Below are 114152 nucleotides of genomic sequence, written 5' to 3' on the forward strand. Positions count from 1 at the left end.
TCAGGTCCCGGCCCACGTGGCGACCGGACAGATACATGAGTCCGAGGAGATACTCGGCATCCTTGTCCCCTTCCTGGGCCCGCAATTCGATATGGGCCACCTTGAGGGCAGCCAGCTCGGCTTCGGGACGGGGAAGAGAAAACGCCGCCGCCGATCCCAGGCTGTCCAGCGCCAGACAGGCTGCGGCCAGCGTCCATTGCCAATACTTCACTTTTTGGCTCCTGTAGTCATAGGCAGTCACACATCCCCAGAGTTAGCCAGAATTTTTGCTCAAAGTCGAGTATCAAACCGTACCAAAGCCCTGAGTGCCAGCAGAGTCTGCTGTCTTGTGGCTCCATGCCCGAGTGTGATCCCGCTTGCACTCTTAAGTGCTTTCCTGAGATCCCACTCAGGTATTAGTTGACAGTTTCCTTCTATCCACCAAAATAAATCCCTAATTTTGATAAGTTATTGCGTCCATTCGAAAGTACTGAACTAAGATCTGTATCAAGGTTTAGGGCAATAAAATGACGTAGACTCCTTATTTAGAAAATTCTTACTTTCGTATTTATCAGTCGAGGAACACTCACTATGGCACTGATTGGCAAACCCAAACCCGATCCGACACTGGAATGGTTTCTGTCCCACTGTCACATTCACAAGTATCCGGCCAAGAGCACCCTTATCCATGCCGGTGAAGGTTCGGACACCCTGTATTACATAGTTAAGGGTTCGGTGGCCGTGCTGATCAAAGACGAAGAAGGTAAGGAAATGATCCTTTCTTATCTGAACCAGGGTGATTTCATCGGTGAACTGGGTCTGTTTGAAGAACAGGCCGAGCGTACCGCCTGGGTTCGTGCCAAGCAAGCCTGTGAAATTGCGGAAATTTCATATAAGAAATTCAAGCAGTTGATCCAGGTAAACCCTGAAATACTGATGAAACTGGCATCCCAGATGGCACTGCGTCTGCAAAGCACCAGTCAAAAGGTCGGCAACCTGGCCTTCCTGGACGTTGCCGGTCGTATCGCCCAAACCCTGCTGCACCTGGCCAAACAGCCCGATGCCATGACCCACCCCGACGGTATGCAAATCAAGATCACCCGTCAGGAAATAGGCCAGATAGTCGGCTGCTCCCGCGAAACCGTGGGCCGCATTCTCAAGATGCTGGAAGAGCAGAACCTGATCCAGGCACACGGTAAAACCATAGTGGTATACGGTACCCGCTAAACGCCTTCATCTTGGCTTAAGCCTGCTTGGATAAAGTGGCCGGGTTAATTCCCGCGCCACTTTTTGTTTTTTGGAGTCCCCATGTTCAGGCCCTTACTGCTCTGTTGCGGCCTCCTGGTTTCCCTGACCGCCGCAGCCAATCCCATTGAACTGCATCACTATCAGGCCAAGCAATTGGTAGCCGCAGGCCAAATCCTCTCCCTGGAAACCACCTTGGCCGGACTCAGGGAATTGTGTCCCGGTGAGTTGCTTGATGCCAGGCTGTACAGCGAGAACGACCGTTGGCGCTACGATTTGCAGTTTGCGCTGCAACATGGTCAGATAATCAGGCTTAGCCTGGATGCGAGCACGGGCCACCCCCAAACCGACATACCCCAAGAGTGCGATTTAGATGAAACTGCTACTCGTTGAAGACAATACCGAGCTGGTGCTGGAGCTGCAAAAACAGCTCAAACAAGCCGGCTATGTTACCGATACCTCAGCCAATGCCAGCGAGGCCGACTATCTGGTCCGTGAAGCCCAATATGACTGCGTGATTCTCGATATTGGCCTGCCGGACGGCAATGGTCTTGAGCTGCTGAGCCGCTGGCGCGCAGAAGGCCTGATGATGCCGGTGATCATGCTGACCGCCCGCAGCCAATGGCATGAAAAAGTGGAAGGCTTCAACGCCGGTGCCGATGATTACCTGGGTAAACCCTTCCATACCCAGGAATTGTTGGCCCGTATTCAGGCGCTGATCCAGCGCGCCCAGGGCCGTCCCACCGGCCAACAGAAATCCCTGAGTTTCGGCGGCGTTACCCTGGACGAATCCCAGCAAACTGTGGTCGTCGAAGGCAGGGAATACGAGTTGACCGCCATGGAATTCCGCCTGTTGCGGCTGTTTCTGTTGTCACCGAAAAAACTGCTGTCCAAGGCGCAGATCTCCGACAAGCTGTACCAGTTTGACGATGAGAAAGAGAGCAACGTGGTGGAAGTCTATGTCACCCATCTGCGCAAAAAGCTCGGTAAGAGCGCCATCGAAACCCGCCGCGGCCAGGGCTATATCTTCCACGGCATCAACCTATGATTTCAATCCGTGCCAAGCTGAGCCTGTGGCTGACGGCACTGGTGATAGTGGCCACCCTGGTGGCCCTGGCACTGTTTGAATCCGTGCTGCGTCAGGCCTTTCATGATTCCATCATCAATCGCCTGGAGGAAGATCTCGAGCACATAGTGCTGGCTACCGAAATTCACGATGGTGCCATCCACATAGATGAAAGCCAACTGTCAGGTTTCTATCGGCCGGCCTTTTCTGGCCGCTATTACCAGCTTAACCTCAGCGACCAGGTAATCCGCTCCCGCTCCCTGTGGGACCAACAACTGGACACCCAGCCCCTGAGTGCCGGCCAGACCCGGGTTTGGCAGGCCAAGGGACCAAAGAATCACGATATGCAACTGCTGTCGCTGGGGCTTGCCTCCAGCGATGGCAGCGTCAGTGCCACCCTGACCGTGGCCCAGGATCTCAGTATTGGCCGCAAGGTGTTCAGTGAAATCAACGGCACCAAGTTAATGGTCAACCTCGGCATGCTGCTTGCTATGCTGGCGGGGATCTTTATTGTGCTGCGCCAGTCCTTCAAGCCGTTAAGGCAGATTAAACAGGCCCTGTCGCAACTCAAAAACGGCGAGATCCGCGCCCTGGAGCTGGACAGTATTCCCGCCGAACTGCACCCGCTGGCCGCCACCTATAACGAGCTGCTGGAATACACGGGCAAACAGATTTCCCGCAGCCGCAATAACCTTGGCAACCTGAGTCACGGGCTGAAAACGCCCCTGGCGGTAATGCAGCAGCAGGTGGAAACCCTGGCCCTGAGTCAGCCTGAACTGGCCCAGACCATGGCCCAGCAGCTCGATGCCATGCACAGGCTGATTGCCCGAAAGCTCGCCAGCGCCAGGATCACCGGTGACATGCTGCCGGCGGCCCAGTTGCAGGTACCAAAGGATCTCGAAAGCCTCAGTGCCACCCTGGAGCGGGTGCATCAGGGACGGCAAATACCCATTCACCTGGAACTGGCCCGCGGTATCGCCAGGTTGCCGCTGCACCGGGAAGATGGCATGGAGCTGATAGGCAACCTGCTGGACAATGCCTGTAAATGGGCGCGCGCCGAAGTCATTCTCAGGCTCTATCCCCTCAATGACAGGCTGTGGCTCAGTATAGAGGATGATGGCCCCGGGGTAGATGAGCAGCGGCTGCATGAGCTGACCGAGCGCGGCAAACGCCTTGATGAGGCCGTCAGTGGCCATGGCCTGGGCTTGTCGATAGTGAAGGAAATCTGTGAGCAGTATGACTTGGGATTGAGTTTCGAGTGCGGTGAGCGCCTCGGCGGCCTCAAGGTCACCCTCAGCCTGCCGCCCCAGTAAACCCCTGACTGGCATATAAATTTCAACCAATAAAAATCCCGGCCATGGCCGGGATTTTTATCAGTAAACCAGCATCGGCTAACGCCAGCTTAGTTAACGTTGGTGCTCTCGAAAATCTTGTCCGCCGAGGCAGCCACAAAGCCGGTGTACAGCTCGCCATTGGCCTTGGGATAGCGCAGGGCAAACTCGTAGAAGCAGCTTGGGATCTCGACGCTGGTGTCCTTGAAGGCCACCGGGATCTTGTCTGCCATGGTGGATGACTGCTCCAACAGCACCTCGGCAGAGCCCTTCACCTCGCCGCCCACGCTGTTGAGCACAAAGTCACCCTGCTTGAGGGTGTCGTTTACCTCAAGAATGCTGCTGAAGCCAGGCAGATGGTTGATGGACACGGTAAAGTGGTTGGCGCGGTACCCAAAGGCCGCCACCCAGGCCGCATACTCACTCTCGGCCAGCAGGCTTTGGTAGGTGCCGTAATCCAGCTCCCAGTGACGGCCGGAATAGAGGAAGTTTTCGGCGCGGGTGGCCGCCTCGTCAACCTGGGCAATAAGACCCTGAATGGTGGACTGCAGCTCGGGGCTGAATTCCTCCACCAGCAGCTCGGAGATAAACACCTTGGGCTGGGTTGAGTCCGGATGCTCGAAGTGCTTGGCCTTGAGTTTCTTGGCCTCAAACACATAATCACCGCAGGCCTGATAACCCAGGGCTTCGAAGTGGGCCGCCAGCACGCTCAGGTTGACCTTGGCAATATTGAAGGTACGCAGGGCAATGTGGTCATTGATGATGGCCTGTCCCTTGCCCAGCAGCGCGTGGACGCGGGCCGCAGACGGGGTCATTTCAATATAATCCTGCCACAGGGCGGCAAACAGCGCGTTTACATCGGTGTGCATCTATCACTCCTTCATAAGGTCATGGCAGGGATGCCTGGTGCCACGACCGACGCCCGCAGGTTCTGCAGGCATTTCAATGGGACTATTACAAGTAGAGCTATTAACAGTAGAGCTATTAAAAATGGGGCTATTAAAATGAGCCGATAAAAAGAGAGTGGCCCGGGGGCCACTCTGGTCACTGATTATATGCTCAGTCCCGGACTCAGGGTAGCGGGCATGCTGACCGCCTCGGCTTCCATGGAGGCCACCGGATAGGCACAGTAGTCAGCGGCATAGAAGGCGCTGGCCCTGTGGTTACCGGAAGCACCCACGCCACCGAAGGGGGCGGCACCGGAAGCACCTGTGATCTGCTTGTTCCAGTTGACTATGCCGGCACGGATGCGCGCCATGAAGTAGTCAAAGTCATCGCGACTGTCGGCCAGCAAACCGGCTGACAGGCCGTAGCGGGTATCGTTGGCGAGGCGTATGGCTTCATCGAAGTCGCTGTAACGCACCACCTGCAGCAGCGGGCCGAAGTATTCTTCGTCCGGCAGCTCGATCACTTCGGTCACATCGATAAGACCGGGAGACACCAGACCCGTGCCTTCCTTGAGATGCTTGAGTTCCACCAGGGACACGCCACCGAGGTTTTGCAGGTTGCGCTGGGCCGCGACCATGCCCTTGGCCGCAGCTTCGGAAATCATGGAGCCCATAAAGGGTTGGGGCTCGGCATTCCAGGGACCGACCTGGATCTTTTTCACTGCCTCGGTCAGCTGCTTGAGCAGCGCATCACCGGCGGCACCTTTTTCCACATACAGACGACGGGCACAGGTACAACGCTGGCCGGAAGAGATGTAGGCGGACTGGATGATGTCGTGTACCGCGGCGCGGGTATCACTCACGCCCTTGATGATCAGCGGGTTGTTACCGCCCATCTCCAGGGCCAGGATCTTGCCCGGATGACCGGCATATTGCTGGTGCAACAGGTGACCTGTGCGTGAACTGCCGGTGAAGAACAGACCGTCGAGCTGCGGATGGGAGGCCAGCGCCTTGCCGGTTTCCACCTCACCCTGCACCAGATTCAACACGCCCTTGGGCAGACCGGCCTTTTCCCACAGGCGCAGCATCAGCTCGGCCACCTTGGGGGTCAGTTCGGAAGGTTTGAACACTACTGTATTACCCGCCAGCAGGGCCGGTACTATGTGACCGTTTGGCAGATGGCCGGGGAAGTTATAGGGGCCGAACACGGCCACCACCCCATGGGGCTTATGGCGCAGCACGGCGCGGCCGGCTGCGGTGTCATTGACTTCGGTGCCGGTACGCTTGTGATAGGCGCTGATGGACAGGCCAATCTTGCCAATCATGGCTGCGGCTTCGGTCAGGGTTTCCCATACCGGCTTGCCGGTTTCCTGGGCTATGGTCTCGGCCAGCTCGGCCTTGTTGGCCTCCAGCTGGGCACGATAGGCCTCAACTATGGCCTGACGCCCCTCGAAACCCAGCATAAACCAGTCAAACTGGGCGTTGCGGGCCGCCATCACGGCAGCATCAACCTGGGCCGGTGTGGCAGACTTGCCGGTCCAGATGACTTCGCCATTGGCCGGATTGATGGACTGCATGTCCTTGCCTTCGCCAGCAAGCCACTGGCCTTGAATAAATTGCGTCATTATCGATTCCTACATTGCCAGTACACGCACCTGCTCACCTTCACTGACCAACAGGCCGGCGGCAAGCTCGGGGCTCAGGATCACCTTGTCGTCGTTATCGTTTACCAGCAGATCGGCACTGCTGGCCCGGTAATCGGCCAACTTGGTATTGGACAAAATATAACAGCTGTCTGAAGCGGGCATCTCGCCTATGGTCACGGTCAGCAAGCGGCTCTCACGCACGGAGCGGATATCGGCCAGGTTGCATTCCACTGTGGGGCCACCATCGAAAATGTCCACGTAACCGCGACAACGGAAACCTTCGGCCTGCAACAGACTGATGGCTGGACGGGTGTTGGTGTGCACCTCGCCTATGACCTTCTGGGCCTCTTCCGGTAACAGACAGACATAGACGGGGTTTCTGGGCATCATCTCAGCCATAAAGGCCTTCTGCCCCAGACCGGACAGATAATCGGCCTCGACAAAATCAATGCCGAGGAAGTGCTTCTGCAGCCAGCCATAGAAGGGCGAATGGCCGCTCTCATCGCTGACACCGCGCATTTCGGCGATAACGGTTTCACCGAAGCGGGCGGCATGCTGGGCCAGGAACAGGAAACGGCTGCGGGACAACATACGGCCGTTATTGTCACGGCGGTAGGAAGCACGCAGGAACAGGGTGCACAGTTCGGCGGCGCCGGTGTAGTCATGGCACAGGGTCAGGGTTTCCACCTCGTTGCGCACATGGATCTGCTCCGAGTGATAGACCTCGGTACCCAAACGGTAGTGGTAGAAGGCATCTTCCATGCCGACGGCGGCTTCCAGGGCGCAGGTGCCCACCACATCGCCGGTGTCCGTGTCTTCCAGCACCATCAGATAGCCTTCATCGAAGGGGCGTTCCACTTCCTTGAGGAAGGACGCCTCGGAACGGGCAATCTTCTTCTGCAGCAACTCGTTGTTGACCGGCAAAGAGGTAAATCCATGGCCGGATTCCACGGCGATCTGGTAAAGCGCGTCAAAATCGCTGGATCGGATAGGACGTATGATTAACATCTCTGTTTCTCCTCACTTGCACCCACTGCAACCCGGACCGGCTACCCCAAGGGGTACCCGGCGTGTGCAGGGGGCTCAGCTTTTTGTTCCAGAATCGGCAGGGACCGTGCCCTGCCCAAGGATTCAGGCGGCGGCCACCTTGGCCACGGCGCGCTCGAAGCGCTCCAGACCTTCGGCAATGTCGGCCTCAGGGATCACCAGAGAAGGGGCAAAACGCACCACGTTGGCACCGGCCATCAGGCTTAACAAACCTTCGGCTACCGACGCATTGAGGAAGTCACGGCTGCGGCCCTGGTACTTTTCGTTCAGCACGGCACCCAGCAGCAGACCGGCACCACGGATTTCGGAGAACACATGGTACTTGTCGTTGATGCGGTTTAGGCCATCGCGCAGCAGCTGCTCACGATGCTTGACGCCATCGAGCACCTCGGGAGTGTTAACCACTTTCATCACAGCATTGCCGATGGCACAGGCCAGCGGGTTACCACCGTAGGTGGAACCATGGGTACCGACCTTGAGGTGGGCAGCAATCTTGGCCGTGGTCAGCATGGCGGCGATGGGGAAACCACCACCCAGGGCCTTGGCCGTGGTCAGGATATCCGGTACCACGTCTGTGCCCATGTAGGCGTACAGTTCACCGGTACGGCCCACGCCGGTCTGAACTTCATCGAAGATCACCAGGGCATTGTGCTTGTCAGCCAGGGCGCGAACCGCCTTGAGAAACTCGGGAGTGGCATTGATGATACCGCCCTCGCCCTGCAGCGGCTCAAGCATGATGGCGCAGGTTTTGTCGGACACGGCGGCTTCGAGGGCAGCCACGTCATTGTATGGCAGGTGGGTGATGGCTTGAGGCTTGGGACCGAAGCCATCTGAGTAGGCAGCCTGGCCACCCACGCTGACGGTGAAGAAGGTACGACCGTGGAAAGCCTTGTCAAAGGCGATGATCTCGGTCTTGTCTTCGCCATAGTTGTCCAGGGCATAACGACGGGCCAGCTTGAGGGCGGCTTCGTTGGCCTCGGCGCCTGAGTTGGCAAAATACACACGCTCGGCAAAGGTCGCGTTAACAAGACGGGTGGCCAGCTCCAGCGCAGGCTCGTTGGTCATCACGTTGGACAGGTGCCAGAGTTTCTCACCCTGGGTCTTGAGTGCTTCCACCAGGGCAGGATGGCAATGACCAAGACAGTTAACCGCGATACCACCGGCAAAATCGATATACTCGTTGCCTTGCTGATCCCAGACACGGCTGCCTTCGCCACGGACAGGAATTATCGCCGCAGGCGCATAGTTAGGCACCATAACTTCATCAAATTGGGCACGTGTCAGATTCATCTTGTCACTCATTCCTTATCATCCTTTGTGTGAAAGCGACCCCGCTGAGATCGCCGGTTATCGCTGCCTGTCTTTATCTAGAGTTAGTGACTCAGCAGAGGCTTGTGTTGCTGGAGAGTCATTATTAGCTAAATTGTGATCAAAATACCAGTTTTTCACAATCATCATTCTGCAAGCCAGCGTTCACAGTGCATAAAGATTTGTAGATTTGCATTAACCAAGCGTTAACACCGGGGAAATTCGACATAAATAGTCATAAAAAATCTTATTTATGCTGTTTTATCGAACCTATGCAGCAATAACGCATAATTAACCAATTGTCAGGGCTTGCAACCGACGCCGCTCAGCGGTACCGGGACTGTTACTCAGAACAGGTCTATCTTGCGGTAATTCTGGGCCTTGAGACGCAGCACTTCCTGCTCGCTCAGCTCATAATAGTCATACATCAGACGTCGTTCCTGGGGTTCCAGCATCCTGGCTTCTTCCAACAACATCACCCGGATAAAACAACTGGCCTTGGCCAACAGTTTGGCATCCAATGACAACTCGGCAAAACTGGGTTGTTGATCCAATTCCCGCAGCAGATTGACCATGGGGCTGTCGGAGAACTTACACAGCTCCGGCAGCATCCAATTGAAGTGGCCTGCATACTCAAGCACCTGATTGAGCAGCAGATCCGGCGGCAATTCGGTGGCCATAACGGCGTCGTATACCTCCTTGTCGCGGCTGGCACTCGCCTCCCGCAACCAGGTGCCCCAGAGTTTTTCAAAGGCGGCAGCGCAACAACCGAGCACGGCACAAGTTCCCAGCTGACTCATCATGGAAGTGCCATACAGCAGCGCCTCATTGCGCTCGTGCAGCTTGCCCAGCGCCTGGGCGGCACGGGCGGTCATGATGCAGTAGCGCCACAGTTTGCGGTTGGTCCACAGCAGACTGGTATGGCCGCTGGGCAGCCAGTTGCGCAGACAATAGTAAGGAATAAGGGTACGCAGGTTTTCCAGGCCGATAAAGTTCATCACCAGCTTGATGTCCACCACCCGCACATCGGCCCGCTGGGGGTGGCGCAGACGAAATGCAGGGCTGTTGACCATATTGGTGAGATCCCGCACCAGAAAGTGCAGATCGGAAATCAACAAGCGCATGCGATTGAATTCGGGATTGGCCAGATGCAGCATTTCCAGCAGCGACAGCTGGTTTTCGCTGAGGCCAATTTTCGGCAACAGGCGTTTGGGCTCCGCCAGATTCAGTTCAATGTCACGGGCAACCGTATCTATCAGCTGGGCCGAAACGGCGTCGAATACCTCGCGGGCCTGCAATTGCTTTTGCAGGCGCTCGAATACCGCCGCCCGCTCGATTTCCAGCTTATGGGCAGCGGCTTCCAGCTCAACATCGACCTCATCCAACACAGGCTGGTTCTTGAGCTTACCGACGATCAGCTGCTGATACAGCCTGCGCTCTATGGCGATTACTTGTCCCGGTCTGATACCACCCGCTACTGATATTGCCACCCTGACACCAACTCCAGTTACCAAAATGAATTCCAAGGGACGGCCGCCGGTCAACCAGGCAGCCCTAACGCACATTGTACGCAAAAAGTCTCTGCAATTTTAGCGTGTTGCAAATAAAAAGCCCCGCGAATGCGGGGCCTGTCATTATTTGAGCTCGGCTTCAAACAGTTTGAAGATACGACGGTACTCGTCCAGCCAGCTTGATGGCTGACGGAAGCCGTGGGGCTCCACCGGGTAGATGGCGGTTTCAAACTGGGGTTTTTCCAGTTCAATCAGATGCTGCACCATGCGCACGCTGTCCTGGAAGAACACGTTATCATCCATTACCCCACTCATGATCAGCAGTGGTTTGTTGAGGCCCTGGGCATGCTCAATGGGAGAACTGCGCTCGTAAGCTATGGCATCATCATCGGGCGTGTTGAGAATGTTTGAGGTGTATGCCGCGTTGTAATGGGCCCAATCGGCCACAGGACGCAGGGCGGCACCGGCCTGGAACAACTCGGGCTCGGTGAACAGCGACATAAAGGTCAGGAAGCCGCCGTAGGAGCCACCATAGGTGCCAACCCGCTTGGGATCCACCTTGGCATTGGCCGCCAGCCAGCTTACGCCATCCTTGAGATCTTCCACTTCTGGATGCCCCATATTGCGGTAGATGGCGGTGCGCCAGTCACGGCCATAGCCCTTGGAGCCACGGTAGTCCATGTCCAGCACCACATAACCCTGTTGGGTCAGCAGGTTGTGGAACATGAACTCACGGAAATAGCCGGAGAAGCCGTAGTCGGCATTCTGCAGGTAACCGGCACCATGGTTGAACACCACGGCGGGATAGGTCTTGGCGCTGCTCGCATCATAGCCCTGTGGCAGGTATACCCTGGCGTGAACCTCGCCGGCACCATGGGTGGAAGGTACTGCCACCACATTGGGCGCCTGCCAGGGATAGGACTTGAAGGCGTCGCTGGTGTAATGGGTCAGCTGCTGCAACTCGCCGCCTATGGTCTGGACAAAGAGCTCACTGGGCTCGGTGCGGCGTGATGCGGTCAGCAGCAACTTGTCACCATCCGGGCTCAAGACGTACTCCAGGTTGCCATCCCACTGGGTCAGCTGTTCGTCCTTACCGCTGTCCAGTGCCACCCGATACACATTGTAAATACCGGGATGGTTCTTGTTGGCGCGGTAGTAGATGAACTTGTTGTCCGGGCTCAGGCTGATGTCGCTGACCACGAACTTCCCCTGGGTCAGGGCCTGTGCCTTGCCCCCCTGGGACTTGAGATACAGGTGTGAGAAGCCGGTTTCTTCGGACAGGTAATAGATACTGCCATCCGGCAGCCAGCCAAACTGGTTGTAGTCATAGTTGACCCAGGCATCATCGTGCAGCCTGTGTTCTGTGACCAACTTGCCCTGCTCCAGTTTAACTTCGGCAATCCAGCGATCTTTGTTGTCCAGGGTCTCGAGCATCACCAGCACCCGGTTTTCCGTGGGGTGCCACTGGATGGCGCTCTGACTCCAGCCCCAGTCCTGCATCAGCTGCACCTTACGCGGTGCCTTTTCACTCTTGTAGGTTTCACCCCTGGCCTTGGCGTTTTCCGCCTTAACCTTGGCCAGCACGTCCTCATCGAAGCCGGTCAAACCTTCAATGGTGACGTTGATCTGTTGGTGAGTCTTGAGATCCAGCACCACCAGACGCTCGCCGGGGGCCTTGTCTTCGGCAACCCGGGCACGCACGGGCACCGGGTCGACATATCCATCCTTGCCCAGGTAGTTGGGCATGATGTCGTGATCCTTGCGCCAGCTGTAATCCTTGTCGGTGAGCGACAGGAGGACATAGCGGCCATCGGGAGACAGACTCAGTTCGGATACCACTTCACTGTCACCCAGGAACCAACTTTTGGCGCTCATGCTGGCATCTGCTGCCTGAAGCTTTTCCTGATAGGCCTGCTTGTCCTTGGCATTTTGCTGTTGCAGGGCCACGTAGTTGATCAGTCGGTGTTGCTGCTTGGCGATATAGCTCGATGGCTCCTGCACCCCCTGGGGCGCCTTGCTCATCTTGATATCGGCGAGTTGCTCGGTCAGACCTGTGTCGCCGTGGATGCGGAAAATGGCATCCCCCTGCCAATAGGCCAGATCGCCATTATTAAGGAAGCGTACCCCATCGATGGCGGTATTGGTCCGGGTCAGCTGGCGGATGCTGCCGTCGCTCAGGTTTTTAACGAACAGGTTGCCCTGATAAATGTAAGCCTTGCGCTGTTTGCCGTTGTCGAGCACGCCATCCTTCTGCGACGCCTGATGCAGCTCATCCAGGGCCAGCTCACGGGCCTCGCCGTTCAGCGCCTGCTGATAGTAGCTTGTCAACGGGGCATTGCTGGCCTGGCGTTCAAAATACACAGAGCGGCCATCATCACTCCAGTAGGCACCCTTGGCGAAGATCCCCATCCAATCCGGGTTGGCCATGATCTGGTTCAGGGTCAGGGCTTGGTCAGCCTTGGGAGGGGTTGCCAGGGGCGGCAGGAAGTTGGCAGTCTGGGGCTTTTCGGAAGCCACCTTGGACGCGTCGGCCGTAGCGGCACAACCACTGAGTACCGCTAATGCCAGAGCACTGACAGCAAAGTGTTTTTTGAGGCTAATCATCATGAGTCCTTGTTATTGTTATTCCCGCGGGACAAATTTTTGCCGTCTGTTATATCACAGATGCGCGGGCATAGAGCCAGACAAAGACCAAAAAAGCGGGGAAAACTTGTAACAGGAATTGGCTCAGTGGCCGAGGAAATTGGCCAGCAGCTCGTGTCCCTGCTGCGTCAGAATGGATTCAGGGTGAAACTGCACCCCGTACAGCGGCAGCCGTTTGTGACTCATGGCCATGATCTCACGCCCATGGACCGGGTCGTCATACCAGGCATCCAGGGTAAACTCACTTGGCAGGGATTCCACCAACAAGGAATGGTAACGGGTCACCCGCAGCGGCTGGGCAAGCCCTTGGAACAGACGCTCGCCGCAGTGGCTGATGTCGCTGGTCTTGCCATGCATCACCCGCTTGGCGCGCACCACCTTGGCACCAAATGCCTGGGCCATGGCCTGATGACCAAGACATACCCCGAGGATAGGCAGCTTATCGGCAAAATGCGCTATGGCAGCAAGGGAAATACCGGCCTCGTTGGGACTGCAGGGGCCAGGGGAGATCACCAGGTGAGTTGGCTTGAGGGCTTCGATGTCGCCAATCGTCAGCTCATCGTTGCGTTTGACAATGATCTCCTGCCCCAGCTGCTGAAAATACTGCACCAGGTTAAAGGTAAAGGAATCGTAATTGTCTATCATCAGCAACATGGCTGTGGCTGTCCCCATTTCGCTTGTTTTGCACGGCTGCCGGTGCAGGGCGCAGATGCTAACACAGTCGTGCTTAAGTATCACCCCGGCGAGCGGCAATAAAAAAGCCGGCGACTGCCGGCTTTCCGCGTGTTTATTACGTTCGGGCTATTTGACCAGGGTCAGATGGCTGCGACGCTTGCTCTCTGGCTTGGGCGGCTCGCTGTCGGGATCGGGCTTTTGACTGTCAACCACGTCCAGCAGGGCGGCCTCATCCTCGTCGAGCAGGTAGGCATCTTCGGCATCAAACACTGTGCCGGCACCGTTTTCGCGGGCATAGATGGCCACTATGGAACCCATGGGCAACACCACGTGCTGAGGGACACCGCCAAAACGGGCGTTGAATTCCACCGCATCATTGCCAATTTGCAGGTTACCCACGGCACCTGCGGCAATGTTAAGCACTATCTGGCCATCCTTCACATATTGCTGGGGGACCTGGGTGCCCTTGAAAAAGGCATCCACCACCACATGGGGCGTAAGCCGGTTGTCCATCAACCAGTCATAATAGGCCCGCAACAGATAGGGACGGCTGGGTGTCAAAGGTTTCATCACAGACCCATGCGCATTTCGCGCTCGGCTTCGGTGAGTGACGCCTTGAAGGAGTCACGCTCGAAAATGCGCGCCATGTAGGCCTTGATATCTTTGGCTATGCCGGTGTCCAGCTGAATACCCAGGGCAGGCAGACGCCACAGCAAGGGGCCCAGGTAACAATCGGCCAGACCGAATTCTTCGCTCATGAAGTAAGGCATTTCACCGAACAGGGGCGATATGGAGATCAGGCCTTCGCGCAGCTCCTTGCGGGCTGCATCGGCACGATCGCCCTTCTTGATGCGCTCGACCAGGGTATACCAGTCGGTGTCTATGCGGTGCATCATCAGGCGGCTTTGGCCACGGGAAACAGGATACACTGGCATCAGTGGCGGATGCGGGAAACGCTCGTCCAGGTATTCCATGATGATACGGGATTCGTACAGCACCAGCTCACGATCCACCAGGGTAGGCACTGAATTGTAAGGGTTCAGTTCCAGCAGATCTTCAGGCATGTCATTGGGATCGACCTGCAATACATCAACGGTTACCCCTTTTTCAGCCAACACTATGCGCACTTGGTGGCTATACAGATCATCGGCGCCTGAGAACAGGGTCATGATAGAGCGTTTATTGGCAGCAAGAGCCATTGATACCCTCCAGAGTCGAAACAAAATAAAAACAACGAGGGGCAGAGCCCCCCGTTGACACTATGCAGATAAAGTATTTTACCCGCTATTGGTACTTAGTGTACATCCTTCCAATATTCTTTCTTCAGCAGGTAAGCAATGATGAAGAAGATAAACAGGAAGCCCATCACCCACCAACCGAGCGCCTGACGCTCCAGTTTGACGGGTTCGGCTGAGTACACCAGGAAGCCGGTGATGTCTTTGGCAACTTGGTCATACTCTTCAGCATTCAGCTTGCCACCGCTCGCAACGGTTTCACCGTGTTCATTTTTAACAGGAGTACCTTGCAGCTCCTGCAGCACGTGTGGCATGCCCACGGATGGGAACACAGTGTTGTTCACGCCGAAGGGACGGCTTGGGTCCTTATAGAAACCCTTGAGGTAGGAGTAAACCCAATCCTCACCGCGTACACGGGCCACCAGAGTCAGATCCGGAGGAGTAGCACCAAACCACTTGGCTGCATCTTTGGCTGGGATCGCGTTTTCCATCAGCTCACCGATTTTGGCACCGGTGAAGATGTTGTTGGCACGCATATCGTCCAAAGACACGCCCAGATCGGTCGCCACACGCTCATAGCGCTGATACTGGGTGCTGTGACAGCCAGAACAGTAGTGCTGGAACAGGTTCAGACCGCGCTGCAGTGACTCGGTGTCATGCAGATCAACGTTGGCCTTTTCGAGGTGCACATTGCCGCCGGAAGCAAACGCCAGAGCCGGCACCATGGCAACCAATGCAATCAGTAATTTTTTCATTAGTGTGTCACCCTCGTTGGAACTGGCTTGGTCTTTTCATTCTTGCTGTAGAGCCACAGCGCCAGGAAGAAACCAAAATAGGTGATAGTGAAAACACGGGCCGCAATGGTCAGGGTTGGTGTTGCAGGTACAGCACCCAGGTAACCCAGGATGACAAAGGAAACCGCAAACTGACCAATGTTCAGGCGATGCAGCATGCTGCGATAACGCACAGACTTCACCTTACAACGATCCAGCCATGGCAGCACAAACAGTACCGCAATGGACAGACCCATCATCACCACACCGCCCAATTTGTTGGGAACGGCACGCAGAATGGCGTAGAAAGGAGTGAAGTACCATACGGGCGCGATGTGCTCAGGGGTCTTCATTGGGTTGGCAGCCTCAAAGTTAGGCGCCTCCAGGAAGTAACCACCGCCCTCAGGCATGAAGAACATCACGTAGCAGAACACGATCAGGAAGCCGGCCACACCCAGGATATCCTTCACTGTGTAGTAAGGATGGAATGGGATGCCGTCCAGCGGCCAACCGTTTTCGTCTTTGTTCTTCTTGATCTCGATACCGTCAGGGTTGTTTGAACCCACTTCGTGCAGGGCAATCAGGTGCAGGAACACCAGCACCACCAACACCAGCGGCAGGGCAATCACGTGCAGGGCGAAGAAACGGTTCAGGGTAGCGCCTGAAATCACGTAGTCACCACGGATCCACAGGGTCAGGTCATCACCGATAACAGGGATAGCACCGAACAGGGAGATAATCACCTGGGCGCCCCAGTATGACATTTGTCCCCAAGGCAGCAGGTAACCCATGAAGGCTTCGGCCATCAATACCAGGAAGATCAGCATACCGAACAGCCACAGCAGTTCGCGGGGCTTCTGGTAGGAACCGTAGATCAGACCACGGAACATATGCAGATACACCACCACGAAGAAGGCTGAGGCCCCGGTGGAGTGCATGTAGCGCAGCAGCCAGCCGTAATCCACATCACGCATGATGTATTCAACGGAAGCGAAGGCACCTTCGGCGGTTGGCACGTAGTTCATGGTCAACCAGATACCTGTCAGCAGCTGGTTAACCAGCACCAGCATGGCCAACGAGCCAAAGAAGTACCAGAAGTTGAAGTTGGTGGGTGTCGCATATTGGCCCACGTGACGGTTATAGGTGGCCGTCATCGGGATACGGGCGTCGATCCAATCGATCATGCTCTTGAACATTATGCATTCCCTCCGTCGACACCTATGATGACGTTGGCGTCATCCAGGTATTGGTGTGGTGGAATCACCAGGTTCAATGGAGCGGGTACGCCCTGGAACACGCGGCCGGCCATATCGAACTTGGAACCGTGGCATGGACAGAAAAAGCCTGAAGACACACCTTCAACCTGCTCACCGAAAGAATCCGGCAGATAGGTGGGTGAACATCCCAAGTGAGTACAGATACCTACGGCAATGAAGTACTCTGGCTTGATGGAGCGCACACCGTTCTTGGCGTACTCTGGTTGTTGCTCTTCTTCAGAGGCAGGATCACGCAGCTGATTTTCATGAACTGGCAGCTCTTTCAGTACCGCTTCGGTACGGCGGACCACCCATACGGGCTTACCGCGCCACTCAACACGAATCAACTGGCCTGGTTCCAGCTTACTGATATTTACTTCTACCGGCGCACCTGCAGCTTTCGCTTTGGCGCTCGGATTCCATGACTTAATAAAAGGAACCGCGGCCGCGACGGCACCTGCACCACCAACGACGGCGGTTGCGGCTGTCAGGAATCTGCGACGTCCGGTATCGACTGGCGCATTGCTCATCCACATATCTCCCAGAGGGTGTTGGAATTTTTGTTTTATCAAGACCTTAGCATGAGATAAATCCCAGATACCAAGATCAAAGTTTTAGGCGGGGCTCATTATAGCGAAAAACCAGAGCCAGATCATAGTTAAAAGACGTTGGGGGCGGGACTTGAATTGCGATTTTTTGAGCTTGAGTGCAAAAAACGTATTTAATGTTGAATTAATTTAACTGACTACTTGTTATCGGTGGCCAATCGCGCTTGGTCACTTTTAAGTCAATGGCATGCATAAAAAAACCGGTCAAGCGACCGGTTTTTTTATCTCACTCAGGCTTATTTGGCCTTGGCGTGTTTCATATAGCGGAAGAACTCACTGTCCGGCTCCAACACCATGACATTGGAATTGCCATCGAAACTGGCGCGGTAAGCATCCAGGCTGCGGACAAAGGCGAAAAACTCCGGATCCTTGTTGTAAGCGTCGGCGTAAATTTTTGCCGCTATGGCATCACCTTCACCGCGGATCACTTCACCGTTACGCTTGGCCGTTGACAGCTTGACCACCCGGTTGGCGTCCGTGGTTGCACGGATTTTCTCGGACTCTTCGCGACCTTTTGCCCTGTGCTCCTTGGCTACCGCCTGACGCTCGGCGCGCATACGCTGGAAGATGCTGGAACTGACGTTGGTTGGCAGGTTGATTTGCTTCACCCGCACGTCCACCACTTCAATACCCAAATCTTCTGCGCTCTTGGCGGCATTGCGCAGAGCGCGGCGCTGCAGTTCATCACGGCTGCTGCCCTCTTGCTCGTTGCCTTGACCACTGCGCACTCCGGACACAATCTCCTTGATGGTGCGCTGGCCGAATTCGGTGCGCAAATCACTGTTTATCTTGCGTTGCAACAGGGACTCGGCAAAGGACTTGATACCACCATTGGTGGACAGGTAATACTTTTCAAAATCCTTGATGCGCCACTTGACGTAGGAGTCGACCATAAGATCTTTCTTCTCTGAGGTCACAAAGCGGTCGGCCGCACCGTCGAGGGTCTGGATACGGGCATCCAGGTAACGGATCTTGTCGATCACCGGCACCTTGAGATGCAGACCAGGCCCATAAACCCGGGTCACCGGCTTGCCATCGATATTGTCTTTTACCACTTCACCGAAGCGGGACACTATCGCCCTTTCTCCTTCACTGACCACCATCAGGGCCGATGCGCTGACCCCCAGGATGGCGGCAATCACTACCAATACAAACTTACTCATGATTATTGCCTCCCCTGGCGACTGCGCTCTTCCCGGGTGGGGCGACCACTCATAGGTGTGCTGCTGACCCGTCCCACCGGATTGGGTGAGGAATTCGCTTGCGGCTCGCTGGTCTGCATAACATCGTTGCCCACGGCCTCCTGCGATTGGATCATCTTGTCCAGCGGCAGGTACATCAGGTTGCCGTTATTCTTGGTATCAACCAACACCTTGTTGGTGTCACCCAATATCCGTTCCATGGTTTCTATGTACAGACGCTGACGGGTTACCTCTGGTGCAGCCTGGTATTCGGGCAACAACTTTTCAAAACGCGCCACGGCACCTTCTGCTTCCTGGATCACCTGCTCCTTGTAGGCGCGGGCATCCTCGCGGATCCTCTGCTCCTGGCCACGGGTCTTGGGTTCCACTTCCCGCTTGTAGGCCTCGGCCTCACGGATGAAGCGCTGCTCATCTTCCTGGGCGGCAATCGCGTCGTCGAAGGCATCTTTAACCTCTTCCGGCGGTCTGGCAGGCAGGAAGTTCACATCGATCACTGTCAACCCCAGGTTGTAGGGTTCAATGATGCGCTCAAGTTCAGCCCAGGTATCGGTGCGGATCTTGTCACGGCCAGTGGTGAGAATGTCATCCATGCGGGCGTGGCCGACCACGTAGCGCAGGGCGCTGTCTGTGGCTTCACGCAGACTGGAGTTGGCATCCACGGCACTGAAAAGATATTGATAGGCATTGGTGACCTGGTACTGCACATCCAGTTCCACCTGCACCACGTTTTCGTCTGCGGTCAGCATGCTGCCGGAGGCGGGAATCGAACGGCGGCTGGCCACATCCACGGGCCTGACCTCATCGATAAAGGTCGCCTTCCAGTGCAGGCCGGGGCCGACTTCGCCAATGTGTTGACCGAATCGCAGTGCCACCCCGCGCTCGGCTTCCTTGATGGTATAAAAACCGGACAGGCCCCAAACAGCCAAGCCCAGACCCAGCACCAGGCTGAGACCGCCCAGGCCGACGCCACCGCCATTGCCTTTACCACCAAAACGCTTTGCGAGATTGCGAAAGACTTCGTCCAGATCCGGTGGCCCTTTATCGTTGCCACCTCTGTTTCCCCAAGGGTCGTTACCCTTGTTCCCGGGCTCGTTCCAAGCCATTTAATGCTCCATAATCGGATGATATAAACGAGATTGTTAACAAACTACCCTATCCGTCGCTGTATCGACAATAAAGGTTTCCAACTCACCTTGACTCTGTTTCGCCAGCCGGCGCCAATCGGCATCGGCAAGTCGCACAGACAAGATACAGTTCCCCAGATCGTCATACTCTTTCTGCTGTATCGCGTCCAGTCGGTAAAACTGACCAAGATAATGTCCGGCCTTGGCCGGGATCCTCAGCGTCAGCTCGGCAACGGCCTCGCCCACCAGGTGGGCAATGGCTTTACCGAGCAGTTCCAATCCCTGGGACGCTCTGGCGGACAACCAAACCCGGTAGGGTTTGCCATCCTCGTCATAATCTATCTTGGGCTCAACAGCTTCCAATAGATCGATCTTGTTGTACACGAGCAGCTGAGGGATCTCGTGTGCATCAATTTCTTCCAATACCGCCTGCACCTGGGCCACGTTGTCATGCATCTTTTCATCGGCACAATCGATCACATGCAGCAACAAATCGGCCTGACGGGTTTCCTGCAGCGTGGCCTTGAATGCCGCCACCAAATCGTGGGGCAGGTGACGGATAAAACCCACGGTATCGGCCAGGATCACGGCGCCATCGTCCAGTTCCAATTTTCTCAGGGTCGGATCCAGAGTGGCAAACAGTTGATCGGCCGCATACACCTCTGAAGATGTGAGGGCATTGAACAGGGTCGACTTGCCTGCGTTGGTGTAACCCACCAGGGATACGGTGGGCATATCACTGCGCTGCCGGGCCCGGCGACTTTGTTCCCGCTGCTTGTCTACCTTTTCCAGGCGCTTGTTAATGTGCTTTATCCGATCACGCAGCAAACGGCGGTCGGTCTCCAGCTGGGTTTCCCCCGGACCACGCAAACCTATCCCGCCTTTCTGGCGTTCAAGGTGGGTCCAGCCCCGGACCAGGCGAGTTGACATGTGGCGCAATTGCGCTAGCTCCACCTGCAACTTACCTTCGTGGGTTCGGGCTCGCTGGGCAAAAATATCCAGGATGAGAGAGGTTCTGTCCAACACCCGGCACTGACACAGCTGTTCCAGGTTACGCTCCTGAGCCGGGCTCAGGGCATGGTTGAAAATCACCACATTGGCGTCGGTGGCTGCGACCAGGGCCGCCAATTCTTCGGCCTTGCCGGATCCTACAAAAAATTTACGATCCGGGGCGCGGCGGCTTCCGGTTATCACTCCGACGGCGCGGGCGCCTGCCGATTCCACCAACAGCTGCAGTTCGACAAGATCTTCCCGGCTGTTTTCGTCGGAAAAGTCGATATGGACAAGAACCGCTGTTTCTCCCGCCTCATAACGATCAAACAAGAAGCGAACCCCTTATGGCCTTATTCGGCACTGCCATTGTCATCCTGTTGGGCATTGTAGTTGCTGCCACCGCTCTGATGACTGCCAACATTGAATGGGCGGGCAGGTACAACGGTGGAGATAGCGTGCTTGTACACCATCTGGCTGACGGTGTTTTTCAGCAAAATCACGAATTGGTCAAATGACTCAACCTGTCCCTGGAGTTTGATACCGTTAACCAAATAAATAGAAACCGGAACGCGCTCACGGCGCAGTGCGTTCAAAAACGGGTCTTGTAAAGATTGCCCCTTAGCCATTTTTATTTCCTTTTTTATGTAAATTCAAAAACTGCAGCAAGATGGTTTTTTGTTTAGATTGAGTATTATACAGCAAAGGCTAGCCCACTAGCGGCATTGTTGCACAAGTTTCAATAAATTCCCTTCTTCGCCGCTTGTCAGCCATTGCAATTCCGGCCATCCGCGCAACCATGTTAATTGACGCTTGGCTAATTGCCTAGTAGCAGCAACAGCTTTTTCGACCATAGTATCATGGTCAAATTCGCCATCGAGATACTGCCAAACCTGGCGGTACCCCACACAACGCATCGAGGGAAGTTCCAGGTGCAGATCGCCCCTGTCCTTCAATCGTTGCACTTCGGCAATCAATCCCTGCGCCAACATTTGCTGAAAGCGAATACCAATCAGTTTGTGCAGCGTCGCCCGCTCTTTCGGGGCAATGGCAAACTGCACCATGTCATAGGGCAAAGCCTCGGCCTTGGTCTCTGTCAGTTCGGTCAGGGTTTTACCACTGATCCTGAACACTTCCAACGCCCGCGCCAAACGCTGCGGATCGTTGGGATGTATTCTGGCGGCAGATACAGGATCTATGCGCTCCAATTCCTCATGCAGCGCCTGCCAGCCCCGTTGTTCAGCTTCTGCCGCTATCTGTGCCCTGATGTCTTCATCGGCGCTGGGCAGCGGTGACAAACCTTCAAGCAGGGTCTTGAAGTACATCATGGTGCCCCCCACCAGCAGCGGGGTTTTGCCCTGTGCCAGTGCGGTCTCTATCGCCTGCACAGCGTCACGGCGGAAATCGGCAGCCGAGTAACTTTCGCTGGGGTCGAGAATATCCACCAGCGCATGGGGTGCCCGGGCCAGCTCATCGGCGCTGGGCTTGGCCGTGCCTATATCCATATCACGGTAAATCAGTGCAGAATCGACGGAAATCAGGCTGCAATTGTGATGTTCAGCCAACTCCATCGCCAGTGCTGTCTTGCCGGAGGCAGTCGGCCCCATCAAAAACAGGACTCTAGGTTTGGCTTCATTCATTCGTTTTCTGCTCTTTCAACCTATACTCTTCCACCCCTGAGTCTTTCACCCAGGAGCGCCACGGCAAGCGTTTGCTGCCGGCAAAAATCGGCGCTTGTAATGCTTCAGGCAGGGCCTTGAGCCTTTGCCACAATTCGGGGGCCGCGCTAAAAGCCGGTGTGGCTTCGCGGCTCAACCAGGCCACCAGGGCTTCCTGGGCCGGCTCTTCAGATTTCAACCACTCCAGCAGTTCGGGGATTGCCCGAGCCAGCTGGCTGTCCCTGAGATATGGGGGCACTTTTTTGATTATCAACTGCCTGGCACGAATTGTCAGTTCCAGCCCCAGTTGCCGCAGCAAGGTGTCCCGCTCGGTCAATACCTGGTCCCAATCAGCTTCGGCGTTAACGGCCACCGGCATCAGCAGAGGTTGTGCGGTTAAGCCGGTTGGCAAGCGCTGACCAATCTCCTGCTTAAGCAGCGCCTTGGCGCATTCGGCAAGTGACAGCAATTCGAGATTGTCGCCTTCGGCAAGTACCCAGAATTGGCCGGCCAATAACGGTGGCATACCATGGGTGACCACGGGTTCTGCGGCGCTCTGCGGCCCCGGCGTATGCAAGAGTTCGGCATAACTTGCGACCGCGCTTCTTGGCGGTGGACTCAGTTGTTCGCGCACATATTGACGCCCCTGCCCCGTACTGCCACTGCCTGAGGTTCCGTGGCCGGTATAGCCGCCGCCCTTGTACGCGCCAGAGCCATAAGCTGCCGGCTCCCTGTGTGGTGCCGACGTATCACTCTCGGACCAGGCTGCCCTTGGGCTTGGTACCGGCGCAAAGTCCCGGGTCTGAGGCACTGGCGTGTGCCCCAGCGGCAGTTCCTGCAGCTGTGCCAAGGCCGATTGCAGTACCTGCAGAATAAAATCATGCACATATCTGGCTTGGTGAAACCGCACTTCATGCTTTGCCGGATGCACGTTTACGTCCACCTGATGGGGATCCAAACTCAGCATCAGCACATAACCGGGTTGCTCCGCTTCGCCATGGGGTGCAAAGGCCTGGCGCACCGCATGATTCACCAGCCTGTCTCTGACCAGGCGGCCATTGACATAAAAATAATGGCAGTCCACGGCCTGCTGCGAATGTGGATGCTGCAAATACCCGGTCAAATGCAAACCATCGTGCAGGCAATCAACCTTTATGGCCTGATCGGCAAAAGGTTTACCACTGACCTGAGCCAAGCGTTGCAGATACTGGTTATCGCTGTTGGCTGGACGATATTGGCGCACCAACTTGCCATTGTGACTCAGGGTGAAATGGATGTCGGCTCGCACCAGGGCAATACGCTTAAGCCATTCATCTATGTGGGTAAATTCGGTCTTGTCACTCTTGAGAAAACGACGCCTTGCCGGCGTATTGAAGAACAGATCCACCACATCTATGCTACTGCCCTGGGGATGAGCTGCGGGGATCACCTTGACCGCCATCTCAGAGCCTTCGGCATAGGCCTGCCAGGCTTCGGACTGCTCGGCGGTGCGCGAGGTGAGAGTCAAACGCGAAACCGAGCTGATACTGGCCAGGGCTTCACCGCGAAACCCAAAACTCAGTATGGCTTCCAAATCTTCCAGGCTATGCACCTTGGAGGTGGCATGGCGGGCCAGGGCCAGGGCCAGTTCGTCTTTGGGGATACCGCTGCCATTATCGCGAATACGGATAAGCTTGCTGCCGCCTTTTTCAATTTCAATATCGATGCGGCTGGCACCGGCATCCAGGCTGTTTTCCACCAGTTCTTTAACCACGGATGCCGGCCTTTCAACCACCTCACCTGCCGCAATCTGGTTGGCAAGCTGGGGTGGCAATATCTGAATTGCCATCAAAAGTCCTTAACTCAGGCGCCGGGGATCAGCAGTTGCTGGCCAATGCGCACTGTATCTGTGCTGAGGTTATTGGCCTGCTTAAGACTGCTGACCGACACATTGTAGCGCGAGGCGATCACCGACAGGGACTCCCCCTTTTTGACCTTGTGCTTGATAACCGCCTTTTTGGCCAGCAGGGTGTCGACCGGGGCATTGGCTTCAAAGTAGCGCACAACACCGGTATAAATGGCGTTTGCCAGCTTTTCCTGGTGACCGGCGCTGGTCAGCAGTCGCTCTTCCTTGGGATTGGAGATAAAACCGGTTTCCACCAAAATGGAGGGGATATCGGGTGCCTTGAGTACCGCCAGGCTGGCAGACTCCGGACGGGGTTTATGCAGTTCCGTCACCCGGTCCAGATCCTTGAGCACGTCGGAGGCGACCGAGTGGCTGATGGCCATGGATCTGTCCATGGACATGTCCAGCAATGTCATCGCCAGATACTGCTCGTTATCCGTGTTCTGGATAATTTCACCGGCACCACCGAGCAACTCGGAGTGCTTTTCTTTTTGTTCCAGCCAGCGACCGATTTCGGTATTGGCCCGGCGCATGGACAGCACCCAAACCGAGGCCCCCTGAGGCTGTGGCGAGGTGAACGCATCGGCATGAATGGATACCAGCAGATCCGCCTTGCTCTTGCGCGCCAGCTCGGAACGCTTGTTGAGGTTAACGAAATAATCTCCGCTGCGGGTCATCACCGCCTTCATCCCAGGGGTGGCATTGATCTTGTCGGCCACCCGTTTGGCGATGGGCAGCACCACCTTCTTCTCGTACATGCCCGAGGGGCCTATGGAGCCGGGGTCATCACCACCGTGACCGGCATCAACCGCCACAATAATGTCACGCAGACTGCTGTTGGGCGCCGCAATGGTTTTGGCCTGAACGCTGTTGTCCTCCAAATCCACCACCAGACGGTTACCGTAGGGGGCCGTGGGCGCCAGGGCAAACAGATTTGCCTTGACCGACTTTTGCAGTTCTATCACCAACCTGAGTGTTCCCTTGGTTTCTGGCTTGCTAATCCTCACTCTTTTGACCAACTTGCTATTGTTGGCAAGCTTGGCCAGATCCAGCTTGGTGCTGGTGGATTTCAGATCAACCACCAGACGTTCAGGTTGATTCAGACTGAAAGAGCTGTATTCGGGCGCCGCGCTGAGATCGAATACCACCCGGGTCGACTCGGGTGCGGCCCAAATTCTAACGCCCTCAAGCTTATTGGCGGCCAGTGCCGGCGCAGCCGTGAGCACAATCAGGCAAGAAGAAAGTAACTTAATGATATTTCTTATATTTTTATTCATTACTTAAGGCTGTCTATCAAGGCATCGCCGGCGGCGGTCGCCGACGTCAAAATCAGTTCCCGTCCACTATTAGCATATTTCAGCTGCAGCTGTATATCTGCGGCCGGCAGCAGTCCCTGGCCGCGTTCGGGCCATTCCACTATGCACAGACTATTGGGCGTGAAGTAATCACGAATTCCCATAAATTCGAGTTCTTCGGGATCCGCCAGGCGATAGAGATCAAAGTGATAAACTTCGACACCCGGCAGTTCATAGGGTTCCACCAGGGTATAAGTGGGGCTCTTAACCGCGCCCTGGTGGCCAAGAGACTGGATCAGCCCACGGCTGAAGGTGGTCTTGCCGGCACCGAGTTCACCACTCAGGTACAGCACAAGTGGCGGCTTGAGGGCCGCTGCCAGACGGCGACCCAGGGCTATGGTGTCTTCTTCGGAAGCTAAATAAATGCGTGTTTCTGTCATTTAGGCGTTCAAATTGCTGCATTGGCGCCGGAGCACACTCCGGCCGCCGGCAAAATTTCCGCCTAGATTAAATCACTATTGACCAATTGGCGAATAAAAGGCATCAAATCGCTGGCGAGCATGCCGCGTTCACCGGCAGCAGCCGCCAGATCGGCGGCCTCACCATGGACCACAACCCCGGCAATGGTCGCCGTCATGGGGGCCAAACCCTGTGCCATCAAAGCGGCGATAATACCGGATAACACATCTCCACAACCACCACTTGCCAACCCAGGATTGCCTACCGGGGCCACCACCACTTGCTCGCCATCACAGATGAGGGTCCCAGCGCCTTTCAGCAGCACCACGCCACCATAGGTTTGTTGCAGTTTCTGGACCGCCGCAAACCTGTCCAGCTCCACCTCGGCAACACTCATCCCGAGCAAGCGGGCGGCTTCTCCGGGATGGGGTGTCAACACCCAGTTTTGCTGCCGCCTGGGCTCCTTGGCCAGGAAGTTCAATGCGTCGGCGTCGAGCACGCAGGGTTTATCGCTCATTCCCACGGCTTTAAACAGGTTATAACCCCAGTCATCCCGCCCGAGCCCGGGACCAATTACCAAGACATCGGCCCAGCCCAACCGCAGATAGACCTCCATATCCACCAGCTCACAGCCCCAGAACATCAGCTCGGGGCGGTTAGCGTTAACGGTCAACTGATGCTCCGGCTGACTTATCACAGTCACCAGACCGGCACCGGCACGCAAACAGGCCTCACCGGCCAGCCTCACGGCTCCGGCCATACCGTGATTGCCGCCCATCACAGTCACCTTGCCCGATTGCCCTTTGTGGCTGTCACGGGGACGGCGCCCCAATAGATCCTTCAGAAACTGACCATCGACCCGCTGTGCCGACGGGGTCTCCTGCGACAATGCCGCTTCCAGCCCCAATGAGGCCAGACGCACTTCGCCCGCAAAATGCCTGGCCCTGGAGGTAAACAGCCCCTGCTTGAGGCCACCAAAGCTCAGGGTCATATCAGCACATACGGCGATGGGATTAACGTTGCCGGTATCGGCATCCACCCCCGAGGGCAGATCCAGACTGAGCACCCAGGCGCCACTGGCGTTGATATCCTGAATTATCCCGGCCATTGCAGCCCTGAGTTCACCATTGGTGCCACTGCCGAGCAGACCATCTATGATGACCTCGGCGCCATCCAGCGCTTCTTTATTATAGGGCTCCACCACGCCACCGGCAGCTTCAAAGGCCTTTTGGGCCCGTCGGTGTTCCACCGTTTTGCCATCGGCGCTCGCCAGTACCCGCAGCGGCAGTCCCCGCTCAAGCATCAACCTCGCCAGGGCCAGCGCATCGGCGCCGTTATTGCCGCTGCCGGCCAGCAGCACGGTTTGCAACCCCAGCCTTGATTCCAGGCGCAACAAGGCCAGCGCCGCATCGGCAGCCTGTTCAACCAATTGGTAGAGGGCATCACTGTCGCCTTGGCATACTGCAAATTCGGCTTGGCGTATCTGTTCTCGCCTATACAGGGCCATAGGTAAGCTGGACACTGAATTTGGCATTGGGAATCCCCTGAATATTTAACGAATTATTGATCCGGATCCCGTCATTTTCTGGCACCGCCCCATGATGGTTTCTACACTTTAGTCTAGGAGCTTTCTTCCTCCACTTTCATGGAGCTTACCGATGGCTAGCATTAGGATGATGCTGATTACACTGCTGATACTCGCTCTGGCCGTATTGCTGCTCAGTCTGCCGCTGTATTCCAATATCCTGATAGAGGCATTATTGATCATCTGCATACTGCTGGTAGCGTTCGGTCTTTACCGCGCCATCTCCCAACCCATCCAGGATAAGGATGACGATACCCAGTGACGGATCCGCTCAACCTACCAGAGCCGCAGAGCTGAATTCTTTGACCCAGGTCATGCTTTTAACGCTTTTTGAGATCAAACAGGCACAAAAAAACCGGTATGACATACCGGTTTTTCCATAATTACCGCCCTAGTGGTAATGGCTAGATATCTTCCATCCTCTGGGCGCTGTGTACCAGTCTCTGCTGCTGCACCCGCTCGACCCGCACCAGATCCTCAAGCATGCTGCAGGTATCACTGTGCGCTGATTTTTGCGCCAGCATCTCAAGCAAGGCAATCAGACGATTTTCCAGATCAAGATGCAGTGCCAACACATCTTCAGAATTCATATTCGCCGGCAGCATCAGGGCCTGACAGCGATGCAGAAAATCTTCAAACTCCACGTCCTTGTACCAGACGTCGAGGCTCCCGGGTTGGGCTTGATCTATATAGTCCTCCATGGCCTGGGCTATATGGACCTGCTGTTTCTGTAAATAACCCAAAAGCAATTTCACCCTGGAGGCATCAGCCTGCTGCTGCAACCGGCCATACAGCAAGGCCATATCCTGACGGCAATGCACCAGGTAATCGAGCCATTCTTTCAGTTGTTGCATTCTCATCATGCCTGCTCCGGTAGCGCTTCGGCCAAACTTCATCAGATTATGGTGATATTATGCGAGCTATCGAAAATGAAAGATTTGCGCCAGTTCAAGTTTCCGCTGAAAGCGCGAAAATGGGCAGTTGCGACAAATGCCAACCGTTGAATAACGCTTTGCTGAATCAAGTAAAATTTTTTTGGGGGGTATAGAAGATTGGAGCGACATATCGGGTTCGAACCGATGACCTATACCTTGGCAAGGTATCGCTCTACCAACTGAGCTAATGTCGCATTTCGTTTTAAGGCCGAACGCCTGGAATTTGGAGCGACATATCGGGTTCGAACCGATGACCTATACCTTGGCAAGGTATCGCTCTACCAACTGAGCTAATGTCGCATCGCATGCAGCTTTAAAGATGCCGCCAATCTGAATTTTGGAGCGACATATCGGGTTCGAACCGATGACCTATACCTTGGCAAGGTATCGCTCTACCAACTGAGCTAATGTCGCATCGCGTGCAGCTTTAAAGATGCCGCTAATCTGAAATTTGGAGCGACATATCGGGTTCGAACCGATGACCTATACCTTGGCAAGGTATCGCTCTACCAACTGAGCTAATGTCGCATCGCATGCAGCTTTAAAGATGCCGCCAATCTGAATTTTGGAGCGACATATCGGGTTCGAACCGATGACCTATACCTTGGCAAGGTATCGCTCTACCAACTGAGCTAATGTCGCATCGCCTGACTTCAAACTACTATCACCATGTTCAAGGTATCGACCTTTCCAACAGCAACCGAGTCAATGTCACATCTTTATCGCTATTCACTAGCCAGCGCAAAGACGAGGCCGCATTATATGAAAATTTCATTGGCCTGCAACCCCCATTTTGCGCTTTCGCTATCAATCGCTCAAATTTTAAATACCTTGTCCCGGTAGAACTTGAGCTCGGCAATGGACTCCTGAATATCCATCAGGGCCTGATGGCTGCCTTGTTTACTGAAACCTTTCATCACCTCTGGCTGCCAACGCTTAACCAACTCTTTGATTGTACTGACATCAATATTGCGATAGTGAAAGAAGTCTTCCAGCTCACGCATGTACTTGTTCAGGAAACGTCTGTCCTGACCTATGCTGTTGCCACACATGGGTGACGCGCCCTTGGGCACATGCTGTTCCAGAAAGGCAATGGTCTCGGCCACGGCCTGGGCTTCATCCACCTTGCTGGCCTTGACCCTGTCAATCAGGCCAGAGGCGCCATGATGCGTCTGGTTCCACTCGTCCATGGCCGCCAACACCTCATCGGATTGATGAATAGCCAATACCGGTCCCTGCGCAATAATATTCAGCTCTTGATCTGTCACCAGGGTGGCAATTTCCAGCACCCGGTCAACCTCGGGCTCAAGCCCGGTCATTTCCAGATCTATCCAAATAAGATTTCTCGCATCCGCAGTCATATACCTGCCTCAAAGTATCCAGGGGCCTTAATTTCAGGCTTTTTAATCAAAGACCGTGTATCATACTGCTTTTTATAGCAACACAACATCATCTAATTGACGAAGACACCCTGTGAGTAAAAAGAAACCCCTGAGCCACGGTCAATTGCGCCGGATGCGGGCCAATCACGAGAAACGCCTGAGCCGCGGCAGCACGGAAAATCAACTTCCTGAAATTAATGATAGTTCCCTCGGCCAGGAGCAGGCGGCAACTGTGATTTCCCGTTTCGGTCAACACGCCGATGTGGAGACCCAGGACGGCGAGCAGGTTCGTTGCAATATCCGCCGCACCATAGCCAGTCTGGTGACCGGCGACAAGGTCATAGTGCGTCTGAGCACAGAGCCGGGTTCCGCCATTGGTGGCGTGGTTGAGGCCGTGCATCCCCGCCACTCCACCCTGACCCGCCCCGATCTCTATGACGGGGTCAAGATCATTGCCGCCAACATAGACCAGATTTTAATCGTGTCTTCCGTGGTACCGGCCTTTACCACCCAGATTATCGATCGTTATCTGGTGGCCGCCGAAGATACCGGCATTGAGCCCACCATCATACTGAACAAGACAGATCTCTTGCCGCCGGAACAGGAGCCGGAGATCGAGGCAGCGCTGCAACGCTATCAGGCCATAGGCTACCGGGTGTTTCGCCTCAGCAGCAAAACCGGCGAAGGTATCGACGACATCAAGCATTTGCTCGACGGTAAGGTCAGCATCTTTGTCGGCCAGTCCGGTGTTGGCAAGTCTTCCATAGTTAACTCGCTGCTGCCGGAAGCCGAACTGCTCACCGGCGCCGTATCCGAAACCTCGGGTCTTGGCCAGCACACCACCACCACCTCCAAATTGCTGCACTTGCCCAGCGGAGGCGATCTGATAGATTCTCCCGGCGTGCGTGAATTTGCCCTCTGGCATCTACCGGCGGAAAGGGTTGGCTGGTGTTTCGTGGAGTTTCGCGACTTCCTCGGCACCTGCAAATTCCGTGACTGCAAGCACCTGGACGATCCGGGTTGTGCCCTTAAGGTCGCCCTGGCCGAGGGTAAGATCAGCGAAGACAGATTCAATAATTACCACAGGATCATCGCCAGCCTGGACGAACAGCGCCATGCCCGCTATTTTCGTGGCAGCGAAGACTAAGACGATTTCGGATAGAAAGATTTAAAGGATAAATAACGTGGACAAAGTGAAGATTGCCCTGCAGTACATGCTGCCTAAACACTTGATCTCAAGGATTGTAGGCAAGTTTGCCGCCGCCGAAGCCGGTTGGTTGACCACAGCTTTCATCAAGTGGTTCATCAAGCAATATGGCATCAATATGCAAGAGGCACTGGAGAGCCAACCCGAGGCCTACCGCACCTTCAACGCCTTCTTTACCCGCGCCCTCAAGCCCGGCCTGCGCCCCATCACCCCGGATGCCGACATCATGGTGCAACCCGTGGACGGTGCCGTCAGCCAACTGGGCCCCATTGAAGATGGCCGCCTGTTCCAGGCGAAGGGCCATCACTATTCGGCGCTGGCCCTGCTGGGTGGCATAGAGGCCGATGCCAAACGCTTCGCGGAAGGTGATTTCGCCACCATCTATCTGGCGCCAAAGGACTATCATCGCCTGCACATGCCCATCAAGGGCACCCTGTCAAAAATGACCTATGTTCCCGGCGAGCTGTTCTCGGTTAATCCTCTCACCGCCCGCAATGTCCCCGGTCTGTTTGCCCGCAACGAACGGGTTGTGGCCATCTTTGAAACCGAAAAAGGCCCCCTGGCCATGGTGCTTGTGGGTGCGACCATAGTCGCCTGCATTGAAACCGTCTGGGCCGGCACAGTCACGCCACCCACAGGCAAAAAAGTGTTCAGCTGGGATTACCCCACCGAAGGCCCAGAGGCCATCACCCTGGAGAAGGGTGAGGAAATGGGTCGCTTCAAACTCGGCAGCACTGTGGTCATGTTGTTTGCCAAGGATGCCCTCGACGGTTTTGCCAACGGCGTTGAAGCCGGCAGCGTCACCCGCATGGGCGAGCCCTTTGCCAGGATCAAGGCTTGATTAAGCCACCTTCGCCAAACGGCGGCCAGGAACGCTCCGGACTGCTGGAGCTGCACCTGGCCGTGTTGCTGTTTGGCGGCACTGCGCTGTTCTCCAAACTCATTCCCTTACCGGCACTGGATATTACCGTGCTGCGCAGCGCCATAGCCGCTGTGGTACTGGCGCTCCTGGTGCGCCTCGGCGGTCAGCGCCTGCAACTTTCGCGCTGGCAGGATTATGGCATAGCCATGGGACTTGGGATCACGGTCAGCCTGCACTGGGTGACCTACTTCGCCTCCATGCAGCTGTCGTCCGTCGCCATCGGCATGATTGCCTTCTTCAGTTATCCTGTGATGACAGTACTGGTGGAGCCACTGCTGACCGGCACCCGCTTGCGCGCCATGGATCTGGTCTGCGGCCTGGCGGTACTGGTTGGCGTGGCCCTGCTGATCCCCGAAGCCAGCCTGGGGAACAATGTCACCCTGGGTATCGCCCTGGGCGTGTTGTCGGCGGCCCTGTTCACCGCCCGCAACCTGATGCACAAACGCTATTTTGCCCAGTACAGCGGCCCCCACGCCATGTTCTACCAAACCCTGGTGGCAGCCCTGTTCCTGGCCCCCTTCATGCAGCAGGGCCCAGGCGCTCTGGACAGCGATGGCTGGCAACTGGTGCTGTTGCTTGGGGTCGCCTTCACCGCCCTGCCCCATGGCTTGTTCACCTCGGCGCTGCGGCGGCTGAGCGCCAAAACCGTGGGTCTGGTGTCCTGTTTGCAGCCCCTGTACGGCGCCCTGCTGGCACTGTTCATTCTCGGGGAAGGACTCGATGGCAAAACCTTGCTGGGCGGCGCCCTGGTGGTCGCCACCGCGGTATTTGAAACCCAGCAGAGCCACAGATCACGCCGCCGGCAAAAGGACGCTTGAGTCCGGGCAAAATCCCTCCGCTGCGCATATCAATTGCACCCTGATTTGGCTAACATGGGCCGCAGATTATCCTGTTTTGTTCGGTTAGCATGCTGCGTATTTTACTCTTTGTTTTTACTCTTCTTCCTATCATCGCCAGCGCAAATCCCACACTGCAGCTGGATAAACGCCTTGGGCTGACAGCCACAACCACCACGGCGCCCGAGCCCATGGATAAACAAGCCGCAGAGTTGGCCGCCAGCACCCGGGCTCTGGCGCAGCAGGCCAGTGACTATCAGCAGGCCCTGCTGGGCTTCGATGCCCGCCAACAGGCTCTGCGTGAAGAAATGCTGGCCGCACTCAAGGATTTGCCGCTGAGCAAAAGGAAGGCCTTGGCCAGCCAGTCCGAGGCTGCCTATGTACAATTGTCCAACCTCAAGGAGCGCGAAGCCGCACTGACCCAGGAGGTCAATGCCCTGCTGGCCCGCCACAACGCTTTACCGGGCGCCATAGAGAGTGCCAGACAAAATCTGCAGCAACACCAAAAAGCACCTTTGGCCCCGGCTGACACCCCCAGAGGTCAGCTGCAATTGTTGCAGCGTAATTTCTATGAACAGTCCCTGCTGACCCTGGAAAATGAGCAGGCCAGCAGTCAAAAGCGTATCGAACTCAAGCAACTGGAGCTGCAGCTCACCCGCCAGCTACTGGTGCAGCAGGAACAGTTAATAGAGCGTCTCAATCGTGCCGGCAATGAGCAGCGCCAACAGCAAACGGCAGCCACCCTGGCAGACAGCCGGATTGAATCTGCCGATAAGGGCGATCCCGTCAGCGAACAGCTCAGGCACGACAACGCCCTCTACGGCCAAAAGCTGCAGACCCTGACACTGCAAATAAACAACGTACTGGAGCTGCAGGAAAAAGCCGAAAAGCGTTACCAGCATCAGGCCCAGCAGCTTGGCAGCATTCAAGAGCAACTGACCTGGGTTAAAACCAATGCCGCGTTTGGCGACAGATTCCTGCAGATGCTGCAGTCTCTGCCCAAGGTACCCAATGTCGACCAGCTGCAAAACCAAATTGCCGATCTGCGTCTGGCGCGCTACCAATTGGAGCAACAGCTGGCCATCAATGAAGAGCAACTGGGCAGCAGCGGCCTGTTCAGCAAGGACCAACAAGCTTTATTACAGTCCCAACAAACATTGCTGGGGCAATTGCTGGAGAGCCATGACCAGTTGCTGGGGGAATTGGGCAAGCTCAAGGTCAGTTATGACCAACTGACCCAGCAACACCATCAGCTGAAAAGCACTCTCAGCGAGCACCTGTTCTGGGTTCCCAATGCCGCAGCCATCGGCAAACTGTGGCTGATAGATGTGCATCGCAGTCTGGTGTGGCTGGTGCAACAGGCCCAGTGGGATCAACTGTCTTTGGCTCTGGATGAGCAGCTGGACTATTGGTACTGGTGGATTCTGGTATTGGTGCTCAGTCTGATATTGCAGGATCTGATCACCCCCCTTTACCACAGGGCCATGGACAGCTGTTTGGTCAGTGTCGGTAACGTTACCCAGGATAATTTCATCTTCACCTTCAAGGCCCTGATTTATACCTTGGGTTTTTCCCTGCTCCGCCCGACCGTCATTATACTCGCGGGCAGTATTTGGCTGCTGTCAGAGCGCAACATGGTACAGGCCGTGGGTATGGGATTACTGGCCATGGGCTGCCTCTACTGGCTGCAACGTCTGGTGGTGTTGCTATGCCAGGACAAGGGCTTGCTGGTTGGCCACTTCAAACGGCCCAAGGTCCTGGTGGAGCAGATTTTGAAACGCTGCAATCTCACCTTGGTCATAGCCCTGCCACTGGTAGGTATTATCGGCATGAGTGAGGTGCTTGAGGTATCCCTGGTGCGCAACAGCCTGGGGCGCGGCGCTTTTATTCTGGTGTGTCTCCTGCTGCTGTGGCTGTACAAGGATGTGCTGGCGCTGCTGCGTCGCCATCAGGAACCCACCCCCGGTGGCAAAAACAGCAAACTGCTGCAGCGCTTGCTGTGGACCCTACTGCTGGTCACCCCGCCGCTGGCGGCCGTGCTCGCCATTCGGGGCTACTACTTCAGTGCCTTCCAAATGTTGCTGCAACTGCAACTGTCACTGCTGCTGGGGCTGGGGTTCCTGTTGCTGTTCCAGTTGATTAAACGTTGGATGCTGATCGAGCGGCGGCGCATTGCCTTTGACCGAGCCAAGGCCAAACGGGCCGAGAAGCTGGCCCAAAGGGAGCGGGGAGAAGCCGTGTCCAGCGACGGCATGGACACCTATGAGGAACCCAAGGTGGATCTGGAGACCATTTCCAGTCAGTCTCTGGGGCTGGTACGTTCACTCTTGCTGCTGGCTTTTCTCGCCAGCCTGATTGGCCTGTGGAGTCAAACCCACTCGGCGCTGTTCTCTTTCCTTGATGGCATTACCCTCTGGACCAGCAGCACCAATATCAACGGTCTGGAGCAACCCCTGCCCATTACCCTTAAATCCGTGCTGTTTGGCTCAATCATAGTGGGTTTTTCACTGATGATAGCCACCAACCTGCCGGGCTTGCTGGAGCTGGTGCTGTTGCAGCGGCTGGATCTGACTCCCGGTACCGGCTTTGCCATCACCACTGTCAGCCGCTATCTGGTGGTGCTGATAGGTGGCCTGGTAGGTTTTTCCACCTTCGGCATGGAATGGTCCAAACTGCAATGGTTGGTGGCCGCCCTGTCTGTGGGTCTGGGTTTCGGCCTGCAGGAGATCTTCGCCAACTTTATTTCGGGCCTCATCATCTTGTTTGAGAAACCGGTCCGTATCGGTGATACGGTCACCATTCGCGATCTCACCGGCACCGTCAGCAAGATCCAAATTCGCGCCACCACCATCATCGACTGGGATCGCAAAGAGATCATTGTGCCCAACAAGGCCTTCATTACCGAGCAGCTGGTCAACTGGTCGCTGTCCGACCCCATCACCCGGGTGACAGTCTATGTGTCCGTGGCCAGGGATTCGGATCCCGCCCGGGTTGAAGCCACCCTGTATCAGGCCATCAAGGAATGCCAATACGCCCTGCAAACCCCGGAAGCCGAAGTCTGGTTTGCCGGTTTTGGCAAACACACCCAGGACTATGAGGTGCGTGCTTATGCCAAGGACATGGGCAACCGCTGGCCGCTGCGTCACGACCTGCACAAGCGTATCAGCGCCAAACTCAGGGAAAACCAGCTGGAGCTGGCCTACCCACAAATGGAAATCACCATTAACCAGCTTGGTGGCCAGCAGGGCCTGCAGCTGAGCCGATAAGGAGCGAATATGCTGATATTTGCGCACAGGGGTGCCAGTGGTTATGCGCCGGAGAACACCCTGGCCGCCATGGAAAAGGCCCTGGAGCTGGGCGTCGAGGCCATAGAGCTGGATATCCATGCGGTGGAGGGCGAACTGATGGTGTTCCACGACCGAAGGCTCGAAGGTAAAAGCGATGGCAAGGGTTTTATCCGCCATAAGACCCTGGCAGAGCTCAGCAAAGTCAGGGTCCGGGGAGAAGCAGTCCCCAGCCTTTGGCAGGTGCTGGAGCTTACTCGTGGCCGCTGCCTGGTCAATATTGAACTCAAGGGCCAGGGGACTGTGGCGCCGCTCGTGCCCTTGTACCACAGGGCCATAGCCGAACTGGGCTTCAGCCCTGAGCAGCTGCTGCTGTCGTCCTTCAACCACCCTTATCTGGCGCAGTTGCGGCAACAGCTGCCAAAGGCCAGACTGGCACCGCTGCTGGGTTCCTTGCCGCTGGATCTGGCCGCAGTGGCCGGCTCTCTTGGTGCCTATTCCATACATCTCGACGTGGACTTTATCAGCCACGCCATGGTGGATGATGCCCACAGGCGCGGGGTGAAGGTCTATGTCTACACTGTGGATGATGCCGATGAAATCCAAGCCCTCAGGCAGCTGGGGGTCGATGGCATCTTTGCCAATTATCCCGACCGCGCCCAGGCGGCGCTGGCAGTTGCCTCAGTGCGGGACTATGGCCACTGGTTTGATTAAATCTGTCTTTGACGCTGGGCCCAGACGCCGATAAACACAAACAGACCACAAAGCAATGCCAGCAGCCACAAGGGTGGTACCTGCACCAGTTGCCGCGCCAGCCAGGGGCTCAGACCGACGATCAGCAGGCCATAGACGAAGGCGTTGACCAGAATAAACAGCAGGGTGCGAACGAAGAAGGAACGGGCCCCAACCCAGCGGCGCAGGGTGCGGTTGATATCAGGGGCAAAAACCAGCATCAGGCAGGCCACTATGGCGGTGGCCACCTGGTTCATCCAGGGGTAAATGGGATAGGCGAGGTCTTTGAGCAGGGTGACAATTGTGTCCATGGTTTGAAAATCGTTATGATAGGAAAATAACAACAAGAATAAGAGCAAGCCCCCATGTCACACAAGCTTCTGTTACTTACCCGGGAAAACGAGCGTTACCGCCAGCTGCTGGCCTCCTGTCACCTGCCGGGACTGCAATTGCTGGACGACGACCCCGCCAATATCCGCCGTGCCGACATCTGGCTGGCCGAGCCCGCCCTGGCCGCCCCCCTGCTCGCCCATGCCGATCAACTGCGTTGGATGCAGTCCACCTTTGCCGGTGTCGATCTCCTGGTCAAGCCCAAACAAAGACGGGATTATTGTCTCACCAATGTGCGCGGTATTTTCGGCCCTCTGATGAGCGAGTACCTGTTCGGTTACCTGCTGGCACGCCAGCGGGAGCACGACAAATACCGCAGCCAGCAACAGCAAAAGATCTGGTTGCCGGGCAGCTACCGCACCCTGCAGGGCCAGGAATTGTTGCTGCTGGGCACAGGCTCCATTGCCAAACACCTGGCGGCCACCGCCAAGCACTTTGGCATGAAGGTGACCGGCATCAACCGCAGCGCCAAGCCCACCGCCGGTTTTGATCGGGTCGCCACCCTGGACGCCCTACCGGAATTTATCGTCGGCGCCGATGCCATCGCCAGCATTCTTCCCAGCACCCCGGAAACCCGCGGCGCCCTCAGCGCCCAAATGCTGGCGCTGATGAAACCCGGCGCCGTGCTGTTTAACCTGGGACGGGGGGATGTGCTCGACCTCGACGCCCTGGCAGAGCAGCTGCAAAACCAGCCGGAGCAACAGGCGGTGCTGGATGTGTTCAACCAGGAGCCCCTGCCCCAGGACCACCCTATATGGGACAGGGACAATGTGATCATCACCCCTCATATTGCGGCCCCCAGCTTTCCGGAGCAGGTGGCGGAAATCTTCAGCAGCAACTATCACCTGCTGCTCAAGGGTGAGCCACTCACCCATCAGGTCAATTTCGAGCGGGGCTACTGAGCGCTCAAAAATTCGGGCTCGGCGCGGTTTGGCTGCAAAAAATCAGGCAGCGCCATAGCTTAGGCGCAGCCGCACCGTTTCCGGCCCTTTTTTTACTGCTTTTAACGATAACGACTGCCCATTTTTTGCGCCTTCCTTATAAAAAACCGTTATTACGGATGAGAACTGTTTTCATTTATAATCCTGTCATCTTCAAGCGGGAGCCGTTTCATGTACGTTTGCGTGTGTTATGCCATCACAGATACCCAGATTAAAGACGCCGTCAGCAAGGGCGATTGCAGCCTGAGCGATGTTAAAAAGCGTTTGGGGGTTGCCAGCCAATGTGGCAAGTGCGCCAAGATGGCCGCCGAAGTGATCCAGAGACAACTGGACGTGGAGCCGAATTACTACGAAGTCGCCTGATCCAGAACCCGCACTGAATCAAATAAAAAACGCTGCCTTGGGCAGCGTTTTTTATTTGGGCTATTGCATCAGCTATTACAAGCTTGGTGCTTCATCGCCACCCAGCTCTACACTGTCGACCCGCTGCAATCCCCTTGGCAGCTTGGCGCCGCGACGACCCCGCTCACCGCGGTAGTGCTCGAGATCTGCAGGCTTTAAGGTCAGCTTGCGCTTGCCGGCCCACAGGGTCACCGACGAATCCGCCGGCACCAGATGCAGGTGAGTCAGCAGTTCTTCCCTGAGCTTGGCCCGCTCTGATGGAATGCCGATGATCTTGTTACCCTTGCCCTTGGCCAATTGCGGCAGGGCCTCGACACCGAACACCAGCATCCGGCCTTCGTTGGTGATGGCCACAATAGACATATTGGCATCCTTTTCCACCCTTCGTGGTGGCAGGGATTTGGCATTGGCCGGCAGACTCAGCAACGCCTTACCCGCCTTGTTGCGGGACACCATGTCGGCAAAGGTACAGATAAAGCCATAGCCCGCGTCGCTGGCCATCAGGAAGCACTGCTGCTCGTCACCCAGGAGCACATGCTCCATGGTTTCACCCGGGGCCAGATTGAAGCGGGTGGTAATGGGCTCGCCCTGGCTTCTGGCCGACGGCAGGGTATGGGTATCGGTAGAGAAGGCACGACCGCCACTGTCGATAAACACAGTCTGCTGGTTGCTGCGCCCCATGGCGCTGCACAGGAAGTTATCGCCGGCCTTATAAGACAGGCCGGCGGCATCTATGTCATGGCCCTTGGCGCAGCGCACCCAGCCCTTCTCTGACAAAACCACAGTGACCGGCTCGGTCGGCGTCAGCTCCTGCTCTGTGAGAGCACGGGACTCCTGGCGCACCACCAGGGGCGAGCGACGCTCGTCACCGTAGGTCTCGGCATCCTGAGCCAGCTCTTTCTTGATCAGAGTTTTCAGACGACGCTCTGAACCCAGAATTTGCTCCAGCTTGTCGCGCTCACTCTCCAGCTCGCTTTGCTCTGCCTTGATCTTCATTTCTTCAAGCTTGGCCAGATGGCGCAGCTTGAGTTCCAGTATCGCTTCGGCTTGTTTATCGCTGAGGTTGAACCTGGCCATCAATTCGGCCTTGGGCTCATCGTGGAAGCGGATGATTTCAATCACTTCGTCAATATTGAGGAAAGCAATCATCAGGGCTTCGAGTATGTGCAATCTGGCCAACACCTTGTCCAGACGGTATTGCAGTCTGCGTCTTACCGTCTCGGTGCGGAAAACCAGCCACTCGCTCAGCATGGCCTTGAGCCCCTTGACCTGGGGACGGCCGTCCAGTCCCAGCACGTTAAGGTTGATGCGGAAGCTCTTTTCCAGATCCGTGGTGGCAAACAGGTGCGCCATCAGCTGCTCGCTGTCGACCCGGTTGGAGCGTGGCACTATGACCAGGCGCACCGGGTTTTCATGGTCGGACTCGTCGCGCAAGTCCGTCACCATGGGCAGCTTCTTGGCCTGCATCTGGGCGGCAATCTGCTCCAGAATTTTGCCTGAGCTGGCCTGGTGGGGTAAGGCAGTGATCACTATCTCACCGTTGTCCAGGCTCCAGACGGCGCGCATTTTCAGGGAACCGCGGCCACTTTCATAAATGCGGGTCAATTCTTCGGCCGGGGTGATGATTTCGGCTTCGGTCGGATAATCTGGCCCCGGTACCAACTCCATCAGCCGCGACAATTCGGTGTTGGGATTGTCGAGCAATTCAATACAGGCATTGGCCAGCTCGCGGGCATTGTGGGGCGGGATATCGGTCGCCATGCCCACGGCGATACCCGTGATGCCGTTGAGCAAGATGTGCGGCAGGCGCGCCGGCAATACCCGCGGTTCTTTCAGGGTGCCGTCAAAGTTGACGCCCCAATCCACAGTCCCCTGCCCCAGCTCGCTCAGCAACACCTCGGAGAAACGCGACAGCCTGGCCTCGGTATAACGCATGGCAGCGAAGGATTTGGGATCGTCCGGAGCCCCCCAGTTTCCCTGACCATCCACCAGCGGGTAGCGGTAGGAAAAGGGCTGGGCCATCAGCACCATGGCCTCATAACAGGCGCTGTCGCCGTGGGGATGATACTTACCCAAAACGTCACCCACGGTACGGGCCGACTTCTTGTGTTTGCTCTGGGCCGACAGGCCCAGCTCGCTCATGGCGTAGACTATGCGGCGCTGTACCGGCTTGAGACCGTCACCTATGTGTGGCAGCGCCCGGTCCATGATCACGTACATGGAATAATTGAGGTAAGCCTCCTCGGTGAAGCGCCGAAGTGGCATCTGCTCCACGCCATCGAGGCTGAGATCTATAGCGTCACTCATTCTTGTGCTTCCTGTACAGGTTCCGGCTGCACGTCCGGCTCCGCGTCTGACTCGGCATCGCGGTAATAAAGACGGTAAATATTGCCCTTGAGATCGTCCGAAATATACAGCGAGCCATCGGCTGCCATCACCATGGAGTGGGGTCTGGCCACGGGGAATTCACCATCAAGAAAACTCACCAGGGTCTCGCGCTTGAGCACCTTGTTGCCCTCCAGCGACAGCACCACTATCTGGTAGCCAATCTTGCTGGAGCGGTTCCAGGAGCCGTTTTCGGCAACGAACAACTGCTGGCGGTAGTTTTCAGGAAATTGCTCGCCACGGTAAAACAGCATCCCCATGGGCGATACATGGGCCGGCAGCTCAAATACGGGAGGTGTTACCTTGAGGCTTTCCGGCTTTTCATAGGCGGGCTCGAGAACGTCGGTGGCATGAACATAGGGGAAACCGTAATGGGCCCCCTTCTGCTCAACCCGGTTGATTTCATCCGGCGGCAGGTTGTCACCCATCCAGTCACGGCCGGTATCATCGAACCACAGCTTGCCATCCAGCGGAGACCAGTCAAAACCGTGGACACTGCGCACGCCCGTGACTATCTGCTCGCTGGCGCCCGAGTCCACATTGATGGCAATGATGGAGCCGAACGGCGCCTCGGGTTCACAGACGTTGCAGGGGGCGCCAATGGCCAGATACAGGCGGCCGTCGGGACCGAAGGCCATGGCCCGGTCGCTTTTGCGACTCTCACTGGGCAGCCTGTCGTACACTTCTTTGGGGCGACCGGGACGGCGCAGGCGCTGTTCTATGTCCACGTAGCGCACTATGCGATCTTCCAGCGCCACATACAGGGAACCGTCATGAAAGGCGATGGCGCTGGGATTTTCCAGCCCCTTGGCTATGGTGTAGCGTTTGTCGACCCGACCATCCTGATTGCTGTCCACCAGCGCCTCTATGGTGCCGCTCTTGTCCGAACCGACAAACAGGGTGCCATCACTGCCCAGGGCCAGTTGTTTGGCATCGCCCACATCCGAGGCGTACAGGGTCAGACCAAAGCCCTTGGTGACTGTGATCATGATCGACTGGGTCGCTGCCTGGGCGACGCTCAAGGTCGCCAGCGACAATGTCAGGATCCAGGCTGTGGGAAATGTCCTGCGCTTGTTACTCATTATCCGTATCTTCATGCCTTAATCGTTTTGGTTATCGGCAACGGCTGACATCACAGCAGTGATGCCAAATCACCCTTGGTTTCCAGCCAGGTCTTGCGGTCACCGGCACGTTTCTTGGCCAGCAGCATGTCCATCATGGCCAGGGTGTCTTCTGTATCGTCTATGGTCAACTGCACCAGGCGACGGGTGTTGGGATCCATTGTGGTTTCCCTCAGCTGCAGCGGGTTCATTTCACCCAGGCCCTTAAAGCGGGTCACCTGCACCTTACCCTTTTTATTTTCGGCAGCAATCCGGTCGAGTATGCCGTTTTTCTCCGCTTCGTCGAGGGCATAGTATACGTCCTTGCCTATGTCGATGCGGAACAAGGGCGGCATGGCCACATACACATGGCCGCGCTCCACCAGCACCCGGTAATGCTTGAGGAACAGGGCGCACAGCAGGGTCGCAATATGCAGTCCGTCTGAGTCGGCATCGGCGAGAATACAGATTTTACCGTAACGCAATTCGGAAATATCCTCACTGTCGGGATCGCAACCTATGGCCACCGAAATATCGTGCACCTCCTGGGAGGCCAGCACCTGTGAGGCATCCACTTCCCAGGTGTTGAGGATCTTGCCCCGCAGCGGCATGATCGCCTGAAACTCGCGGTCCCTGGCCTGTTTGGCACTGCCTCCGGCCGAGTCCCCTTCCACCAGAAACAGCTCTGAGCGCATGGGGTCCTGACCACTGCAGTCGGTCAGCTTGCCGGGCAGGGCCGGGCCCGAGGTGACCTTTTTGCGGGCCACCTTTTTGGCGGCCTTGAGCCTTTTCTGGGCATTGCTGATGCACATCTCCGCCAGGGCTTCGGCCAGGTCCGTGTGGCTGTTGAGCCACAGGGAAAAGGCATCACGCACTATACCTGAGACAAAGGCGGCGCTTTGGCGACTGGACAGTTTTTCCTTGGTCTGGCCCGCAAATTGGGGATCCTGCATCTTGATCGACAAGATGTAGGCCGATCTGTCCCAGATGTCTTCCGGCGACAGCTTGATACCACGGGGAATGAGATTGCGGAATTCACAGAACTCACGCATGGACTCCAGCAGTCCCTGGCGGAAACCGTTCACATGGGTACCACCCAGCGGCGTTGGGATCAGGTTGACATAGCTTTCTGTGAGGCACTCGCCTCCCTCCGGCAGCCAGGTAATGGCCCAATCGGCCGCTTCATGATTGCCGCTGAAGCTGCCAATAAATGGCTCTTCCGGCAGCATGAGCACATCACCGAGGGAGCTCTTGAGATAGTCAGGCAGACCCGCCTCATAGAACCATTCCAGCACCTCACCCGTGTGCTTATTGGTGAACTTGATCCTCAGACCCGGGCAGAGAACGGCCTTGGCCTTGAGCAGGTGGGTCAGCTTGGTGATGGAAAAATTGGCCGAATCAAAATAGCTGGCATCGGGCCAGAAATGTACCCGGGTACCGGTGTTGCGGCGACCACAGGTGCCGCTGACCCGCAGCTCTTCCACCTTGTCGCCATTGGCGAAGGCCATGTCGTACACCTGACCATCACGTCGCACTGTGATCTCCACCCTTTTTGACAGGGCGTTAACCACGGAAATACCCACCCCGTGCAGACCGCCGGAGAATTGATAGTTCTTGTTGGAAAACTTGCCGCCCGCGTGCAGTTTGGTGAGGATCAATTCCACCCCTGGAATGCCTTCTTCCGGGTGGATATCCACCGGCATACCACGGCCATCGTCAATAACCTCAAGGGAGTTGTCCGTGTGCAAGGTGACATCGATGCGGGTCGCGTGGCCCGCCAGGGCTTCGTCCACACTGTTGTCTATGACTTCCTGACCCAGGTGATTTGGACGGGTGGTATCTGTGTACATACCGGGGCGACGCTTAACCGGATCCAATCCGTTAAGCACTTCAATGGCATCAGAGGTGTATTGGTTAGTCATAGCGCAATTGTTATATCGTTATTCAGGCCATGGTGCGGCCCGGCGTGTCGATTTGTCAAGGTAACTGTAAAAACCGGCCTATGGCAGGCAGCTGTGCACCATAGCCGATAAAACTGTGATCGCCTCCGGGTTGCAGCAGCATCTCACAACAATGGTATTTGGTCAGCGCGTCGCGGTAATCGAGCACCTCGTCGCCGGTTTGCAATAATACAAAAAAACGTTCCGGGTTGGCTATTGCGGGCAAATCAAAGTCCAGCAAAGCGTCTTTATGTTCCGGCAACACCTGATAATCCTCCCCCGTGTAGGGGTTATGCTGGGGGCCGAGAAACTCATCAAACAAATGATAGGGCGCCACCGCCGGATTGATCAGTACCGCCTTGCCACCGTAGCGCTGTACCAGGAAGCTGGCATAAAAGCCTCCCAGGGATGAGCCGATGAAACTCAGGGTTTCTCCCTTTGCCAGCGCCTGCTCGCAAAGCTCACCAAGCAGCGCCATGGCGGCCCGGGTATCACAGGGCAACTGTGGCTGAACCAGGTTAACTTGTGGATGACAGCGACGCATATAATCGGCGGTCACTCGCCCTTTTTCCGAGTCGGGAGATGAATTGAAGCCATGAATGTAGAGCAGCATAGGTCCTCACGCTGCGGTCACAGCTTATCAGTAACCGCTGGCACTGTTATCGGGTGCGAAGCTGTCGCCCGCAACACGCTGAACTTGGCTGTGAATGCTACCATCGGCCCCCAGCTCCAGCAAACGGAAGCCCGGCTGGCGGCTGTCGAGGGCAAAAAAGGACGATTTGGGTTCAAACTGAATACAGGTTGACGGCGTTGCCATCAGGTGAATAGCACCATGGCGCCCCTGATAGCTGCTGTCGAGCTGCTGATGCACATGACCCCAGAGCACGCCTCTGACATTGGCATAGCGACCAACCCGCTCCAGAAACTCCTCACCATTGTCCATACAATGTTGATCCAGCCAGGCACTGCCCACCAACACCGGATTGTGGTGCATAACCAAGAGGGTGTGCAGGTCGGGATGGGCAGCAATTGCCGCCTCTATAATGGCAAATTGCGCCTCCGCCATGTGCCCGCCGGGTTTACCGCGCACGGTTGAGTCGAGCATCAATATTTGCCAGCCTGCGGCCAAAATACGTTGCTGGCCAAATACCCTGTAGCCCTGCATGTGCAGGTGCATGATGCGTGGGTCATCGTGATTGCCGGGCAGGTAATGACAGGGCATATCCAATTGCGCCACGGCTTTAACAAAATTGCGATAGGAGTCGGCAGAAAAATCCTGGCTGATATCGCCGGTAGCCAACATTAGCTGGGCGTGAAAATCAGAGGTTTTGTAGGTATCAAGCACGGCCTGAAGGCTGCTGGCGGTATTAACCCCCAACAGTTCACCTTCATGATCTGCAAACAGATGTGGGTCGGTGATCTGCAAAAGACGCAGACTCTCTCCCTCTGGCAGTTGATAAGAAACGGCCTCTTTCAGCACTTTGAATACCCAAGGTCAGGATTGCACTGCCAGTGCGTGACGGCAGCCAATGGTCAATAAGTCTTCCAGGAACGCATTTACCTGATATTTTTCATCACTCTGGTACATGCAAACGTTCGGGTAATCATACACTGCACTGAGGAGAGAAATCTGTTGGCCAGTTAACACTTCCGCTAATTTAGCATCATGATAAATCCGAACCAAGAGTTTCGGATCCTGTACCAGTGGTTCACCGCCCAGAGGACGACTGATTTCCACCAGCTGGGTATAACGGGTATTTTCCTGCAACGTAAGCAATAAATGCCCCTTGGTTCCCTGTGCTCTCAACTTCTGTCCCTCGGGCCAATCTCTGGGCAGCCAACGCAGGATTAAGGCGTAGTTGCGCCCGCAAAGCGCCAGAAAGCGATTCACGTCGGGTTGATAACGGGGTTTGGCTCGGTTCAGGATCAATCTCTATCACTCACTTGTTCGGCGTAATTTCTCATGGTTGAGTTGCAGCCACTGCAACCCTATCAGGGTCGAGGCATTTTCGATCTGCCCCTGGATCACCAAATTGTAGGCTTCTTCGCGGTCCAGCACATGGACCCTGATGTCTTCATGCTCTTCGGCCAGACCGTGAATACCGCAGGCCTTGCTGGCATCCACTTCAGCCCAATAAAAATAAAAGCGCTCGCTGGTACCACCCGGGCTGGCGAGATAGCTGCCCACTTTATGCATGCTCAGCGCATCCAGCCCAGCCTCTTCAAGCAACTCGCGTTCGGCGACCTGCTCCGGAGATTCCCCGGCGTCTATCATGCCGGCCACCAGTTCCAGCAACCAGGGGTTATTACTGGTTTCGACTGCCGGAAAACGTATCTGTTCAATCAGCACCAGCTGATCCCGGCGTGGGTCGTAGGGCAGGACCACCACGGCGTGGCCGCACTCGAACACCTCCCGGGTCACTTCCTGACTCCAACCACCGGCAAATAACCGGTGGCGAAAGCGATATTCCTTCAGGGTGAAAAAACCTTTGAAAGCGGTTCTTTCACCAAGCACTTCAACGTCTTCCCGGCCAAAAAAGCGTTTTATCATCTGGGATTTCCCTGAGCTGTTTTGCCACTATTATCAGTCCTTTTGGCCATTAATTTAAAATAAAATCTGTTACACTTCCGGTTTGACTTTAAAACGGTTGATTTTTTAGTATCTGAGCCATTAACTTTTAGCTGTATTGGGAAGCGTCGGGAAGCGCAAACCGCCTGAATACAAAGGCATTCAGTTTAAACCAGTTAATACCCCTCATAAGGGCTATTTGTCTAATAAGGACAGCCAATGAAATTCAAGATCCGTTCTCTGTGCGCGGCTTTGACCCTGGCGGCGTCTGCACAAGCAGTGCAGGCCGACGATCTGTTGCAAATCTATCAACAGGCGCTGACCAGTGATCCTCTGGTGCTGCAAGCCAAGGCTCAACGCGATACCCTGTACGCTCAAATTGAAGAAAACCGTTCCCCCCTGCTGCCCACCATCAGCGGCAGCATAGGTTACGCAAAAAACTGGAGCGATCCAGGACAGGATACCAGTGGTATCTCGGGCGGCGTCAAGTTGACTCAGGTGATCTATGATCACAGCGCCTGGGTAGGTCTGAGCCTAGCCGAAAAGGCCGCCTCACAGGCTGACTCCGCCTACGCGTCTGCGCTGCAAAGCCTGATTACCCGGGTGACCAAGGCCTACTTCGATGTTCTGACCGCCAAGGACAGCTACGAGTTCCGCGGTGCAGAAAAGCGTGCCATCGAGCGTCAGCTGGAGCAAACCAAGCAGCGTTTTGCAGTGGGTTTGACCGCCATTACCGACGTGCACGAAGCCCAGGCCCAGTTTGACCTGGCTTCAGCCACCGAAATTCTGGCGGAAAACACCCTGGCCAACAGCTACGAGGCATTGCGCGAAATCACCGGCATAGATCACAAGTCTATCAACGTGCTCGATACCGACAGGTTCAGCGCTTCTGTCCCCACGCCAAACAATTCTGCCGAGTGGCTGAAAATGGCCGAATCCAGCAGCCTGGATTTGATGGCCCAACGCATCGGCAAGGACATTGCCCAGGAAACCATCACACTGTACAAGGCCGGCCATATGCCGTCCCTGAGCATGAATGCCGGTTACTCCAAGGGCATTGAACAAAAGACGGGCGATGTGAATGAGCCCGACTTTGACAAGTCCAATATTGGCCTGACCCTGAGCATTCCAATTTTTGAAGGCTTCAAGGTCAGCTCAAAGGTCGACCAGGCGCAATTCCGGTATGTTGAGGCCAGCGAGAAGCTGGAGCAGACCTATCGCCGGGTCGTGAAGGATGTGCGCAACAACTTTAACAACGTGGCTGCGTCCATCAGCTCGATCCGCGCCTACGAGCAGTCAGTGGTCTCTTCCGAGAGCGCCCTGAAGGCCACCCAGGCAGGTTTCGAAGTGGGAACCCGTACCATAGTCGACGTGCTGAACCGCACCCGCGACCTGTATGACTCCAAGCGTAAATTGTCCGAAGCCCGCTACAGCTATATCAGTTCCGTCATGGCGCTGAAGCAAGCCGCCGGCACCCTCACAGAGGATGATGTGATTGCCATTAACAGTGGCCTCAAGAGTCTCTGATAATGTGAAACCAAAAAAGCCGCCCCAAGGGCGGCTTTTTTATTGACCGTGTTTTTATCACTGGAAGGTGTACAGTAAATTGAAGGTGCTAATAGTGTCTATCTGCTCACTGCCCGCCGGCACCACTTCCGTATAACGGACGTTGACGCCGATTTTGAAGGCCCAATCCTGGAACAGGATACTTTTCAGCCCCATGTCGAGGGTCACAGTTGTGTTCTCCTCCCCTATCTCACCGGTCAAATCGGCACCAAAACTGGTGTATTCGTGCAGCCGCTGCTCAAACTTGGCCGCGGTGCGCAAAATCACATCGGATTTGGCCTCGGGACTGGGATCATCGACGCTGTCTATGGGTTGGCTGTAGCGGTAACCGGGACCGATTTCGAGACTCAGCTTGGTTTTGTAACTGCTGATGGCATCAAAACCATAACCGATAGACATAGTGGATTGATGGGTGTAACTGCCGAATTGATCCCAGCTGAAATCGCCGCGACCAAAGACATAGCCGGGGGAAATCTTATAGTTCGACTGTAATTGCAGCTCGTACTTTTCGGCTGTGGTCTCTTCGGAATCGGAAGCATAGTAGCCTTTTATCACCGCCTCCTGCTTGGCCTTGCGGGTGTCATACACAAGTTTAGTGCGACCATTAAAACTGGTGGATTCGGTGTTGCCGGTATTGATCTGTAACCCGGCCTCTATCTCGGCCCGAAAGTCGCTCGGTGGATCCTGATAATCGGGAGGAACCAAGGCAAACGCCCGAGATGAAAGGAGAAGCGTCCCCAAAACCGTCACTGTTTTTTTCATGGTCATTATTGTAAATCTTACCGCTTGCCGCCGGACAATTGGCCCACAAAGCCAAAACGAGGGCCAATCATAACCTCTGCCGCTATGCAGGCAAAGTTATTGCTTGAGTTTCCGGCCTGCTTTATGTACCATTTCGCGCCTTAATCAGTCACTTTAATTCGTTCCTTGCCTCCAGATTTGATCCGACTGAGTCAATAACGAGGCTACTAACCGTAAGGAGCAATAAATGCGTCATTACGAAATCGTATTTATGGTTCACCCAGATCAGAGTGAACAAGTACCTGGTATGATTGAGCGTTACACCGGTGTTATCACCGAAGCTAACGGCAAAATCCACCGTTTGGAAGACTGGGGTCGTCGTCAACTGGCTTACCCAATCCAAGACCTGCACAAGGCCCACTACGTTCTGATGAACGTTGAAGCCACTGCCGAGTCTGTTGAAGAGCTGGAGACTGCTTTCCGTTTCAACGACGCTGTTCTGCGTAGCATGGTTATGCGTACCAAGGGTGCCATCACCGAAACTTCTCCAATGGCCAAAGCCAAAGATGAGCGCGATGCACGTCGTAGCGCCCATAGCGACAGAGCCGCTGAAGAAGCCGAAGAAAACGCTGAAGAAATCGCTGAGTAAGTTTATTTGTGACCGCCAATCACCTGGTGTTGGCTGGCACCGTTATTCGGGCCAGACGCTTTAACAGCCCAGCAGGGATCCCACACTGTGTGATCCAGTTGGAACACCGGAGTCAACGTTTTGAAGCCGAGTTGCCAAGAAACGTATACTGCCTGATACAGGTAGTGATGAGCGGCAAGCACTTTGAGTGCATCGCAGACAAGCTGAAAGCAGGTGTGGAGATTCAGGTACAAGGTTTTATCGCGCTTCAACAGAATCGCAATGGCCAAAGCCGCCTGGTACTGCACGCCGAAAATGTCGAATTGAAAACTTAGGAGACTGTCAAAATGGCACGTTATTTCCGTCGTCGCAAGTTCTGCCGTTTCACCGCTGAAGGTGTTGCAGAAATCGATTACAAAGATATTGCTACTCTGAAGAACTATATCACTGAGAGCGGCAAAATCGTTCCAAGCCGTATCACTGGTACCAGTGCAAAATATCAGCGCCAACTGGCTCGTGCTATCAAGCGTGCTCGTTATCTTTCTCTGCTGCCATACACTGATCTGCATCAGTAATTCCAGCATTGAAGCCTATTTAGAGAGGATTTGATAATGAACGTTATTCTGCTTGATAAAATCGCAAACCTGGGCAACCTGGGTGACCAAGTTGCAGTTAAGGCCGGTTACGCTCGTAACTTCCTGCTGCCTCAAGGTAAAGCCGTTGTAGCCAACGAAGAAAACACCAAAGTATTCGAAGCTCGTCGCGCTGAACTGGAAGCCAAACTGGCTGCCGACCTGGCTTCTGCCACTGAGCGTGCCGAGAAGATCGCTGCTCTGGAAGCCGTTGTTATCGCTTCTAAAGCCGGTGACGAAGGCAAGCTGTTCGGTTCTGTAGGCAACCGTGACATCGCTGACGCTGTGACTGCTGCCGGTGTTGAACTGGCCAAGTCCGAAGTTCGTCTGCCACTGGGCGCTCTGCGTACCACTGGTAACTTCGAAGTTGAAGTACAGCTGCACGCTGAAGTTAAGTCTGTTGTTAAAGTAACTGTTGTTGCTGAATAATCAGATTTGATTCAAGAAAAACACCGCCAATCGGCGGTGTTTTTTATACCTATAAATATGTGCTCTGCAACTAAATTATCTAACAATTCAGCTGCATCGCTTGTACATTTATCCCTCAGAACTAACCTTCCAGCCCCAACGCTACTTGCCGTTTCTCTGCTTGTTTAGCTATCTTTTCCCGATACCGATTCATATCTGCTAATGCTACTTACTCCTTGATCTGCGGGTAATAAACCAAGGGAGCATTTAGCATGGGCATTCTCCGGGCAATGCCCCAGAAGAATGATCACCACCTCCATAGGAGGTGGTTTTAGGCTGATAAAAAAAAGAGCCCCAAGAGGCTCTTTTTTAGTATTACACTAAATTTAGAAAGAATAACGAGCAGTAAACTGTACGTGACGTCCTTCCTGATAACCAGTTGGGCGCAAGAAATTAGGACTAACCTCTGGGTTACCACGCCCCAAATCCTTTTCTTGATCGAAACTATCAGCATCTTGGAAGTTAAACAGATTATACACAGTTGCTTGCAGTGTGAGCCCTTCAACTGCTGCTGGGCGATAAGTCAGCCCCATATCCGCAGTATACAGCCAGTTGGAGCGGCCAGCATCTCCACGTTTTGTCAGCACTTGCTCACCATTACCGTTCTGACAATAGAAGCTAGAAGCTGAATAACGACGGAAATTACCGTAGTCATATGCAGTTGTACCATCACCAACCATCATGTTATCCAAATTCACATAACCCTGACAGCTAAGTGGGATACCAGAAGTGGCTGACAGGCTTAATGATAAGTTCAGCTCATCGGTGAGCTCATACAAGCCATAGGCCTTCAACTGGTGAGTATGGTCGGTAGGAAGGTTGCCATTCGCACCATGCATGAAATTAGCATGATCGAAGTCTTGGGTTGCACCTGGATCTTCCTGAGCCAGCGAAGAGTTAACATAGCCTTCAGCATTTCCATATGTTTTTGAAATAACATATGAAAAGTTAGCTTTCCAACTATCAGCCAATGAGCGTTCTGCGGTCAGCTCAAGGCCGAGATACTTACGCTCATAGTCAGGTAGACCATGGTATGAATTGGGTGTTGTGACGACGGTCAGGTTTCCATCGTCCTCGAGGTCCATAGCAATCGTGATATCATTGCCAGGATTCACAATCATACAGCCCTGCATGCTGTGGGGATCGAAATTGTCGTAACCGTTATCCTGTGCCCAGCGAACAAAGCCATCATGACCACAGAAGTCATCCATGCCATCACCAATCTTACGTCCCATCAACTTGGCCCCTAAGGTCCAGTTATCAGTGATCTGTTGTTGGTAGCCGAGGATTAACTCATCTTGGTACATTGGGTTCAGATTGCGGTCAGCGATAACTTCAGGGTTAGCAACTTGCTCATCTACAGTGCTTGGACCAATCTTGGCACCCAAAGTAACCGGCGAACCATCAGCATTCCAACCATCAGGTGCATAGTAGAAGTCTTCATAGAAGGATTCAGTGCGTGTAGCTCGGATGTTGGTGTTTGCTGGCACTGGTATGTAGTAACGCCCAATAGTACCATATAGTTTCTTAGTTGAGTCGCCGTCGAGATCCCAAGAGAAACCTAAACGAGGAGCAATTAGGTTATCTGACTCAAGGAACACGTCACCATTACCGTCATAGTTGGTGAAGGTTTCACCACGCACCCCACCGTAAATCAGCAAGTTTTCAAGAATTTGCCAGCTATCTTCTATGTACCAAGCAGTGTTATCAACACCAAATGTGGCAGTTTGGGTATTATACTTACGCACACGCACAGTTTCTGTGCCGCATGGAAGATCTACGCCGTTAATGTTACAGCCGTTGTTCTCATGGGAAGTCATGAAGCGATAGTAGGCATCACCGGAATACTTCTCTCCTGGTGAAGTGGCATCATAGCTTTCGTCATTGTAACCAAAACGTAGCGTATGATCTCCAAGAACCCATTCAAAATCAGCCTTCCAACTAGTACGCTCGTCTTCATCATCAACTTGATCGATTACAGTTGTTTGATCTGGGGAGTTCCAACAGCCAATAGAAATACGTTGTGCGAAGGACAAGGCACCAGTGGTATCGTAGGACAACGGGCAGGTATCACCAGGCAGGTTAGGTACCTTTTCATATTTGTTGGTCAGTTTACCATACTGCAGGTTCAAGGTCAGATTGTCGGTCAGGTAACCAGTATAACCAATAACGCTCATGGTTCCGCCGGATTCCAGAGGATAGCTGTTCCCCAGTTCACCAAGGCGTCCCAATACAACATTGCCATCTGCGTCATTATAAACGCTATAACTGTTGTAATCCTTCTCTACTTCGTTGTTGATGTAGGTGAAGCGCAGGCTGTGATCGTTTGTGATAAACCAGTTCAGTTTGGCAAAATACTGAGGATTTGTAATGTCATAAGAATAGCTGCTGGATGTACCGTAATTGGTGCGCTCCTTCTTCTGCCCTTCAACCATAGCGAAGAAGAACAGTTTATCTTCTATGATAGGGCCTGAAGCGAATACGTTGTACTCAAGGTTATCGTTTTTATCTCCCGAGTTATAGGTCGTGACAACTTCGCTACCATCAAGCTGTACGGTAGTAACGTCTTTGTCGGATGCCCTGAGAGAATCAGGAGTCCAATACACTGAACCGCCAAAATTAAAATCGTTGCTTCCCGAGCGGGTTACAATATTAACAATACCACCAAGAGAACGACCGTATTCCACACCATAACCACCAGACTTAACCTGAGTCTGAGCAACAGCATCCTGTGGAAGGTTGGCAAAACTCAACATGGTACGCAGGTTAGTCACATCCATACCGTCGATGTAATAACCGTTTTCGGCAATGGAAGACCCACCAAACACAGGCAGGTTACGACCAAAATTGCTGCCGCCCTGCACGGCACCAGGAGTCAGCAATGCAACAGCAACTGTATCCCTTGGGATTGGCAACTCAAATATGGAATCCATATCATACACAGTACTCGATTCAACAGAAGATGTATCGATTCGCTGAATACGAGAACCCATAACCTGAATAACTTCTGTACTATCGAAACTAACGTTGGTACCTGTACCTACAACGACCTGAATAGTTTGCTTTATCCCCTTGTCATTGACAATTTCATAGGTACCGGCAGGGACGCTACTCACGTTAAAACGCCCTTTATCATCGGCATATATAGTTCGGGTTACACCCGTATTCACGTTTTTATATGTGATAGCACTACCTGCGTTAGCTTTACCGTAAATAGAACCATCGGTGTTGCTGGCAGCTAATGCCGCACCGCTAACAGCTAGCAAAGCTGATACGGACGCTGCTACTAGCGAGCGGCGAAAGTTAGTCTTCATCATGATTTAGCATTCCTTTGAATATTCATTATTATTGATCGCTTACCTGCTTATATTGCAGGCTGGCGTTCCAAGTCTCTCATATGTTTAATACTTGTTACAAGGTGTTATTTTTTTACACAAGCGTAGCATTGTGTTTCAGATAAAAAAAAGGCGCCTCATTTGCTAGTGGGCACCTTTTGCACGATAAATTAGCCTCATGCCGAGGCTCACCTAGATACTCAATTAACCAGCTCAAGCTCGTCCAAAAGGTTCTGGGCATGGTCAACCTTGTCCATCATCCAGAGTATGTAGCGGATATCCACATGCACGGCACGGGTAATTTCAGGGTTGAAGAACCAGTCCTTGGTAATGGCCTCATAGGTGGAGTCAAAGTTCAGTCCCACCAATTCGCCACGGCCGTTGAATACCGGTGATCCAGAGTTGCCACCCGTGGTGTCGACACTGGAGAGGAAATTCACCGGCACCGAGTTGAAGTCCTCGGGTTTATCCAGGCAGGAAAACAAGCGACACAACCAACTGCGGGGATCCTGATACACGGAAGCAACCCTGTGCTGTCCCAGATCATCGGCCTTAATCGCAGCCAACAATTTCTGCGGCGCCTTGTATGGTTCCACCCCTGTGTGTTTGGCAACTATACCGTCAAGCTTGGTAAAGGGTTGCTTGTACAGGGCGTCACGGGATTGGTAGCCATCCACCATGCCATAGCTGATCCGGAGGGTGCCATTGGCATCCGGATAAACCGGCAAGCCCTTGACCTTGTTGTAATCAATGAGCGCCTGCATGTAGGCCGGGCGTGCTATGCTGAGTTTGCCTTCCAGAGTCTTATCGGTTTTTTCCAATGCCATATTGGTATCGAACAAGGCGACTGCGAGGCGGATAAAAGGATCCTGACTGGCTTCAAACTCCGCCGGCGTTTTACCCATCCAGGCCAAACGCTTATCCTGCGTGCCCAACTCACTGGCAGCATAGAAACCCTCCAGCTCGGCCGCGAGCGCCTCAGGACCTTTATCCCCAAAGAAGGCATCCAATGTCGCCACCCTATTGCTTTGGGCCAGGTAAGCCTGCAGATCGGCCAGCCACAGCGTCTTATCGACCCGCTTGTCGAAGCTGGCATCCAAACGCGTGAGCTTGGCCGCAAACAGCTTCATGTCTCGTTCCTGGAAGCCCTGCTCCCGCGCTTCATCTGGCTTTTGTTGCTCCTTGGCCAAACGATACAAGGCGATAGCCGCCTGCAGCAGGTCACTGGACTGGGCGTTATCAAAATAGTAGCGGGTCTGGATCTGTTGAACTTGCTCGGCTACCAGGGCATCCAGGCTCGCGACCAGGGTGTTATCTCCCTGCTGGTTGGCATACCAGGCGCGGAATTCATCTTCCCGCTGCTGCTTGATGGTGGCTATGTCTGTGGCCCTGAAACCATCCAACAAACCATTGAGCTTTTTCATGCGGTTGGCCATGCCCGCCTTGGTGCCGGAATACTTGATGGCCAGCGCCTCATCCTCAGCACCCATGGCATTGATGGTGTCGATACGGGACTGAAAGCGTTTGGCCTGGGTCGGGTACAGCCAATCGCTGGCAAATTTGAGCTCCGAGGTCAGTCTATATCTGTTGGTGGTACCGGGATAACCGGCCACAAAGACGCCCTCACCGGCTTTAACGCCGCCGGCATTGATCTTAAGGAAACTCTTGGGCTGATAGGGCACGTTGTCCTTGGCATAGGACGCCGGCTTGCCGTCTTTGCCCACATAGGCCCGCAGAAAACTGAAATCGCCACTGTGGCGGGGGAACTCATAGTTATCTATGTCGCCACCGTAGGCGCCGACACTCTCAGGCGGAGCATACACCAGACGCACATCGCGGATGATGAGCTGCTTAATCAGGTAGTATTCCAATCCATTGTGGAAACTGCGCACCGAGCAACGGTAATTGTCGTCGGCCTCGCAGGCCTTGATCAGCGCTTTCTGGTTGGCGTCTATCTGCTCATAACGGGTGAGCGGATCGTCACTGAGTTTCGCCGTCACCTCTGCGGTCACATCAGTTACGGCTTCGGTCACATACAGGCGCTCATTGGGGCCGGCCGATGGTTCCTGCTCAAGACTGGCTGCCAGGAAGCCCTGTTCCAGGTAATTGTGCTGGGCATCACTGTTAAATTGAATGGCTCGATAAGCACAGTGATGATTTGTTACCGCCAACCCTTGGGGGGATACGAAACTGGCGGTACAATAGCCCAGACCCACCACAGCGTTCATCGGGTATTGGCTTAAGTCTGCCAGCTGCTTGGCTGGGATCTCAATGCCACGGGATTGGAGTTTGTCGGCGATGGACGGCATCTGATATGGTTGCCACTGACCTTCGTCGGCCATGGCGATGCCGGAAGACAGCAACAAGGTTACCGCCAGAGCATTACGCATGTGCATTCCTTAATGTTTTTATGTCCTTGTGGATGGAAAACAGGCAGGTTAGGGGCGCCCGTTCGGTGCCCCGGGTTTATATCATATTTTGCAAAGTCGTTGGAAATCGGGAGCATCAATGTCTCAACAAGCCGCATTTAAGTCTAAGCCGCCCACGCGGGACGCCCAGCTGGATGCGATCAAAATGCCACCTCACTCTATCGAGGCCGAGCAGTCGGTACTCGGCGGCCTGATGCTGGACTCAGAGGCCTGGGACAAGGTGGCCGAGGCCGTGGTACGGGAAGATTTTTACTCCCGTTCCCACAGGATGATCTTTAGCGCCATGCAGAAGCTGGTGGAAGTCGGCCAGCCTATCGATCTGATCACAGTATCAGAACGACTGGAGCTGAACGACGAACTGGAAGATGCCGGCGGTTTCGCCTACCTGGGTGAAATTGCCAAGAACACCCCCAGTGCCGGCAACATACTCTCCTATGCCGAAATTGTCCGTGAGCGGGCCGTGGTGCGGGAAATGATCCGCGTCGCCCACGAGATTGCCGACGCGGGCTACAACCCGGAAGGTCGGGACTCCAGCGCCCTGCTGGACCTGGCTGAAACCAAGGTTTTCAAGATTGCCGAGCAGCGGGCCAATGCCAACGAGGGTCCTGAAGGCATCAAGACCATTCTCGAAAAAACCGTCGACAAGATTGAGCAACTGTACAACAACCCACACAACGGTGTGACCGGTGTGTCCAGTGGCTTCTCGGATCTCGATCGTATGACCGCCGGCTTCCAGTCCGGGGATCTCATCATAGTCGCGGCCCGTCCCTCCATGGGTAAGACCACTTTCGCCATGAACCTGTGTGAACAGGCGGCGCTGAACGAAGACAAACCCGTACTGATCTTCAGTCTCGAGATGCCCTCGGAACAGATCATGATGCGTATGCTGGCCTCACTGGGCCGGGTCGATCAGACCAAGATACGTACCGGTCAGCTCGACGACGACGATTGGGCTCGGGTGTCGTCCACCATGGGTATCATGCTCGAACAGGGCAAGATGTATATAGACGATAGTTCGGGTCTGACCCCCACCGAAGTGCGCAGCCGTGCCCGTCGTATCGCCCGTGAATACGGCGGCCTGTCGATGATCATGGTCGACTACCTGCAATTGATGCAGGTGCCGGCCCTGGCCGACAACCGGACCCTGGAAATTGCCGAGATCTCCCGCTCGCTCAAGGCCCTGGCCAAGGAGTTGGAAATCCCGGTTATCGCCCTGTCGCAGCTGAACCGCTCGCTGGAGCAAAGGGCCGATAAGCGCCCGGTGAACTCGGATCTGCGTGAATCGGGATCTATCGAGCAGGACGCGGATCTCATCATGTTTATTTACCGGGATGAGGTGTATCACGATGACTCACCGGACAAGGGCACGGCGGAAATCATTATTGGTAAGCAGCGTAACGGCCCCATTGGCCGGGTGCGCCTGACCTTCCAGGGACAATTTTCCCGTTTTGACAATTACGCTGGTCCTCAGTTTGAAGAAGACTGATCCGGCAACAGGCATTCGCAACACAAGGTTGATGGATTGAAACCCTTTCCCCGCGCAGAAATCAGCAGTAGCGCCCTGAAACACAATCTTGCCAGACTCAGACAATTGGCCCCGGACAGCCGGGTCATGGCCGTGGTCAAGGCCAATGGCTATGGCCACGGGCTGCTCAACGTGGCCCAGTGCGTTGCCGATGCCGACGGTTTTGGCCTGGCGCGCCTGGAGGAAGCTCTGGAACTCAGAGCCGGTAAAGTGAAAGCCAAACTGTTGCTATTGGAAGGATTTTTCCGCCAGGAAGACCTGCCATTACTGATAGAACACGACATTGAAACCGTGGTGCATCACGAGTCTCAGCTGCAAATGCTGGAATCCTGCACCCTCAGCCGCCCGGTGACAGTCTGGCTCAAGCTGGATTCGGGCATGCACAGGTTGGGGGTTACGCCGGAGCGGTTTCACGAGCTGTATCAAAGATTGCTGGCCTGCCCCAATGTGGCCAAGCCAATCCATTTAATGACCCATTTTGCCTGCTCGGATGAACCGGACAACGACTTTACCGCCAGGCAAATCAAGGTATTCAACGACCTGACCCGGGATCTGCCCGGACAGCGTACCCTGGCCAATTCCGCCGGTGCTCTTTACTGGCCCGAAAGTCAGGGAGACTGGATCCGCACGGGCATTGCTCTGTACGGTGTATCCCCTGTCTGCGGCGATCTTGGCAGCAACCATGGCCTTATTCCCGCCATGGAGCTGGTATCGCAATTGATTGCGGTACGTGATCACAGCGCCGGCGAACCCGTGGGCTATGGCGCTGCCTGGACAGCCCCCAAGGACACCAAGCTGGGTGTGGTGGCCATAGGCTATGGCGACGGCTATCCGCGCAATGCGCCCGAAGGTACCCCGGTACTTATCAATGGTCGCCGGGTGCCCATAGTGGGCCGGGTGTCCATGGATATGCTGACGGTGGATTTGGGGTTGGATGCCACGGACAAAGTGGGAGACTCAGCCTTGCTGTGGGGCCGGGACTTACCGGTGGAAGAAGTGGCCCAGCACATAGGCACTATCGCCTATGAACTGGTGACCAAATTAACCCCGAGGGTAGCTGTCTGCCTCGCCTGAGGCAGTTAGTTTTCGAAGCAGATTTCAATGTAGGCGGTGCCGTGTGGGCTGGTAAAAGGCATGATGATCTTCTTGCCATCGGCCTTGTGGGAGATCCTGTGGCCCAGGCCCGCCACCACCATTGGGGTTGCCATTTCAAAGTTATAGCCCTTCTCCCCCAACAGGTTCTTGGCGCCGCCGGTCACCATGTTGGTGATCTCCCCCACCAGATCTGTCACCTCATCATTGATGGTACCGGGGTTTTCTCCCAGCATGTTCTGCATGATTTCCAGAATAAGTCCCTGCTCAAAGGTAATGGACATCGAACCCCTGGTTTGGGGCCCCACCATACCAATCAGCCCCGAGACATCTCCCTTGGCCAGGTTATCGGTTTTGAGTTTGGGTTTACCCGGATTCAACTGCATTGATGCCATGGTGGAAATGACATTCAACAGCGACTGAAGAAAAGGATTGATGAATTCTACGTTCATATCTCGGGACACCCTTAGACAAATCAAAAGAAGTACAAACCAGAGCCCCACATCCTGAGATATAACCTGCCCAGAACCCCAAGCCTCTGCTTTTATGGTGAACCAACAGCAAAACTTTTTCCAAGTAAAGGTTCACAATTCTCTAAAGCATAAGTCATTTTCCCGACAAGCCATACTGCAGTGCCCGTGATTGTGACAAATGTTCACAACTGGCAAAGCGGAATGAAGGTCCGGGTTTATATTAATTGCGGCAATGGTGAATAAGGCGCTGCAACAGATTAATCCTATGCGCCTTGTTGCTTACAAAGAGCTGCCATGCCGGTTTGTCTTTGAGGGCTAACAACCTGGCAGGCATCCCCTTATTACCGTCAGCATTCCCCCTCAGCAAATGCCCATCTGCCCAAAGTCAGCGCCCGCCATTACTCACAACATCCTGCTGCCCTTGGCCTCACAAAGCAGACTAACGGTATTTTCATTCTGCATATTATTAAAATACAAATACTTACAACCATTTGACACTGATAAGTGCACTTTCCCAACTTGTACAACTTCCATTTTTTTGTATAAGTGCTATAACTATACATAGTTGTACAAAATCAATAATTGTGTACAAGATTAATTTTACCTTAAGTGCATGCAATGACATGTTGAAACCCTTGGAGTGAAACATGAAACAGGATCAGCGCCTGGTGCGCGTTATAGAGCTCTACCGGACCTTGGACAAGGACAAGCTTCATTTGCTTGCCGAAGTCTATGCCGATGGGATCCTGTTTGAAGATCCGGCGCACCGCATACAAGGAAGGATGGCACTTGAGCGCTATTTTTCAGCACTCTACAAGGAGCTTGATTCGATTCATTTTGAGATTGAATCAGCCACCATGGCGGATCAGTATGCCTGGTTGAGCTGGACAATGATCCTGAGTCACCCAAGGCTTGCGTCCGGCAAATCAGTGACTGTCAGCGGCGCAAGCCGGCTCAATTTTGACGAACACGGCATGGTATTGCATCACAGGGATTACTTTGATCTCGGGGCATTGCTCTACGAGCACCTGCCCTTGCTCGGTCCCGTGGTCAGGGCGCTGAAAAGGAGATTTGGTGCATGATGCGGGTGCTCATTACTGGCGCCAGCTCAGGCATAGGACGCCAGCTGGCCATGGATTACCTAAAGGAAGGTCACCAGGTATGGGCCTGCGGGCGCGATGCCGGGCGACTGGCGCAGCTACAGGCACTCGGAGCCAATGTGATGTGCTTTGACGGACGTAACCCTCAAGCCTGTCATCAGGCTGCCGACCAGGTTACAGACTTGGATTTGCTGATCCTCAATGCCGGGAGCTGCGAGTACATAGACAATGCCCGCGAGTTTGACAGCCTGCTGTTTGCCCGGGTTATAGAAACCAACCTGATTGCCACGGCCCATGTATTGGCGGCATTCCTGCCCCGACTGCAGCGCGGAGGCCGTTTGGCCCTGGTCAGCTCCTCGGTAACCTGGCTGCCACTGCCACGGGCCGAAGCCTATGGCGCCTCCAAGGCGGCCCTTGATTACCTGGCAGCGACCCTGCGCCTGGATCTTGCAGCAGCAGGCATAGGGGTAACCTTGGTCAGGCCAGGGTTCGTGGCTACGCCCCTGACGGCACGTAACGATTTTCCCATGCCGGCCCTGCAAACAGTGGAGCGAGCCTCTCGCCTGATCCGCCATGGTCTTGCGCGCGGCCAACACGAGGTACATTTCCCGCGCCGGCTGATTTGGCCGCTGCGTCTGCTGGGCGCTTTGCCAAGCGGTCTGTGGCTGCGACTGTCACGCTTTATCACCCGTTCCAAGGACGCGACCGCATGAAAAAAATCGCCATCATAGGATCCGGAATCTCAGGATTAACCGCAGGCCATCTGCTACACCGCCACCATGCCGTCACCCTGTTTGAAGCGGCGCCCTCTCTTGGGGGCCACACAGCCACAGTGGATGTGACCCTCGACGGGCGCACTTATGCCATAGACACCGGCTTTATTGTTTTTAACGATCGCACCTACCCCAGGTTTCAGCGCCTGCTGGCGCGCACAGGCCTGGGGGCGCAACCAACCGAGATGAGTTTTTCGGTGAGTACGCCGGAGGGATTCGAATACAACGGCCATAATCTCGATACCCTGTTTGCCCAGCGACGCAATCTGCTGCGCCCAAGGTTCTGGAACTTCATCCGCGAAATCCTGCGCTTCAACCGTCTGGGGAAAGAGGCCTTGGCCCAGGGCGACGCCTTTGGACTGACCCTGGGAGACTTTTTGCTCCGGGAAGGCTTCTCTGAACATTTCGCCCGTCACTATATACTGCCGATGGGCGCAGCCATCTGGTCGTCAACCCTGACCGACATGCGCGCCTTTCCGCTCGGTTTTTTCCTGCGTTTTTTCGCCCATCATGGCTTGCTTGAGGTGGCCAATCGACCCCAGTGGTATGTCATTCCCGGCGGCTCGAGGGAGTATATAGCCCCGCTCACCCAAGGCTGGGAAAGTGGGATCCGCCTGGCCACCCCTGTGCTTGGGGTCAGCCGCAACGGCGATGGTGTCGTGGTGCGCAGCAAGGTCGGTGAAGAGGCCTTTGATGAAGTGATTTTCGCCTGCCACAGCGATCAGGCGCTTGCCCTTCTCGATGATGCCAGTGACGCGGAGCGCGAGGTGCTCGGCGCCATGACCTACCAAGCCAACGAGGTCTGGTTGCACACCGACACCCGCTTGTTGCCACGCCGGCCCAAGGCATGGGCCAGCTGGAACTATCGCCTCAAGGGGGACGACGCATCACGGCCACTGGTCACCTACAACATGAACATACTGCAGGGTATCGAAGCACCCCACACCTTCTGCGTTACCCTCAATCCCGGCGACGCGGTGGACCAGCGCTGTGTGCTGCGCCGCTTTGTCTATGATCATCCGGTATTCAACCAGGCTTCCCTGGCAGCCCAGGGGCGGCGTGACGAAATCTGCGGCACAGGGCGCACCCATTTTTGCGGTGCATACTGGTACAACGGCTTTCATGAGGACGGCGTACGGAGCGCACTCGATGTGGTGGAACGCCTGGGGGGACGGCTGTGAACAGTGCCCTGCTGACAGGTCAGGTGCGCCATCGCCGCTTTGCGCCGCGGGCACACCATTTTTCCTATGATCTTTATATGCTCGCCCTGGATCTTGACGAGTTGCCACTGCTCGACCAGGGCGGATCGCGATTCGGTGTTGATCGGCCGGCACTGCTGGCGTTTCATCGCAAGGACTACCTCGGCGACCCGGCGGCGCCTCTCAAGGATGCCGTGTGGAAACGGGTGCATGAGCTGGGAGGCAAGGGCGACGGGCGCGTCCTGTTTGTCGGCCATGGCCGCTGTCTGGGGCTTTACTTCAGCCCGGTCAATTTCTACTTCTGCTATGAGGGTGAGCATGCTCGCTGGTTGCTTGCTGAAGTCTCCAATACCCCCTGGAACGAGCGTTTTCACTATCTCATCGATCTCGATGCACCTCGCCCCCAAGGCAAGGCATTCCATGTTTCGCCCTTTATGCACCTGAACATGGACTACCACTGGCGGGTACGACCACCGCAGGCGGGCCGTGGCGATCTGAACGTGCACATCGAAACCCATCCACAACAGGCTGACAGCAAGCTGTTTGATGTCACCCTGGTTCTGACCCCCCGGCCCCTCGACAACGCGGGAGTGGGGCAGCTGCTGCGACGCTGGCCAAGCATGACACTGACGGTACTGCTTGGCATCTACTGGCATGCCCTCAGACTGTGGCTGAAACGCACCCCTTTTTATTCTCATCCGGAGAGACTCTGAATGGAACTTGTAGCCCCTTCCCGCCCCTTGAGCCAGCTTGATCGCATGGCCCGCAATATTGTGCTTCGCCTGCTGCCCCGTCTGCGGGACGGTCAGTTGACGCTGATTGATGAGAGTGACGGCGATTGCCAAATCCATCGTTTCGGCACTGCCGGCGAGCTTTATGCCGAACTGTGTGTCAGCGATGGCCGCTTCTGGCGCCGCCTGCTGCTGGGAGGCAGTATCGCCGCCGGAGAAACCTGGGTCGAGGGACTGTGGCAGAGCCCGGATCCGGTTGCTCTGGTGCGCCTGCTGGCCCGTAATATGAGCCTGCTGGATACCCTGGAGAGGCGCCTTGGCTGGCTCACATTTCCGTTCAATCGGCTGCGTCATCTGGCCAACCGCAACACACTCACAGGCTCGCGGGCCAATATCGCAGCCCACTATGATCTCGGCAACGCCATGTACCAGGGTTTTCTCGACCCTAACATGCAGTACTCTTCGGCAATCTACCCCCATGGCGGCGCATCTCTGGATGAAGCGCAGCGACATAAACTGGATCTGATTTGCCAACGCCTGGCGCTGCAGCCGGGAGATCATTTGCTTGAGATAGGTACAGGCTGGGGCGGCCTTGCCATACATGCGGCCAAGCACTACGGCTGCCACGTCACCACCACCACCATATCCCGGGCCCAGCACGACTATGCCAGGATCTGGATCGAGCACGAAGGCCTGGGAGATCGCATCACCCTCTTGCTGGAAGATTACCGGGCGCTGGAGGGCCAATTCGACAAGCTGGTCTCCATAGAGATGATTGAGGCCGTGGGCCATGCCTTCTTACCCGATTATTTCCAGCGGCTGTCGAATCTGCTCAAACCCGGAGGCCGTCTGTTGCTGCAGGCCATCACCATAGCCGATCAGCGCTTTGAGCAGTACCTGAAAGGCGTGGACTTTATTCAACGCTACATTTTCCCCGGAGGTTGCCTGCCCAGTGTGTCCCACATGACCAACCTGCTGGCCCGCAACACCGACATGACCCTGGTGCGACTCCATGATCACGGACTGCATTACGCCCAGACACTGCGCGACTGGAGCCAGCGCTTCCTCGCCATGGCACCTGAATTGCGACGCCAGGGCTACAGTGATGATTTCATCCGACTTTGGCACTTCTATTTTGCCTACTGCGAGGGTGGTTTCCGCGAGCGCAGCATCAGCCTGGTGCACTTTGAAGCGGCCAAACCCGGGGCCGGCTCCTGGCAATATCCATGAGACGTCAGATTGCATGGCGCTGGGGCCAATTACTTGGGTTCGATATCTACTGGACCCTAGCGGTGGTGCTCCGCTCGCCCTGGCCCCTGCTGCCAATGTTGGCACTGCATCTGTGGCTAACCCCGTCACGGCAGCGGGACCTGTGGCTGCTGCCGCTGTCGGCAGGCGGCTTCAGCATAGACCTGCTGCTCTGGGGCCAGGGAGTGCTGGCGTTTGATGCATTTCCCCTATGGCTGCTGGGGCTTTGGGTCGGCTTTGTTTGGACCCTGCCCCACGGCATGGGATGGCTTGAGCAATGGTCCCCGCTGTGGGTGGCACTGCTTGGTGCCATTGTCGGCCCGCTGGCCTATCTGGTCGGAGCCAAGTTCGGCGGTGTGGCACTGCCCTTTGGTGCGCCTTGGTCTGCGGTTGTGCTGGCGCTTATCTGGGCTGTTCTGCTGCCCGTGCTGGTAGCAATAGTCAAACAGCGGAGCAGGCCCCCGGCCAGCGCATCCCATGCCGCACCCCATGCCAAGGAGAGAAAATGAAAGCCATGATCCTTACCGCCAGCCTGTTGCTGGGCTTGCCTGCCGCTGGGGCCCCCATGCTGGCAGAGCTTCAGCCCGTCGGCCAGGGCGAAATGCATTGGCTCTGGTTCAAACTCTATGACGCCACGCTCTACAGCCCCAATGGACGATACCACAAGGATGCCAGGCCCCTGGCGCTGAGCATCCTCTATGCCCGTGATATTGAACGAGAGGATTTGCTGGCAGCAACCCGTGAGGAATGGCAGCGCCTGTTGCAGGAACCAAGAGACCTGCAGGAAAAGTGGCTTTCACAGCTGGCAGCCACCTGGCCGGACATACAGGCCGGCGACAGGCTGACCCTCTATGTCGATAAGGAAGGACACAGCCAGTTTTGGCATGGGGAGCATGCGCTTGGTCAGCTGCTGCCCCCTGATTTCGCCCCGGCCTTTCTGGCCATCTGGCTGGATGAACGCAGCCGCAACCCGGCCCTGACCCGGCAACTGCGAGGAGAGAGTAAACCATGAGCAACAGGTTTTGTATCGTGTGGGCCAGCCTGATGGCATTAGTTATCGGTGGCTGTGGCAATCGCATCGAGGAGTATCGGGGCTCTAGCCCAAATTGGGATTTGGCGAACTTTTTTAACGGCCCGCTGGTGGCCCACGGCATAGTGCTTGACCGCTCGGGTAGCGTAGGCAGCCGCTTTACCGCCACCTTGCAGGGGGATTGGCAGAACGGTAAAGGCCGTCTGTTCGAACAATTCTACTTTGACGATGGTCGCCGTGAAACGCGCACCTGGATACTGGAGCAGTCAGCCGACGGCAGTTGGCGAGGTCGTGCCGATGACGTTGTAGGTGAAGCTTCGGGCCACACCCAGGGGTTTGCGCTCAATTGGCGCTATACCCTTAACCTCAGGCTGCCGGACGGTGAGCAGGTGAAGGTCGATTTTGATAACTGGATGTATCTGCTGGATCAGCAGCGACTGATTAACCGCGCCGAAATCCAGAAGTGGGGTTTCCGGGTCGGTGAGGTACTGCTGTATATAGAAAAACTGGAAACGCCATCGGCAGATGACGCCAGTGGCTTGCAGTAACCTTTATTAGGCCACATCGAAGCCTGGTTGAGCCGACAAGCGGCATAGCTTGCGCGCTTTGCCGTCATGGACAGCCCCGGTCTGCCAAAGCAGCGTAAATCACTGTATACTGGCGCCCCACTCCCATGAACCCTGACGGTCAGCGATAGCCTACTGCTATTGCGTTTATCTATCCGGTAACCGCCCTTCCTGACCTCTCGGAATTGACCTGTCCCTCAAGCTCTAGGGCAGCCAGGGGGTAGTGCAATCAATCAAGACTGGAAAACGCGTTAAATGACTCTGAAACAGCTCAGTGAAACCCCTTTAAAATCAGGCGACTTGGCTAGCGCGGCACTCAACCGCACCTTTTCGGTCGCCCCCATGCTGGACTGGACAGATCGCCATTACCGCTATTTTGCCAGACTGATGTCCAAAGAAGCCCTGCTCTATACCGAGATGGTGACCACGGGCGCCATCCTTTATGGCCGCGGAGATTACCTGGCCTATAACGAAGAGGAGCATCCGCTGGCACTGCAACTCGGAGGCTCGGATCCCAAGGATCTCGCCGCCTGTGCCAGGCTGGCTGAAGCCCGTGGCTACGATGAAATCAACCTCAACGTGGGTTGCCCTTCAGACAGGGTACAAAATGGTCGTTTCGGCGCTTGTCTGATGGCCGAACCCACACTGGTGGCCGAGTGTGTCGATGCCATGCGGCAACAGGTCAGCATTCCTGTGACGGTCAAGACCCGCATTGGCATTGACGAGCAGGACAGCTATGAATTCCTGACCGACTTCATTTCCAAAGTCGAGGCGGCCGGCTGCGATACCTTTATCATCCACGCGCGCAAGGCCTGGTTACAGGGCCTGAGCCCGAAGGAAAACCGTGAAATCCCGCCGCTGGATTACGACCGGGTGTATCAACTCAAGCGCGATTTTTCGCAGCTGTCCATCAGCATCAATGGTGGCGTCACCAGCCTGGAACAGGCCAAGGAACATCTGCAACATCTGGATGGCGTGATGGTGGGTCGGGAAGCCTACCAAAACCCCTATATACTCGCCGGGGTTGATACCGAACTCTGTAACCGCACCTCTCCCGTCATCACCCGGGATGAGGTTATCGGGAAACTACTTCCCTATATAGGGAAACATCTGGCAGAGGGCGGACGGCTGAACCATATTACCCGTCATATCATAGGCTTATACCAAGGACTTCCAGGTTCACGGGCCTGGAGGCGTTATCTTAGCGAGAATGCCCACAAGCCGGGTGCCGGGATTGAAGTGGTGGAAGCCGCCATCAAAGCCATGGCCGGCAACGACTGAAGCACATTCAGTATCCCCTTTGGTGAAAATCACCACACTTGTGGTAAATTTCACCAAAGGGCAACTACTCATCCTGTCCCACATCAGCCAAAAATAAATAAATCCATTACTTATCATCAGCTTAACAAGAGTCGAAAAGTTGGCACGCCATTTGTAATCACCTGTATGTCACTGGTAACTACAAAGGAATGCCATCATGTTGAATCGTCAAATACGCAAGTTCTCTGCCCCGATAGCTGTCTTGATGATGTTGGGACTGGGAAGTACCGCCGCCAATGCCGCCGAGGTGAGCAGCACAGATCTGTTGAGCGCTGTTGAACAAACCGTAAGCGCCAATACCCAGGAAGCACTGAAAGCCTTTGCCACCGAATTGCAGTTGCAATTGCAGGCCGAAGTCGCCAACACCTGGTATGAAATGGTCGAAGCTGCGCCCCAGAGCGATGAGCAAGCCGACAGCACCGACACTCAGCTGACTCAAGCCAAGGAGTAAGGGGTATGTGGCTGACAGCAGGATTATCGCTGATGACCGCCGCTGTACTTATGCTGCCGGTGGTCACCTTCGCCTTCTGCTCCTGGCTCATCTGCCTGATGCGCTGGCACAGATTCTGATATTGAAAAGTTGATTAGGAGACGCTGAATGTCAATCGAGTCCCGTATGCACAATCCCCGCCGCCTGGTGTGTGGCGTGGCCGCCTCACTGGCACACAAGTTTGGCTGGTCCTGTTTCTGGACCCGGATAGTCACAGCCGTGTTGGTGATACTCAATCCGGCCATGGCGCTGCTCTGTTACTTTGCCCTGGCGCTGGTCATGGACAAGTGGGAGCGCTGATCTCTGGTAAATCGCCGGACAAGCGCTCCTCCTGCAACAGGTTTTGTCACAGAGCCTGTCGCAGGAGGAGGGGATCAGCGGCTCTTGCCAAGGAAGGCAGCAAAGCGGTTTTTGGCCTCATCACTCTTGAGCCGTTCGGAGAAGGCTTCCAGCTCCAGATGCATCTGATGCTGCACCCTGTGCTTATGGGGTCGCATCAGTTGTCGGGTGATCCCCAAAGCCTCGGGAGGTTGCTCTGCCAGTTTGTGGGCCTTGGCCAGGGCAAATGCCTGCAATTCGTCCATGGGGACCACATCGTTGAGCAGCCTCATGCACAGGGCATCGTCGGCGCCAAAAGACTCTCCGAGCAATAACAGCTCGGCCGCCTTCTGGTAACCCACCAACTCAGGCAACAGCATACTGGCACCGGCCTCGGGTACCAGGGCCAGGTTAACGAAGGGTAATTGGAAGCGGGCGGTTTCGTCGGCATAGACCAGATCGCAGTGCAGCAGCAAGGTGGTGCCGATACCGACGGCGGCGCCTGAAACCGCAGCCACCAGGGGTTTCTTCAGTTCCAGCAAGCAATAGAGAAAGCGAACGGCAGGATGATTGGCACCTAAGTCATTATTTTTTAAAAAATCTGCGACATCATTACCCGAGGTGAAACAATGGCCCTCGCCGGTGATGAGAAAGGCACGAATGTCGTTGTCGCTCTCACCTTGCATAAGGTATTCTGTGAGCTGCCGGTACATATCAAGATCGAGTGCATTGCGCTTATCCGGGCGGTTAAAACGAATAACCCGCACTCCCTGATCATCCTGAACCTGAATGGTACTCATGCGTTGTGTCCTCATAGACATGATGGTTTTACATGGAGTTTATGACATTGAGACAGATATTCAAACAACTGTTTAAAGCCAGTCTGCTGGCCGCTTTCGACCTGTCGGCCCAGGCCCAAGTCATGGTGATGGACGGTTATGTACGCGCCATGCCGCCCTCAGTGCCCAACAGTGCCGCCTATTTCACCCTCATGAACCACGGCCCGGCCACCAAGCTGGTGTCAGTCTCCTCGCCGGCCGCCGACGAGGCACAGTTGCATACCCTGATCACCGAAAATGAGCTGGTTAAAATGCGCCGACTCGACAGCCTGGAGTTACCCGAGCATGGCACAGTCAGCCTCAGTGAAACCGGCAACCACATCATGTTGCTGGGATTGAAAGCACCGCTGCAGGAAGGACAGAAGATCGCCCTGACCCTGACCTTTGCCGATGGTCAAAGCCTGGAGATCACTTTGCCGGTCTCCAAACAAGGGGCCAATGCAGCGCCACACGAACATCACCACTAGGGAGTATGTTAGATGCAAATCACATGGAAGAAGATCCTGGCCCTGGCTGCCACAGTCATACTGATACTGTACGGTGTCAGCATCTGGTGGAGCAGTGAACCCGATGTCCTTGAACCCGAAGTACTGAACACGGAAACCGGCGAAATCATTACCGGTTACGCCACTACCAGTGCCCTGATAAATACCCTGGATACCTTGCTCAGCAAACCCGGTGGTTGGTTATCGAACGACGTGGCCCCGCCGTCGGTGCTGATGGACAACATGCCGGCCTTTGAATTCGGCGCTTTGGAGCAAGCGCGGGATCTGGCACTGATCATGCGCAAGGAATTCAGCCGCTCCCAGTCCCAGTCCACCGCCGACAACGACCTGTTCGAAGCCCACTCCAAGCTCAACATAGCCCACAGCAACTGGCTGATCCCCAGTGCCGAAAGCCAGTATGGTGATGCAATTAAACTGCTCAAGCTGTACCGCGCCCGGATTGCCGACAGCCACAACCAAAATGCCCAGTTCTACGCCCGGGCCGACAATCTCAACGAATGGCTCAAGGAAGTGCAGAAGCGCCTGGGCAGCATGTCCCAGCGCCTGTCGGCCAGTGTGGGACAGGAAAGGCTGAATACGGATCTGGCCGGCGATACCGCCGCTCGCCAATCCACGCCCAATCTCGCCAGCCAGCACATTAAAACCGGTTGGTGGCAGATAGATGACGTCTTTTATGAGGCTCGCGGTTCCTGCTGGGCACTGCTTAATTTCATGCGCGCGGTGGAAGTGGATTTTGCCGACGTGTTGAAGAAGAAGAACGCCGAAGTCAGCTTGCGGCAGATCATCCGCGAACTGGAATCCACCCAGCAAACGGTGTGGAGTCCGATGATCCTCAATGGCAGCGGCTTTGGCCTGGTGGCCAACCATTCCCTGGTCATGGCCAACTACGTGTCCCGCGCCAATGCCGCGGTGATAGATTTAACCAACTTGCTTTCACAGGGTTAATTATGAAAAAAGCTATACTGGCGACCGCTTTGCTTGCCACTTCTGTTTCTTCGGCACAGGGCGCCACCGTCATTGGCTTCAAATTGGGAGCCGACTACTGGTACACAGATGTCAGCGGTACTTTTGCTGATGGCAGCGGCCAGTACCAGGGCTTTGACTATGACAGCTCAGCCCAGACCAGTCTGTGGGTGGCGATGGAGCATCCGGTACCGGCACTGCCCAATGTGATGATCCGTCAGAACAGCCTCGATGCCGACGGTGAGCTTAACGGCGAGTTCAGCTTCGGCGGCCGTGACTTCAACGGTCCCCTGAGCGCCAACAGCGATCTGACCAATACCGATTTCGTGCTCTATTACGAATTATTGGACAACGATCTGGTATCACTGGATCTCGGTGCTGCCTACAAGCTGATGGACGGCGCCATCCGGGTTGAACAAAACGGCCTGCCCGGCCAGATGAATATCGACAGCGGTATCATCATGGGTTATGCCAGTGCCAGCATCGGCGTACCCGGCCTGGGCCTGTATGGCTTTGCCGACGTGCTGACCGGCATAGATGAGACCAGCGTCTATGACTATGCCGTTGGTCTGGGGTGGGAATTCGATGGTGTGGCCCTGGATACCCGGGTGCGCGGCGGTTACCGTGACTTCAATTTCGACGTCAACAACTTCTCAGATGTCAGCAGCAACATGGAATTCAAGGGCTTCTTTGCCGGTGTAGAGCTGGTGTTCTAAGCCGCAGGGAGTAAATAATCCACCTTCTGAAGAAGGTGGCTTTGCCTAAGCCCCCTAGAAGGGGGCCAAAAGCGACTATTGTTTACCTTACCTACTTTCTTAGTTGTTTAGCCCACTTGTGGAGCTGTGTGAGAGGTCACACAACCCAACTCGATAAGTCACAATGCCTGAGCCTCAATGTTCATTACAGGCAAAGCCTAAATTGATGATAACCACCTACTGAAGTAGGTGGTTTAGGGCTGAAAACAAAAAAAGGGATTGCACTGCAATCCCTTTTTTATTGACTTGCGGTTATGCCAAACGTTGGCGTACCACCTCAAACAGGCATATGCCGGTCGCCACAGACACGTTGAGGCTGGAGACACTGCCCGCCATGGGAATGGAAATCAGACTGTCGCAACACTCACGGGTCAGGCGTCTCAGCCCCTTGCCTTCGGCCCCCATGGCAATGGCCAGCGCGCCTTTAAGATCCGCCTTGAACAGGTCGCTGTCCGCTTCACCGGCAGCGCCGGCAATCCACACGCCGCGCTCCTGCAAGCGCTTCATGGTGCGCGCCAGATTGGTGACCTGGAACAGCGGCACAGTTTCGGCGGCACCACAGGCCACCTTGCTGACGGTGGGCGTCAGCCCGGTGGAATTGTCCTTGGGTACTATGACGCCATGGACACCTGCGGCATCGGCATTGCGCAGACAGGCCCCCAGGTTATGGGGATCGGTTACGCCATCAAGGATCAGCAAAAATGGCATTTCTGTCTTGTCGAGCAGCGCCTCAAGATCGTTCTCTGTCAGCACCTTTGCAGGCCGGACCCGCACAATAATGCCCTGGTGCTGTGGACTCTCGGCCTTATCATCCAGAGTCTTGCGGGATGCCGCCTGGGGCTTGACCCCCCAGGTCTGGGCTATGTCCAGCAGCGGCACTATGCGCTCGTCCTGACGGCCACTGAGCAACCACATTTCCAGCACACGTTCGGGGGCATGCTTCAGCAAGGACTCGACCGCATGAATACCAAATACCAATTCCTGTTTTTTCATTTACTTCTTTCTCTTGACTCTTTTCGCTGCCTTGGGCTTTTTAGGGGCATCTTTCTTGGCCGCTGCTGATTTGGCTGCAGGCTTGCCGCGGCGCGATTTGCCGCCCTTGGCATCACGCTCGCCTTTCGCCAGCTTGGCCCCTTCCAGATTTACCCGCTCACGGGCGCTCATGGGACGTTTGGCTCCCTTGCGTCGACCGCCATCGTCTCCCACCATCAGCAGGTCGATTTGCCTGTCGTCCAGATTCACCGCTGCCACCTTGACCGTGACCGGATCGCCTATCTGGTAGATCTGGCCCGAATTTTCGCCAATCAGACGCTGGCGATTGGGATCGTATTGGTAGTAGTCATTGCCCAGGCTGGAGATGTGCACCAAGCCATCAATAAACAGCTCATCAAGGCGCACAAACAAACCAAAACTGGTGACAGAGGCAATCACGGCACTGAAGGTATCCCCCACGTGATCCTGCATGAACTCACACTTGAGCCAGTCAGACACATCACGGGTGGCCTCATCGGCGCGGCGCTCGGTATTGGAACACTCTTCCCCGAGTAAATCCAGCTCATCCAGTTGGTAATGGAAACCACCGTCTGCGGTCCATTTTTCAGTGGCCTCGCCCTGCTCCTTGCTCAACAGGTAACGGATCACCCTATGCAATACCAAATCGGGATAACGGCGTATCGGCGAGGTAAAGTGGGAGTATTCCTCCAACGCCAGGCCGAAGTGCCCCTCGTTATCCGGGGTATAAATGGCCTGACGCATGGAGCGCAGCAGCATCACCTGGATAAGCTCGGCATCGGGACGCCCCGTGACCTGCTCCATCAGCGCTTGATAGTCGCTGGGTTGCGGTTCCAGACCACCGCCCATGCTCAGGCCACGCTCGGCGAGAAAGTCCTTGAACTGGGTCAGCTTTTGCTCTGACGGTGATTCGTGTACCCGGTATAGCACCTCACCCTTGTGTTTTTTGACAAACTTGGCCGCGGCCACGTTTGCCAGGATCATGCACTCTTCAATGATCTTGTGCGCCTGGTTGCGGGCCCTGGGCACTATGCGTTCAATCTTGCGCTGATCGTTGAAAATAAACTGGGTTTCCAGGGTTTCGAAGGCAATGGCACCACGACCGGCACGCTGCTCATCCAGCGCCAGATACAGCTCCTGCAACACCTTAAGGTGCGGGAACAGCGTCTGATGCTCGGGCTTGATGTCTCCGCCTTCCAGCATGGCCGCCACCTGGGTATAGGTAAAGCGTGCATGGGAATGCATCACAGCCGGGAAAAACTTGTAGCCGGACAGCGCCCCCTTGGCGGATACCGTCATCTCGGCCACCATGCACAATCTGTCCACACCGGGATTGAGGGAGCACAGGCCGTTGGACAGCTTCTCAGGCAACATGGGGATCACCTGGGACGGGAAGTACACCGAGTTACCGCGGGCTCGGGCCTCGGTATCCAGGGCCGAGCCTGTGCGGACATAGTGACTGACGTCGGCAATGGCCACCCACAGGCGCCAACCGCCGCCCTTCTTGCGCTCGGCATACACCGCATCGTCAAAGTCACGGGCATCTTCACCATCTATGGTCACCAGCGGCAACTGGCGCAGATCAACACGGCCGGCCTTGTCTTCTTCGGTGACTTCATCGGGAATGCGCTTGAGCTTTTTCTCTATGGATGCCGACCAGGTATGGGGCAGATCGTAATTGCGCAGGGCAATTTCAATCTCCATGCCGGGTGCCATGTCCTTGCCCAGCACCTCGGTGATCTTGCCTCCGGCACGCACATAGCGACCGGGACGACGGGTCAGTTCCACCACCACCACATCACCGTGGCGGGCACCGGCCTTATCTTCATTGGCTATCTGGATTTCCTGGGTGATGCGTTTGTCGTTGGGCACCACAAAGGCCATACCGGCATCCACCACCATGCGCCCCACCAGAGGGGCGCTGCGTTCGGTCACCAGGCGCACTATGCGGGCGTCGCGGCGGCCGCGGCGATCTACACCGGCCTTCTGGGCCAGCACCTTGTCGCCGTGGAAATACAGTTGCATATCGCGTTCGTTGATAAACAGGTCATCACCGCCCTCGTCTGGGCGGAAAAAGCCGTAACCATCTCTGTGACCCAGTACAGTGCCACACATCAGATCCATACGCTCGGGCAGGCCATAGCTCTGGCCACGGGTGAACACCAGCTCGCCATCACGCTCCATGGCACGCAGACGCCGACGCAGGGCTTCAAGCCTTTCTTCATCATGAATATTGAGGGCGTCAGCGATATGATCGCGTGTCAGGGGCGAGGTCTGGGATCTCAGGTAATCGAGGATATATTCCCGGCTGGGGATCGGGTTGTCGTACTTATCTTGTTCACGCTCAAAATGAGGGTCTTTAATCATTCAAATTCCATTGTTTTCTGCCCTCATTCCCGAGGGCGTTCAATAACTCCACATATGCTCACCCCGGGCTCTGGCCACGGAACTGGCGGGCATTTTGGATTCAAGTTTTTGCAGCAGTTTCCAGGCGTCCTGCTTCATTTTTTCATCACCGAACACTTCGTTATAGAGCCAGTGATAGGCAAGTTCATAGTCACGGGGGCTACCGTAGCCTTCGTTATAGAGGCGCACCAGCGCCATACGAGCCAGGAGATCACCGTTGGCCGCCGCCGGCAATACGTACATGACGGCGCGGTTCTTGTCCTTGAACACGTATTTGCCCTCTTCATAATAGCGGGCAATTTTCAGCATGGCCTCGGCACTTCCCTGTTCCGCCGCTTCCTTCAACATGGAAACGCCGCGGGCGGGGTCGGCCTTAAGGCACACACCGTGAATAAACATTTCCCCCCACAGAAACTGGTAAAGGGGCTGCTTAAGCACTTCGGCCCTGGCTTCAATATCCTGAACCAGCTGGCATTCGTCGTTCTTCACCTTGGTAAGGTAATAACCACCGCGGATCATGTCCAGCAACTGTTCCTGGGTATAGACATCCACAGCCTTGGTTTCGGCGTGGGCCAGGCCGGCAACTGACAGACTGAAAATCAATGCAGAGACTGAACGCAACATATCGGTTTCCAACAAAGAAGCAATGACCAATACATCGGCAGTATAACTCAATTCTTGAGTTGGAAGATGCCAATAAAAAGGCCGCTTTACGCGGCCTTATCACAACATCAGTTGAACGGACTCACCCGGATAAAGGTTTCGTTCCGATCAGGACCGGTAGAGATGATGTCGATTGGAGTTTCGAGGATCTCTTCGATACGCTTGATGTAGTTGATGGCCGCCTGTGGCAGCTGATCCATGGAGGTGGCACCAAAGGTGTTTTCGCTCCAGCCAGGCATGGTCTCATAAACAGGAGTAACCTGCTCATAACCTTCTGCCGCCAGCGGCGTTACCTTGGTCACAGTGCCATCAGGCAACTGATAACCCACACAAATCTTCACTTCTTTCAGACCGTCCAGCACGTCCAGCTTGGTCATGCAGATGCCGCTCAGACTGTTGATCTGAATGGCGCGGCGCATGGCCACGGCGTCCAACCAACCGGGACGACGCTTACGACCTGTGGTCGCACCGAATTCATGGCCCTTGGTGCCCAGGTGATCACCGATTTCACACAGGAGTTCAGTCGGGAATGGACCTGCACCCACACGGGTGGCATAGGCCTTCATGATACCCAGTACATAGTCCAGATGACGTGGACCGAAACCGCTGCCTGTGGCCACGCCACCGGCTGTGGTGTTGGACGAGGTCACGAACGGATAAGTACCGTGGTCTATGTCCAGCAGAGTACCCTGGGCGCCTTCGAACAGAATGTTTTCACCATTCTTACGGGCGGTGTCCAGCAGGTCGGTCACATCGACGCACATGCTCTTGAGGTAGTCGGCCATGGCCAGCGCATCCTCAAGGGTCTTCTGGTAGTCAACAGCCTCAACACCATAGTATTCGGTCAGCATGAAGTTGTGATACTTCATCACTTCCTTCAGCTTTTCGGCGAACAGCTCGGCATTGAACAGATCACCCACGCGCAAACCGCGACGGGAAATCTTGTCTTCATAGGCTGGACCGATACCACGACCGGTAGTACCAATGGCCTTGTTGCCACGGGCCTTTTCACGGGCGATATCCAGTGCACAGTGGAATGGCAGGATCAGAGGACAGGCCTCGGAGATCAGCAGACGTTCTTCAACGGGAACGCCACGCTCTTTGAGCATGTTGATCTCTTTCATCAGGGCGTCGGGGGCCAAAACCACACCGTTGCCGATAATGCATTTCACATTATCACGCAATATGCCTGAAGGGATCAGATGAAGAATGGTTTTCTCACCGTCGATAACCAGAGTATGACCAGCGTTATGGCCACCTTGGTAACGAACTACGTATTTTGCCTGTTCTGTCAGAAGGTCGACAATCTTACCTTTTCCCTCGTCACCCCATTGAGTGCCGAGAACAACTACGTTTTTGCCCATTGTTTGCTGCAAGGTTGCGGTTAAAGTGGAATTTTAACAGACCAACAGGGGGGACAAGCAAGATATTTATGAAAAAATAATCAGCAAAACCAGGCCTGCAGTGACCAAACCACCACCAATTCGACGCAAAACATACTGATTTTGATTGGAAATTTCGTTCAAATATTGCTTCCAACGATTTGGGAATAATAATGGACCCAAACCTTCTAAAATCAATACCAGCGCCAGAGACAGCATCATGAGTTGCAGCGACATCTTTCCCTCCTTTTTCTGAGTTTTCAGTGTGCCCCGACAACCAAAAACTGGCAAGTCAATCGCAAGTCTTTATTTCAAAGGCACTTTAAAGTCGTTCAAGATGTTCTGCCTCGTAACAGCCCCCAGGATGAGACATCCTTCATCCAGAGAAAAGCTAACCAGTAAACCCAGACTTTCACCGCTTTCAGACAATTTAAGGGCAATAAAAAACCCGGCACAGGCCGGGTTTTTTGATGCACAAACCTCTCGTCGCGATATTAACGCTTGGAGAACTGTGGCTTACGACGTGCTTTACGCAGACCCACTTTCTTACGCTCAACTTCACGAGCGTCACGGGTAACGAAACCAGCAGCACGCAGAGTAGGACGCAGAGCCTCATCCAGTTGCATCAGAGCACGGGTGATACCGTGACGGATAGCACCGGCTTGACCAGTGATACCACCGCCTTTAACGGTTACATAGATGTCCAGCTTCTCAGTCATTTCAACCAGTTCGAGAGGTTGACGAACAACCATACGAGCGGTTTCACGACCGAAGTAAACATCCAGAGGACGTTGGTTAACGATGATGTTACCACTGCCTACTTTAGCGAATACGCGAGCGGTAGAAGTTTTGCGACGGCCAGTGCCGTAGTACTGTGTTGCAGCCATTTGCTTAATCCCGTTTAGATATCAAGAACTTGAGGTTGTTGTGCAGCGTGGTTGTGTTCAGCGCCAGCATAAACTTTCAGCTTGCGGAACATTTCACGACCCAGAGGGCCTTTTGGCAACATACCCTTAACTGCTTTCTCGATGATCATTTCTGGCTTGTGAGCTTGCAGCTTCTCGAAGCTGATTTGCTTGATGCCACCAGGGAAGCCTGAGTGCGAGTAGTACATTTTGCCAGCTGCTTTGTTGCCGGTCACAGTCACTTTCTCGGCATTAACAACGATGATGTAATCACCGGTATCAACGTGAGGAGTGTACTCAGCCTTGTGCTTACCACGCAGGCGACGAGCAATTTCAGTAGCGATACGACCGAGGGTCTTGCCTTCGGCGTCAACAACGTACCAGTCACGAGTTACAGTTTCTGGCTTAGCAGTAAAAGTCTTCATTATTACAAAAACCCAAAGTTAAATTCTGTCTCACATGTTACCTGTTGTCAGATAACACAAAATTGCCTTTCCCGTGCCCCTTCGAGCAGAGAAATTGGCTATTAAAATCCGCCCAATTGGCGGAGTAACGTGGGCAGGTGGCGGATTATAGCCAAGACCTGGTTAAAAATCACCTGCTTTTTCACATTGAAAATAAAAATCCGCGACTATCAGGGCAAGTGTTCCAGTGCCAGGTAATCGTGGGATTGCATTTCAATCAAGCGAGAGCGGCAACGGCGGAACTCGAAGCTTAACTGACCGTCGGTATAAATCTGCTCCAGGGGTACCGCGGCCGAAATAATCAGCTTCACATGGCGCTCATAGAACTCATCCACCAGGGCCAGGAAACGGCGGGCAATGTCATCGCCGGTCTGCTGCGCCCCCATCTGCTCCAGACCACTTAGCAGCACGGTATGATACAGGCGAGCCAACTCCATATAGTCACGCTGGCTGCGGGGGCCGTCACACAGGGCGCGGAAGTCCGCCAGTAACACCCCCTGGGCCTGCTGGCGAATCACTATATCCCGTCCTTCAATTTCGATGCTGTCCCGACTGATTTCAGACTCTGGCGCCAACTGGGCAAAATAGCTCAACAGGTTGGTATCTGCCTGGGGATCGAGCGGGTAATGGTAAATCTCCGCCTGCTCCAGGGTACGCAGACGATAGTCAATGCCCGAGTCCACGTTCAATACCTGACAATGCTTGTTGATGAGGGCAATGGCCGGCAAAAAGCGCGCCCGCTGCAACCCGTTACGGTAAAGGTCATCGGGAATAATATTGGAGGTGGCTACCAGCACAACTCCTTCCTTGAACAGGGCCTCAAACAGGGTGCCGAGCAGCATGGCATCCGTGATATCAGAGACAAAAAATTCATCAAAGCAAATGACCTGATAACGTTCGGCCATTTGTTTGGCAATGACCAACAGCGGATCCCGGGTGCCCTTGAGCCGGTCCAGATCCAGATGCACCTGATGCATGAAACGGTGAAAATGCGCCCTGAGCTTGCGCTGACCGGGCAGTGCCTCATAGAAGGTATCCATCAGGTAGGTCTTGCCACGGCCCACCCCACCCCACAGGTACAAGCCCAGAACAAATTCATCGCTCTTGCCAAAGCCAATGCGGCTGCCGAGGCGGCTGAGCAAGCCCTTGGGGGCCTGAGCCTCAAGCAAAGCCTCGTAGACCCGTTGCAGGGCTTTGACCGCCTGCTCCTGGGCGAGGTCGTGGGAAAAACCTTCGCGGGTCAAATCCTGTTGGTAATGCTGCCAGGGACTCAGATGCGACACTTGAATTCTTCTCTTCTAGCCTTATATGAAAATCGCAGCATGTTACCATGGCCGGCACGGCTAAGGTATAGCAGCGGCCAGACCGCAGGGTGTCGTTCCGACACCGGGGCTGGCAGTTGGACTTAAAGGATTGATTAACCTTTGTTAATCAACACGAACTTTGATACAACCCCCGAGTCGGAGGAATTAAACTGGAGCCAATTCCAGATAATCCGATACCCAGATTTGGAGCCTAACAGCCATGAAAACCAAACTCAGTCTAGTTTCTGCCGCCATTCTCAGTGCCAGTCTGACCCTGGTACCCGCCGTATCCCAGGCAGCCTTACCGCAAGTCTTTGAAGGTCAAACCATGCCGAGTTTGGCCCCCATGCTGGAGCAAACCACCCCGGCAGTGGTGTCGGTCGCCGTTTCCGGCACCCATGTGTCCAAACAAAGAGTTCCGGATGTGTTCCGCTATTTCTTTGGTCCCAACGCCCCCCGCGAGCAGGTTCAGGAACAGCCCTTCCGAGGCCTGGGCTCGGGGGTGATTATCGATGCCGACAAGGGCTACATAGTCACCAACAACCATGTGATCGATGGCGCCGACGAGATCAAAATCGGTTTACACGATGGTCGGGAAGTGGAAGCCAAGTTAATTGGCACCGACAGCGAGTCCGATATCGCCTTGTTGCAAATCGAAGCCAAGAACCTCACCGCCATCAAGGCCGCCGACTCAGATAAGCTGCGGGTAGGTGACTTTGCAGTGGCCATAGGCAATCCCTTTGGCCTGGGACAAACGGTTACCTCGGGAATCGTCTCGGCCTTGGGGCGCAGCGGCCTCGGCATCGAGATGCTGGAAAACTTTATCCAGACGGACGCCGCCATCAACAGTGGTAACTCGGGCGGAGCATTGGTGAACCTGCGCGGCGAATTGATAGGCATCAACACCGCCATTGTGGCCCCCGGAGGTGGTAACGTGGGGATTGGTTTTGCCATACCCGCCAACATGGTGCATGCCCTGGTGCAACAAATAATTGAGCACGGCGAAGTGCGCCGCGGCGTGTTGGGGATCTCCGGACGGGATCTCGACAACCAACTGGCTCAGGGCTTTGGTCTTGATACCCAGCACGGCGGCTTCGTCAATGAAGTCCTCGCCGACAGCGCCGCCGAAAAAGCCGGTATCAAGGCGGGCGATATCATAGTCAGCGTCAATGGCCGCAAGATTAAATCCTTCCAGGAGCTGAGGGCCAAGGTGGCCACCCTGGGTGCCGGTGCCAAGGTGGAGCTGGGTATTATCCGCGACGGTGATGAAAAAACCGTGGAAGTCACTCTGGGCGAAGCCAGTCAAACCACGGCCGCAGCAGGTGAAGTACACCCGCAACTCTCGGGTGCCAAGCTGGAAAATGCCGATAAAGGGGTGGAGATCACCGAACTTGAACAGGGCTCTCCAGCAGCACTCAGTGGCCTGCAAAAAGGCGACCTGATTGTCGGCGTCAATCGCTCCCCGATTAAAGATCTCAAGCAGTTGCGTGAAAGGCTCAAGGAGCAGGACGGTGCCGCAGCGCTGAAAATACTCCGTGGCAGAACCCAATTGTATCTGGTACTGCGTTAAGCCCAGAAGCCCAGCTCCCATGCTGGGCTTCTTCTTGATAACCATGCTAATCTAGCTCAACTTTTTACCGTTCACTGTCCCTGATGATGAAACACACACTGCTCTATTTCACCAAAGCCATAGTCTTCGGTCTCTTGATGGCTGCGGTGTTCCTGCTGGTCAATCACTTGCTGGGCAATCAGGCCAATAATCTGTTCCGGGTGCGCGATGACAATACCGCTGAACTGTCTTTTGCCAAGGCGGTTCGCCGGGCGGCTCCCGCGGTGGTGAATATTTACAGTCTCAGCATAGACCAGCGCCAGCCACTCAATTCCGGCGCCCTGCAGGGACTGGGCTCGGGCGTGATCATGAGTAAACAGGGCTATGTACTGACCAATTACCACGTGATCAAAAAGGCCGATGAAATAGTGGTGGCGCTGCAGGATGGACGCAGGTTCAGCGGTGAGGTGGTCGGTTCGGATCCGGAAACCGATCTGTCGGTGCTCAAGATTGAAGGCGACAACCTGCCTGTGGTACCACTCAATCTCAATTCCCTGCCCCAGGTGGGGGATGTGGTGCTGGCCATTGGCAACCCCTATAACCTGGGGCAAACCATCACCCAGGGCATTATCAGCGCCACAGGTCGCAATGGTTTGAGTTCTGGCTACCAGGACTTCCTGCAAACCGATGCCGCGATTAACGCCGGTAATTCGGGCGGCGCCCTGGTTGATACCGCGGGGGTACTGGTGGGTATCAATACTGCCGCATACCAGATTGGTGGCGAAGGTGGCGGCCATGGCATCAACTTCGCGATTCCAATCAAGTTGGCCTATTCCATCATGGGCAAGCTGATTGAAAATGGACGGGTTATCCGCGGTGCCATGGGTTTCTCTGGCATGCCCGTGGTGCCCGTGATGGCTCAGATCCTCAAGCTGCCCGATCTGCGTGGCGTTATCATTACCGATATTGATGCCGCGGGACCGGCCGCCCAAGCCAAGTTAATGCCAAGGGATGTGATAATTCAGTATGCCGGCGAAGATGTACCCGGCGTGGATATGCTGATGGACAGGATTGCCGAAACGGCCCCCGGGACCGAGATCACTATGACCATAATCCGTCAGGGAGAGTCCTATACCGTTCCCGTGGTAATTGGTGAGAAGGTCAGCCAGTACAATTAGCCCGCATCCCTTCGGTAAATACTGAAAAAATGCCCGGCGTGTCCGGGCATTTTATTGAGGTGTTTGTTGAGTAGGCTATCAGCGCTTATCCGTAGGGCTGGCCAAATCCACCAGCCGGACCCAAAATGCCATTTCCAAACACACCCCCAGGGCCAGCAGCACCATGGATGGCATTTTTGCACCGGCGAGATAACTCACCGCCGCGGCAAGCAGCAACAGTGCCGGTACCGCCCACCTTGCAATCTTCATCATGTCCATGGCTCCCAATGCCAACCGAGATTTGTAACCATCCTATAACAAAAAAACCACCGGTCAAGGTGGTTTTTTAAGCATCATATTCCAAAAAATAATCAGCGGATCCTTTCTACCGAACCGCCAAGACCGGAAAATTTGGACTCTATGTGTTCATAGCCGCGATCCAGGTGATAGATGCGGTCCACTATGGTCACACCATCGGCCATCAGACCCGCGATCACCAGGCTGGCTGAGGCGCGCAGATCGGTGGCCATCACCTGGGCACCGCTCAAGCGCTCAACTCCGTGAATAATGCAGGTATGACCTTCCAGCTCCATATCCGCCCCCATGCGCATCAGCTCGGGCACGTGCATAAAGCGGTTTTCAAAAATGGTCTCGGTCACATTGGCAGAACCCTCTGCCAAGCTGTTGAGCACACAGAACTGCGCCTGCATATCGGTTGGAAAGGCGGGATAAGGCGCCGTTTTGATGTTAACTGCCTTGGGTCTCTGACCTTTCATATCTAGTGCTATCCAGTCTGGCCCTGTGGTTATCTCGGCGCCTGCATCTTCCAACTTGGCCAATACCGCCTCCATGGAGCCCGGGTCCGCCGACAGGCAACGAATGCTGCCGCGGGTCACGGCCGCAGCCACCAGGAAGGTACCTGTCTCAATTCTGTCAGGCATGACCCGGTAGTGGCAGCCGCTCAGCTTTTCAACACCGGTAATTTTCAGTGTGGCTGTGCCTATGCCGGAAATCTTGGCTCCCATGGCCTGCAGGCAGTGAGCCAGATCTATGACTTCAGGTTCACGGGCGGCGTTCTCAATCACGGTCTCGCCGTCTGCCAGGGCCGCGGCCATCAGCAGGTTCTCGGTGGCACCGACGCTGACCATATCCATAAAGATGTGGGCGCCCTTGAGGCGACCATCAACCCGCGCCTTGATATAGCCTTCCTTGACCTCAATTTTGGCGCCCATTTGCTCCAGCCCCTGCAAGTGCAGGTTAACCGGGCGGGCACCTATGGCGCAGCCGCCGGGCAGGGATACGTCGGCCTTGCCGTAGCGCGCCAACAGGGGGCCCAGGATCAGGATCGAGGCCCGCATGGTTTTCACCAATTCATAGGGGGCCACAAAATGGTTGATATCGGCGCAGTCGATGCGCACTGTGCCATCCTGCTGCTCTACCCTGGCACCCAGGCATTGCAATAACTTGCAGCTGGTGTCCACATCCTTGAGCTGCGGTACGTTGGTTACCACAAACTCACCTTCGGCTAGTACACCGGCCATCAGAATCGGCAAGGCCGCATTCTTGGCACCGGAGATCACCACATCGCCGGCAAGCGCTCCGCTTGCCTGAATCTTTAATTTATCCACTACGGCTCGCTTACATGTTGAAGACTTTTTCACGCTTCCACTGGGTGGGCGTGAAGGTCTTGATTGACAGGGCGTGCAGGGCACCGCTGGTGATCTGTTCCATCAGAGGGGCATAAATGGCCTGTTGTTGTTTGATTCGGCTCATGCCTTCAAAGCACTCACCCACGGCCAAAACCTGGTAATGGCTGCCGTCGGTGGTCACCCGCACTTCTTCCAGTTGCAGGGCGGCTTTCAAAATCTCTTCAATCTGTTTGCAATCCATGGATGGCTTAACCTTCATTTACTGGTCTTTTCATTGAAAAAGACGTCTAAATCGTACAGAGCGATCAGCTTGCTGATCTGTGGCGCAGGATTGACCAGCGTCAGGGCTTGGCCACGACTTGCGGCACCTTGCCACAATTCCAGCAAAAATGCGATGCCGGCACTGTCACTGTATTCGAGTTCACTCAAATCGAGGCAACCTGTGCTTGCAGCAAGCAAGTCCCCTTTTTGGTCACTCAGACGCCTGACCTCAGCGCTATCCAGGCGTCCCCTGATCCGGCAGCTGTCACCGTCACAGATAAACTCGATCACTGGGCAGCCACCTTTTCGACTTTGTCTTTGCGGGTCACTTTGGCAATGGCTTTTTCCTTAAGCATGTTAATCACGGCTTCTATGCCTTGCTGACGGATGATATTGCCTATTTCGGATTGCTTGGAAGACAGCAGGCTGACGCCTTCGGCCACCAGGTCAAATGCCTTCCAGCTGTCATCCTTCAAGCGACGTACCTTGAACAGCAGCTTGATTGGCGGACGGCCTTTCTCAATGATCTGCACATTGACCTCAACCATTTTCTCGGCGGCAAAGTCGGCAGTCGGGGAAAACTCCACCGCCTGATTGGTGTATTCGGTGAAGGCCTGGGCATAGGTTGCCACCAGGTATTCCTCGAACGCCGCCACGAAACGATTGCGCTGGTCTTCGGTGGTCTCTTTCAGATACTGACCCAGCACCTTGTATGACGCATACTTGTAATCAATGTAGGGCATCAGCTCTTCACGCACTATCACCTTGAGGTGATCCTGATTTGCCTCAATCAGATCGTGATCGCGGTTGAAACGATCAAAAGTATTGTTGGATACCTCACGCACCATGGCGTAGGGGTCCATGGTGTTGACCTCAGCGGCCTGGGCCAGGCCCAGCCACAGACTCATTATCAGGCCAAGTACGACTTTAAACATGGCACGCTCTCCTATTTATCCTTGGAACCCATACTGTACAGGAACTGACCTATCAGATCCTCCAGTACCAGTGCAGAACGGGTGTCTTCAATACGATCGCCATCGGTCAGGATGGCGACATCATCATCAACAAAACCGGGAACCAGGCCAAGGAATTGCTCCCCCAACAAGCCCGAGGTCAGTATCGCCAGGCTGCTGGTTTCGGGAAAGCCGGCATAACGCTTGTCCATGGTCAAAGTCACAACGGGTTCCAGCTTGTCAGGATCCAGGTTAATGGCACTGACACGACCCACCACCACGCCACCGACCTTCACAGGTGAACGCACCTTAAGGCCGCCCACATTGGCGAATCGGGCATAGAGGGTATAAGTGCCCTCGTTTGTTTTAACTTCCACATTGGCGACCTTGAACACCAGCACCAAAAAAGCAGCGATACCGGCCAGCAGGAAGGTTCCAACCCAAATCTCTATTTTACGTGTCGACATCTCTTAAACCCTTGTAGCAAATCCTTCAGCAACGGATGCATTAACCAAACATGATAGCGGTAAGCAAAAAATCCAGGGCCAACACCGCCAGGCTGGACTGCACCACGGTTGAGGTGGTGGCCTTGCTGATCCCCTCGGGATTGGGCACCACTTCGTAACCCCGATACAGGGCTATCCAGGTCACTACCACGGCAAAGACCACGCTCTTAATCAGGCAGTTGGCTATATCCTGCCGCCATTCAACGGCGGCCTGCATAATGGACCAGAAGGAGCCACTGTCGATGCCCTTCCATTCCACGCCCACCAAATGCCCCCCCCAAATACCCACAGTGGTGAACAGCAAGGCCAGCAGCGGCATACTGATCACCCCGGCCCAGAATCTGGGTGCGATTATCTGCCGCAGGGGATCTATGGCCATCATTTCCAGGCTGGAAAGCTGTTCAGTGGTTTTCATCAGGCCAATTTCTGCCGTCAGCGCCGAACCGGCGCGACCGGCAAACAGCAGCGCCGTTACCACAGGCCCCAGCTCCCGCAACAGACTCAGGGACACCATGGGGCCCAGGCTGTCCTCGGTGCCAAAATCCACCAAAATCGTGTAGCCCTGCAATGCCAGTACCATGCCGATAAACAACCCGGACACCAGGATGATCACCATGGACTGCACACCTACAACGTAAAGCTGTTTGATCAGCAGTGGCGTGCCCTTGGCTGGTCTTGGCACCCGCATGACTGAGCGCCACAGCATAACCCCGGCCCGACCGAGGCCGGTCACCAGTTCTATGGCTCCGGCACCCAGGCGGGCGATTAAATCAATCAACACCCAGTAGCTCCTTCTTATAATCCGCGGCCGGATAATGAAACGGCACCGGACCGTCCGGCTCACCACCGATAAATTGCTTCAATTGCGGATTGTCCGCCTGCTTCAGCTCGGCCGGCGTACCGTGAGCTATGACTTTGCGGTCGGCTATCACATACACATAGTCGGCAATGCCAAGCACCTCATCCACATCGTGGGAAACCACTACCGAGGTCAAATTGAGGGCATCGGATAACTCCCTGATGAGCTTAACCAGCACCCCCATGGAAATGGGATCCTGGCCGGCAAAGGGCTCATCGTACATCACCATTTCCGGCTCCAGCGCTATGGCGCGGGCCAAAGCCGCCCGCCTTTGCATACCGCCGGACAATTCATTGGGCATCAGGAAAGCAGCACCGCGCAGTCCCACGGCCTCCAGCTTCATCAGCACTATGCGGCGGATGATGGATTCCGGCAGCCCCGAGTGCTCCCGCAGTGGAAATGCTGTGTTATCAAACACATTCATATCGGTAAACAGGGCACCGCTTTGGAACAGCATGCTCATGCGCTTGCGCAGTTCAAACAGTTCGCTGCGGCTGGCCTGATGCACATCGACACCATCAAACAGCACCTGGCCCTGATCCGGAGTCAATTGACCCCCTATCAGTTTCAGCAGCGTGGTTTTACCTATGCCACTGGGCCCCATGATGGCCGTCACCTTGCCCCTGGGAATGCGTAAACTGATATCGTCATAAATAATCCGCTCGCCGCGGCTAAATCCCAGATTACGGATTTCGACCAGCGTACTGGCAGTTTGATTCATAGTGGATTCCGGTAACTGAAATGGGGTGACATAGGCCTTCCTGGCGCTGTGCTGAAGAGGGGCAAATTGTACGGAATTGCACAGCAGGCTACAACCGCCTGCATACTAACTTCCTACTGATACTTTCAATTTGCCTGATTTCCAGCGAAAATGCGCCTTTATCACCCGTATTATTGTGAATAAATGTTATTCAATATTTTCCTGTTGGTTACAGGCTTGGCCGTTTTGGTGTGGAGTGCCGATAAATTTGTTTATGGTGCCGCCGCTTTTGCCCGTAATTTAGGGCTCCCGCCCATTCTTATTGGTATAACCATTGTGGGTATGGGAACCTCTGCGCCTGAGATGTTTGTCGCCGCCACCGCCTCCATGGAAGGTATGATGGACACGGCCATTGGTAACGTACTGGGCTCCAACATCGCCAATATCACCCTGATCCTGGGCCTGACGGCCTTGCTGGGTGCCATAGGTGTCAGTTCCCAGACTCTCAAACGGGAAATTCCCATGATGCTGGGCGGCACAGTGCTCGCAGGCGTCTTTCTCCATGACAAGATTTTGAGCCGCAGTGAAGGAATGATGCTGCTGGCGGTTTTCCTGGCCCTGATGGCTTACCTCATCTGGCACGCCTTGACCAGCAAGGAGCAGGATCCTTTGGCCGATGAAGCCGACAGTGAGATCCCCAAGGATGTGCCTACACCCAAGGCGCTGATGTGGCTGGTTGTGGGTATAGTGCTGCTGCCACTGGCTGCCAACTGGATGGTGGAAGGCGCCGTTGGTATTGCCCGGATATTCGGACTGTCTGATCTGGTCATTGGCCTCACCATCATCGCCGTTGGCACCAGTCTGCCGGAACTGGCGGCCTGCGTTGCCGGGGTGCTGAAAAAGGAAGACGATCTCGCCATAGGCAATATCGTCGGTTCCAACATATTCAATATTCTGGCAGTGCTGGCGTTACCGGGCTTGATAGCGCCCGGCGCCATTGACGCCCAGGCTGCCGGACGTGACTTTTACATGGTACTGGCCACCAGCGCAGCCCTGGCACTGCTGGTATTGACCACGGGTCGCAAGCGTCAGTTGCAACGCTGGCATGGCGTCGTTCTACTGCTGCTCTTTGGCGCCTACCAATACCTGTTGTTCCAAAGCCACGCATAGGCACCAGGCAATAACGAGAGAGAGTTTTATGCTAGACAGAAAGCAGCTGCGCCAATGGGGCAGAAAAGTCATCGATATAGAAAAAGCGGCGCTGGACAACCTGTACCAGTTCGTCGACAGCGATGAGTTTGCCGACGCCTGCGAACTGATACTGCAATGCACCGGTAAGGTGATAGTCATGGGCATGGGGAAATCCGGGCACATTGGCAACAAGATATCCGCCACCCTGGCCAGTACGGGTACACCGGCATTTTTCGTGCACCCCGGTGAAGCCAGCCATGGCGATCTGGGTGTACTGAGCAGCAATGACATAGTGCTGGCCATCTCCAATTCCGGTGAATCGAGCGAAATCCTGACCCTGATGCCTGTCATCAAGCGCCAGGGCATTCCCATGATAGCCATGACAGGCAAGCCCGAATCCACCATGGCCAAACTGGCGCAATTGCACCTTTGTATCAAGGTGCAGGAAGAAGCCTGCCCCCTCGGCTTGGCACCCACCTCCAGTACCACAGCCACTTTGGTGATGGGCGATGCACTGGCCGTGGCCCTGCTGCAGGCCAAGGGCTTTACCAAGGACGACTTTGCCCTGTCTCACCCGGGCGGCGCCCTGGGGCGCAAGTTACTGCTCAAGGTCAGTGATGTGATGCACAAGGGTGACGGCCTGCCTTTGGTGGGACACGATATCTGTATTACCGAGGCCCTCTACGAAATCTCCAAAAAAGGCCTGGGTATGACCGCCATTGTTGATGAAGACGGCCGTCTGGAAGGGATCTTTACCGACGGTGATCTCAGACGGGTGATAGACGCCCAGATTAATCTGAGACAAACCCGGATTGCCGAGGTCATGACCCGTAACTGCATCACCACCAGCGCAGACATTCTGGCGGCCCAGGCCCTGAAACAGATGGAAGACAAAAACATCAACGGCCTGATAGTGGTCGATGCCGACAAGCGTCCCATAGGCGCCCTCAATATGCTGGATATGGTCAAGGCAGGGGTGATCTGATGAGAGAAGCACTCTATGGCCCGGTATCAGAGGCCAACTGGCAGAAAGCCGAACAGATAAAACTGCTGATCTGCGACGTAGACGGGGTATTCTCCGACGGTCGTATTTACCTGGGTAACCAGGGCGAAGAACTCAAGGCTTTCCACACCCGCGACGGTTTTGGGGTCAAGGCCCTGCTCGGCGCAGGTATCCAGGTAGCGGTGATCACAGGCCGCAAGTCACAGATTGTTGAGAACCGCATGAAGGCGCTCGGCATCAAGCACATCTATCAGGGCGTGGACAACAAGTTCGAACCCTATGAGGAGCTGCTGAAGCTCTACGGCGTTACCCCCGCACAGACAGCTTATATAGGCGATGACATGGTGGACTTGCCCGTCATGCAGGCGGTTGGCCTGTCGGTTTGTGTTGCCGATGGTCATCCCTGGGTCAGACGCCATGCGGACCTGGTCACTTATCAGGGTGGTGGATTTGGCGCTCTGCGGGAGCTGGCCGATCTGCTGCTGATGGCTCAGGACAAGTTTGATAGCGCCCACGGGATGAGCGTATGAACCGGGTGACCCTGGCCATCATCGCCTTCTTCGGCACCGCGCTGCTGCTCTACTGGCAAGTGCAGTCGAAACAGAATGCGGGCGAAGGCAAGCAAACCTCATCCCAGCTGCTGCCGGACTTTGTCGCCACCGAACTGCGCAGTGTCGAGTACAATGACAAAGGCCAGGTCAGCAGCAAGGTGAGTGCCAGCTACATGGAGCATTTCCAGGCCAGCAACATTACCGAATTCACCGAGCCCGTGTATCTGATCTATCCCAATGAAGGCGCGGCCCAATGGCGTCTGTCTGCCAGTCGCGGCAAGCTCAGCAAAAACAGCGGCAAGGTGGTACTGGAACAGGATGTGCAAATCCAGGCAATCAGCCAACAGGAACCGCTGCAAAATCTATCCACCAGCTATCTGGAGCTGGATTTGAACACTATGATAATGACTTCGAACAGGCCAATTTTGGTCTTCGGCAAAGGATTCAATGTCACCGGCCAGGGCCTGTATGCCGATCTCAATGCCCAGGAAGTCAAACTGCTCAGTCAGGTAAAAGGAAGCTATGAACCCAAGTAAAACCCTGCTGGCACTGGCACTGTGCCTGTGCAGCACCATGGCCACAGCCAAAAACAACGACCTGCTGCAGGAATTGAAAATTGCTGCCGCCACCCAATTTGCCGACATCAAGAACAAGCGGGTGGTCTATGGTGGGCCGGTACTGCTGACCCAGGGCAGCCTGAAGATCACCGCTCAGGAACTCAGTGCCTATACCGATGAAGCCTCAGGACAAAGGGTATTGGTGGCCAAGGGCAAGCCCGCCACCTACAGTCAGACCCTGGATGACGGCCGCCAGGCCAGCGCCAGTGCCAATGAGATCAGCTACAACATGGACAATCGCACCATGACGCTCACGGGCAATGCCAAAATTGAACAGGATGGCAGCCAGGTCAACGCCGACAAAATCATTTATGACATTGAAAAGCAGCAACTGAAGGCCGACAGCAGCCAAAAAGGCGATGAACGGGTGATCACCATCATCAAGCCGGAAAACTATCAGGAACAGTTGGCTCCCAAGCCCGAAGAACAAGAGCAGGATAAGGAGCCGGTTCGCCAATGACGGAACTGATCCTTAAGGCCAGCAATCTGGCCAAAAGCTACAAAAACCGCACCGTGGTCAAGGACGTCAGTCTCAGCGTGCGCACCGGCCAGGTGGTCGGTCTGCTGGGCCCCAATGGCGCCGGCAAAACCACCACCTTCTACATGGTGGTGGGGCTGGTGAAAAGTGACAAGGGCAGCATCCATATCAACGAAGATGACCTGACCCTGGACCCCATGCATCTGAGGGCTCGCAAGGGCATAGGCTACCTGCCCCAGGAAGCAAGCATTTTCCGTAAGCTGTCCGTGCACGACAACATCATGGCGGTACTGCAAACCCGCAAGGATCTGGACCAGGATCAGCGTGAAGAGGAACTGGAGCAGCTGCTGGAAGAGTTCCACATCACCCATATCCGCGACAACATGGGCATGTCTTTGTCCGGTGGTGAGCGGCGCCGGGTCGAAATCGCCCGTGCTCTGGCCGCCAATCCGCGCTTTATTCTGCTCGATGAACCCTTCGCCGGTGTCGACCCCATTTCGGTCATAGACATCAAGAAAATAATTGAGCAGCTCAAGAGTCGCGGCCTCGGCATATTAATCACGGATCACAACGTCAGAGAAACCCTTGATGTCTGTGAAAAAGCCTACATAGTCAGCCATGGCAACCTCATCGCCGAAGGCACCCCTGCCGAGATTCTGGACAATCAGCAGGTGCGGGCGGTGTACTTGGGTGAGCAATTCAGGCTATAGTTAAATTTAGCCTGATCTCTATCTCATTAAGGAAGAGTGCAACTGGCCAGCAGTTCACAAAACTGATAGAAAACAGCTTTCTGATAACAATAACAGTCAAGGATCCGCAGTAGATGAAAGCGTCACTCCAGCTCAAGCTGGGCCAACAACTGACCATGACGCCGCAATTGCAACAGGCCATCAGGCTGTTGCAACTTTCTTCACTTGAACTGCAACAGGAAATTCAACAAGCGCTGGATTCCAACCCTTTGTTGGAGCTGGACGATGACCAATTCGACAGCCAGGAGCGCAGCGATTCAGATCACAGGGAGCAGGACGACTTCTCCGAGCCCGTCACGGCCAGCAGTAACGATGACAGCTCCACCCTGGAAACCTCCGACGCCCTGACCCAGCAGTCCATGCCCGATGAATTGCCCATGGATACCACCTGGGACGAAGTGTTCACCGCCGCCCCTGCTTCCGGCAGCGGCTCCATGATGCGCGATGATGATATGCCCTTCCAGGGAGAGACCAGCGACGGGCTTTATGAACACCTGGAATGGCAAAAGAACCTCACCCCTTTCTCAGACACCGACATGGCCATAGCCACCGCCATCATAGACGCCATAGATGAACGCGGTTACCTGACCCAGACCACGGAAGACATACTCGAAGCCATGGGCGACGATGAAGTGGAGCTGGACGAAGTGGAAGCCGTGCTCAAGCGCATCCAGCACTTCGACCCCATAGGGGTGGCCGCAAGGGACCTCAGTGAATGCCTGCTGATCCAGCTGGCCCACTTTGCCGCCGATACGCCACACCTGGAAAACGCCAAACTGCTGATCCGCGACCATCTGGATCTGATTGCCGCCAGGGACTTCCGCACCCTGATGCGCAAAACCCGTCTGAAGGAAGATGAGCTGCGTGAAGCCATAGTGCTGATCCAGAGCCTCAATCCCCGTCCGGGTGAACAGGTCACGTCCGGCAAGGACGAGTACGTTATCCCCGACGTCTCTGTGAGCAAGAAAAATGGCCGCTGGGTGGTGGAACTCAATCCCGATTGCATGCCCAAGCTCAACGTCAATCAGCATTACGCCGCCATGGCCCGCACCAGTCGCAGTCAGGCTGACAGCCAGTTTATCCGTGGCCATTTGCAGGAAGCCAAGTGGTTTATCAAGAGCCTGGAGAGCCGCAACGACACCCTGCTCAAGGTGGCCAATTGCATAGTGCAGTTCCAGCAAGGTTTCTTTGAGTACGGTGAAGAAGCCATGAAGCCCATGGTGCTGAACGACATAGCCGAAGCGGTGGAAATGCATGAGTCCACCATTTCCAGGGTGACCACCCAAAAGTACATGCATACCCCGCGGGGTATTTTCGAATTGAAGTATTTCTTCTCCAGCCATGTCAGTACGGAAGACGGTGGAGAATGCTCGTCTACGGCCATCCGCGCCTTTATCAAGAAACTGGTGGCTGCAGAAAATCAGAAGAAACCATTGAGCGACAGCAAAATGGCGGAACTTCTGGCGGAACAGGGAATCAACGTTGCTAGACGTACCATTGCAAAGTACCGTGAAGCAATGCTGATCCCGCCGTCAAACCAGCGTAAAAGCTTATAACTCACTGTAAAAACTGGAGGAAAGTGTCTATGCAAATCAATCTGACTGGGCACCATATCGAAATTACAGATTCACTGCGTAACTATGTAGAGAGCAAATTTACCAAGCTTGAACGCCACTTCGAACAGATCAATAATGTGCACGTTGTGCTCAATGTTCAAAAAATGCAGCAGATTGCAGAAGCCAAGCTGCACCTCAATGGTGGTGAAGTGTTTGCCACGTCTGAGCATGAAGACATGTACGCCGCCATCGACGCTCTGATTGATAAATTGGATCGTCAGGTCATCAAACACAAAGAGAAACTGACTAAGCACTAAAAGATGGAACTGAGTACCATCCTGAGGCCGGAGTGCACCACCTGTGCCACTCCGGGCAGTAAGAAAAAGGTACTGGAACTGATCAGCGATATCGCCAGCGCCCAGTACCCCACCCTCTCTTCTCAAGAGATCTTCGAAAGCCTATTGGCCCGAGAAAAAATGGGAAGCACAGGCATAGGCAATGGTATTGCCATCCCCCATGGCCGCTTGAACAGCATAGAGACCCCGATCGCCGTGCTGGTCAAATGTGAAGAGGCCATCAGTTTTGACGCCATAGACAAACAGCCGGTTGACATACTGTTTGCCCTACTGGTGCCATCGGACCAATGCCAGCAGCACCTGAGCACACTCGCCGCCATGGCAGAAAAGCTCAACGACAAGCAAATCCTCAAGCAACTGCGCAAAAGCCAGGATGACGCTGAACTCTATCAGGTGATCACCGGATGAAACTGGTCATAGTCTCAGGTCGATCGGGCTCGGGCAAAACCGTTGCCCTGAGGGTCTTGGAAGACCTGGGCTATTACTGCGTCGACAACCTGCCACTGCCACTGATTGGGCCCTTGCTGGCGCAACTGAAAAGCAGCAATGAACTGGTGGCCATCAGCGTCGATGTCCGCAACCTGCCGGAACAGCACAAGGTGTTGGAACAACAGTTGGCCGCCCTGCCTGCAGGCACGGAGCTGATCAGCCTGTTTCTCAATGCCAGCGACAAGGTGCTGCTCAAGCGCTACAGCGAAACCCGCAGACTGCACCCCCTGTCCAAAAGCAAGATGTCCCTGGCGGATGCCATCAAACTCGAGGGCAAGCTGCTTGAACCCCTGTCACAATTGATGGATCACTACATAGACACCTCCAAACTCAATGTCTATGAACTCAGTGACCAGGTGCGTGAAATCCTCCTCGGCCGCAGCGAGAAGGAGCTGGTGATCATTTTTGAGTCCTTTGGCTTCAAACACGGTATGCCGGCGGAAGCCGACTTTATGTTCGATGCCCGGTTTCTGCCCAACCCCCATTGGGAGCCACAGCTGAGACCCCTGACAGGCCTCGATGAGCCGGTACAACAGTTCTTGGAACGCCAGGTACTGGTGAACAAATTTATCTGGCAGATAGAGAACCTGCTGGAAACCTGGTTGCCCCATCTGGAGCGCAACAACCGCAGTTACCTCACCATAGCCATAGGCTGTACCGGCGGTCAGCACCGCTCGGTATATGTCGCAGAACAATTGGCCAAACGCTTCAGCAACACCAAACACAAGGTCGAGGCACGCCACAGGGAGCTTAATCTTGCCAAGACTTGAACGTGATATCACCATAGTCAATAAACTGGGCCTGCACGCCCGCGCCGCCACCAAAATGGCGATACTGGCCTCCGAATTCAAGGCCAGCGTGACCCTGATCCAAGGCGACAAACAGGCACCGGCGTCCAGTGTGTTGGGACTGCTGATGCTGGAATCCGGCATGGGCAAAACCATGCGCATAGTGGCCGAAGGTGATGATGCCGAGCAGGCCATGGACGCCCTGTGCAACCTGGTCAAGGCCCGCTTCGACGAAGACTGCTGAGTCAGCTCACTCACTGCGGCATTAGACCGCAACGCTTCCCCTCCTGCTGTATCAATAAATTTGTTACCATAAGCCCTTCTATTCTTGGGGGAAGATGCCATGGCGGTAGAACTGCTGGACAATGAACAAACGGAACTCAGGCTCAGCCAGCTCAACCAGGCACTGGGCAGCGGTATGTTTGTCCATGTGCGGCAGATGTTGCTCAATATGGCCGCCTCCGACATAGCCCTGGTACTGGAATCCTCGCCGCCGCGCACCCGCCAGATATTGTGGCAACTGATAGATCAGGAACAAACCGGCGAAGTGTTGGAAGAATTGGGGGAAGAGCTGAAAGATCAGCTGATCCGCCAAATGAGCCCCGAACGCCTGGCCCGGGCCGCCGCCGGTCTGGATACCGACGATCTGGCCTACATACTGCGCAGCCTACCGGATAGCCTCTACAAGCAAGTGCTGCAATCCATGGGCAGCCAGGATCGCAGCCGGGCCGAGCAGGCCCTGGCCTATCCGGAAGAGAGCGCCGGCGGCCTGATGAACACCGACACTGTCACCATCAGACCCGATGTGAATCTGGACGTGATCCTGCGCTACCTGAGGCAGCGCGGCAGCCTGCCGGAGGCCACAGATACCCTGTATGTGGTCGACAGGCGCGACATACTGCTCGGCGGCGTCAATATCGCCACCCTGCTGACCCGGGATCCCAGCACCCCGGTACGGGAACTGATGGATGCGGATCTGGAGGCGATTCCCGTCACCATGACCGATTCCGAGGTGGCGCAGCTGTTTGAACGCCACGACTGGCTATCGGCGCCGGTCATAGATCAGGACGGCCGCCTGCTGGGGCGGATCACCATTGATGATGTGGTGGACGTGATCCGCGAAGATGCCGATCACACCATGATGGGCATGGCCGGTATGGACGAGGACGAAGATACCTTCGGCCCCGTACTTAGAAGCACCCTGCGCCGCTCCATGTGGCTGACCATCAACCTGTTCGCGGCCCTGCTGGCGGCCTCGGTCAGCAACCTGTTTGAAAACACCCTGGAGCAATTTGCCACCATAGCCATTCTGATGACCATAGTGCCAAGCATGGGTGGTGTGGCCGGCAATCAAACCCTGGCGCTGGTGATCCGCGGTATCGCCCTGGGCCACATAGGCCAGAGCAACTCCCGCTGGCTGCTAGGCAAGGAACTGGCCATTGGATTTCTCAACGGTTTGCTGTGGTCAAGCCTGGTGTGCTTGGCCATCTGGGTCTGGAAGGGCGAATGGCAGCTGGGGGCCCTGATTGGCGGCGCCATGTTAATCAATATGACGGTTGCCGGTCTGGCGGGGGCCGCCATTCCCTTGCTACTGAAGAAGCTCAAGGTGGATCCGGCACTGGCCGGCGGCATGCTGTTGACCACAGTGACCGACGTCATCGGCCTGTTTGCCTTTCTGGGACTGGCGACCCTGTTCCTACTGCACTGATTAAGCAATCAGCCCCAGCGCACCGAGGGCATGGACTCGGCAGACAGCACGGAAACACATTCCTTGCGGGTCACAATCAGAAATTCATTGAGCGCCTTGCCACCGCTGGCCATAAAGCCGCCGCGGTTGGACTCGAGCGCAAACCAACCGCCGTCCGACAGCTGATACAGCCAGCCATTTGACAGGCTGAACTCGGCCCAAAACTCCAACAGGTCGCCTTCGTTAAGCATCCGCAGTCCCTGAATGGAGTGAAAGCAGACTTCCACCAGGCGATTTTCCACCTTCAGGCACAGGGACAGGCCATCCAGATCATAATGCAGTGATTGCAGGTACACCTCATCACCGAGGCACTCGACGGCAATAGGCAGGCCTTTGGGATCACTCATGCCACCCTCATTTGATTTTTACAGCAGGTCGTTCCATTAAAAAATGAATCTGAACTTCAGGCAAGCTTTATCCGACTGATAAACAGGACGAAATTGTGCCAAGGATTGTTGACGGGGAAAAAACAGCGCCGCCGGATGGCAGCGCCTTGGATTCGCTTGCGGGCCCTGGGCCCGTCCGGCGCTTATTGCAGTGGCGAGAGAATGATTTCCACCCGGCGGTTCTGGGCCCGTCCGGCGGCATCGGCGTTGGATGCTATGGGTTCCATCTCGCCTTTACCCTCGGTCGCAACACGTTTGGCGGGCAGGCCCTTGGCCAACAGGTAATTGCCCACTTCACTGGCGCGCACCTGGGACAGACGCAGGTTGTAACTGTCGCTGCCGCTGCTGTCGGTATGACCTTCCACATTGAGCAGGGTCTTGTCGTACTCCTTGGCCACCAGCACCACTGAATCCAACACCCGCTTGGCGCCCGGGTTCAGTTCGGTTTTGTTGACTTCGAAGGTCACTTCATTGGGCATGTTCAGCACTATGTTATCGCCTTCACGGGTCACGCTGACACCGGTGGACTTGAGCTGTTCACGCAGTTTGGCTTCCTGCACATCCATGTAATAACCGATACCACCACCCACTGCGGCGCCGGAGGCTGCGCCTATCAGGGCACCCTTGCCGCGATCTTTCTTGCTGGAAGATGCCACACCCACTGCAGCACCGGCGATGGCACCTATGATGGCGCCACTGGTGGCCTTGGAAGTTTGTTCTTCATTGGTATAGGGATTGACCGTGGTACAGGCGGAAACGCCGACGCTCAGCGCCAGCGCAGCGCAAATAGCTTTAATTTTCATGCTTCACCTCATATTAGTGTTTCCGCCAGTATAGTGACCTGAGGCAATCTGGCAATGGCAGAAATGGCAAGCGGCGAGGGAGTAAACAGCTGTCCAGGCACTAAATCGGGGCATTGTGCACCATGAGGATCTCAGCCCTGACAAGCCACCATTCACACAGCACTAATATCATATTGATATTATTCAATAAAAATAAAAGCTCTAATCTGGCACGCTTTTGTCATGGCTGACTGCGGCGAAGTTAGCAACCAAGGAGTGACCCATGAATCAACTGCAACGACTGATAACCCTGTGCCATTGCGAGTGGCTCTATCTCAGCCGGGTGGGATGCAGCCAATGGGAGCTGGATCCGGTACTGGATGCCATAAGGGAGGGCTGAGACATGAATCTCGATCAGGATAATCTCAAACTCCTGCTGATAGCCGAGGTCAAGGCCCGGGGTCGCCTGCTGTCGGATGTGGCCAAGGAATATGGCATTTCCAGCAAAACCCTTTACCAATGGGTGCGCCAGAGCGAGCAGCAGCCCTGGCAAAGAGAACAGGCTCTGCACAGTGAAATTGCCCTGCTGCAGCGGCGGATCCGCGCCCTCAGTCAGGAACTGGACGTCCGTCCGGCGTGACGGGTTTGTTCATATAGGGCCCCGTTTCGGGGCCTTAATCCCGTTGAATTACAGGGAACTTTTCGATTTACTGCCCGCCTAACAGCTCATGTCACCGCAGTTATACCTAACATGCTTACCATTTCTGATTTGCATTTCCAGCTGGGCCAGAGGCAACTCTTCCTTGGTCTCAACCATAGCTTCGAGGCGCCAAGATGCCTGTTGCTGGGGCCCAACGGTATAGGGAAATCCAGCCTGCTGGCCCTGATCGCCGGGCTTTACCGCCCCGATGCCGGTCAGTTGCTGTGGCAGGGAAAGCCCCTGCCGCAAGCCCCCAATCGGGCCAGTCTGTGCTCGGCACTGGTCACACTGCCGGGATTCATGAGTGCCCGCGCTCTACTGGAGTACTGGCGAGGACAATGGCAGCTGGCGCCCGAGCCCATGGCGACGCTGGCCCAGCGTCTCGGCCTGGAGATCCACCTGGGGCAAAGCATCAGCCATCTGTCCAGCGGCAATCTGCAGAAGCTGCAGCTCCTGATGGCCCTGGCACGCCCCAGCGAACTCTTGTTGCTCGACGAGGCCAACAGCGCCATGGACCAGACAAGTAGGGAGGTATTCTGGCAGCTGCTGGACGACTATCCGGGGCAGATCATTGCCACCAGCCATGAAGCTGAAGAATTCATCGAACGCGGCTTCGAGCCGAGCTTGAGGCTGAGCCCCCCATGAGTTATCTGCAACTGAGATTATTGCTGCTGGCGGAGCAACTTAAGGTCCAGCTCAGTGCCCTGCGCCAGAGCGGTCTTTTGACCCTGCCCCTGCTCGGCAGTGCCTTACCCGCCGCCCTGTTTGCGCTCATTTACGCCTTTGGCATATTGCTGGATCCCAAACTGGCTGCAGCTGAACGCCTGCAGATTTGGCAAGCGATATTGTTGCTGCAGGGGCTGGGGATCTGGACCATGGCGCCGCTGCTCAAGGCCAGTGAATTTCAGTTGCTATTGGTCCAATCCCGATCCCACCACAGCTGGCACCAAGGGCTGGAATTGCTGCTGGCGCTGCTGAGCCCGCTATGGCTGTTGCCGGCGCTGATCCTGCTGTCGATTCCGCCTGGCCGCTGGCCCGAACTGGCGGCGCAGTTTCTGCTGTTGGCCAATCTGGCGCAACTGAGTCGCCTGCTGCTGCACAGACGCCATTGCCTGCCCTGGTTATTGCTCCTGCCGCTGCCGCTGCTGACCCTGCCGCCTTCCTGGCTGATGTCCACGAGCGGGCAAGTTGCTCTGCTGGCGTTTCTCACAATCCTGCCCCGAATGGCAACGGCGGCCGGAAAACTGCATACCAAACAGCCCAAGGGTCGATGGCAAACATTCAAGCTCCCTCCAGCCCTGGCGCTCAGCGCGTCGCTGCTGCTGCACAAAGGCCGCGGCTTGCTGCTGCGGGCCCTTTTGTGTCTGGGGCTGGCGCGCCTGGCGCCCATCGCATCCCTGCCCAGCGAGTTGCAACCCTATGGCCAGCTAATGCTCATCTGGTTATTGGCCTGCATAGCGGCCTCCTGGCAATTCGTGCTCAATCGTGAGCTTGCCGCGCTCAAGCTGTGGCTGGCGAGCCTGCCCAAGCCGCGCCAGGCCAAGGGCTTGCTGTTGGCCCAAACGGCGCTGATGTTGCCCCTGTGCTTGCCTGCGCTGCCCGATTGGAAAAATGCCCTGCTGCTACTGGCCCTGACCCTGGGCCTGCAATGCCTGGCGGCCCGTTGGCCGCAGCGCTTCAGCCTGGGATCCTTTGTCTGCCTTACCCTGTTGCTGCTGGGGTGTTTTCTGCTGAGCCATTGGGCTTAATCTTTTGGCCTGGTCTTTTGAGAGAGCCTTTTGGCCTGATCGTAAGGCTGAAGCATATGCTGCTTGCGAGCCCTGGCGTCAGTCCTTCCAGGCGCGGGTCATTTCCCGGCGCCCCAAAGCGCCGGGGTGGGGCTGGACCCGAAAGCCCGCCGCCCTGAGATCCCGCTTGAACTGGCCATTGGCGCAATAGGTCACCAACAGGCCCGGTACGTCCAGCAGCGCAAAACATTTGCGACAATTGTCCGCCCCCCAAAGCTCCGGCTGCTTTGAGGGGGCAAAACCATCGAAATAGATCAGATTGGCAGCGGCAGCGGCCACGGGCAGAGATTCAAGCCCCAGGTTGCGCTTGTGCAGCACAAAATCCCCGTTCAGCTTCACCGGCGCATCCCAGGGGGCTTGGTGAATGGCGGCAAAATCGTCCGCCAGCGGCGCCGCCGGATACAGGGAGGCCAACTGCGCCGGATAATTGAGGTGGGCTAGCAGCGCTTCCGCCACAGGATAAGGCTCCAGGCTGGTGTAGTGCACCCTGAGCCCCAGCTCGCGGGCCTTTTGCAGGGTCAGCAACACGTTCAGCCCGGTGCCGAACCCCACCTCGAGAATGCGAACTTCCTGAGTATGTTCGGCCAGGGCGCAGAGACCCGAGTCGATATAGACATAAAGGGATTCGGTCAGGGCACCGTTAAAGGCGTGATAGCTCTCTTCCAGCGCCGTGTTGACCAGAGTGTGAGAGCCATCGGCCGTGACTTCAAGGCGAATGTCGGTCATGCCATCTTCCTGCTTGCCAAAAAGGCGCATTTTACCCAATGGGCCTGATACCGATCCAGATGGCTCAAGGCAGAGCCGGATGGCTTAAGGCTGGAGCCACTGCTGACGGCGGTAGTGGCTTTTCAGCTGCTTGTCGCTGCACAGTTCCAGCTTCCAGCGCTCGCAGCCGTTGAAGCGGGCATAGTCGGCAACGGCCTGCTCCAGCGCGGGCAGGAAGGGCTTGAGGTTTCCTGCGGCGTCATAGGCCTGGGGCTCCAGGGTCAGTTGCCGCAACAGCAGAAGTTTTTTGTCCCTGTCGGCCTTCACATCGAGGCGGGCGATAAAGCAGTCCTGCCACAGCACCGCCAGGGTGTAGTAACCGAAGCGCCGCTTGGCCTCGGGCACGTAGACCTCCAGCAGGTAATCAAAATCGAACCAATGGCGCAGACGCTCCCGCTGGATGATGAGGTTATCGAAGGGATTGAGCAGCCAGACCTTATCCGGCAGCGCCGCAGGCGGCACCCGGGCCGGATCGAACCAGTGCTCCTGACCGTCGGCTTTAAAGCTTTGCAGTCGCCCCTGCTCCCGGCGCTCAGCCAGCTCCCGGGTCAGCGCGGCTTGTACATTGCGTCTTAGATAGGCCATCTGTTTCACTGTGCCAACCCCATGGGCACCGAGGAAACGGTCGATAAGATAGCCGGCAAACTCCTGCTCACCGGGCTCCCGGCAATCGACATGGGCCGGTAACACCCGTTCCGTCAGGTCGTAGACCTTCTGGAACTTGTCCCGGCGCAGCACCATCAAATCCCCTTCCATAAACAGCTGCTCCAGCGCCTTCTTGGCCGGTTTCCAATCCCACCAGCCATTATTGCGGCCCTTGGCCGACTCAAAATCCGCCGCCCTCAGCGGTCCCTCGGCGCGGATCCTTGCCAGCACCTCACGCATCTCCTGGCTGTCGCGCTCGAACCAGTGGCGATCGCCGTTTTTCAGCGCCAGCTTGCGCTGCAGACTGAAGCGATAATCCGCCATCGGCAGATAGGCGGCGGCATGGGACCAGTATTCGAAAATCTCCCCCCGGGCCTGGGCGGCATCGAGATCGGCCTGACTATAGTGTGGCAAGCGGCTGTGCAGCACATGGTGATGGGCCCGGGCGGCCACATGGATGGAATCGATTTGCACATAGCCCAAGCGATTAACGGCATCGGCCACATCTGTGGGGGGATCAAGCAGGCCCTGGCAGGCGAGATTGAGGCGTTGCCATTCCTGGCGGGAATAGGGATTGGACATGGGGGCTCCGCATTACTGACTGGCACCATAGTTGACGATTTCGCCCGCGGGAGCAAGCGCCCGGAGCCAGGCTGGAGACTTTTCGTGACAGGGAGCTGCCCCACGCCAAAGGGCCCGGGCTTTACTTGTTCCCCGAGCAAGTCCTAGTATCGAACCATCCCCCATAAGCAACAGGAGAGCCAAATGAACCCAGATTCAGGTATGCCCTGTCTGATCCCTGCCTGGTATACGCAGGATATCCGCCTTGCTTATGACTTTCCTCGCCGCTGAACCACGCCCTTAACCCAGCCCTCACACATAAGGGCGATTCAATCTGACATTGCTGGCAGAGCGCCAGTGTATTCAAGCGTTTATTAAGAGCGAGTATTTTTCATGCGTCGAATTCCCGAACCCTTCCGCATCAAGATGGTGGAACCAATACGTATTTGCACCCCAGAGGAGCGCCAGGCCGCCCTGACCCGGGCCGGTTACAATCCCTTTTTGCTCAACAGCGACGAGGTTTACATCGACCTGCTGACCGACAGCGGCACGGGTGCCATGAGCGACCGCCAATGGAGCGGCCTGATGCTGGGGGATGAATCCTATGCCGGCAGCCGCAACTTCCGCCATCTGCAGGACACTGTCACAGAGCTGTTCAACTACCGCTATACCCTGCCGGTGCACCAGGGCCGCGGCGCCGAGCAGATCCTGTTTCCCTGTCTTATCAAGCGCCTGAACTCCAGCGCCCCGGTATTTCTGTCCAACTACCACTTCGACACCACCGCCGCCCATGTGGAACTCAACGGTGCCACGCCGCTGAATCTGGTGACCCCCAGGGCCTTCGATACCCACCACTATTACGAGTGGAAGGGGGATTTCGACCTCGAGGCGCTGGAGCGCACCATCAAGGAACATGGTGCGTCCAACATAGCGGCTGTGATCACCACCATCACCTGCAACAGCTCCGGCGGCCAGCCCGTGTCCATGGCCAATATGCGCGCCGTCTACCAGCTGGCCAAGTCCCATGGCATTCCCGTGGTGATAGACGCCGCCCGCTTCAGCGAAAATGCCTTCTTCATCCGCCAGCGGGAGAGCGGCTATCAGGATACCCCTATCCGCGACATCATTCTGGAGATGTTCAGCTACGGCGACATGTTCACCATGTCGGCCAAGAAGGATGGCCTGGTAAATATCGGCGGCCTGTGCTGCTTCAAGGATGATGAGGAGCTGTTCCGCCAGGTGCAGTGCCTGTGTGTGCCGATGGAAGGTTTTGTCACCTACGGCGGCATGGCCGGACGCGACATGGAGGCCCTGGCCATAGGCCTGAAGGAAGGCACGGATCTCGACTACCTGCAGTACCGCATCGCCCAGGTGGAATACCTCGGCAGCCGCCTGCTGGAAGGCGGTATTCCGATCCAGTATCCCACCGGCGGCCATGCAGTGTTTGTCGATGCGGCGCGGTTGCTGCCGCACATTCCCGCCCAGCAGTTCCCGGCCCAGGCCCTGGCCAACGCCCTGTATCTGGAGGGTGGCATTCGCGGGGTGGAAATTGGCTCACTGCTGCTGGGGCGCGATGCCAAGACAGGTGAGCAAAAGGCTTCGCCGCTGGAGCTGCTGCGCCTGACCATACCCAGACGTGTCTATACCAATGACCATATGGACTATATCGCCGACTGCCTGATCGCGCTGAAAAGCCGTGCCGGCCAAATCAAGGGCCTGGTCTTTGACTATGAGCCGCCGGTGCTGCGCCACTTTACCGCCCGTTTTCGCCCCCTGGAATAACCGGGGCTCAAGTTAAGCTGTCATAAAAAACGCCGGGATAATCCCGGCGTTTTCTTATGTTTTGGCTTTGGCGTCAGCGGAAGCTGGCATTGATATTGGCCAGCACCCGACTGCCGGGACAGAGATCCTCCTGACTCAGGCGCGAAAGCGGCGTGGCCGAAGTGCCCGCCATTTCATGGTACTCCTGGGGCGTCGGGTCTATGTACAGCAGCCCTGTGAGTATCTCTCCCTTGGCCTTGTGCTCCTCTATGGCCGCCACCGCCTTGCGGCTGTCGTGGGTGTCATAGTCATCGTCGGTCCGGCGGATGCGCAGAATCGAGCCATCGTGAAGACAGATGTCCTCCAGCTTCTGGTTGTCGAACTTGCTGACGATTTCGGTGCGCGCCGGCACAAAATCCACCACCCCGGCGGCCTTGATATGCTCGTGGACATAGTCATAGGAGCGGGTCGAAGTGGCGTGATTGTTGAAAGTCACGCAGGGGGAGATAATGTCGAGGAAGGCAAAACCCCGGTGCGACAGTGCGGCCTTGATCAGCGGCACCAGCTGCTTCTTGTCGCCGGAAAAGCTGCGGCCCACCATGCTGGCCCCCAGTTGCAGCGCCATCACGCACAGGTCGATATCGGCAAACAGATTGGCTTCGCCGCTCTTGCTGTGGCTGCCGAGATCGGCGGTGGCCGCGGTCTGGCCCTTGGTCAGGCCGTAGACGCCGTTGTTGGCCACCATGTACAGCATGTTGAGGCGGCGGCGCACCACGTGGGCAAATTGCCCCAGGCCGATGGAGGCGGTATCGCCGTCACCGGACATGCCGATATAGATCAGCTCGCGGTTGGCCATGTTGGCCCCCGTGGTCACCGACGGCATGCGGCCATGGACGGTATTGAAGCCGTGAGCCCGGTTCATAAAGTAGTTCGGCGCCTTGGAGGAACAGCCAATGCCGGACATCTTGGCCACCCTGTGGGGCGGAATAGACAGCTCATGGCAGGCCTGGATCACCGCGGCGCTGATGGCATCGTGACCACAACCGGCACACAGGGTCGACAGGCTGCCCTCGTAGTCACGGTAGCTGAGCCCCAGCTCGTTGAGCGGTAACCTGGGGTGGTGGAACTTGGATTTCTGGAAACTCATCAGCCTGCCTCCTGGGTTTGGGCTTCACGGGCCAGTCTGGCCACTATCTCGGCGGCAATAAATCGGCCGCTGATGGGCAAGCCATCGAAGTGGAGCACGCTTTGCAACTGCTGCGGATCCTGCTCCAGTTCCATGGTCAGCAGGGTGCGCATCTGGCCGTCGCGGTTTTGCTCTATCACAAACACCTGCTGATGGCGCTCGATAAAGTCTTGCACCTCGCTATGGAAGGGAAAGGCGCGGATCCGCAGGCAATCGGAACTCAGTCCCTGATCCCGCAGCAGATCTTGGGCCTCCTCTATGGCCGCAGTGGTGCTGCCGTAATAGATGAGGCCAATGGCGGCGCTCTTGTCACCCTCGCGGCATTCGGGTCTGGGCAGGTAACGCACCGCGGTGCGGAATTTCTCCGCCAGCCGGTTCATGTTCTGCACATACTCATCGCCCTTCTCTGTGTAGACAGCAAAGCGATCCCTGGAGGTGCCGCGGGTAAAGAAGGCGCCCTTCTGGGGATGCTCCCCCGGCAATACCCGGTAGCAGATGCCGTCGCCGTCCACATCTAGGTAGCGGCCGTAGCGCTCCAGCTCGTCGAGCTCGGCAGCACTCAGCACCTTGCCGCGCTGGTACTGGTAGTCATCCTGCCATTCCAGCTCGCAGCACAGATGATCGTTCATGCCGATCTCCAGATCGCTCATCAGGATCACCGGGGTCTGCAGCTGATCGGCAATATCGAACGCCCGGGCCGTAAGGCTGAAACACTCCTCGGGATCGGCGGGAAACAGCAGCACATGCTTGGTGTCGCCGTGGGAGGCATAGGCGCAGGCCAGCAGATCCGCCTGCTGGGTGCGGGTCGGCATGCCGGTTGAGGGACCGGCCCGCTGCACATTGATCAGCACAGCCGGCAGCTCGGCAAAATAGCCCAGCCCCAAAAATTCGGTCATCAGCGACACCCCGGGACCGCTGGTTGCGGTAAAGGCCCGGGCACCGTTCCAGGTGGCCCCCAGCACCATGCCCATGGCCGCCAGCTCATCCTCGGCCTGGACTATGGCAAAGTTCTTGTTGCCGCTGGCGGGATCGATCCGCAGCCTTTGGCAGTAGGCGGCGAACTTCTCCACCACAGAGGTGGAGGGGGTGATGGGATACCAGCCCACCACAGTGGCGCCGCCGTACAGGGCCCCCAAGGCGGTGGCAGTGTTGCCGTCCATCATTATCTTGCCGCGGTTGAATTCCCGCCGCTCCACCCGAAACGGCAGCGGGCACTCAAAGTGACTGGTGGCGAACTGGAAGCCGATTTCCAGGGCGTGAATATTGGGGGTGATGAGCTTTTCCTTGCCCTTGAACTGATCGGAGATCAGATCCTTGAGCACCTGAAACTCTATCTCCAGCAGCGCCGCCAGGGCGCCTATGTAGATGACGTTTTTAAACAGCTGCCGCTGACGCGGATCGCTGTACTCCTTCACGCAGATCATCGAAATCGGCATCCCCAGCATATGGATGTCGTCCCGCAGCACGGCCTCGTCCAGGGGTTTGGATGAGTCGTAAAACAGGTAGCCGCCGCTCTCGACGCTCTGGATATCCGCCGTCAGACTCTGGGCATTCATGGCCACCAGCAGATCGGCGCGGCCACCGCGACGGCCAAGATAGCCCTTGTCGCTGACCCTGACCTCGTACCAGGTGGGCATGCCCTGGATGTTGGAGGGGAAGATGTTCTTGGCGCTGACGGGTATGCCCATGCGGAAAATCGCCTTGGCAAACATGTTGTTGGCGCTGGCGGAACCCGTGCCGTTGGTGTTGGCGAACCTCACAACGAAATCATTGATTTTCTGGTTCATTTAATCACGGCCTCCAGGTTGTCGATACTGAATTTCTGCATATCCCAGGCGCCTGTGGGGCAACGCTCGGCGCACAGGCCACAGTGCAGACACACGTCCTCGTCCTTGACCATGATCTGCCCGGTTTTCAGCGCCCCCGACACATACAGGGCCTGCTCGGGATTGAGCTCGGGCACCCGCAGCGCGGCCTTCACCTGCTCGTCGGGGCCATTGTCGACAAAGTTGATGCAGTCCATGGGACAGATGTCCTCACAGGCGCTGCACTCGATGCAGCGGGCCTCCTCGAATACCGTCTGCACATCGCAGTTGAGGCAGCGGTGTGCCTCCTGCAGCGCCAGGCGTTCGTCATAGCCCAGTTCCACCTCGGCACTGAGTTGCGCCACCGCCTGTTGCCAGTCCAGATGGGGCACGGCCTTGCGGGCGCCGTGATCGATGGCGCTCTGGTAGCTCCACTCGTGAATGCCCATCTTCTGGCTCACCAGCTGGTAGTCGCTTCCCGGGCGCACCGCGGGATCTTCCCCCTGGCAATAAAGGTCGATGGAGATCGCCGCCTGGTGGCCGTGGGCCACGGCGGTGATGATATTTTTCGGTCCAAAGGCGGCATCGCCGCCAAAGAACACCCGCGGCAGGGTGGATTGCAGGCTGAGCTTGTTGAGCTTGGGCAGATCCCAGCGGTTGAACTCTATGCCAAGATCCCGCTCTATCCAGGGGAAGGCATTGTCCTGGCCCACGGCGCAGAGCACGGCGTCGCACTCCAGCATCAGGGTTTTGCCGCTTGGCACCAGCTCCCGCTGACCACGGCTGTCGTACACGGACTTGACCTCGTCAAACAACACCCCTTTGAGCTTGCCGTCCTCCAGCACAAACTCCCGCGGGGTATGCTCGCAGATGATCTCCACCCCTTCGGCGGCGGCATCTTCCTTCTCCCAGGGCGAAGCCTTCATGGCCTCGAAGGTGGAACGCACCACCACCTTGACGTCTTCGCCGCCGAGACGTTTGGCGGTGCGGCAGCAATCCATGGCTGTGTTGCCGCCACCGAGCACCAGCACCTTCTTGCCTATGCTGTCTATATGGCCAAAGCTGACCCCGGCGAGCCAGTCTATGCCTATGTGTACCCACTCATCGGCCTCGTCCCGCCCCGGAATGCGCATGTCCTTGCCCTTGGGGGCGCCGGTGCCGACAAAGATGGCATCGAAGGGCTGCTCCAACAGGCTGGCCAGGCTGGTCATTTCCACCCCGAAGCAACAATTGAGGCCCATATTGAGGACCAGGTCGGTTTCCTCGTCGAGCACTTCGACCGGCAGGCGGAAGGCGGGAATTTGCGAGCGCATCATGCCGCCGGCCTTGGGATCCCGGTCGAACAGGGTGATCTCATAGCCCAAAGGCAGGAGATCCCTAGCCACAGTCAAAGAGGCGGGCCCGGCACCAATCAGGGCAATATGGCGGCCATTTTTCTGGGTCGGGATCTTGGGCAACAGTCCGGTGATTTCATCTTTGTAATCTGCGGTCACCCGCTTGAGGCGGCAGATGGCCACCGGCTGCTCTTCCACCCGGCCACGGCGGCAGGCGGGTTCACAGGGGCGGTCGCAGACCCGGCCGAGGATGCCGGGAAACACATTGGAGCGCCAGTTGACCATATAGGCTTCGGTGTAACGGCGTTCGGCGATGAGACGTATGTATTCGGGCACCGGGGTGTGTGCCGGACAGGCATATTGGCAGTCCACCACCTTGTGGAAGTACTGCACGCCTGAGATGTCGGTCTTGTTCAAGGTCATCATCCTGATCTGGACGCTGCCCACCGGGCAGCGGGGCGCACCTGGCCGGCCAGGTGCCTGGGTTTGCAGGACGGCACGGTCGCTGAACAAAAAGCAACCGCCTACGGTTCTTTTTTAACTGTTTTATAACTGTTAAAACAATAGCATTGATCAAGAAACCGTGAAGTCGTGGGGAAATTTGTTGCCCAGGTCAACAATGGGGACCTTGTTTAAGTCTGGCCGCAGGCAAAGCGGCTATCTTTTGCTGCTGCACAACGTCAACCATCGGATGCCATTAATCCCCGCGTGGCGGCCACAGGCCTTCGGGGAACGCTCACGAGATGAAACTGTTCATCTCACTGTCTGGCGACACGCTTATCCCCCTGCCGTGGGTGCCGCGCATGGATGCGCCAATGTCGCGATCGCATGGCCTGTTTTGTTCCAGACAAAACAGGCATTCCCTCCATCCATGGTGGTCAGATGCGAAGGAGCGAACTTTCGCACTGCCGCACCCGCGACACGCCGCAAGTCCTTCCCTGGAGGCTCGCCGGCGACGTCCCTGTCACCGATGGTCGCTGGTGCGGCAGTGCCTAAGTGGGTATTTCACTCCGGCCCGGGAGAAAGAATCCCAACGAAAAATCCAACTTGCAATGCAGAAAAAATGCGGTTGCCGCCGCCAGCTTCATCTTATAAGCTCGGGCGAATTTCCAATTTAAAACAAATGCGTACTGGATACGTTAAAGCTTACATATCCCGGAAGAATCGTGTGTTCATGAGTTGAAGCAGCCCTGCTCCATGTCAGCGCATCTATGACACAGCGCAGCTCAAGAGCCAACAACAGCACAAAGTGAGGACGTGAATATGAAATCAAGGATAGTCATTATTTTAATCGGCTTGGCTTTGCTCACGTCCTGCAGTGCCTTCGTCAGCCAGAATACGGGCAAGCGCACGCTCTCAAGCAGCATGATGGATTATCTGTACCCGGATAAAGACAGCAGGACCCGACAACAGCCGGAAATTCCCTTGTTAAGCCTGCCGGTGAAAGTGGGCTTGGCTTTTGTCCCTTCCTCAGGATGGCAAGAGGGTATTCACGCCAAGGACCAACTTGAACTGCTGGAGAAGGTCAAAGCCGCTTTTACCCAATACGACTATATCGATCGCATCGAAGTCATCCCCAGCACCTATCTGAAAAACGGCAAGGGCTTCGCCACTCTGGAACAGGTTGGCCGCCTGTATGACGTGGATGTGATGGCTTTGGTTTCCTACGATCAAGTCACTCAATCGGTTGAAAACAATGCCGCCCTTTTGTATTGGACCATAGTCGGCATGTATGTCATCCCAGGCAACGAAAACTCGGTCCAGACCTTCGTTGATACTGCAGTGTTCGATATCAAAAGCCAGAAAATGCTGTTCAGGGCCCCCGGCATCAGCAAGCTTGACAAACGCACCACAGCGGTCGGGGTCGATGAAACCTTATCCGAGAAGTCACTCGAAGGCTTCAATCTCGCCGTCGCCGACATGACCACCAATCTCGACGCCGAGCTGGCCAGATTTAAAACCCGGGTGAAGGAAGAAAAGATCGCCAAGGTTGAAAAACGCCATGGTTATAGTGGTGGCGCCATCGGCCTGTCCATCCTGCTACTGGGTTTGGTCGCTACCCGGCGCAAAGCCGCACGCGCCCTTGGTATCACAAACTGTAAATTACATTAACCTGTCAGCCTTACAGCAAAGTTGTGAGGCCGTTCCAATCCGCCCTTGGGCATATGCAGAGGATTCAATGACCAAGTTACGAAATGGCTATATGACAGCCTTTATGCTATCTGCCGCCTTAATACGCTGGATTTTTGAAAAGGAAGCCATAGGTTTACAACTGTTGTGCCTGTCACTCCTCTGCACCAGCTGCATATTTGCCTGGCTGTACCACGAGCTGAGAAATAAAACTCAGACAAAGTAGATATCGCCTCCATTTGACGAGCTGAGGCCAAGGGATAACTCAGAAATAAAGGAACCTAAATGCGCAAATTCGCTTTTCTGCTCGGTCTGGTCCTCGTTGGTTGTCAATCAACACCTCAGGCGCCATCGGCACCCAGTTATCAGGGTGAACTTATCGATGTAGGTTACTTCGACAAATATGGCTATTGGCAGCCGCAAAGAACCCAATCCAGGCTGGATATTGGTGCCGAAAAAGTCAGAAAGCAGCTCGCCGCAAAGGGCGTGGTGGTGGCGATTTACGAATACAAAATTGATTCAACGGGTCAGCTTTGGGAGCTTAATCTTATCCAATCCGTCCCGGAGGGAGCCGTGACGGCAGAGGATCTTATTAAAGCCAAGCTGGTCGACGCACACTGGAATGTGGCCATTAATAATAAAGAACTTACTCCCGTCAAAGTCACCGAACGTATGGTAATCATGCAGTCAGGCGTTGCAATTCCCCCCGATGACATGAACATCAATGACTTCCTCAAGCAATTGAACAGTAAAGATCAGAGGTAAGCCTATCTTCAGCCAGTCGGATTAACAGATTCATCTGACTGGCTCCCCCTGCGGTGCCCATTCGCCCTGCCAAAGGGCAATCACCCATCCCAGCTGCTAGAGTTTCAAAACACTCCCGCAATCGACTCGGGTCGGCATAAGGATCCCTCTATGCTTGAAGCACGTACCGGCAAACCGCTCAGCACCCGCTCCGTTGAAGCGGCGACACTCTACCAAGAGGGGGTGGATCTGATCCTGGGGTCCGAATCCGGTGCCGCCGAGACTTTAGACAGGGCCCTTACCCTCGACCATCACTTTGCTCTGGCGGCAGCGGCGCGCTATTGCATTGCCATGGATGCGGGTGAGCCCGATGCCGAGCGCTTTCGGGACCTGGCACAAACCGCCGCCAAGGATGCCAGCGATTGGGAACAGCAGCATGTGGAAGTGCTGCTGGACTTGATTGAGGCCCCCGGTAGCAGTCGCGATCTGGCCATGGCCTATGTTGAGCAGAACCCGGCGGATCTGTTGATAGTGTCGCAACTGGCGGGACGTATGTTCTTTTTCGATGGCCCGAAAAAACTGGAAACTGTGCTGGCACTGTTTGAGTCTGTGGCACCGGCGCTTGGTGACGACTGGGCGCTGCTGGCACGCCTGGGTTTTGCCGCCAGTGAGGCCGGACAAAGACCAAGGGGACGCGAGCTGCTGCAACGGGCGCTGACTCTCAGGCCACAATCCTTGTACAGCATCCACGGCATGGCCCATCTGCTGCACGATGAAGGCGCGGCGGCCGAGTCCTCCGAACTGCTGCAAAACTGGCTTAAGCAATATGAAGCGGGGGCCCGCGAAGGCCAGATGTATGGCCATGTGCAGTGGCATCTGGCCCTGTCCGAGTGGCAACTGGGTCAGCGGGACGCCGCCATGGCCCGCTACCAGAGCTACTGCGCCCCGGCCACCACCAGTTGCGGCCCCATTTTAACCCTGGCCGATTGCGGCGGCTTTTTGCTGCGGGATTTCCTGAAAACCGGTCAAACCCGGCCACTCAATAATGATGTGCTCAAACACATAGAAAGCGTTTGGCCAATGCTGGGCCATCCCTTTATCGCCCTGCACGTGGCCGCCCTCTACGCCAGCGCCGGGGATATCAACGGCCTGCAATACTGTGAGGAGGCTCTGGCAGCATTGCCGGACAGCCCCAACCGCGACCTGTCCCTAGCCCTGGTGCGGGCCCTCGACCGCTTCAGCAGCGGAGACTTCCAGGGCGCCGCCGATATTCTCGCCAGCCTCTCCCCCGAAGTCCGTATCGGTATCGGCGGCAGCCATGTGGAGCGGATGCTGGTGGAACTGCTTGAATGCGCCTGTCAGGCGCACCTCCCCCAACACAGCTGAGGTTATGGCCAGGGTTGTGACTGCTGTGGTGACTATCGCTTTGGCTTTGGCTTGGGCTGTGACCACCAGAGTTTGCCGCCTTGGCCGGTGGTAGCTTTAGCGGCTAAAGGGTTCGGTTTTAAGGGCTTTTGGGTCTATGCTGTCAATCGTATCCAAATTGAGGGCCCCAATTGAGGGACATAAGTGAGGGACATAAAGTGAAGGAATACCGGATGAAATCCATAACTGTCACCGCGGCCGCTCTGTGGCTGGCCGCCGCAGGTTTAGGGGCCCAGGCAGCCGAGATGCCCGCCATGCCGCCCCAGGCCGCCCTTTGCGGCAGCTGCCACGGCCCCCAGGGTCAGGGCGTTGAGCCGATTGCCCCCCGCCTTGCCGGGCTTTCGAGCGAATACATTCAAAAACAAATCAAAGACTTTCAGACAGGAAACCGACAAAACTCCAGCATGACGCCCATGGCCATGACCCTGCAGGGCGCTGAACTCATAGCCCAGGTGGCAGTGTTTTTTGCAGCCCAGGAACCGGCCCCAATGGAAGTGCAGCATCGCGGTGAACAGCTGGTGTTCAGTGACAACGCCGGGCAGCTGGCGTTCCAGGGGGATTGGTCACGGGAGCTACCGGCCTGCGTCACCTGCCACGGCCCCTCGGGGATAGGCGGCGGCCTGTTCCCCCGCCTTGCCGGGCAACAAGCCGGCTACCTCAAGTCCCAGCTACAGGCATGGCAAACCGGTAGCCGCAAGGGCGATCCCGATGGCGTGATGGCCAATATCGCCCAGAAGCTGACAGCAGCCGAGGTGGATGCCATCAGCCACTATTTTGCCACCCTCAAATAAGGACGCCCGCAATGAAACATACACTGCTTATCCTGGGCGCTACCGTCATTCCCTTGGCTGTTCCCATGGCTTGGGCCGAGCCGCCGACCAAGGAAGCCCAGCTGCCAGACCGTCAGACCCAGTTGCCCTCGTCGCCCAAGCTTGAGGACCAGCACTATTTGAGCCCAAGGCCCCTGAACACCATCCCCCAGGGGGCCTTTGGTGACAAGGTGCGCCTCGGCTATCAATTGTTTGTGAACAGCCAACAACTGCGGGACAAGTACGTCGGCAACGAACTCAACTGCGTCAACTGCCATATGGATGCCGGTCGCAAACCCAACGCCTCACCGTTTTGGGGAGCCTTTTTCGCCTACCCTGCCTACCGCAAGAAAAACGACAAGGTGAACAGCTTTGAGGAACGGATCCAGGGCTGCTTTACCTATTCAATGAACGGCAAGGCCCCGCCAAGCGGCAACCCTGAACTGGTGGCTCTCTCCGCCTATGCCTACTGGCTGGGCATGGGTGGCCTGATGGACCAATACGGAGTGACAGGTGAGGTGCCAGAACTTGCCGATGCCGAGCTGCTCCAGGGTGGCAAACGAGACGACTTCCCCGTACCTGCCGCCATCAGCGCCGCCTTGACGACCGAGCAGCGCGCCAATCTGCCCGGCAGGGGTTATCCCGCCATCCCCAAACCCGAACTCCCCTACGATCCGGCCCGCGGCGCACTGGTCTACGAGGCCCATTGCCAAAACTGTCACGGCAGCGACGGTCAGGGCCAGGCCATGGGCGGCGTCTATAACCTGCCGCCCCTGTGGGGCCCACAGAGCTTCAACTGGGGCGCGGGCATGCACAGGGTGAACACGGCGGCATTTTTTATCCATGAAAACATGCCTCTGGGTAAAAGCATCCAGGTC

General features: G+C 55.8%; 116 protein-coding genes and 5 tRNA genes (2 of these 121 running past the window's edge). 56 read left to right on the forward strand and 65 right to left on the reverse strand.

The window, feature by feature from the left end; all coding sequences use genetic code 11:
* Positions 1-211: the 5' portion of a tetratricopeptide repeat protein gene (locus JYB84_RS14845; RefSeq protein WP_207320801.1), read on the reverse strand. The gene continues 563 nt to the left of window position 1, outside the view; 211 of the gene's 774 nt are visible here — the first part of the coding sequence; its start codon is at positions 209-211; its stop codon lies beyond the left edge, outside the window.
* Positions 212-570: 359 nt separating this feature from the next.
* Here JYB84_RS14845 and crp point away from each other — a divergent pair, with 359 nt between their 5' ends.
* The 4 genes from crp (at position 571) to JYB84_RS14865 (ending at position 3603) form a co-directional block, all read left to right on the forward strand.
* On the forward strand, positions 571-1206 hold the full coding sequence (gene crp / locus JYB84_RS14850; protein ID WP_207320802.1) for a cAMP-activated global transcriptional regulator CRP: 636 nt from the start codon (positions 571-573) through the stop codon (positions 1204-1206).
* Positions 1207-1287: 81 nt separating this feature from the next.
* Positions 1288-1617, forward strand: a complete 330-nt coding sequence (locus JYB84_RS14855; RefSeq protein WP_207320803.1) for a PepSY domain-containing protein — start codon at positions 1288-1290, stop codon at positions 1615-1617.
* The gene (locus tag JYB84_RS14860; RefSeq protein ID WP_207320804.1) at positions 1598-2272 is read left to right on the forward strand and encodes a response regulator transcription factor; all 675 of its coding nucleotides are present in this window, start codon (positions 1598-1600) and stop codon (positions 2270-2272) included. Before JYB84_RS14855 ends, JYB84_RS14860 begins: the two co-directional genes overlap by 20 nt.
* On the forward strand, positions 2269-3603 hold the full coding sequence (locus JYB84_RS14865) for a sensor histidine kinase (protein WP_207320805.1): 1335 nt from the start codon (positions 2269-2271) through the stop codon (positions 3601-3603). The genes JYB84_RS14860 and JYB84_RS14865 overlap by 4 nt, the downstream gene beginning before the upstream one ends.
* An 89-nt stretch (positions 3604-3692) precedes the next feature.
* Here the strand turns inward: JYB84_RS14865 and JYB84_RS14870 are convergent, their stop codons facing one another.
* The 21 genes from JYB84_RS14870 to JYB84_RS14970 form a co-directional block, all read right to left on the reverse strand.
* Complete coding sequence (locus tag JYB84_RS14870) at positions 3693-4490, reverse strand: DUF1338 domain-containing protein (RefSeq protein ID WP_207320806.1); 798 nt, start codon at positions 4488-4490, stop codon at positions 3693-3695.
* A 182-nt stretch (positions 4491-4672) separates the two neighbouring features.
* Entirely contained in the window at positions 4673-6133 is a 1461-nt protein-coding gene (gene astD / locus JYB84_RS14875) for a succinylglutamate-semialdehyde dehydrogenase (RefSeq protein ID WP_207320807.1), read from the reverse strand.
* A gap of 9 nt (positions 6134-6142) precedes the next feature.
* The gene (astA, locus tag JYB84_RS14880) at positions 6143-7162 is read right to left on the reverse strand and encodes an arginine N-succinyltransferase (protein WP_207320808.1); all 1020 of its coding nucleotides are present in this window, start codon (positions 7160-7162) and stop codon (positions 6143-6145) included.
* A gap of 123 nt (positions 7163-7285) precedes the next feature.
* Positions 7286-8503: an aspartate aminotransferase family protein gene (locus tag JYB84_RS14885; protein WP_207320809.1), complete on the reverse strand. Its 1218-nt coding sequence runs from the start codon at positions 8501-8503 to the stop codon at positions 7286-7288.
* A gap of 353 nt (positions 8504-8856) precedes the next feature.
* Positions 8857-9999 (reverse strand): HDOD domain-containing protein, encoded by a 1143-nt coding sequence (locus JYB84_RS14890; RefSeq protein WP_207320810.1) that lies wholly within the window; start codon positions 9997-9999, stop codon positions 8857-8859.
* A 144-nt stretch (positions 10000-10143) separates the two neighbouring features.
* Positions 10144-12624: a S9 family peptidase gene (locus JYB84_RS14895; RefSeq protein ID WP_207320811.1), complete on the reverse strand. Its 2481-nt coding sequence runs from the start codon at positions 12622-12624 to the stop codon at positions 10144-10146.
* 123 nt (positions 12625-12747) lie between these two features.
* Entirely contained in the window at positions 12748-13317 is a 570-nt protein-coding gene (locus JYB84_RS14900; RefSeq protein WP_207323253.1) for an anthranilate synthase component II, read from the reverse strand.
* Between the two features lie 147 nt (positions 13318-13464).
* Complete coding sequence (locus tag JYB84_RS14905; RefSeq protein WP_207320812.1) at positions 13465-13908, reverse strand: ClpXP protease specificity-enhancing factor; 444 nt, start codon at positions 13906-13908, stop codon at positions 13465-13467.
* On the reverse strand, positions 13908-14537 hold the full coding sequence (gene sspA / locus JYB84_RS14910) for a stringent starvation protein SspA (protein WP_207320813.1): 630 nt from the start codon (positions 14535-14537) through the stop codon (positions 13908-13910). Before sspA ends, JYB84_RS14905 begins: the two co-directional genes overlap by 1 nt.
* Positions 14538-14632: 95 nt before the next feature.
* Positions 14633-15328 carry a cytochrome c1 gene (locus tag JYB84_RS14915; RefSeq protein WP_207320814.1) on the reverse strand — a complete coding sequence of 232 codons (696 nt, stop codon included), beginning with the start codon at positions 15326-15328 and terminating at the stop codon, positions 14633-14635.
* Positions 15328-16542, reverse strand: coding sequence for a cytochrome b (locus tag JYB84_RS14920; protein ID WP_207320815.1), 1215 nt, complete (start codon positions 16540-16542; stop codon positions 15328-15330). Before JYB84_RS14920 ends, JYB84_RS14915 begins: the two co-directional genes overlap by 1 nt.
* A complete protein-coding gene (gene petA / locus JYB84_RS14925) occupies positions 16542-17132 on the reverse strand; it encodes a ubiquinol-cytochrome c reductase iron-sulfur subunit (protein ID WP_207320816.1) in 591 nt (196 codons plus the stop codon). Before petA ends, JYB84_RS14920 begins: the two co-directional genes overlap by 1 nt.
* A 314-nt stretch (positions 17133-17446) precedes the next feature.
* Entirely contained in the window at positions 17447-18373 is a 927-nt protein-coding gene (gene hflC, locus JYB84_RS14930; protein ID WP_207320817.1) for a protease modulator HflC, read from the reverse strand.
* A gap of 2 nt (positions 18374-18375) precedes the next feature.
* A complete protein-coding gene (gene hflK, locus JYB84_RS14935) occupies positions 18376-19515 on the reverse strand; it encodes an FtsH protease activity modulator HflK (protein WP_207320818.1) in 1140 nt (379 codons plus the stop codon).
* Positions 19516-19551: 36 nt separating this feature from the next.
* The gene (hflX, locus tag JYB84_RS14940; protein ID WP_207320819.1) at positions 19552-20859 is read right to left on the reverse strand and encodes a ribosome rescue GTPase HflX; all 1308 of its coding nucleotides are present in this window, start codon (positions 20857-20859) and stop codon (positions 19552-19554) included.
* Between the two features lie 20 nt (positions 20860-20879).
* A complete protein-coding gene (gene hfq / locus JYB84_RS14945) occupies positions 20880-21155 on the reverse strand; it encodes an RNA chaperone Hfq (protein WP_207320820.1) in 276 nt (91 codons plus the stop codon).
* An 87-nt stretch (positions 21156-21242) separates the two neighbouring features.
* Positions 21243-22166, reverse strand: coding sequence for a tRNA (adenosine(37)-N6)-dimethylallyltransferase MiaA (miaA, locus tag JYB84_RS14950; protein WP_207320821.1), 924 nt, complete (start codon positions 22164-22166; stop codon positions 21243-21245).
* Positions 22159-24012: a DNA mismatch repair endonuclease MutL gene (gene mutL, locus JYB84_RS14955; RefSeq protein ID WP_207320822.1), complete on the reverse strand. Its 1854-nt coding sequence runs from the start codon at positions 24010-24012 to the stop codon at positions 22159-22161. Before mutL ends, miaA begins: the two co-directional genes overlap by 8 nt.
* A gap of 14 nt (positions 24013-24026) precedes the next feature.
* Positions 24027-25346 (reverse strand): N-acetylmuramoyl-L-alanine amidase, encoded by a 1320-nt coding sequence (locus tag JYB84_RS14960; protein ID WP_207320823.1) that lies wholly within the window; start codon positions 25344-25346, stop codon positions 24027-24029.
* Positions 25346-25804 (reverse strand): tRNA (adenosine(37)-N6)-threonylcarbamoyltransferase complex ATPase subunit type 1 TsaE, encoded by a 459-nt coding sequence (tsaE, locus tag JYB84_RS14965; RefSeq protein WP_207320824.1) that lies wholly within the window; start codon positions 25802-25804, stop codon positions 25346-25348. The genes JYB84_RS14960 and tsaE overlap by 1 nt, the downstream gene beginning before the upstream one ends.
* A gap of 62 nt (positions 25805-25866) precedes the next feature.
* On the reverse strand, positions 25867-27357 hold the full coding sequence (locus JYB84_RS14970) for an NAD(P)H-hydrate dehydratase (RefSeq protein ID WP_207320825.1): 1491 nt from the start codon (positions 27355-27357) through the stop codon (positions 25867-25869).
* Positions 27358-27481: 124 nt separating this feature from the next.
* Here JYB84_RS14970 and JYB84_RS14975 point away from each other — a divergent pair, with 124 nt between their 5' ends.
* Positions 27482-27670: a hypothetical protein gene (locus JYB84_RS14975; protein ID WP_207323300.1), complete on the forward strand. Its 189-nt coding sequence runs from the start codon at positions 27482-27484 to the stop codon at positions 27668-27670.
* A 142-nt stretch (positions 27671-27812) separates the two neighbouring features.
* Here the strand turns inward: JYB84_RS14975 and JYB84_RS14980 are convergent, their stop codons facing one another.
* From JYB84_RS14980 to orn, 7 genes are all read right to left on the reverse strand, one after another.
* Positions 27813-28268 carry a hypothetical protein gene (locus tag JYB84_RS14980; RefSeq protein WP_207323254.1) on the reverse strand — a complete coding sequence of 152 codons (456 nt, stop codon included), beginning with the start codon at positions 28266-28268 and terminating at the stop codon, positions 27813-27815.
* A 193-nt stretch (positions 28269-28461) separates the two neighbouring features.
* Positions 28462-28537 (reverse strand) — tRNA-Gly (locus JYB84_RS14985).
* A 30-nt stretch (positions 28538-28567) separates the two neighbouring features.
* Positions 28568-28643 (reverse strand) — tRNA-Gly (locus JYB84_RS14990).
* A 38-nt stretch (positions 28644-28681) separates the two neighbouring features.
* Positions 28682-28757: transfer RNA gene (locus tag JYB84_RS14995), tRNA-Gly, on the reverse strand.
* Between the two features lie 38 nt (positions 28758-28795).
* Positions 28796-28871, reverse strand: a tRNA-Gly gene (locus tag JYB84_RS15000).
* A 38-nt stretch (positions 28872-28909) separates the two neighbouring features.
* Positions 28910-28985: transfer RNA gene (locus tag JYB84_RS15005), tRNA-Gly, on the reverse strand.
* A 173-nt stretch (positions 28986-29158) separates the two neighbouring features.
* Positions 29159-29704, reverse strand: a complete 546-nt coding sequence (gene orn, locus JYB84_RS15010; RefSeq protein ID WP_207320826.1) for an oligoribonuclease — start codon at positions 29702-29704, stop codon at positions 29159-29161.
* 112 nt (positions 29705-29816) lie between these two features.
* Between orn and rsgA the strand changes: the two genes are divergently transcribed.
* The 5 genes from rsgA (at position 29817) to JYB84_RS15035 (ending at position 36688) form a co-directional block, all read left to right on the forward strand.
* A complete protein-coding gene (gene rsgA / locus JYB84_RS15015; protein WP_207320827.1) occupies positions 29817-30872 on the forward strand; it encodes a small ribosomal subunit biogenesis GTPase RsgA in 1056 nt (351 codons plus the stop codon).
* Between the two features lie 37 nt (positions 30873-30909).
* Positions 30910-31773 carry an archaetidylserine decarboxylase gene (asd, locus tag JYB84_RS15020; protein WP_207320828.1) on the forward strand — a complete coding sequence of 288 codons (864 nt, stop codon included), beginning with the start codon at positions 30910-30912 and terminating at the stop codon, positions 31771-31773.
* Complete coding sequence (locus JYB84_RS15025) at positions 31770-32672, forward strand: DMT family transporter (RefSeq protein ID WP_228290801.1); 903 nt, start codon at positions 31770-31772, stop codon at positions 32670-32672. Before asd ends, JYB84_RS15025 begins: the two co-directional genes overlap by 4 nt.
* 89 nt (positions 32673-32761) lie before the next feature.
* The gene (locus tag JYB84_RS15030; RefSeq protein WP_207320829.1) at positions 32762-35956 is read left to right on the forward strand and encodes a mechanosensitive ion channel domain-containing protein; all 3195 of its coding nucleotides are present in this window, start codon (positions 32762-32764) and stop codon (positions 35954-35956) included.
* Positions 35957-35965: 9 nt separating this feature from the next.
* Positions 35966-36688, forward strand: a complete 723-nt coding sequence (locus JYB84_RS15035) for a glycerophosphodiester phosphodiesterase (RefSeq protein WP_207320830.1) — start codon at positions 35966-35968, stop codon at positions 36686-36688.
* On the opposite strand, the gene JYB84_RS15040 is transcribed toward JYB84_RS15035, so the two are convergent.
* On the reverse strand, positions 36685-37017 hold the full coding sequence (locus JYB84_RS15040) for a DUF3392 domain-containing protein (RefSeq protein WP_207320831.1): 333 nt from the start codon (positions 37015-37017) through the stop codon (positions 36685-36687). The two genes, JYB84_RS15035 and JYB84_RS15040, sit on opposite strands and share 4 nt — an antisense overlap.
* A gap of 54 nt (positions 37018-37071) precedes the next feature.
* Between JYB84_RS15040 and JYB84_RS15045 the strand changes: the two genes are divergently transcribed.
* Positions 37072-37998: a D-2-hydroxyacid dehydrogenase gene (locus tag JYB84_RS15045; protein ID WP_207320832.1), complete on the forward strand. Its 927-nt coding sequence runs from the start codon at positions 37072-37074 to the stop codon at positions 37996-37998.
* Positions 37999-38208: 210 nt separating this feature from the next.
* Entirely contained in the window at positions 38209-38400 is a 192-nt protein-coding gene (locus tag JYB84_RS15050; RefSeq protein ID WP_207320833.1) for a bacterioferritin-associated ferredoxin, read from the forward strand.
* 75 nt (positions 38401-38475) lie between these two features.
* Here the strand turns inward: JYB84_RS15050 and parC are convergent, their stop codons facing one another.
* From parC to nudF, 7 genes are read right to left on the reverse strand one after another with little or no spacing between them, the layout of a single operon-like run.
* Positions 38476-40746 (reverse strand): DNA topoisomerase IV subunit A, encoded by a 2271-nt coding sequence (gene parC, locus JYB84_RS15055; protein WP_207320834.1) that lies wholly within the window; start codon positions 40744-40746, stop codon positions 38476-38478.
* Positions 40743-41906: a PQQ-dependent sugar dehydrogenase gene (locus JYB84_RS15060; protein ID WP_207320835.1), complete on the reverse strand. Its 1164-nt coding sequence runs from the start codon at positions 41904-41906 to the stop codon at positions 40743-40745. Before JYB84_RS15060 ends, parC begins: the two co-directional genes overlap by 4 nt.
* Positions 41907-41956: 50 nt before the next feature.
* Positions 41957-43846 carry a DNA topoisomerase IV subunit B gene (gene parE / locus JYB84_RS15065; RefSeq protein ID WP_207320836.1) on the reverse strand — a complete coding sequence of 630 codons (1890 nt, stop codon included), beginning with the start codon at positions 43844-43846 and terminating at the stop codon, positions 41957-41959.
* Positions 43847-43901: 55 nt separating this feature from the next.
* Positions 43902-44477 carry a YqiA/YcfP family alpha/beta fold hydrolase gene (locus JYB84_RS15070; RefSeq protein ID WP_207320837.1) on the reverse strand — a complete coding sequence of 192 codons (576 nt, stop codon included), beginning with the start codon at positions 44475-44477 and terminating at the stop codon, positions 43902-43904.
* A gap of 27 nt (positions 44478-44504) precedes the next feature.
* Positions 44505-45344: a 3',5'-cyclic-AMP phosphodiesterase gene (gene cpdA, locus JYB84_RS15075; protein ID WP_207320838.1), complete on the reverse strand. Its 840-nt coding sequence runs from the start codon at positions 45342-45344 to the stop codon at positions 44505-44507.
* A 15-nt stretch (positions 45345-45359) separates the two neighbouring features.
* On the reverse strand, positions 45360-45794 hold the full coding sequence (locus tag JYB84_RS15080; protein ID WP_207320839.1) for a DUF1249 domain-containing protein: 435 nt from the start codon (positions 45792-45794) through the stop codon (positions 45360-45362).
* Between the two features lie 6 nt (positions 45795-45800).
* Positions 45801-46415: an ADP-ribose diphosphatase gene (nudF, locus tag JYB84_RS15085; protein ID WP_207320840.1), complete on the reverse strand. Its 615-nt coding sequence runs from the start codon at positions 46413-46415 to the stop codon at positions 45801-45803.
* A 237-nt stretch (positions 46416-46652) separates the two neighbouring features.
* Here nudF and tolC point away from each other — a divergent pair, with 237 nt between their 5' ends.
* Entirely contained in the window at positions 46653-47960 is a 1308-nt protein-coding gene (gene tolC, locus JYB84_RS15090) for an outer membrane channel protein TolC (protein WP_207320841.1), read from the forward strand.
* A 57-nt stretch (positions 47961-48017) separates the two neighbouring features.
* On the opposite strand, the gene JYB84_RS15095 is transcribed toward tolC, so the two are convergent.
* The gene (locus JYB84_RS15095; protein ID WP_207323256.1) at positions 48018-48761 is read right to left on the reverse strand and encodes a DUF481 domain-containing protein; all 744 of its coding nucleotides are present in this window, start codon (positions 48759-48761) and stop codon (positions 48018-48020) included.
* Positions 48762-48987: 226 nt separating this feature from the next.
* Between JYB84_RS15095 and rpsF the strand changes: the two genes are divergently transcribed.
* Genes rpsF through rplI form a run of 4 tightly spaced genes read left to right on the forward strand, consistent with a single transcriptional unit; the run spans position 48988 to position 50429 of the window.
* Positions 48988-49389, forward strand: coding sequence for a 30S ribosomal protein S6 (gene rpsF, locus JYB84_RS15100; protein ID WP_207320842.1), 402 nt, complete (start codon positions 48988-48990; stop codon positions 49387-49389).
* Positions 49390-49397: 8 nt separating this feature from the next.
* Entirely contained in the window at positions 49398-49703 is a 306-nt protein-coding gene (gene priB / locus JYB84_RS15105; protein ID WP_207320843.1) for a primosomal replication protein N, read from the forward strand.
* Positions 49704-49715: 12 nt separating this feature from the next.
* On the forward strand, positions 49716-49943 hold the full coding sequence (gene rpsR, locus JYB84_RS15110) for a 30S ribosomal protein S18 (protein ID WP_011761169.1): 228 nt from the start codon (positions 49716-49718) through the stop codon (positions 49941-49943).
* Between the two features lie 36 nt (positions 49944-49979).
* Positions 49980-50429, forward strand: a complete 450-nt coding sequence (gene rplI, locus JYB84_RS15115) for a 50S ribosomal protein L9 (protein ID WP_207320844.1) — start codon at positions 49980-49982, stop codon at positions 50427-50429.
* 365 nt (positions 50430-50794) lie between these two features.
* Here the strand turns inward: rplI and JYB84_RS15120 are convergent, their stop codons facing one another.
* Positions 50795-53785 carry a TonB-dependent receptor gene (locus JYB84_RS15120; RefSeq protein WP_207320845.1) on the reverse strand — a complete coding sequence of 997 codons (2991 nt, stop codon included), beginning with the start codon at positions 53783-53785 and terminating at the stop codon, positions 50795-50797.
* Between the two features lie 218 nt (positions 53786-54003).
* Positions 54004-56193, reverse strand: a complete 2190-nt coding sequence (locus tag JYB84_RS15125) for a S46 family peptidase (RefSeq protein ID WP_207320846.1) — start codon at positions 56191-56193, stop codon at positions 54004-54006.
* 118 nt (positions 56194-56311) lie between these two features.
* On the opposite strand from JYB84_RS15125, the gene dnaB reads away from it, so the two are divergent.
* Together dnaB and alr are read left to right on the forward strand one after the other, a co-directional pair.
* Complete coding sequence (dnaB, locus tag JYB84_RS15130) at positions 56312-57718, forward strand: replicative DNA helicase (RefSeq protein ID WP_207320847.1); 1407 nt, start codon at positions 56312-56314, stop codon at positions 57716-57718.
* Positions 57719-57754: 36 nt separating this feature from the next.
* Positions 57755-58831: an alanine racemase gene (alr, locus tag JYB84_RS15135; protein WP_207320848.1), complete on the forward strand. Its 1077-nt coding sequence runs from the start codon at positions 57755-57757 to the stop codon at positions 58829-58831.
* Positions 58832-58836: 5 nt separating this feature from the next.
* On the opposite strand, the gene JYB84_RS15140 is transcribed toward alr, so the two are convergent.
* Entirely contained in the window at positions 58837-59301 is a 465-nt protein-coding gene (locus JYB84_RS15140; protein ID WP_207320849.1) for a chemotaxis protein CheX, read from the reverse strand.
* A 668-nt stretch (positions 59302-59969) separates the two neighbouring features.
* Here JYB84_RS15140 and JYB84_RS15145 point away from each other — a divergent pair.
* From JYB84_RS15145 to JYB84_RS15195, 11 genes are all read left to right on the forward strand, one after another.
* A complete protein-coding gene (locus JYB84_RS15145) occupies positions 59970-60404 on the forward strand; it encodes a nuclear transport factor 2 family protein (RefSeq protein ID WP_207320850.1) in 435 nt (144 codons plus the stop codon).
* Positions 60404-61135: an SDR family NAD(P)-dependent oxidoreductase gene (locus JYB84_RS15150; RefSeq protein ID WP_207323257.1), complete on the forward strand. Its 732-nt coding sequence runs from the start codon at positions 60404-60406 to the stop codon at positions 61133-61135. The genes JYB84_RS15145 and JYB84_RS15150 overlap by 1 nt, the downstream gene beginning before the upstream one ends.
* Positions 61132-62376, forward strand: a complete 1245-nt coding sequence (locus JYB84_RS15155) for an NAD(P)/FAD-dependent oxidoreductase (protein WP_207320851.1) — start codon at positions 61132-61134, stop codon at positions 62374-62376. The genes JYB84_RS15150 and JYB84_RS15155 overlap by 4 nt, the downstream gene beginning before the upstream one ends.
* Positions 62373-63107, forward strand: coding sequence for a DUF1365 domain-containing protein (locus JYB84_RS15160; RefSeq protein WP_207320852.1), 735 nt, complete (start codon positions 62373-62375; stop codon positions 63105-63107). Before JYB84_RS15155 ends, JYB84_RS15160 begins: the two co-directional genes overlap by 4 nt.
* Positions 63108-64355, forward strand: coding sequence for an SAM-dependent methyltransferase (locus JYB84_RS15165; protein ID WP_207320853.1), 1248 nt, complete (start codon positions 63108-63110; stop codon positions 64353-64355).
* On the forward strand, positions 64352-64882 hold the full coding sequence (locus tag JYB84_RS15170; RefSeq protein ID WP_207320854.1) for a DUF2878 domain-containing protein: 531 nt from the start codon (positions 64352-64354) through the stop codon (positions 64880-64882). The genes JYB84_RS15165 and JYB84_RS15170 overlap by 4 nt, the downstream gene beginning before the upstream one ends.
* A complete protein-coding gene (locus JYB84_RS15175) occupies positions 64879-65385 on the forward strand; it encodes a chalcone isomerase family protein (RefSeq protein ID WP_207320855.1) in 507 nt (168 codons plus the stop codon). Before JYB84_RS15170 ends, JYB84_RS15175 begins: the two co-directional genes overlap by 4 nt.
* Positions 65382-65951: a DUF3833 domain-containing protein gene (locus JYB84_RS15180; RefSeq protein WP_207320856.1), complete on the forward strand. Its 570-nt coding sequence runs from the start codon at positions 65382-65384 to the stop codon at positions 65949-65951. Before JYB84_RS15175 ends, JYB84_RS15180 begins: the two co-directional genes overlap by 4 nt.
* A gap of 273 nt (positions 65952-66224) precedes the next feature.
* Positions 66225-67250, forward strand: coding sequence for a tRNA dihydrouridine(20/20a) synthase DusA (gene dusA / locus JYB84_RS15185; protein ID WP_207320857.1), 1026 nt, complete (start codon positions 66225-66227; stop codon positions 67248-67250).
* Positions 67251-67446: 196 nt separating this feature from the next.
* Complete coding sequence (locus JYB84_RS15190) at positions 67447-67740, forward strand: hypothetical protein (RefSeq protein ID WP_207320858.1); 294 nt, start codon at positions 67447-67449, stop codon at positions 67738-67740.
* Positions 67741-67887: 147 nt separating this feature from the next.
* The gene (locus JYB84_RS15195; RefSeq protein ID WP_207320859.1) at positions 67888-68079 is read left to right on the forward strand and encodes a PspC domain-containing protein; all 192 of its coding nucleotides are present in this window, start codon (positions 67888-67890) and stop codon (positions 68077-68079) included.
* 74 nt (positions 68080-68153) lie between these two features.
* Here the strand turns inward: JYB84_RS15195 and JYB84_RS15200 are convergent, their stop codons facing one another.
* Entirely contained in the window at positions 68154-68897 is a 744-nt protein-coding gene (locus JYB84_RS15200) for an enoyl-CoA hydratase (protein WP_207320860.1), read from the reverse strand.
* Positions 68898-68929: 32 nt separating this feature from the next.
* On the opposite strand from JYB84_RS15200, the gene JYB84_RS15205 reads away from it, so the two are divergent.
* Genes JYB84_RS15205 through JYB84_RS15215 form a run of 3 tightly spaced genes read left to right on the forward strand, consistent with a single transcriptional unit; the run spans position 68930 to position 71121 of the window.
* Positions 68930-69403, forward strand: coding sequence for a copper chaperone PCu(A)C (locus tag JYB84_RS15205; protein ID WP_207320861.1), 474 nt, complete (start codon positions 68930-68932; stop codon positions 69401-69403).
* Positions 69404-69415: 12 nt separating this feature from the next.
* On the forward strand, positions 69416-70387 hold the full coding sequence (locus JYB84_RS15210; protein ID WP_207320862.1) for a DUF2333 family protein: 972 nt from the start codon (positions 69416-69418) through the stop codon (positions 70385-70387).
* A 2-nt stretch (positions 70388-70389) separates the two neighbouring features.
* Complete coding sequence (locus JYB84_RS15215; RefSeq protein WP_207320863.1) at positions 70390-71121, forward strand: TIGR04219 family outer membrane beta-barrel protein; 732 nt, start codon at positions 70390-70392, stop codon at positions 71119-71121.
* A 291-nt stretch (positions 71122-71412) separates the two neighbouring features.
* Here the strand turns inward: JYB84_RS15215 and rlmB are convergent, their stop codons facing one another.
* From rlmB to zapE, 8 genes are all read right to left on the reverse strand, one after another.
* A complete protein-coding gene (gene rlmB, locus JYB84_RS15220) occupies positions 71413-72153 on the reverse strand; it encodes a 23S rRNA (guanosine(2251)-2'-O)-methyltransferase RlmB (protein ID WP_207320864.1) in 741 nt (246 codons plus the stop codon).
* Positions 72154-74538: a ribonuclease R gene (gene rnr, locus JYB84_RS15225; RefSeq protein ID WP_207320865.1), complete on the reverse strand. Its 2385-nt coding sequence runs from the start codon at positions 74536-74538 to the stop codon at positions 72154-72156. It abuts the gene before it with no gap.
* Positions 74539-74577: 39 nt separating this feature from the next.
* Positions 74578-75201, reverse strand: a complete 624-nt coding sequence (locus JYB84_RS15230) for a tetratricopeptide repeat protein (protein WP_207320866.1) — start codon at positions 75199-75201, stop codon at positions 74578-74580.
* A 107-nt stretch (positions 75202-75308) separates the two neighbouring features.
* Positions 75309-76604, reverse strand: a complete 1296-nt coding sequence (locus tag JYB84_RS15235) for an adenylosuccinate synthase (RefSeq protein WP_207320867.1) — start codon at positions 76602-76604, stop codon at positions 75309-75311.
* Between the two features lie 66 nt (positions 76605-76670).
* Positions 76671-76859: a DUF2065 domain-containing protein gene (locus JYB84_RS15240; RefSeq protein ID WP_207320868.1), complete on the reverse strand. Its 189-nt coding sequence runs from the start codon at positions 76857-76859 to the stop codon at positions 76671-76673.
* A 257-nt stretch (positions 76860-77116) separates the two neighbouring features.
* Positions 77117-77509 carry a 30S ribosomal protein S9 gene (gene rpsI / locus JYB84_RS15245; protein ID WP_207320869.1) on the reverse strand — a complete coding sequence of 131 codons (393 nt, stop codon included), beginning with the start codon at positions 77507-77509 and terminating at the stop codon, positions 77117-77119.
* A 14-nt stretch (positions 77510-77523) separates the two neighbouring features.
* Positions 77524-77952, reverse strand: a complete 429-nt coding sequence (rplM, locus tag JYB84_RS15250) for a 50S ribosomal protein L13 (protein ID WP_207320870.1) — start codon at positions 77950-77952, stop codon at positions 77524-77526.
* Between the two features lie 209 nt (positions 77953-78161).
* The gene (zapE, locus tag JYB84_RS15255) at positions 78162-79274 is read right to left on the reverse strand and encodes a cell division protein ZapE (RefSeq protein WP_207320871.1); all 1113 of its coding nucleotides are present in this window, start codon (positions 79272-79274) and stop codon (positions 78162-78164) included.
* Positions 79275-79515: 241 nt separating this feature from the next.
* Between zapE and degQ the strand changes: the two genes are divergently transcribed.
* Together degQ and degS are read left to right on the forward strand one after the other, a co-directional pair.
* The gene (gene degQ / locus JYB84_RS15260; RefSeq protein ID WP_207320872.1) at positions 79516-80865 is read left to right on the forward strand and encodes a Do family serine endopeptidase DegQ; all 1350 of its coding nucleotides are present in this window, start codon (positions 79516-79518) and stop codon (positions 80863-80865) included.
* 80 nt (positions 80866-80945) lie between these two features.
* Positions 80946-82022, forward strand: a complete 1077-nt coding sequence (gene degS / locus JYB84_RS15265) for an outer membrane-stress sensor serine endopeptidase DegS (RefSeq protein WP_207323258.1) — start codon at positions 80946-80948, stop codon at positions 82020-82022.
* A 78-nt stretch (positions 82023-82100) separates the two neighbouring features.
* Here the strand turns inward: degS and JYB84_RS15270 are convergent, their stop codons facing one another.
* The 8 genes from JYB84_RS15270 to mlaF all read right to left on the reverse strand — a co-directional run bounded on the left by JYB84_RS15270 (position 82101) and on the right by mlaF (position 86950).
* Complete coding sequence (locus JYB84_RS15270) at positions 82101-82274, reverse strand: hypothetical protein (RefSeq protein WP_207320873.1); 174 nt, start codon at positions 82272-82274, stop codon at positions 82101-82103.
* Positions 82275-82372: 98 nt separating this feature from the next.
* Entirely contained in the window at positions 82373-83629 is a 1257-nt protein-coding gene (murA, locus tag JYB84_RS15275) for a UDP-N-acetylglucosamine 1-carboxyvinyltransferase (RefSeq protein WP_207320874.1), read from the reverse strand.
* 10 nt (positions 83630-83639) lie between these two features.
* Positions 83640-83891: a BolA family protein gene (locus JYB84_RS15280; RefSeq protein ID WP_207323259.1), complete on the reverse strand. Its 252-nt coding sequence runs from the start codon at positions 83889-83891 to the stop codon at positions 83640-83642.
* Between the two features lie 14 nt (positions 83892-83905).
* Positions 83906-84202 (reverse strand): STAS domain-containing protein, encoded by a 297-nt coding sequence (locus tag JYB84_RS15285; protein WP_207320875.1) that lies wholly within the window; start codon positions 84200-84202, stop codon positions 83906-83908.
* Positions 84199-84846, reverse strand: coding sequence for an MlaC/ttg2D family ABC transporter substrate-binding protein (locus JYB84_RS15290; RefSeq protein WP_207320876.1), 648 nt, complete (start codon positions 84844-84846; stop codon positions 84199-84201). Before JYB84_RS15290 ends, JYB84_RS15285 begins: the two co-directional genes overlap by 4 nt.
* 11 nt (positions 84847-84857) lie before the next feature.
* Complete coding sequence (gene mlaD / locus JYB84_RS15295) at positions 84858-85331, reverse strand: outer membrane lipid asymmetry maintenance protein MlaD (protein ID WP_207320877.1); 474 nt, start codon at positions 85329-85331, stop codon at positions 84858-84860.
* A gap of 40 nt (positions 85332-85371) precedes the next feature.
* Positions 85372-86151, reverse strand: coding sequence for a lipid asymmetry maintenance ABC transporter permease subunit MlaE (gene mlaE / locus JYB84_RS15300; RefSeq protein ID WP_407696001.1), 780 nt, complete (start codon positions 86149-86151; stop codon positions 85372-85374).
* A complete protein-coding gene (gene mlaF, locus JYB84_RS15305; protein WP_207320878.1) occupies positions 86141-86950 on the reverse strand; it encodes a phospholipid ABC transporter ATP-binding protein MlaF in 810 nt (269 codons plus the stop codon). The genes mlaE and mlaF overlap by 11 nt, the downstream gene beginning before the upstream one ends.
* A gap of 183 nt (positions 86951-87133) precedes the next feature.
* On the opposite strand from mlaF, the gene JYB84_RS15310 reads away from it, so the two are divergent.
* The 12 genes from JYB84_RS15310 to mgtE all read left to right on the forward strand — a co-directional run bounded on the left by JYB84_RS15310 (position 87134) and on the right by mgtE (position 96415).
* The gene (locus tag JYB84_RS15310) at positions 87134-88099 is read left to right on the forward strand and encodes a calcium/sodium antiporter (protein WP_207320879.1); all 966 of its coding nucleotides are present in this window, start codon (positions 87134-87136) and stop codon (positions 88097-88099) included.
* Between the two features lie 28 nt (positions 88100-88127).
* Positions 88128-89105: a KpsF/GutQ family sugar-phosphate isomerase gene (locus tag JYB84_RS15315; RefSeq protein ID WP_207320880.1), complete on the forward strand. Its 978-nt coding sequence runs from the start codon at positions 88128-88130 to the stop codon at positions 89103-89105.
* A complete protein-coding gene (gene kdsC / locus JYB84_RS15320; RefSeq protein WP_407696002.1) occupies positions 89105-89653 on the forward strand; it encodes a 3-deoxy-manno-octulosonate-8-phosphatase KdsC in 549 nt (182 codons plus the stop codon). The genes JYB84_RS15315 and kdsC overlap by 1 nt, the downstream gene beginning before the upstream one ends.
* Positions 89650-90210 (forward strand): LPS export ABC transporter periplasmic protein LptC, encoded by a 561-nt coding sequence (gene lptC / locus JYB84_RS15325; RefSeq protein ID WP_207320881.1) that lies wholly within the window; start codon positions 89650-89652, stop codon positions 90208-90210. Before kdsC ends, lptC begins: the two co-directional genes overlap by 4 nt.
* On the forward strand, positions 90197-90751 hold the full coding sequence (lptA, locus tag JYB84_RS15330; protein ID WP_207320882.1) for a lipopolysaccharide transport periplasmic protein LptA: 555 nt from the start codon (positions 90197-90199) through the stop codon (positions 90749-90751). Before lptC ends, lptA begins: the two co-directional genes overlap by 14 nt.
* Positions 90748-91479 carry an LPS export ABC transporter ATP-binding protein gene (gene lptB / locus JYB84_RS15335; RefSeq protein ID WP_207320883.1) on the forward strand — a complete coding sequence of 244 codons (732 nt, stop codon included), beginning with the start codon at positions 90748-90750 and terminating at the stop codon, positions 91477-91479. Before lptA ends, lptB begins: the two co-directional genes overlap by 4 nt.
* Positions 91480-91592: 113 nt before the next feature.
* Entirely contained in the window at positions 91593-93074 is a 1482-nt protein-coding gene (locus JYB84_RS15340) for an RNA polymerase factor sigma-54 (RefSeq protein WP_207320884.1), read from the forward strand.
* A 29-nt stretch (positions 93075-93103) separates the two neighbouring features.
* Positions 93104-93391 (forward strand): ribosome hibernation promoting factor, encoded by a 288-nt coding sequence (gene hpf / locus JYB84_RS15345; RefSeq protein WP_207320885.1) that lies wholly within the window; start codon positions 93104-93106, stop codon positions 93389-93391.
* 3 nt (positions 93392-93394) lie between these two features.
* Complete coding sequence (gene ptsN / locus JYB84_RS15350) at positions 93395-93838, forward strand: PTS IIA-like nitrogen regulatory protein PtsN (RefSeq protein WP_207320886.1); 444 nt, start codon at positions 93395-93397, stop codon at positions 93836-93838.
* Positions 93835-94689 carry an RNase adapter RapZ gene (rapZ, locus tag JYB84_RS15355; RefSeq protein ID WP_207320887.1) on the forward strand — a complete coding sequence of 285 codons (855 nt, stop codon included), beginning with the start codon at positions 93835-93837 and terminating at the stop codon, positions 94687-94689. The genes ptsN and rapZ overlap by 4 nt, the downstream gene beginning before the upstream one ends.
* Positions 94676-94951: an HPr family phosphocarrier protein gene (locus tag JYB84_RS15360; RefSeq protein WP_207320888.1), complete on the forward strand. Its 276-nt coding sequence runs from the start codon at positions 94676-94678 to the stop codon at positions 94949-94951. Before rapZ ends, JYB84_RS15360 begins: the two co-directional genes overlap by 14 nt.
* Positions 94952-95050: 99 nt before the next feature.
* Entirely contained in the window at positions 95051-96415 is a 1365-nt protein-coding gene (mgtE, locus tag JYB84_RS15365) for a magnesium transporter (RefSeq protein WP_207320889.1), read from the forward strand.
* Between the two features lie 8 nt (positions 96416-96423).
* Here mgtE and JYB84_RS15370 read toward each other — a convergent pair whose 3' ends face one another.
* Positions 96424-96801, reverse strand: a complete 378-nt coding sequence (locus JYB84_RS15370) for a hypothetical protein (RefSeq protein WP_207320890.1) — start codon at positions 96799-96801, stop codon at positions 96424-96426.
* 182 nt (positions 96802-96983) lie between these two features.
* Entirely contained in the window at positions 96984-97643 is a 660-nt protein-coding gene (locus JYB84_RS15375) for an OmpA family protein (RefSeq protein WP_207320891.1), read from the reverse strand.
* Between the two features lie 382 nt (positions 97644-98025).
* Here JYB84_RS15375 and JYB84_RS15380 point away from each other — a divergent pair, with 382 nt between their 5' ends.
* The 3 genes from JYB84_RS15380 to JYB84_RS15390 all read left to right on the forward strand — a co-directional run bounded on the left by JYB84_RS15380 (position 98026) and on the right by JYB84_RS15390 (position 100070).
* Positions 98026-98262, forward strand: coding sequence for a transposase (locus JYB84_RS15380; RefSeq protein WP_207320892.1), 237 nt, complete (start codon positions 98026-98028; stop codon positions 98260-98262).
* 111 nt (positions 98263-98373) lie between these two features.
* Positions 98374-98967, forward strand: a complete 594-nt coding sequence (locus tag JYB84_RS15385) for an ABC transporter ATP-binding protein (protein WP_207320893.1) — start codon at positions 98374-98376, stop codon at positions 98965-98967.
* Positions 98964-100070: a DUF6136 family protein gene (locus tag JYB84_RS15390; RefSeq protein ID WP_207320894.1), complete on the forward strand. Its 1107-nt coding sequence runs from the start codon at positions 98964-98966 to the stop codon at positions 100068-100070. The genes JYB84_RS15385 and JYB84_RS15390 overlap by 4 nt, the downstream gene beginning before the upstream one ends.
* Before the next feature lie 78 nt (positions 100071-100148).
* Here the strand turns inward: JYB84_RS15390 and mnmD are convergent, their stop codons facing one another.
* Positions 100149-100835, reverse strand: a complete 687-nt coding sequence (gene mnmD / locus JYB84_RS15395; RefSeq protein ID WP_207320895.1) for a tRNA (5-methylaminomethyl-2-thiouridine)(34)-methyltransferase MnmD — start codon at positions 100833-100835, stop codon at positions 100149-100151.
* An 84-nt stretch (positions 100836-100919) separates the two neighbouring features.
* A complete protein-coding gene (locus tag JYB84_RS15400) occupies positions 100920-102101 on the reverse strand; it encodes a winged helix-turn-helix domain-containing protein (RefSeq protein WP_207320896.1) in 1182 nt (393 codons plus the stop codon).
* A gap of 372 nt (positions 102102-102473) precedes the next feature.
* On the opposite strand from JYB84_RS15400, the gene JYB84_RS15405 reads away from it, so the two are divergent.
* Positions 102474-103862: a tryptophanase gene (locus JYB84_RS15405; protein ID WP_207320897.1), complete on the forward strand. Its 1389-nt coding sequence runs from the start codon at positions 102474-102476 to the stop codon at positions 103860-103862.
* Positions 103863-103935: 73 nt separating this feature from the next.
* Here JYB84_RS15405 and JYB84_RS15410 read toward each other — a convergent pair whose 3' ends face one another.
* From JYB84_RS15410 to JYB84_RS15420, 3 genes are read right to left on the reverse strand one after another with little or no spacing between them, the layout of a single operon-like run.
* Positions 103936-104988: a 2-oxoacid:ferredoxin oxidoreductase subunit beta gene (locus JYB84_RS15410; RefSeq protein ID WP_207320898.1), complete on the reverse strand. Its 1053-nt coding sequence runs from the start codon at positions 104986-104988 to the stop codon at positions 103936-103938.
* A complete protein-coding gene (locus JYB84_RS15415; RefSeq protein ID WP_207320899.1) occupies positions 104988-106814 on the reverse strand; it encodes a 2-oxoacid:acceptor oxidoreductase subunit alpha in 1827 nt (608 codons plus the stop codon). Before JYB84_RS15415 ends, JYB84_RS15410 begins: the two co-directional genes overlap by 1 nt.
* Entirely contained in the window at positions 106811-108583 is a 1773-nt protein-coding gene (locus tag JYB84_RS15420; RefSeq protein ID WP_207320900.1) for an FAD-dependent oxidoreductase, read from the reverse strand. Before JYB84_RS15420 ends, JYB84_RS15415 begins: the two co-directional genes overlap by 4 nt.
* Positions 108584-109429: 846 nt before the next feature.
* Between JYB84_RS15420 and rhlP the strand changes: the two genes are divergently transcribed.
* The 5 genes from rhlP to JYB84_RS15445 form a co-directional block, all read left to right on the forward strand.
* Positions 109430-110278 carry a rhombotarget lipoprotein gene (gene rhlP, locus JYB84_RS15425; RefSeq protein ID WP_207320901.1) on the forward strand — a complete coding sequence of 283 codons (849 nt, stop codon included), beginning with the start codon at positions 109430-109432 and terminating at the stop codon, positions 110276-110278.
* 303 nt (positions 110279-110581) lie between these two features.
* On the forward strand, positions 110582-111061 hold the full coding sequence (locus tag JYB84_RS15430) for a hypothetical protein (protein WP_207320902.1): 480 nt from the start codon (positions 110582-110584) through the stop codon (positions 111059-111061).
* A gap of 150 nt (positions 111062-111211) precedes the next feature.
* A complete protein-coding gene (locus JYB84_RS15435) occupies positions 111212-112426 on the forward strand; it encodes a hypothetical protein (RefSeq protein WP_207320903.1) in 1215 nt (404 codons plus the stop codon).
* A gap of 212 nt (positions 112427-112638) precedes the next feature.
* Positions 112639-113256 (forward strand): c-type cytochrome, encoded by a 618-nt coding sequence (locus JYB84_RS15440; RefSeq protein ID WP_207320904.1) that lies wholly within the window; start codon positions 112639-112641, stop codon positions 113254-113256.
* A gap of 11 nt (positions 113257-113267) precedes the next feature.
* Positions 113268-114152, forward strand: the 5' portion of a protein-coding gene (locus tag JYB84_RS15445) for a c-type cytochrome (RefSeq protein ID WP_207320905.1). Its footprint extends 189 nt past the window's final position; only the first 885 of its 1074 coding nucleotides appear in the window; its start codon is at positions 113268-113270; its stop codon lies beyond the right edge, outside the window.

The sequence above is a fragment of the Shewanella cyperi genome (assembly GCF_017354985.1).
Taxonomy (GTDB): domain Bacteria; phylum Pseudomonadota; class Gammaproteobacteria; order Enterobacterales; family Shewanellaceae; genus Shewanella; species Shewanella cyperi.

Bases quoted from the DNA above. Each gene is read 5' to 3' on its own strand.
- crp (WP_207320802.1), top strand. From the start codon at position 571: ATGGCACTGATTGGCAAACCCAAACCCGATCCGACACTGGAATGGTTT.
- JYB84_RS14855 (WP_207320803.1), top strand. From the start codon at position 1,288: ATGTTCAGGCCCTTACTGCTCTGTTGCGGCCTCCTGGTTTCCCTGACC.
- JYB84_RS14860 (WP_207320804.1), top strand. From the start codon at position 1,598: ATGAAACTGCTACTCGTTGAAGACAATACCGAGCTGGTGCTGGAGCTG.
- JYB84_RS14865 (WP_207320805.1), top strand. From the start codon at position 2,269: ATGATTTCAATCCGTGCCAAGCTGAGCCTGTGGCTGACGGCACTGGTG.
- JYB84_RS14870 (WP_207320806.1), bottom strand. From the start codon at position 4,490: ATGCACACCGATGTAAACGCGCTGTTTGCCGCCCTGTGGCAGGATTAT.
- astD (WP_207320807.1), bottom strand. From the start codon at position 6,133: ATGACGCAATTTATTCAAGGCCAGTGGCTTGCTGGCGAAGGCAAGGAC.
- astA (WP_207320808.1), bottom strand. From the start codon at position 7,162: ATGTTAATCATACGTCCTATCCGATCCAGCGATTTTGACGCGCTTTAC.
- JYB84_RS14885 (WP_207320809.1), bottom strand. From the start codon at position 8,503: ATGAGTGACAAGATGAATCTGACACGTGCCCAATTTGATGAAGTTATG.
- JYB84_RS14895 (WP_207320811.1), bottom strand. From the start codon at position 12,624: ATGATTAGCCTCAAAAAACACTTTGCTGTCAGTGCTCTGGCATTAGCG.
- JYB84_RS14900 (WP_207323253.1), bottom strand. From the start codon at position 13,317: ATGTTGCTGATGATAGACAATTACGATTCCTTTACCTTTAACCTGGTG.
- JYB84_RS14905 (WP_207320812.1), bottom strand. From the start codon at position 13,908: ATGAAACCTTTGACACCCAGCCGTCCCTATCTGTTGCGGGCCTATTAT.
- sspA (WP_207320813.1), bottom strand. From the start codon at position 14,537: ATGGCTCTTGCTGCCAATAAACGCTCTATCATGACCCTGTTCTCAGGC.
- JYB84_RS14915 (WP_207320814.1), bottom strand. From the start codon at position 15,328: ATGAAAAAATTACTGATTGCATTGGTTGCCATGGTGCCGGCTCTGGCG.
- JYB84_RS14920 (WP_207320815.1), bottom strand. From the start codon at position 16,542: ATGTTCAAGAGCATGATCGATTGGATCGACGCCCGTATCCCGATGACG.
- petA (WP_207320816.1), bottom strand. From the start codon at position 17,132: ATGAGCAATGCGCCAGTCGATACCGGACGTCGCAGATTCCTGACAGCC.
- hflC (WP_207320817.1), bottom strand. From the start codon at position 18,373: ATGAGTAAGTTTGTATTGGTAGTGATTGCCGCCATCCTGGGGGTCAGC.
- hflK (WP_207320818.1), bottom strand. From the start codon at position 19,515: ATGGCTTGGAACGAGCCCGGGAACAAGGGTAACGACCCTTGGGGAAAC.
- hfq (WP_207320820.1), bottom strand. From the start codon at position 21,155: ATGGCTAAGGGGCAATCTTTACAAGACCCGTTTTTGAACGCACTGCGC.
- miaA (WP_207320821.1), bottom strand. From the start codon at position 22,166: ATGAATGAAGCCAAACCTAGAGTCCTGTTTTTGATGGGGCCGACTGCC.
- mutL (WP_207320822.1), bottom strand. From the start codon at position 24,012: ATGGCAATTCAGATATTGCCACCCCAGCTTGCCAACCAGATTGCGGCA.
- JYB84_RS14960 (WP_207320823.1), bottom strand. From the start codon at position 25,346: ATGAATAAAAATATAAGAAATATCATTAAGTTACTTTCTTCTTGCCTG.
- tsaE (WP_207320824.1), bottom strand. From the start codon at position 25,804: ATGACAGAAACACGCATTTATTTAGCTTCCGAAGAAGACACCATAGCC.
- JYB84_RS14970 (WP_207320825.1), bottom strand. From the start codon at position 27,357: ATGCCAAATTCAGTGTCCAGCTTACCTATGGCCCTGTATAGGCGAGAA.
- JYB84_RS14975 (WP_207323300.1), top strand. From the start codon at position 27,482: ATGGCTAGCATTAGGATGATGCTGATTACACTGCTGATACTCGCTCTG.
- JYB84_RS14980 (WP_207323254.1), bottom strand. From the start codon at position 28,268: ATGAGAATGCAACAACTGAAAGAATGGCTCGATTACCTGGTGCATTGC.
- orn (WP_207320826.1), bottom strand. From the start codon at position 29,704: ATGACTGCGGATGCGAGAAATCTTATTTGGATAGATCTGGAAATGACC.
- JYB84_RS15030 (WP_207320829.1), top strand. From the start codon at position 32,762: ATGCTGCGTATTTTACTCTTTGTTTTTACTCTTCTTCCTATCATCGCC.
- JYB84_RS15035 (WP_207320830.1), top strand. From the start codon at position 35,966: ATGCTGATATTTGCGCACAGGGGTGCCAGTGGTTATGCGCCGGAGAAC.
- JYB84_RS15040 (WP_207320831.1), bottom strand. From the start codon at position 37,017: ATGGACACAATTGTCACCCTGCTCAAAGACCTCGCCTATCCCATTTAC.
- JYB84_RS15045 (WP_207320832.1), top strand. From the start codon at position 37,072: ATGTCACACAAGCTTCTGTTACTTACCCGGGAAAACGAGCGTTACCGC.
- JYB84_RS15050 (WP_207320833.1), top strand. From the start codon at position 38,209: ATGTACGTTTGCGTGTGTTATGCCATCACAGATACCCAGATTAAAGAC.
- parC (WP_207320834.1), bottom strand. From the start codon at position 40,746: ATGAGTGACGCTATAGATCTCAGCCTCGATGGCGTGGAGCAGATGCCA.
- JYB84_RS15060 (WP_207320835.1), bottom strand. From the start codon at position 41,906: ATGAGTAACAAGCGCAGGACATTTCCCACAGCCTGGATCCTGACATTG.
- parE (WP_207320836.1), bottom strand. From the start codon at position 43,846: ATGACTAACCAATACACCTCTGATGCCATTGAAGTGCTTAACGGATTG.
- JYB84_RS15070 (WP_207320837.1), bottom strand. From the start codon at position 44,477: ATGCTGCTCTACATTCATGGCTTCAATTCATCTCCCGACTCGGAAAAA.
- nudF (WP_207320840.1), bottom strand. From the start codon at position 46,415: ATGATAAAACGCTTTTTTGGCCGGGAAGACGTTGAAGTGCTTGGTGAA.
- tolC (WP_207320841.1), top strand. From the start codon at position 46,653: ATGAAATTCAAGATCCGTTCTCTGTGCGCGGCTTTGACCCTGGCGGCG.
- JYB84_RS15095 (WP_207323256.1), bottom strand. From the start codon at position 48,761: ATGAAAAAAACAGTGACGGTTTTGGGGACGCTTCTCCTTTCATCTCGG.
- rpsF (WP_207320842.1), top strand. From the start codon at position 48,988: ATGCGTCATTACGAAATCGTATTTATGGTTCACCCAGATCAGAGTGAA.
- rpsR (WP_011761169.1), top strand. From the start codon at position 49,716: ATGGCACGTTATTTCCGTCGTCGCAAGTTCTGCCGTTTCACCGCTGAA.
- rplI (WP_207320844.1), top strand. From the start codon at position 49,980: ATGAACGTTATTCTGCTTGATAAAATCGCAAACCTGGGCAACCTGGGT.
- JYB84_RS15120 (WP_207320845.1), bottom strand. From the start codon at position 53,785: ATGATGAAGACTAACTTTCGCCGCTCGCTAGTAGCAGCGTCCGTATCA.
- JYB84_RS15125 (WP_207320846.1), bottom strand. From the start codon at position 56,193: ATGCGTAATGCTCTGGCGGTAACCTTGTTGCTGTCTTCCGGCATCGCC.
- dnaB (WP_207320847.1), top strand. From the start codon at position 56,312: ATGTCTCAACAAGCCGCATTTAAGTCTAAGCCGCCCACGCGGGACGCC.
- JYB84_RS15140 (WP_207320849.1), bottom strand. From the start codon at position 59,301: ATGAACGTAGAATTCATCAATCCTTTTCTTCAGTCGCTGTTGAATGTC.
- JYB84_RS15145 (WP_207320850.1), top strand. From the start codon at position 59,970: ATGAAACAGGATCAGCGCCTGGTGCGCGTTATAGAGCTCTACCGGACC.
- JYB84_RS15150 (WP_207323257.1), top strand. From the start codon at position 60,404: ATGCGGGTGCTCATTACTGGCGCCAGCTCAGGCATAGGACGCCAGCTG.
- JYB84_RS15155 (WP_207320851.1), top strand. From the start codon at position 61,132: ATGAAAAAAATCGCCATCATAGGATCCGGAATCTCAGGATTAACCGCA.
- JYB84_RS15165 (WP_207320853.1), top strand. From the start codon at position 63,108: ATGGAACTTGTAGCCCCTTCCCGCCCCTTGAGCCAGCTTGATCGCATG.
- JYB84_RS15170 (WP_207320854.1), top strand. From the start codon at position 64,352: ATGAGACGTCAGATTGCATGGCGCTGGGGCCAATTACTTGGGTTCGAT.
- JYB84_RS15175 (WP_207320855.1), top strand. From the start codon at position 64,879: ATGAAAGCCATGATCCTTACCGCCAGCCTGTTGCTGGGCTTGCCTGCC.
- JYB84_RS15180 (WP_207320856.1), top strand. From the start codon at position 65,382: ATGAGCAACAGGTTTTGTATCGTGTGGGCCAGCCTGATGGCATTAGTT.
- dusA (WP_207320857.1), top strand. From the start codon at position 66,225: ATGACTCTGAAACAGCTCAGTGAAACCCCTTTAAAATCAGGCGACTTG.
- JYB84_RS15190 (WP_207320858.1), top strand. From the start codon at position 67,447: ATGTTGAATCGTCAAATACGCAAGTTCTCTGCCCCGATAGCTGTCTTG.
- JYB84_RS15195 (WP_207320859.1), top strand. From the start codon at position 67,888: ATGTCAATCGAGTCCCGTATGCACAATCCCCGCCGCCTGGTGTGTGGC.
- JYB84_RS15200 (WP_207320860.1), bottom strand. From the start codon at position 68,897: ATGAGTACCATTCAGGTTCAGGATGATCAGGGAGTGCGGGTTATTCGT.
- JYB84_RS15205 (WP_207320861.1), top strand. From the start codon at position 68,930: ATGGAGTTTATGACATTGAGACAGATATTCAAACAACTGTTTAAAGCC.
- JYB84_RS15210 (WP_207320862.1), top strand. From the start codon at position 69,416: ATGCAAATCACATGGAAGAAGATCCTGGCCCTGGCTGCCACAGTCATA.
- JYB84_RS15215 (WP_207320863.1), top strand. From the start codon at position 70,390: ATGAAAAAAGCTATACTGGCGACCGCTTTGCTTGCCACTTCTGTTTCT.
- rlmB (WP_207320864.1), bottom strand. From the start codon at position 72,153: ATGAAAAAACAGGAATTGGTATTTGGTATTCATGCGGTCGAGTCCTTG.
- rnr (WP_207320865.1), bottom strand. From the start codon at position 74,538: ATGATTAAAGACCCTCATTTTGAGCGTGAACAAGATAAGTACGACAAC.
- JYB84_RS15230 (WP_207320866.1), bottom strand. From the start codon at position 75,201: ATGTTGCGTTCAGTCTCTGCATTGATTTTCAGTCTGTCAGTTGCCGGC.
- JYB84_RS15235 (WP_207320867.1), bottom strand. From the start codon at position 76,604: ATGGGCAAAAACGTAGTTGTTCTCGGCACTCAATGGGGTGACGAGGGA.
- JYB84_RS15240 (WP_207320868.1), bottom strand. From the start codon at position 76,859: ATGTCGCTGCAACTCATGATGCTGTCTCTGGCGCTGGTATTGATTTTA.
- rpsI (WP_207320869.1), bottom strand. From the start codon at position 77,509: ATGGCTGCAACACAGTACTACGGCACTGGCCGTCGCAAAACTTCTACC.
- rplM (WP_207320870.1), bottom strand. From the start codon at position 77,952: ATGAAGACTTTTACTGCTAAGCCAGAAACTGTAACTCGTGACTGGTAC.
- degQ (WP_207320872.1), top strand. From the start codon at position 79,516: ATGAAAACCAAACTCAGTCTAGTTTCTGCCGCCATTCTCAGTGCCAGT.
- JYB84_RS15270 (WP_207320873.1), bottom strand. From the start codon at position 82,274: ATGATGAAGATTGCAAGGTGGGCGGTACCGGCACTGTTGCTGCTTGCC.
- JYB84_RS15280 (WP_207323259.1), bottom strand. From the start codon at position 83,891: ATGGATTGCAAACAGATTGAAGAGATTTTGAAAGCCGCCCTGCAACTG.
- JYB84_RS15290 (WP_207320876.1), bottom strand. From the start codon at position 84,846: ATGTTTAAAGTCGTACTTGGCCTGATAATGAGTCTGTGGCTGGGCCTG.
- mlaD (WP_207320877.1), bottom strand. From the start codon at position 85,331: ATGTCGACACGTAAAATAGAGATTTGGGTTGGAACCTTCCTGCTGGCC.
- mlaF (WP_207320878.1), bottom strand. From the start codon at position 86,950: ATGAATCAAACTGCCAGTACGCTGGTCGAAATCCGTAATCTGGGATTT.
- JYB84_RS15310 (WP_207320879.1), top strand. From the start codon at position 87,134: ATGTTATTCAATATTTTCCTGTTGGTTACAGGCTTGGCCGTTTTGGTG.
- JYB84_RS15315 (WP_207320880.1), top strand. From the start codon at position 88,128: ATGCTAGACAGAAAGCAGCTGCGCCAATGGGGCAGAAAAGTCATCGAT.
- kdsC (WP_407696002.1), top strand. From the start codon at position 89,105: ATGAGAGAAGCACTCTATGGCCCGGTATCAGAGGCCAACTGGCAGAAA.
- lptC (WP_207320881.1), top strand. From the start codon at position 89,650: ATGAACCGGGTGACCCTGGCCATCATCGCCTTCTTCGGCACCGCGCTG.
- lptA (WP_207320882.1), top strand. From the start codon at position 90,197: ATGAACCCAAGTAAAACCCTGCTGGCACTGGCACTGTGCCTGTGCAGC.
- lptB (WP_207320883.1), top strand. From the start codon at position 90,748: ATGACGGAACTGATCCTTAAGGCCAGCAATCTGGCCAAAAGCTACAAA.
- JYB84_RS15340 (WP_207320884.1), top strand. From the start codon at position 91,593: ATGAAAGCGTCACTCCAGCTCAAGCTGGGCCAACAACTGACCATGACG.
- hpf (WP_207320885.1), top strand. From the start codon at position 93,104: ATGCAAATCAATCTGACTGGGCACCATATCGAAATTACAGATTCACTG.
- ptsN (WP_207320886.1), top strand. From the start codon at position 93,395: ATGGAACTGAGTACCATCCTGAGGCCGGAGTGCACCACCTGTGCCACT.
- rapZ (WP_207320887.1), top strand. From the start codon at position 93,835: ATGAAACTGGTCATAGTCTCAGGTCGATCGGGCTCGGGCAAAACCGTT.
- mgtE (WP_207320889.1), top strand. From the start codon at position 95,051: ATGGCGGTAGAACTGCTGGACAATGAACAAACGGAACTCAGGCTCAGC.
- JYB84_RS15370 (WP_207320890.1), bottom strand. From the start codon at position 96,801: ATGAGTGATCCCAAAGGCCTGCCTATTGCCGTCGAGTGCCTCGGTGAT.
- JYB84_RS15375 (WP_207320891.1), bottom strand. From the start codon at position 97,643: ATGAAAATTAAAGCTATTTGCGCTGCGCTGGCGCTGAGCGTCGGCGTT.
- JYB84_RS15380 (WP_207320892.1), top strand. From the start codon at position 98,026: ATGAATCTCGATCAGGATAATCTCAAACTCCTGCTGATAGCCGAGGTC.
- JYB84_RS15385 (WP_207320893.1), top strand. From the start codon at position 98,374: ATGCTTACCATTTCTGATTTGCATTTCCAGCTGGGCCAGAGGCAACTC.
- JYB84_RS15390 (WP_207320894.1), top strand. From the start codon at position 98,964: ATGAGTTATCTGCAACTGAGATTATTGCTGCTGGCGGAGCAACTTAAG.
- mnmD (WP_207320895.1), bottom strand. From the start codon at position 100,835: ATGACCGACATTCGCCTTGAAGTCACGGCCGATGGCTCTCACACTCTG.
- JYB84_RS15400 (WP_207320896.1), bottom strand. From the start codon at position 102,101: ATGTCCAATCCCTATTCCCGCCAGGAATGGCAACGCCTCAATCTCGCC.
- JYB84_RS15405 (WP_207320897.1), top strand. From the start codon at position 102,474: ATGCGTCGAATTCCCGAACCCTTCCGCATCAAGATGGTGGAACCAATA.
- JYB84_RS15410 (WP_207320898.1), bottom strand. From the start codon at position 104,988: ATGAGTTTCCAGAAATCCAAGTTCCACCACCCCAGGTTACCGCTCAAC.
- JYB84_RS15415 (WP_207320899.1), bottom strand. From the start codon at position 106,814: ATGAACCAGAAAATCAATGATTTCGTTGTGAGGTTCGCCAACACCAAC.
- rhlP (WP_207320901.1), top strand. From the start codon at position 109,430: ATGAAATCAAGGATAGTCATTATTTTAATCGGCTTGGCTTTGCTCACG.
- JYB84_RS15430 (WP_207320902.1), top strand. From the start codon at position 110,582: ATGCGCAAATTCGCTTTTCTGCTCGGTCTGGTCCTCGTTGGTTGTCAA.
- JYB84_RS15435 (WP_207320903.1), top strand. From the start codon at position 111,212: ATGCTTGAAGCACGTACCGGCAAACCGCTCAGCACCCGCTCCGTTGAA.
- JYB84_RS15440 (WP_207320904.1), top strand. From the start codon at position 112,639: ATGAAATCCATAACTGTCACCGCGGCCGCTCTGTGGCTGGCCGCCGCA.